Annotated in this window: 110 protein-coding genes and 1 tRNA gene (1 of these 111 running past the window's edge); 34 read left to right on the forward strand and 77 right to left on the reverse strand. The window is 67.8% G+C overall.

Annotated elements, in window-relative coordinates:
• Nucleotides 1–1,528: FGGY-family carbohydrate kinase (locus tag CQ040_RS02825; RefSeq protein ID WP_105712411.1), on the reverse strand; the 1,528-nt coding region annotated here is incomplete at its 3' end.
• 194 nt (nt 1,529–1,722) lie between these two features.
• Between CQ040_RS02825 and CQ040_RS02830 the strand changes: the two genes are divergently transcribed.
• Nucleotides 1,723–2,013 (forward strand): hypothetical protein, encoded by a 291-nt coding sequence (locus CQ040_RS02830; RefSeq protein ID WP_105525933.1) that lies wholly within the window; start codon nt 1,723–1,725, stop codon nt 2,011–2,013.
• A gap of 102 nt (nt 2,014–2,115) precedes the next feature.
• Here CQ040_RS02830 and CQ040_RS02835 read toward each other — a convergent pair whose 3' ends face one another.
• Nucleotides 2,116–3,102 (reverse strand): LacI family DNA-binding transcriptional regulator, encoded by a 987-nt coding sequence (locus CQ040_RS02835; RefSeq protein ID WP_105712410.1) that lies wholly within the window; start codon nt 3,100–3,102, stop codon nt 2,116–2,118.
• A 187-nt stretch (nt 3,103–3,289) separates the two neighbouring features.
• Between CQ040_RS02835 and CQ040_RS02840 the strand changes: the two genes are divergently transcribed.
• A complete protein-coding gene (locus tag CQ040_RS02840; protein WP_105525934.1) occupies nt 3,290–4,087 on the forward strand; it encodes a DeoR/GlpR family DNA-binding transcription regulator in 798 nt (265 codons plus the stop codon).
• A 73-nt stretch (nt 4,088–4,160) separates the two neighbouring features.
• Here the strand turns inward: CQ040_RS02840 and CQ040_RS02845 are convergent, their stop codons facing one another.
• From CQ040_RS02845 to dnaK, 16 genes are all read right to left on the reverse strand, one after another.
• Nucleotides 4,161–5,120, reverse strand: coding sequence for a ketose-bisphosphate aldolase (locus CQ040_RS02845; RefSeq protein WP_105525935.1), 960 nt, complete (start codon nt 5,118–5,120; stop codon nt 4,161–4,163).
• 9 nt (nt 5,121–5,129) lie between these two features.
• On the reverse strand, nt 5,130–5,786 hold the full coding sequence (locus CQ040_RS02850) for a class II aldolase/adducin family protein (protein ID WP_105525936.1): 657 nt from the start codon (nt 5,784–5,786) through the stop codon (nt 5,130–5,132).
• A 103-nt stretch (nt 5,787–5,889) separates the two neighbouring features.
• Nucleotides 5,890–7,362 (reverse strand): L-fuculokinase, encoded by a 1,473-nt coding sequence (locus CQ040_RS02855; protein WP_105525937.1) that lies wholly within the window; start codon nt 7,360–7,362, stop codon nt 5,890–5,892.
• Nucleotides 7,359–8,246, reverse strand: coding sequence for a carbohydrate ABC transporter permease (locus tag CQ040_RS02860; RefSeq protein WP_105525938.1), 888 nt, complete (start codon nt 8,244–8,246; stop codon nt 7,359–7,361). The genes CQ040_RS02855 and CQ040_RS02860 overlap by 4 nt, the downstream gene beginning before the upstream one ends.
• On the reverse strand, nt 8,243–9,133 hold the full coding sequence (locus CQ040_RS02865; RefSeq protein ID WP_105525939.1) for a carbohydrate ABC transporter permease: 891 nt from the start codon (nt 9,131–9,133) through the stop codon (nt 8,243–8,245). The genes CQ040_RS02860 and CQ040_RS02865 overlap by 4 nt, the downstream gene beginning before the upstream one ends.
• A gap of 62 nt (nt 9,134–9,195) precedes the next feature.
• Nucleotides 9,196–10,512 (reverse strand): ABC transporter substrate-binding protein, encoded by a 1,317-nt coding sequence (locus tag CQ040_RS02870; RefSeq protein ID WP_105525940.1) that lies wholly within the window; start codon nt 10,510–10,512, stop codon nt 9,196–9,198.
• 279 nt (nt 10,513–10,791) lie between these two features.
• Nucleotides 10,792–11,232: a DoxX family protein gene (locus tag CQ040_RS02875; RefSeq protein ID WP_105525941.1), complete on the reverse strand. Its 441-nt coding sequence runs from the start codon at nt 11,230–11,232 to the stop codon at nt 10,792–10,794.
• 119 nt (nt 11,233–11,351) lie between these two features.
• Nucleotides 11,352–12,221 carry a dihydrodipicolinate synthase family protein gene (locus CQ040_RS02880; protein ID WP_105525942.1) on the reverse strand — a complete coding sequence of 290 codons (870 nt, stop codon included), beginning with the start codon at nt 12,219–12,221 and terminating at the stop codon, nt 11,352–11,354.
• A complete protein-coding gene (locus CQ040_RS02885) occupies nt 12,218–13,873 on the reverse strand; it encodes a tripartite tricarboxylate transporter permease (protein ID WP_105525943.1) in 1,656 nt (551 codons plus the stop codon). Before CQ040_RS02885 ends, CQ040_RS02880 begins: the two co-directional genes overlap by 4 nt.
• Nucleotides 13,870–14,424, reverse strand: a complete 555-nt coding sequence (locus CQ040_RS02890; protein ID WP_105525944.1) for a tripartite tricarboxylate transporter TctB family protein — start codon at nt 14,422–14,424, stop codon at nt 13,870–13,872. Before CQ040_RS02890 ends, CQ040_RS02885 begins: the two co-directional genes overlap by 4 nt.
• A gap of 62 nt (nt 14,425–14,486) precedes the next feature.
• On the reverse strand, nt 14,487–15,455 hold the full coding sequence (locus CQ040_RS02895) for a tripartite tricarboxylate transporter substrate binding protein (RefSeq protein ID WP_105525945.1): 969 nt from the start codon (nt 15,453–15,455) through the stop codon (nt 14,487–14,489).
• 114 nt (nt 15,456–15,569) lie between these two features.
• Nucleotides 15,570–16,232 (reverse strand): GntR family transcriptional regulator, encoded by a 663-nt coding sequence (locus tag CQ040_RS02900; RefSeq protein ID WP_105525946.1) that lies wholly within the window; start codon nt 16,230–16,232, stop codon nt 15,570–15,572.
• A gap of 52 nt (nt 16,233–16,284) precedes the next feature.
• Entirely contained in the window at nt 16,285–16,698 is a 414-nt protein-coding gene (locus CQ040_RS02905; RefSeq protein ID WP_181156837.1) for a heat shock protein transcriptional repressor HspR, read from the reverse strand.
• Nucleotides 16,699–16,737: 39 nt separating this feature from the next.
• On the reverse strand, nt 16,738–17,721 hold the full coding sequence (locus CQ040_RS02910; RefSeq protein ID WP_105525948.1) for a DnaJ C-terminal domain-containing protein: 984 nt from the start codon (nt 17,719–17,721) through the stop codon (nt 16,738–16,740).
• A gap of 7 nt (nt 17,722–17,728) precedes the next feature.
• On the reverse strand, nt 17,729–18,352 hold the full coding sequence (locus CQ040_RS02915) for a nucleotide exchange factor GrpE (RefSeq protein ID WP_105525949.1): 624 nt from the start codon (nt 18,350–18,352) through the stop codon (nt 17,729–17,731).
• A 2-nt stretch (nt 18,353–18,354) separates the two neighbouring features.
• Nucleotides 18,355–20,220, reverse strand: a complete 1,866-nt coding sequence (dnaK, locus tag CQ040_RS02920) for a molecular chaperone DnaK (RefSeq protein ID WP_105525950.1) — start codon at nt 20,218–20,220, stop codon at nt 18,355–18,357.
• A 371-nt stretch (nt 20,221–20,591) separates the two neighbouring features.
• Here dnaK and CQ040_RS02925 point away from each other — a divergent pair, with 371 nt between their 5' ends.
• Complete coding sequence (locus CQ040_RS02925; RefSeq protein ID WP_105525951.1) at nt 20,592–21,065, forward strand: hypothetical protein; 474 nt, start codon at nt 20,592–20,594, stop codon at nt 21,063–21,065.
• An 81-nt stretch (nt 21,066–21,146) separates the two neighbouring features.
• Here the strand turns inward: CQ040_RS02925 and CQ040_RS02930 are convergent, their stop codons facing one another.
• Nucleotides 21,147–22,496, reverse strand: a complete 1,350-nt coding sequence (locus CQ040_RS02930) for an HNH endonuclease signature motif containing protein (protein WP_105525952.1) — start codon at nt 22,494–22,496, stop codon at nt 21,147–21,149.
• A gap of 172 nt (nt 22,497–22,668) precedes the next feature.
• Here CQ040_RS02930 and CQ040_RS02935 point away from each other — a divergent pair, with 172 nt between their 5' ends.
• From CQ040_RS02935 to CQ040_RS02945, 3 genes are all read left to right on the forward strand, one after another.
• The gene (locus CQ040_RS02935) at nt 22,669–23,469 is read left to right on the forward strand and encodes a MerR family transcriptional regulator (protein ID WP_105525953.1); all 801 of its coding nucleotides are present in this window, start codon (nt 22,669–22,671) and stop codon (nt 23,467–23,469) included.
• A 162-nt stretch (nt 23,470–23,631) separates the two neighbouring features.
• A complete protein-coding gene (locus CQ040_RS02940; RefSeq protein ID WP_105525954.1) occupies nt 23,632–24,582 on the forward strand; it encodes an NAD(P)/FAD-dependent oxidoreductase in 951 nt (316 codons plus the stop codon).
• Between the two features lie 54 nt (nt 24,583–24,636).
• Nucleotides 24,637–25,296: a hypothetical protein gene (locus tag CQ040_RS02945; RefSeq protein WP_105525955.1), complete on the forward strand. Its 660-nt coding sequence runs from the start codon at nt 24,637–24,639 to the stop codon at nt 25,294–25,296.
• A 40-nt stretch (nt 25,297–25,336) separates the two neighbouring features.
• On the opposite strand, the gene CQ040_RS02950 is transcribed toward CQ040_RS02945, so the two are convergent.
• Nucleotides 25,337–25,798, reverse strand: coding sequence for a DUF3817 domain-containing protein (locus tag CQ040_RS02950; RefSeq protein WP_105525956.1), 462 nt, complete (start codon nt 25,796–25,798; stop codon nt 25,337–25,339).
• 153 nt (nt 25,799–25,951) lie between these two features.
• Here CQ040_RS02950 and CQ040_RS02955 point away from each other — a divergent pair, with 153 nt between their 5' ends.
• Nucleotides 25,952–26,884 carry a helix-turn-helix domain-containing protein gene (locus CQ040_RS02955; protein WP_105525957.1) on the forward strand — a complete coding sequence of 311 codons (933 nt, stop codon included), beginning with the start codon at nt 25,952–25,954 and terminating at the stop codon, nt 26,882–26,884.
• Between the two features lie 160 nt (nt 26,885–27,044).
• On the opposite strand, the gene CQ040_RS02960 is transcribed toward CQ040_RS02955, so the two are convergent.
• Complete coding sequence (locus CQ040_RS02960; RefSeq protein ID WP_105525958.1) at nt 27,045–28,241, reverse strand: MFS transporter; 1,197 nt, start codon at nt 28,239–28,241, stop codon at nt 27,045–27,047.
• A 345-nt stretch (nt 28,242–28,586) separates the two neighbouring features.
• On the opposite strand from CQ040_RS02960, the gene CQ040_RS02965 reads away from it, so the two are divergent.
• Nucleotides 28,587–29,525, forward strand: a complete 939-nt coding sequence (locus CQ040_RS02965; protein ID WP_105525959.1) for a serine protein kinase RIO — start codon at nt 28,587–28,589, stop codon at nt 29,523–29,525.
• Between the two features lie 161 nt (nt 29,526–29,686).
• Here the strand turns inward: CQ040_RS02965 and speB are convergent, their stop codons facing one another.
• The 4 genes from speB to CQ040_RS02985 are packed head-to-tail and all read right to left on the reverse strand — an operon-like array spanning nt 29,687 to nt 35,379.
• Complete coding sequence (gene speB / locus CQ040_RS02970; RefSeq protein ID WP_105525960.1) at nt 29,687–30,634, reverse strand: agmatinase; 948 nt, start codon at nt 30,632–30,634, stop codon at nt 29,687–29,689.
• Nucleotides 30,635–30,694: 60 nt separating this feature from the next.
• Complete coding sequence (locus CQ040_RS02975; RefSeq protein WP_105525961.1) at nt 30,695–32,311, reverse strand: thiamine pyrophosphate-binding protein; 1,617 nt, start codon at nt 32,309–32,311, stop codon at nt 30,695–30,697.
• Between the two features lie 10 nt (nt 32,312–32,321).
• Nucleotides 32,322–33,989 (reverse strand): amidohydrolase, encoded by a 1,668-nt coding sequence (locus CQ040_RS02980; RefSeq protein WP_105525962.1) that lies wholly within the window; start codon nt 33,987–33,989, stop codon nt 32,322–32,324.
• Nucleotides 33,990–34,041: 52 nt separating this feature from the next.
• Nucleotides 34,042–35,379, reverse strand: a complete 1,338-nt coding sequence (locus CQ040_RS02985) for an MFS transporter (protein ID WP_105525963.1) — start codon at nt 35,377–35,379, stop codon at nt 34,042–34,044.
• Between the two features lie 221 nt (nt 35,380–35,600).
• Here CQ040_RS02985 and CQ040_RS02990 point away from each other — a divergent pair, with 221 nt between their 5' ends.
• The 3 genes from CQ040_RS02990 to CQ040_RS03000 all read left to right on the forward strand — a co-directional run bounded on the left by CQ040_RS02990 (nt 35,601) and on the right by CQ040_RS03000 (nt 39,007).
• Nucleotides 35,601–36,497 (forward strand): Lrp/AsnC family transcriptional regulator, encoded by an 897-nt coding sequence (locus CQ040_RS02990; RefSeq protein ID WP_105525964.1) that lies wholly within the window; start codon nt 35,601–35,603, stop codon nt 36,495–36,497.
• Nucleotides 36,498–36,647: 150 nt separating this feature from the next.
• The gene (locus CQ040_RS02995; protein WP_105525965.1) at nt 36,648–38,054 is read left to right on the forward strand and encodes an MFS transporter; all 1,407 of its coding nucleotides are present in this window, start codon (nt 36,648–36,650) and stop codon (nt 38,052–38,054) included.
• 35 nt (nt 38,055–38,089) lie between these two features.
• Complete coding sequence (locus CQ040_RS03000; RefSeq protein ID WP_105525966.1) at nt 38,090–39,007, forward strand: cation diffusion facilitator family transporter; 918 nt, start codon at nt 38,090–38,092, stop codon at nt 39,005–39,007.
• Nucleotides 39,008–39,026: 19 nt separating this feature from the next.
• On the opposite strand, the gene CQ040_RS20960 is transcribed toward CQ040_RS03000, so the two are convergent.
• Entirely contained in the window at nt 39,027–39,668 is a 642-nt protein-coding gene (locus CQ040_RS20960; RefSeq protein WP_258131347.1) for a MarR family winged helix-turn-helix transcriptional regulator, read from the reverse strand.
• A gap of 119 nt (nt 39,669–39,787) precedes the next feature.
• On the opposite strand from CQ040_RS20960, the gene CQ040_RS03015 reads away from it, so the two are divergent.
• Nucleotides 39,788–40,564 carry a hypothetical protein gene (locus CQ040_RS03015; RefSeq protein WP_105525968.1) on the forward strand — a complete coding sequence of 259 codons (777 nt, stop codon included), beginning with the start codon at nt 39,788–39,790 and terminating at the stop codon, nt 40,562–40,564.
• Between the two features lie 71 nt (nt 40,565–40,635).
• On the opposite strand, the gene CQ040_RS03020 is transcribed toward CQ040_RS03015, so the two are convergent.
• Complete coding sequence (locus CQ040_RS03020; protein WP_105525969.1) at nt 40,636–41,280, reverse strand: TetR/AcrR family transcriptional regulator; 645 nt, start codon at nt 41,278–41,280, stop codon at nt 40,636–40,638.
• Nucleotides 41,281–41,353: 73 nt separating this feature from the next.
• Between CQ040_RS03020 and CQ040_RS03025 the strand changes: the two genes are divergently transcribed.
• On the forward strand, nt 41,354–42,316 hold the full coding sequence (locus CQ040_RS03025) for an alpha/beta fold hydrolase (RefSeq protein ID WP_105525970.1): 963 nt from the start codon (nt 41,354–41,356) through the stop codon (nt 42,314–42,316).
• Nucleotides 42,317–42,341: 25 nt separating this feature from the next.
• Here the strand turns inward: CQ040_RS03025 and soxR are convergent, their stop codons facing one another.
• Nucleotides 42,342–42,782 carry a redox-sensitive transcriptional activator SoxR gene (gene soxR, locus CQ040_RS03030; RefSeq protein WP_105526165.1) on the reverse strand — a complete coding sequence of 147 codons (441 nt, stop codon included), beginning with the start codon at nt 42,780–42,782 and terminating at the stop codon, nt 42,342–42,344.
• 115 nt (nt 42,783–42,897) lie between these two features.
• Here soxR and CQ040_RS03035 point away from each other — a divergent pair, with 115 nt between their 5' ends.
• Genes CQ040_RS03035 through CQ040_RS03045 form a run of 3 tightly spaced genes read left to right on the forward strand, consistent with a single transcriptional unit; the run spans nt 42,898 to nt 46,758 of the window.
• Nucleotides 42,898–44,352, forward strand: coding sequence for an MFS transporter (locus CQ040_RS03035; protein WP_105525971.1), 1,455 nt, complete (start codon nt 42,898–42,900; stop codon nt 44,350–44,352).
• Nucleotides 44,353–44,370: 18 nt separating this feature from the next.
• Nucleotides 44,371–45,681: an NAD(P)-binding domain-containing protein gene (locus CQ040_RS03040; protein WP_105525972.1), complete on the forward strand. Its 1,311-nt coding sequence runs from the start codon at nt 44,371–44,373 to the stop codon at nt 45,679–45,681.
• A 45-nt stretch (nt 45,682–45,726) separates the two neighbouring features.
• On the forward strand, nt 45,727–46,758 hold the full coding sequence (locus CQ040_RS03045) for an FUSC family protein (protein ID WP_258131344.1): 1,032 nt from the start codon (nt 45,727–45,729) through the stop codon (nt 46,756–46,758).
• A gap of 16 nt (nt 46,759–46,774) precedes the next feature.
• Here the strand turns inward: CQ040_RS03045 and CQ040_RS03050 are convergent, their stop codons facing one another.
• Nucleotides 46,775–47,269: a hypothetical protein gene (locus CQ040_RS03050; protein WP_105596238.1), complete on the reverse strand. Its 495-nt coding sequence runs from the start codon at nt 47,267–47,269 to the stop codon at nt 46,775–46,777.
• 1 nt (nt 47,270) lies between these two features.
• On the reverse strand, nt 47,271–47,876 hold the full coding sequence (gene dcd, locus CQ040_RS03055; RefSeq protein WP_105525975.1) for a dCTP deaminase: 606 nt from the start codon (nt 47,874–47,876) through the stop codon (nt 47,271–47,273).
• Between the two features lie 102 nt (nt 47,877–47,978).
• On the opposite strand from dcd, the gene CQ040_RS03060 reads away from it, so the two are divergent.
• Nucleotides 47,979–48,052, forward strand: a tRNA-Gly gene (locus tag CQ040_RS03060).
• A gap of 49 nt (nt 48,053–48,101) precedes the next feature.
• Here CQ040_RS03060 and CQ040_RS03065 read toward each other — a convergent pair.
• The 3 genes from CQ040_RS03065 to CQ040_RS03075 form a co-directional block, all read right to left on the reverse strand.
• Complete coding sequence (locus CQ040_RS03065; protein WP_146113851.1) at nt 48,102–48,881, reverse strand: hypothetical protein; 780 nt, start codon at nt 48,879–48,881, stop codon at nt 48,102–48,104.
• Between the two features lie 517 nt (nt 48,882–49,398).
• Entirely contained in the window at nt 49,399–50,868 is a 1,470-nt protein-coding gene (locus CQ040_RS03070) for a GMC family oxidoreductase (protein WP_181156811.1), read from the reverse strand.
• Between the two features lie 20 nt (nt 50,869–50,888).
• Entirely contained in the window at nt 50,889–52,121 is a 1,233-nt protein-coding gene (locus CQ040_RS03075; RefSeq protein WP_181156813.1) for a sugar MFS transporter, read from the reverse strand.
• Between the two features lie 116 nt (nt 52,122–52,237).
• On the opposite strand from CQ040_RS03075, the gene CQ040_RS03080 reads away from it, so the two are divergent.
• Complete coding sequence (locus CQ040_RS03080) at nt 52,238–53,446, forward strand: MFS transporter (protein ID WP_181156814.1); 1,209 nt, start codon at nt 52,238–52,240, stop codon at nt 53,444–53,446.
• A gap of 3 nt (nt 53,447–53,449) precedes the next feature.
• Here the strand turns inward: CQ040_RS03080 and CQ040_RS03085 are convergent, their stop codons facing one another.
• The 10 genes from CQ040_RS03085 to CQ040_RS03130 form a co-directional block, all read right to left on the reverse strand.
• Entirely contained in the window at nt 53,450–54,514 is a 1,065-nt protein-coding gene (locus CQ040_RS03085; protein ID WP_105525979.1) for a LacI family DNA-binding transcriptional regulator, read from the reverse strand.
• A gap of 20 nt (nt 54,515–54,534) precedes the next feature.
• Complete coding sequence (locus CQ040_RS03090) at nt 54,535–55,308, reverse strand: SDR family NAD(P)-dependent oxidoreductase (protein ID WP_181156819.1); 774 nt, start codon at nt 55,306–55,308, stop codon at nt 54,535–54,537.
• An 11-nt stretch (nt 55,309–55,319) separates the two neighbouring features.
• Nucleotides 55,320–56,597 (reverse strand): glycosyltransferase, encoded by a 1,278-nt coding sequence (locus CQ040_RS03095; protein ID WP_105525981.1) that lies wholly within the window; start codon nt 56,595–56,597, stop codon nt 55,320–55,322.
• Nucleotides 56,594–57,247, reverse strand: a complete 654-nt coding sequence (locus tag CQ040_RS03100) for an HAD-IA family hydrolase (RefSeq protein ID WP_258131343.1) — start codon at nt 57,245–57,247, stop codon at nt 56,594–56,596. Before CQ040_RS03100 ends, CQ040_RS03095 begins: the two co-directional genes overlap by 4 nt.
• Nucleotides 57,244–58,047, reverse strand: a complete 804-nt coding sequence (locus CQ040_RS03105; RefSeq protein ID WP_181156824.1) for a sugar phosphate isomerase/epimerase — start codon at nt 58,045–58,047, stop codon at nt 57,244–57,246. Before CQ040_RS03105 ends, CQ040_RS03100 begins: the two co-directional genes overlap by 4 nt.
• Nucleotides 58,044–58,793, reverse strand: a complete 750-nt coding sequence (locus CQ040_RS03110; protein ID WP_105525982.1) for an SDR family oxidoreductase — start codon at nt 58,791–58,793, stop codon at nt 58,044–58,046. The genes CQ040_RS03105 and CQ040_RS03110 overlap by 4 nt, the downstream gene beginning before the upstream one ends.
• Nucleotides 58,790–59,866: an alcohol dehydrogenase catalytic domain-containing protein gene (locus CQ040_RS03115; RefSeq protein ID WP_105525983.1), complete on the reverse strand. Its 1,077-nt coding sequence runs from the start codon at nt 59,864–59,866 to the stop codon at nt 58,790–58,792. Before CQ040_RS03115 ends, CQ040_RS03110 begins: the two co-directional genes overlap by 4 nt.
• Nucleotides 59,866–60,945, reverse strand: coding sequence for an ROK family protein (locus CQ040_RS03120; protein WP_181156825.1), 1,080 nt, complete (start codon nt 60,943–60,945; stop codon nt 59,866–59,868). The genes CQ040_RS03115 and CQ040_RS03120 overlap by 1 nt, the downstream gene beginning before the upstream one ends.
• Complete coding sequence (locus CQ040_RS03125) at nt 60,938–62,155, reverse strand: sedoheptulose 7-phosphate cyclase (RefSeq protein WP_105525985.1); 1,218 nt, start codon at nt 62,153–62,155, stop codon at nt 60,938–60,940. Before CQ040_RS03125 ends, CQ040_RS03120 begins: the two co-directional genes overlap by 8 nt.
• Before the next feature lie 249 nt (nt 62,156–62,404).
• The gene (locus tag CQ040_RS03130; protein ID WP_105525986.1) at nt 62,405–62,893 is read right to left on the reverse strand and encodes an NUDIX domain-containing protein; all 489 of its coding nucleotides are present in this window, start codon (nt 62,891–62,893) and stop codon (nt 62,405–62,407) included.
• Nucleotides 62,894–63,161: 268 nt separating this feature from the next.
• Between CQ040_RS03130 and CQ040_RS03135 the strand changes: the two genes are divergently transcribed.
• Both CQ040_RS03135 and CQ040_RS03140 read left to right on the forward strand, forming a co-directional pair.
• A complete protein-coding gene (locus CQ040_RS03135; RefSeq protein WP_105525987.1) occupies nt 63,162–65,003 on the forward strand; it encodes a long-chain fatty acid--CoA ligase in 1,842 nt (613 codons plus the stop codon).
• Between the two features lie 18 nt (nt 65,004–65,021).
• Nucleotides 65,022–65,945, forward strand: a complete 924-nt coding sequence (locus CQ040_RS03140) for a DUF1295 domain-containing protein (protein ID WP_105525988.1) — start codon at nt 65,022–65,024, stop codon at nt 65,943–65,945.
• A 55-nt stretch (nt 65,946–66,000) separates the two neighbouring features.
• Here CQ040_RS03140 and CQ040_RS03145 read toward each other — a convergent pair whose 3' ends face one another.
• Entirely contained in the window at nt 66,001–66,594 is a 594-nt protein-coding gene (locus CQ040_RS03145; RefSeq protein ID WP_105525989.1) for a TetR/AcrR family transcriptional regulator, read from the reverse strand.
• A gap of 90 nt (nt 66,595–66,684) precedes the next feature.
• Between CQ040_RS03145 and CQ040_RS03150 the strand changes: the two genes are divergently transcribed.
• Nucleotides 66,685–67,755 (forward strand): hypothetical protein, encoded by a 1,071-nt coding sequence (locus CQ040_RS03150; protein ID WP_181156827.1) that lies wholly within the window; start codon nt 66,685–66,687, stop codon nt 67,753–67,755.
• 166 nt (nt 67,756–67,921) lie between these two features.
• Nucleotides 67,922–69,463, forward strand: coding sequence for a serine hydrolase (locus tag CQ040_RS03155; RefSeq protein ID WP_181156829.1), 1,542 nt, complete (start codon nt 67,922–67,924; stop codon nt 69,461–69,463).
• A 26-nt stretch (nt 69,464–69,489) separates the two neighbouring features.
• Here CQ040_RS03155 and CQ040_RS03160 read toward each other — a convergent pair whose 3' ends face one another.
• From CQ040_RS03160 to CQ040_RS03170, 3 genes are read right to left on the reverse strand one after another with little or no spacing between them, the layout of a single operon-like run.
• Nucleotides 69,490–70,125 (reverse strand): DUF1684 domain-containing protein, encoded by a 636-nt coding sequence (locus CQ040_RS03160; RefSeq protein ID WP_105525991.1) that lies wholly within the window; start codon nt 70,123–70,125, stop codon nt 69,490–69,492.
• A 36-nt stretch (nt 70,126–70,161) separates the two neighbouring features.
• A complete protein-coding gene (locus tag CQ040_RS03165; RefSeq protein WP_105525992.1) occupies nt 70,162–70,986 on the reverse strand; it encodes a sugar nucleotide-binding protein in 825 nt (274 codons plus the stop codon).
• A gap of 8 nt (nt 70,987–70,994) precedes the next feature.
• Nucleotides 70,995–71,456: a MarR family winged helix-turn-helix transcriptional regulator gene (locus CQ040_RS03170; RefSeq protein WP_105525993.1), complete on the reverse strand. Its 462-nt coding sequence runs from the start codon at nt 71,454–71,456 to the stop codon at nt 70,995–70,997.
• A 115-nt stretch (nt 71,457–71,571) separates the two neighbouring features.
• Here CQ040_RS03170 and CQ040_RS03175 point away from each other — a divergent pair, with 115 nt between their 5' ends.
• Entirely contained in the window at nt 71,572–72,783 is a 1,212-nt protein-coding gene (locus CQ040_RS03175) for an MFS transporter (RefSeq protein ID WP_105525994.1), read from the forward strand.
• 34 nt (nt 72,784–72,817) lie between these two features.
• The gene (locus CQ040_RS03180; protein ID WP_105525995.1) at nt 72,818–73,807 is read left to right on the forward strand and encodes an NADP-dependent oxidoreductase; all 990 of its coding nucleotides are present in this window, start codon (nt 72,818–72,820) and stop codon (nt 73,805–73,807) included.
• A gap of 73 nt (nt 73,808–73,880) precedes the next feature.
• Here CQ040_RS03180 and CQ040_RS03185 read toward each other — a convergent pair whose 3' ends face one another.
• The gene (locus tag CQ040_RS03185) at nt 73,881–74,531 is read right to left on the reverse strand and encodes an MIP/aquaporin family protein (protein WP_105525996.1); all 651 of its coding nucleotides are present in this window, start codon (nt 74,529–74,531) and stop codon (nt 73,881–73,883) included.
• 248 nt (nt 74,532–74,779) lie between these two features.
• On the opposite strand from CQ040_RS03185, the gene CQ040_RS03190 reads away from it, so the two are divergent.
• Both CQ040_RS03190 and CQ040_RS03195 read left to right on the forward strand, forming a co-directional pair.
• Nucleotides 74,780–76,165: an APC family permease gene (locus CQ040_RS03190; protein ID WP_105525997.1), complete on the forward strand. Its 1,386-nt coding sequence runs from the start codon at nt 74,780–74,782 to the stop codon at nt 76,163–76,165.
• Entirely contained in the window at nt 76,152–76,385 is a 234-nt protein-coding gene (locus tag CQ040_RS03195; protein WP_105525998.1) for a multidrug transporter, read from the forward strand. The genes CQ040_RS03190 and CQ040_RS03195 overlap by 14 nt, the downstream gene beginning before the upstream one ends.
• 14 nt (nt 76,386–76,399) lie before the next feature.
• Here CQ040_RS03195 and CQ040_RS03200 read toward each other — a convergent pair whose 3' ends face one another.
• The 3 genes from CQ040_RS03200 to CQ040_RS03210 form a co-directional block, all read right to left on the reverse strand.
• Nucleotides 76,400–76,987, reverse strand: a complete 588-nt coding sequence (locus tag CQ040_RS03200; RefSeq protein WP_105525999.1) for an isochorismatase family protein — start codon at nt 76,985–76,987, stop codon at nt 76,400–76,402.
• Between the two features lie 74 nt (nt 76,988–77,061).
• Complete coding sequence (locus CQ040_RS03205) at nt 77,062–78,078, reverse strand: magnesium and cobalt transport protein CorA (RefSeq protein WP_105526000.1); 1,017 nt, start codon at nt 78,076–78,078, stop codon at nt 77,062–77,064.
• Between the two features lie 36 nt (nt 78,079–78,114).
• Nucleotides 78,115–79,413 (reverse strand): serine hydrolase domain-containing protein, encoded by a 1,299-nt coding sequence (locus CQ040_RS03210; protein WP_105526001.1) that lies wholly within the window; start codon nt 79,411–79,413, stop codon nt 78,115–78,117.
• Between the two features lie 95 nt (nt 79,414–79,508).
• Between CQ040_RS03210 and CQ040_RS03215 the strand changes: the two genes are divergently transcribed.
• Nucleotides 79,509–79,823 (forward strand): DUF2470 domain-containing protein, encoded by a 315-nt coding sequence (locus CQ040_RS03215; RefSeq protein ID WP_105526002.1) that lies wholly within the window; start codon nt 79,509–79,511, stop codon nt 79,821–79,823.
• Nucleotides 79,824–79,890: 67 nt separating this feature from the next.
• Nucleotides 79,891–80,538, forward strand: a complete 648-nt coding sequence (locus CQ040_RS03220) for a heme oxygenase (biliverdin-producing) (protein ID WP_028500991.1) — start codon at nt 79,891–79,893, stop codon at nt 80,536–80,538.
• Between the two features lie 24 nt (nt 80,539–80,562).
• Here CQ040_RS03220 and CQ040_RS03225 read toward each other — a convergent pair whose 3' ends face one another.
• Complete coding sequence (locus tag CQ040_RS03225) at nt 80,563–81,948, reverse strand: ATP-dependent RecD-like DNA helicase (RefSeq protein WP_181156838.1); 1,386 nt, start codon at nt 81,946–81,948, stop codon at nt 80,563–80,565.
• A gap of 113 nt (nt 81,949–82,061) precedes the next feature.
• Here CQ040_RS03225 and CQ040_RS03230 point away from each other — a divergent pair, with 113 nt between their 5' ends.
• The gene (locus CQ040_RS03230; RefSeq protein WP_105526004.1) at nt 82,062–83,132 is read left to right on the forward strand and encodes a hypothetical protein; all 1,071 of its coding nucleotides are present in this window, start codon (nt 82,062–82,064) and stop codon (nt 83,130–83,132) included.
• A gap of 42 nt (nt 83,133–83,174) precedes the next feature.
• Here the strand turns inward: CQ040_RS03230 and CQ040_RS03235 are convergent, their stop codons facing one another.
• From CQ040_RS03235 to CQ040_RS03245, 3 genes are all read right to left on the reverse strand, one after another.
• Nucleotides 83,175–85,184 carry a cytochrome c oxidase assembly protein gene (locus CQ040_RS03235; protein WP_105526005.1) on the reverse strand — a complete coding sequence of 670 codons (2,010 nt, stop codon included), beginning with the start codon at nt 85,182–85,184 and terminating at the stop codon, nt 83,175–83,177.
• An 88-nt stretch (nt 85,185–85,272) separates the two neighbouring features.
• On the reverse strand, nt 85,273–85,560 hold the full coding sequence (locus CQ040_RS03240) for an HU family DNA-binding protein (protein WP_017203554.1): 288 nt from the start codon (nt 85,558–85,560) through the stop codon (nt 85,273–85,275).
• 182 nt (nt 85,561–85,742) lie between these two features.
• On the reverse strand, nt 85,743–86,324 hold the full coding sequence (locus CQ040_RS03245) for a TetR/AcrR family transcriptional regulator (RefSeq protein ID WP_105526006.1): 582 nt from the start codon (nt 86,322–86,324) through the stop codon (nt 85,743–85,745).
• Nucleotides 86,325–86,476: 152 nt separating this feature from the next.
• Between CQ040_RS03245 and CQ040_RS03250 the strand changes: the two genes are divergently transcribed.
• On the forward strand, nt 86,477–87,304 hold the full coding sequence (locus tag CQ040_RS03250; protein ID WP_105526007.1) for an alpha/beta hydrolase: 828 nt from the start codon (nt 86,477–86,479) through the stop codon (nt 87,302–87,304).
• Between the two features lie 148 nt (nt 87,305–87,452).
• Here the strand turns inward: CQ040_RS03250 and CQ040_RS03255 are convergent, their stop codons facing one another.
• From CQ040_RS03255 to pxpA, 5 genes are read right to left on the reverse strand one after another with little or no spacing between them, the layout of a single operon-like run.
• Nucleotides 87,453–88,427, reverse strand: coding sequence for a biotin-dependent carboxyltransferase family protein (locus CQ040_RS03255; RefSeq protein WP_105526008.1), 975 nt, complete (start codon nt 88,425–88,427; stop codon nt 87,453–87,455).
• Nucleotides 88,420–89,322 carry an allophanate hydrolase subunit 1 gene (locus CQ040_RS03260; RefSeq protein ID WP_105526009.1) on the reverse strand — a complete coding sequence of 301 codons (903 nt, stop codon included), beginning with the start codon at nt 89,320–89,322 and terminating at the stop codon, nt 88,420–88,422. The genes CQ040_RS03255 and CQ040_RS03260 overlap by 8 nt, the downstream gene beginning before the upstream one ends.
• Nucleotides 89,319–90,662 (reverse strand): acetyl/propionyl/methylcrotonyl-CoA carboxylase subunit alpha, encoded by a 1,344-nt coding sequence (locus tag CQ040_RS03265; protein WP_105526010.1) that lies wholly within the window; start codon nt 90,660–90,662, stop codon nt 89,319–89,321. The genes CQ040_RS03260 and CQ040_RS03265 overlap by 4 nt, the downstream gene beginning before the upstream one ends.
• Nucleotides 90,662–90,901, reverse strand: coding sequence for an acetyl-CoA carboxylase (locus CQ040_RS03270; protein WP_105526011.1), 240 nt, complete (start codon nt 90,899–90,901; stop codon nt 90,662–90,664). The genes CQ040_RS03265 and CQ040_RS03270 overlap by 1 nt, the downstream gene beginning before the upstream one ends.
• Before the next feature lie 21 nt (nt 90,902–90,922).
• The gene (gene pxpA / locus CQ040_RS03275; RefSeq protein ID WP_105526012.1) at nt 90,923–91,654 is read right to left on the reverse strand and encodes a 5-oxoprolinase subunit PxpA; all 732 of its coding nucleotides are present in this window, start codon (nt 91,652–91,654) and stop codon (nt 90,923–90,925) included.
• 100 nt (nt 91,655–91,754) lie between these two features.
• Between pxpA and CQ040_RS03280 the strand changes: the two genes are divergently transcribed.
• Complete coding sequence (locus tag CQ040_RS03280; protein WP_105526013.1) at nt 91,755–93,197, forward strand: PucR family transcriptional regulator; 1,443 nt, start codon at nt 91,755–91,757, stop codon at nt 93,195–93,197.
• A gap of 129 nt (nt 93,198–93,326) precedes the next feature.
• Nucleotides 93,327–94,655 carry a cytosine permease gene (locus CQ040_RS03285; RefSeq protein ID WP_105526014.1) on the forward strand — a complete coding sequence of 443 codons (1,329 nt, stop codon included), beginning with the start codon at nt 93,327–93,329 and terminating at the stop codon, nt 94,653–94,655.
• A gap of 64 nt (nt 94,656–94,719) precedes the next feature.
• Here the strand turns inward: CQ040_RS03285 and rpsN are convergent, their stop codons facing one another.
• From rpsN to CQ040_RS03360, 15 genes are all read right to left on the reverse strand, one after another.
• Nucleotides 94,720–95,025, reverse strand: a complete 306-nt coding sequence (rpsN, locus tag CQ040_RS03290; RefSeq protein WP_017829734.1) for a 30S ribosomal protein S14 — start codon at nt 95,023–95,025, stop codon at nt 94,720–94,722.
• A 3-nt stretch (nt 95,026–95,028) separates the two neighbouring features.
• A complete protein-coding gene (gene rpmG / locus CQ040_RS03295; RefSeq protein WP_028500995.1) occupies nt 95,029–95,199 on the reverse strand; it encodes a 50S ribosomal protein L33 in 171 nt (56 codons plus the stop codon).
• Nucleotides 95,199–95,435 carry a 50S ribosomal protein L28 gene (gene rpmB / locus CQ040_RS03300; RefSeq protein WP_017203559.1) on the reverse strand — a complete coding sequence of 79 codons (237 nt, stop codon included), beginning with the start codon at nt 95,433–95,435 and terminating at the stop codon, nt 95,199–95,201. Before rpmB ends, rpmG begins: the two co-directional genes overlap by 1 nt.
• Before the next feature lie 140 nt (nt 95,436–95,575).
• Nucleotides 95,576–96,349 carry a DNA-3-methyladenine glycosylase gene (locus CQ040_RS03305; protein WP_105526015.1) on the reverse strand — a complete coding sequence of 258 codons (774 nt, stop codon included), beginning with the start codon at nt 96,347–96,349 and terminating at the stop codon, nt 95,576–95,578.
• Between the two features lies 1 nt (nt 96,350).
• Nucleotides 96,351–98,204 carry an Ig-like domain-containing protein gene (locus tag CQ040_RS03310; protein WP_258131340.1) on the reverse strand — a complete coding sequence of 618 codons (1,854 nt, stop codon included), beginning with the start codon at nt 98,202–98,204 and terminating at the stop codon, nt 96,351–96,353.
• Nucleotides 98,194–99,003 carry a TIGR03943 family putative permease subunit gene (locus CQ040_RS03315; RefSeq protein ID WP_105526016.1) on the reverse strand — a complete coding sequence of 270 codons (810 nt, stop codon included), beginning with the start codon at nt 99,001–99,003 and terminating at the stop codon, nt 98,194–98,196. Before CQ040_RS03315 ends, CQ040_RS03310 begins: the two co-directional genes overlap by 11 nt.
• Nucleotides 99,004–99,007: 4 nt before the next feature.
• Nucleotides 99,008–100,048: a permease gene (locus tag CQ040_RS03320; RefSeq protein ID WP_105526017.1), complete on the reverse strand. Its 1,041-nt coding sequence runs from the start codon at nt 100,046–100,048 to the stop codon at nt 99,008–99,010.
• Nucleotides 100,045–100,461: a Fur family transcriptional regulator gene (locus CQ040_RS03325; protein WP_028500999.1), complete on the reverse strand. Its 417-nt coding sequence runs from the start codon at nt 100,459–100,461 to the stop codon at nt 100,045–100,047. Before CQ040_RS03325 ends, CQ040_RS03320 begins: the two co-directional genes overlap by 4 nt.
• A 46-nt stretch (nt 100,462–100,507) precedes the next feature.
• Entirely contained in the window at nt 100,508–101,368 is an 861-nt protein-coding gene (locus tag CQ040_RS03330; RefSeq protein WP_105526170.1) for a metal ABC transporter permease, read from the reverse strand.
• 14 nt (nt 101,369–101,382) lie between these two features.
• A complete protein-coding gene (locus CQ040_RS03335) occupies nt 101,383–102,216 on the reverse strand; it encodes a metal ABC transporter ATP-binding protein (RefSeq protein WP_105526018.1) in 834 nt (277 codons plus the stop codon).
• A complete protein-coding gene (locus CQ040_RS03340) occupies nt 102,213–103,244 on the reverse strand; it encodes a metal ABC transporter solute-binding protein, Zn/Mn family (protein ID WP_105526019.1) in 1,032 nt (343 codons plus the stop codon). Before CQ040_RS03340 ends, CQ040_RS03335 begins: the two co-directional genes overlap by 4 nt.
• 53 nt (nt 103,245–103,297) lie before the next feature.
• Nucleotides 103,298–104,986, reverse strand: a complete 1,689-nt coding sequence (locus tag CQ040_RS03345) for a glycoside hydrolase family 13 protein (RefSeq protein WP_105526020.1) — start codon at nt 104,984–104,986, stop codon at nt 103,298–103,300.
• A gap of 51 nt (nt 104,987–105,037) precedes the next feature.
• The gene (locus tag CQ040_RS03350; RefSeq protein ID WP_105526021.1) at nt 105,038–105,916 is read right to left on the reverse strand and encodes a carbohydrate ABC transporter permease; all 879 of its coding nucleotides are present in this window, start codon (nt 105,914–105,916) and stop codon (nt 105,038–105,040) included.
• A complete protein-coding gene (locus tag CQ040_RS03355; protein WP_181156830.1) occupies nt 105,916–106,854 on the reverse strand; it encodes a carbohydrate ABC transporter permease in 939 nt (312 codons plus the stop codon). Before CQ040_RS03355 ends, CQ040_RS03350 begins: the two co-directional genes overlap by 1 nt.
• Nucleotides 106,851–108,182, reverse strand: coding sequence for an ABC transporter substrate-binding protein (locus tag CQ040_RS03360; RefSeq protein ID WP_105526022.1), 1,332 nt, complete (start codon nt 108,180–108,182; stop codon nt 106,851–106,853). The genes CQ040_RS03355 and CQ040_RS03360 overlap by 4 nt, the downstream gene beginning before the upstream one ends.
• 100 nt (nt 108,183–108,282) lie before the next feature.
• Here CQ040_RS03360 and CQ040_RS03365 point away from each other — a divergent pair, with 100 nt between their 5' ends.
• Together CQ040_RS03365 and CQ040_RS03370 are read left to right on the forward strand one after the other, a co-directional pair.
• Nucleotides 108,283–109,503, forward strand: a complete 1,221-nt coding sequence (locus tag CQ040_RS03365) for an ROK family protein (protein ID WP_105526023.1) — start codon at nt 108,283–108,285, stop codon at nt 109,501–109,503.
• Nucleotides 109,504–109,680: 177 nt separating this feature from the next.
• Nucleotides 109,681–110,094, forward strand: a complete 414-nt coding sequence (locus CQ040_RS03370) for a hypothetical protein (RefSeq protein ID WP_146113853.1) — start codon at nt 109,681–109,683, stop codon at nt 110,092–110,094.
• 375 nt (nt 110,095–110,469) lie between these two features.
• Here the strand turns inward: CQ040_RS03370 and CQ040_RS03375 are convergent, their stop codons facing one another.
• Both CQ040_RS03375 and CQ040_RS03380 read right to left on the reverse strand, forming a co-directional pair.
• Nucleotides 110,470–112,059 (reverse strand): SIR2 family protein, encoded by a 1,590-nt coding sequence (locus tag CQ040_RS03375; RefSeq protein WP_181156832.1) that lies wholly within the window; start codon nt 112,057–112,059, stop codon nt 110,470–110,472.
• Between the two features lie 40 nt (nt 112,060–112,099).
• Nucleotides 112,100–112,211 carry the 3' portion of a HigA family addiction module antitoxin gene (locus tag CQ040_RS03380; RefSeq protein ID WP_105526026.1) on the reverse strand. 986 nt of this gene lie beyond the right edge of the window, so the window shows 112 of its 1,098 coding nt (coding positions 987–1,098); its start codon lies off the right edge, out of view; its stop codon occupies nt 112,100–112,102.

Genomic DNA, 112,211 nt, shown 5'->3' on the forward strand with positions numbered 1-112,211 from the left:
GGGTCGGGTTCGTGGGGGTCGAGTTCATGGTGTTCATCGGGGTACCGCGCTGCGCGGCGGCGAGCTCGTGGACGACCGATCTCGTCCCCTCGTACAGCCGCACGTAGCGGTCGAAGAGTGCGTCGTAGAACGGTCGCACCCCCTCGTCGGGGTGGATGCGCTCCGAGATGGGGTTCCAGTCGGTGATCGTTGGCACCTCGTCGGGGGCGGCGATCGCGGTCGCCGCAAGGAAGGCCGCGCCGTAGCTCGCGCCGATCGTGGTCGCCGGCACCTCCTGCACGAGGCCGGTGACGTCGGAGACGATCTGCAACCACAGCCGCCCCTGGGTTCCACCGCCGACCGCGACGATGCGGCTGATGTCGGCACCCGCTGCACGCATGGTCTCGACGTTGTGTCGCACGCCGAGCGCGGTCGCCTCGAGCGCCGCCCGGTAGAGGTCGCCGCGGGTGTGCTCGAGAGTGAGCCCTGCGATCACGCCGCGGGCGTCCGGGTCCTGGATCGGTGTGCGCTCGCCGGCGAAGTAGGGCAGGACGAGGAGGCCGTGGGCTCCGGCACCCGACGCCGCGGCATCGGCGAGCAGTTCGGGATAGTCGGCACCGGTGAGCCCCTTGAGCCACGCGGTCAGCGCACCGGAGGTCGAGAGGCCGCCCGCGAGGTTGCGGGTGCCCGCGAAGGCGCCGGCCGTGGTCCACATCGACGGCGTCCGCAGCGCCTCAGCGCCGTTCGTGAAGACCATGAACATCGTGGTCCCGTACATCAGCATCAGGTCGCCGACCTCGTGTGCGCCGACGCTGACGGCTTCGGTCCACGCGTCGATCGTGCCCGTGATCACGGGGGTACCGGCGGGGATGCCGGTGAGCGCCGACGCCTCGGTCGTGATCTCGCCGGCGACCTCGCCCGCCCATCGCAGTCGAGGTTGCTCGATCTCCCCGGCGTACCGCGCCCACCACGGGTCGTGCCAGTGCTCGCCCTCGATGTCGTAGAGCGGAGAGACCTGGCTGGCGGACTGGTGGTCGAGCACATACGCCCCGGTGAGCTTGCGCACGAGCCACGACGCCGGCATGTACAGCCGTCGCGCCCGCTCTCGCGCCCCGGGCTCCTCGTCGGCGATCCAGACGATCTTCGGCCCGCCGGCCTGCGAGGTCAGGGTCGATCCTCCGACGCGCGTGATCTCGTCGACACCGAGTTCGCGGGTGAGGCGCTCGATCTGCGCGGTCGAGCGGGTGTCGACGCCGTACAGGATCGCGGGGCGCACCGGTTCGTCGCGTTCGTCCGCGAGAAGGATGCAGGGCCCCATGCCGCTGACGCCGACGCCGACGATCTCGGCGTCGGGTACTCCGGCGAGCAGCTCGTGCACGATCGCCACGAACTCGTCCCACCAGATCGCGGCGTCCATCTCGACCCAGCCCGTGTGGGGACGATCGACGTCGTGCGCCCTGGTCGTCGATGCCAGGATGCCGCCGTCGGCATCGACCAGCACGCCCTTGCTGCTGGATGTGCCGATGTCCACCCCGAGGGTGCAGCGCATGGAGTCCTCCTCGTGCCGGGACGACGGAGTCCGCGGCCTGATCGACACTGTACGCGAAATCGATTTCACGGCGCAAGATGCGAGCCTTCCTGCACCACTTTCACCAGAGAGGATCTGCCCACGAAGCGCGCCCCGCCGGGCGAGCAGCACCGGAATACCGTGACATTCTGGGCACCCCGAATCAGACTGGAGGCATGCGCTTGGACGACCCGCAGGTATGGACGCTGATCGGTGTCTTCACGACCATGATGCTCGGCGGCATGACCCTCATGACGATGCAGTTCAGCCGAGTGATCCGCGCCGAGATCGGTGGCCTGCGGGGCGATCTGCACGGCGAGATCGGTGGCCTGCGCGGCGATCTGAGCGGGCGGCTGGAGAGTCTCGAGGGGCGACTCACCGGCCGGATCGATGCCCTCGAACACAAGGTCGACAGCCTCGACAAAGAGGTGGCGAATCTCGCGACGCGGTTCTGGCGCTCACAGTAACGCCGCCCGACGCCCGCGCCCGATACCCGCGCCCGATACCCTGCGCCCGAAGAGGCGCCTGGAACCGCCCGCCCGATCAGCCCGCCCGATCAGCCCGCCCGATCAGCCCCGCATCGCGCTCGCGGGCTGGACTTCGTTGCGCAGCACGACCGTGCGCGCCGGCTGCGTGTCGCCCTTGATCCGCTCGAGCAGCATCCGCGCCGCGGTCACACCCATGTGTCGCGCCGGCAGCCGCACGACGGTCACGGCGGTCGGCGAGAGCGTCGTGAACGGCAGCGAGCCGATCACGGCGACTCCGACATCCGGCGGGGTGAGGCCGTGCTCCGTCAGCACCTGGATGGCGCCGACCCCGATCAGGTTGTTGCCGGCCACCACGGCATCCGGCGGTTCGGCGAGCGCGAGCAGCTCTTCCATCGCGGCCCGCCCGCCGTCGACGCGGAATGTCGCGAAACGCTCGAGCCCGTCGAGTGCGAGGTCGGGGTGGGCCGCAGCGAGCGCGGAACGCCAGCCCGCTGCGCGTTCGGCGGCGGTGTCGATGTGCTCGGGGCCGCCGATGTAGGCGATGCGACGATGGCCGGCATCGAGCAGACTCCGCGTCGCCGAGGTGCCTGCCGCCCGGTTGGCCATCACGACGCCGTCGACGTCGTAGGTCGTGCTGCGGTCGACGGCCACGACAGGACGGCCGGTGGCGAGGAGGCCGTCGAGGTCGGAGTGCTCGTCGGCGGTCGCGATGATCACACCCGACATGTTCTCGGCGATCGCGATGCGGAGGTACGTCGCCTCCTTCTCCACCTGCGCATCGGAGTTGCAGAGCACGACGGAGTATCCGGCTTCGGAGGCGACGTCTTCGACCCCGCGCGCCATCTCGGTGAAGTACGGGTTCTCGATGTCGGGGATCACGAGGGCGATGACCTCGGAACTCTGTCGACGCAGCGAGCGCGCGGCGCGGTTCGGGGTGAAGTCCAGCGTCGCCGCGGCCGCCCGGACTGCCGCCACCTTCTCGTCCGACACGCTCGTGCCGTTGAAGACGCGCGAGACCGTCGCGGGCGAGACCCCCGCGAGCTCGGCGACATCGTAGATCGTTGCCATGCGCTCCCCACTCCCGCCGGCCCCTGCTCCCCGGCGACCACTGCTCCCCGACAACCGCGGCCGGGGTGGTGCAACAGTATCGCGCGGGGAGCGAAGATCCGGCCCTCGGTGAAATCGATGCCAGCCGCAGGACTGCGTCGAGGGAGCGCCCTCCGGCTGCTCCAGCGCCCCCGAGTACGCTGAGGGGATGCCAGAGTGGTCGCAGACGGTCCCCGCAACGGTGCGGCGCGAGCAGATCGTGTCGATCATCGAACGCCAGGGCTTCGCCCGTGTGCAGGAGTTGAGCCGCACGCTCAGCGTCTCCGAGGTGACTGTGCGCAGCGATCTCGACCTCCTCGCCGAGGAGAACGTGATCCAGCGGGTGCACGGTGGGGCGATCTCGGGCATCAAGTCCACCGCCCACTCCCCCGACTATGAGCGTGCGCTCACCCGCGCCGTGACCGAGAAGCGACGCATCGGGAATGCCGCGGCCGCGCTGGTCGAGAGCGAGATGGCGATCCTGCTCGACGCCGGGACGACGACTCTCGCGATCGCGCGCGCCCTGCGAGCCCGCGAAGACCTGCGTGGCGTCGTGGTGTTCACGAACTCCCTCACGATCGCGCTCGAACTCGGGGTCGCGGAGCCGCACCACATCACGGTCGTCGTCACCGGCGGCACCGTGAACTACAAGCAGCGCTCGCTCATCGACCCGATGGGCGACATGTTCATCGGCTCGGTGCACAGTGACATCTGCTTCATCGGCTGCAACGGGGTGTCGGAGCGCGGGTTCACGAACTCCAGCCTCCCCGAGGTGACCATGAAACGGCGCTACCTCGACTCGGCGGCACGGGCCATCGTGGTCGCCGACAGCTCGAAGATCGGCAAGAGTCAGGTGATCCAGGTGGCTCCGCTCGCACGCGTCGACATGCTGATCACCGGCATCGAAGCGCCCCCGGCCGAGCTGGAGGCACTTCGAGAGGCCGGGCTGACGATCGAGCTCGCCTGACCTACGAGGCGTGACCGGCGGGGCGTGACCTGCGGGGCGTGACCTACGGCACCTGACCTACGAGGCCGGAACCTCAGGCGCGACCCGACGACCCGAACTCGCGCATGCGCTGCGTGACCATCGCACGGAAGCCGCCCATCGCGGGGCGCAGCTGCTCGCTGGGCTCGACCACCGCGGGGTTGTCTTGCAGGAACGTGCGCAACGCGGCGCTCCAGGCGAGGTGCGAGTCGGTCCCCTGATTGATCTTGCGAATGCCGGCGGCGATGCCCTCCGACTTCTGTGCGGGCGAGATCCCGTACGAGGGACGCACGTCCCCGCCGTGCGCGTTGATCGCCGCGACCGCCTCGGCCGGCACCGATGAGGAGCCGTGCAGCACGAGGAAAGTGTCCGGCAGCCGCCCCTTGATCTCGGAGATGAGACCGAGCCGCAATCGCTGCCCGCCGGCAGCATCTGTGAACTTCACCGAGCCGTGGCTCGTGCCCACCGCCACCGCGAGCGCATCCACTCCGGTCTGCTCCACGAACTCGACGGCCTGATCGGGGTCGGCGAACACGATCTCCTCGAGCACCCCGGCGATCCCGGCCTCCGCCCCGCCGATGGTGCCGAGCTCGCCCTCGACGCTCACCCCTGTCGGCGCGGCGGCCTCGACGACCCGACGTGTGAGAGCCACGTTGTCGGCGAAGGATGCCGGCTCATCCGTACCGCTCGCCCTGCTCGCGTCGATCATCACGCTGGTGAAGCCGTGCTCGATCGCCCGCACGCAGTCGTCATAGGTGCGCCCGTGATCCAGATGCAGCACAGCGGGGACGCCCTCGTACTCGGCGACCAGGCCGCGCAGACGGTGCCACCAGCGCGATTCGTCGTCGTAGGCCGACATCCCGGCTATCGCCTGCACGATCACGGGCGAACGCTCCGCCTCGGCGGCATCGAGCACGGCGATCGCCTGGTCGATGCTCGACACGTTGAAGGCGCCGACGGCGTAGCCACCCTCTTCGGCGGCGGCGAGCGCAGTGCGCAGCGTCTGCAGTGTCATCCCCGATCCTCAGAGCGACTCGGTGATGCCGAGGGTGTCGTAGTCGAGCACGATCGGCGTGTCGGTGAGCGCGCCGGCATAAGCCTGCACCTTGGCCGCGGATTCCACCGCCACACTCGTCTTGAACGCGTCGCGCAGGTTGGGTCCGACCGTGAGCAGGCCATGGTTCGCCCACACGACCGCGTTGAGGTCTCCCATCGCATCGCACATGTGCTCGCCGAACTCGGTGTTGTTGCTGAGCTCGAACGGCATGATCGGCACGTCGCCCTTGGTGTAGATCACCATGTTCACCAGCGTCCCCAGGATCGGGGAGCCCACCACACCCCAGACGTTCGAGAACACCGGCTCGGAGTGCACGATCGCGTTCACGTCGGGACGACGCCGGTACACGGCCATGTGCACGGTGACCTCGCTCGACGGCCCGAGACGTCCGTCGATCACCTCACTGTCGCCGTTGACGAGCACGATGTCGTCGGCACTCATCTTGTCGTACTCGAGGTCGGTGGGCGTGATGAGGAAGCGGTCCTCGACGCCGGGAACGCGGATGCTGATGTTGCCCTGCGTGTTGAAGTTGAGCCCGTACTGCATCGAGCGCAGGCAGTAGTCGAGGATCTCCTCGCGCGCGGCATCGATGTCGAAGTCGAGCTGGAGCGTCGTCTCGGTCATTTCGTTTTCTCCTTCTGATGTGGCTGGTTCTGGGGCGACGGGTTCTGATGTGGCCGGTTCTGGTTCTGGGTCAGGTGCGGGTCAGGTGTGGGTCAGGTGCGGGTCAGGTGCGGGGCAGGGTCAGGTGTGGGGCGATGCCGCGCGTCACGTCGTAGAGCGACACGTAGGCCGCGCGCTGGGCGGCGTACCATTCGGCCGACGACGCACCGGGATCGGCCGCGGCCGCGGGGTCGGGAGTGACGAGGAGATCCCGGGCATCGCCGCCGAGACCGCGGAGCGCGAGCATCGCCGCCCCGCGTGCGGAAGCATCACGCGCGACAGGCGTCATCCGCACTCCGGCGGCCGCCGCACGGGCGGCGAGCGCCGCGGAGTTCTCAGCCCCTGCCCCGGTGACCTGGAGGTCGTCGACGCGCACCCCATGGGCTTCCAGTGCCGCGATGATCTTGTGGAACTCGAACCCCGCAGCCTCGACCACGGCTCGCGCCAGCTCCGGCGCGGTGGTGTCGAGCGTGAGGCCGTGGATCGTGCCGCGCGCGGACGAGTCGTTGTCGAGGGTGCCGGAACCGGCGAGGTACGGCAGCACGATGAGGGCGGGCGGATCTTCGGCGAGCGTGCCGAACACGTCGCCGACGTCGCGGCCGAGGAGAGCGGCCAGCCATTCGAGCGCCCATCCGCCGGCGGCGGTCCCTGCGAGCGTGATCCACGTCTCGTCGTCGAGTCGGTAGCTGGCGAGACCGGTCGCTTCGAGTCCACGCGGGCGTTCGCGCGTGGCGACCGTGAGGCAGTCGCTCGAGCCGAGTGCGATCACGGAGCGCACCCCCGATTCGCCGCCGGCGCCGAGGAAGGCGGCAGCCTGGTCGTGTGTCCCGGCGATCAGGGGCGTTCCGGGCGCGAGGCCGAGCACGGCCGCCGCATGTTCGTGGATGCCGCCGATCACCGAACCGGACGCCACCGGGACCGGAAGCCTCTCGATACTCAGCCAGGGCGCGGAGGTGGCCGCCGCTTCGAGGATCTCTTCGCTCCACACGCCGCGATCGACGTCGAGGATGCCCGTGCGCGCGGCCTGACTGAGGTCGATCGCCGCGACGCCGCTCCACCGTTCGACGACCAGGTCTCCGATGCAGCGGTAGCCCACGGCGGCTGCCCAGGCCTCATCGCCGGCCATGATCTTGAACACCGAGAACATCCCGTGCAACGGCTGCCCGGTGATCGCTGTGAAGCGGCCGTCTCCGAGTCGCGCGCCCAGTACGGAGGCGTGTTCGATGCCCCGCGTGTCCATGCTCACCGCCACCGGGGCGAGCGGAGCCCCGGACTCGTCGACGGGCACGACGGCCTCGCCGAGCACGCTGAAGCCGATCGCCTGCACCGCGTCGCCGAGCCGCGCGGCCTCGATGGCGGCTGCGTGCACCACGCTCTCGGCGGCGGCGATGATCTCCTCGGCGTCGAGTTCGGCGCGGCCGCGTCCGTCGCGCCGCAGAGCGAGGGGTGCCGACGCACCGCCGAGCATCCGTCCGTCCGCGGCGAAGGCGACCGCCCGCACGCCGCTGGTCCCGAGGTCCAGGCCGATGACGCTCATTTGATCGCCCCCGACAGGCCGTTCACCAGGTACTTCTGGATGAAGATGAACAGCAGCACGACCGGGATGGAGATCAGCACCAGGATCGCGAACAGCGCACCCGGCTGCGACAGGTACATCCCGCGATAGGCGAGAGGGACGAGCGTGAGCGGCTTGAGTGCGTTGTCGCCGAGCGTGACGAGCGGCAGCAGGAAGTCGTTCCAGCTCATCATCGTCTGCCACACCGCGACGACGGCGAGAGCGGGCTTTCCCAAAGGCAGGTAGATGCGCCAGAAGATCTGCCAGCTGTTCGCCCCGTCCAGACGCGCCGCCTCATAGGTCTCCAGCGGAATCGCCAGGTACGAGGTGCGGATGATGATGACCGCGAACGGCAGCCCGAGGGCGCTGTACACGAGCACGAGCCCGAGGAGGTTGTTGTACAGCTGCATCGACTGCAGGATGCGGAACGTCGCGACCACGATGCTCGACATCGGCAGGATCAGCGCGAGGATCAGCACCCCGAAGATCAGGGCCTTGAGCGGCACGCGCAGTCGGGCGAGGGCGAAGGCGGTCATCGATCCGAGCAGACAGACCAGCAGCACCGACGGCACCGTGATGAGGAGGCTGTTGAGCAGATGCAGCAGGATCGGGTTCTGGTCCCAGATCGCGAGGTAGTTCTTGACGCTGAACTCCGCAGGGAACAGCCCGAAGAACTGCGTGCTGGGGTTGTTCGGCGGCATCATCGAGAGCCCGACGACCATGATGATCGGCACGAGCCAGAGCACGGCGAGCGGCACGAGCACGAAGTGCAGCCAGCCGACGCGACGACCCGGAGCGCCATGGCGATGGCGGCCGGATGTGTCCTTCGGGACGATCAGGGTACGGGTCTCGCTCGTCGCGGTCATTTCTCGTCTCCTGTGATGAATCCGGCGCCGAACACCCGCACCATCGAGAGCGAGCTCACGACGGCCACCACGAGCAGGACGACGCTGATGGCCGAGGCGTACCCGACGTTCTGCAGTTGGAACGCCTCCAGGAACGCGAACGTCGGGAGCATCTCCGACGCATGGTTGGGTCCACCCTGGGTGAGCACGTAGACGAGCTCGAAGGTCTTGAGCGAGCCGATGATCCCGAGGAGCACGAGCGACAGGGTCGTCGTCTTCAGCAGCGGGAAGGTGATCCGCACCATGGTCTGGAAGCCGCTGGCACCGTCGATGCGCGCCGCCTCGACGAGGCTGGGGTCGATCAGCTGGAGCCCTGCGAGGTAGAAGAGCATCGAGAACCCGGTCCACATCCAGACGTTCACGAAGATCACCGCGAAGATCGCCGTCTGCGGATCGGCCAGATAGTTGCCGCCGAGGAAGCTGAGCCCCGTGGCCTTGCCGATGGCGGTGAGCACTCCGTTGAACGGGTCGAGGATCCGCTGCCAGACGATCCCGACCACGACCGGGGAGAGGATCGCGGGGATGAAGAAGATCGCCCGGTAGATCGTGCTGCCGCGCAGCCCCTGGTTCAGGGCGACGGCGAGGAGGAAGCCGATCACACCCTGCGGGACGATCGTCAGCACGATCCAGAAGGCCGAGTTGCGCAGGGTGATGAGGAACGTCGGGTCCTGGAACAGCTCCAGATAGTTGCCGACCCCGACCGCCGTGCCGACGTTGACGCCATCCCAGTCGAGCGTGCTCGCCTGCACGTTGTAGACGATCGGGTAGACGACGAACACGGCGAAGAGGATGAGGGTCGGCGCCAGGAATGCCAGGCCGACCAGCCGCTCTCTCGTCAGGATCTTCATGCGCGCTCCTCTCGGGGGCAGGGTCCGGGGAAGAGGTCCCGGACCCTGCACGAATTCCGTAGCTACAGAGTGTCCTGGACAGCCTGTACGGATTCCGCTGCTTCCTGCGGAGTGGCATCACCGGTCGCGATGGCGGCGAGCGCATCGGCCACGGCCTGGTCGAGCTTGGGCGACTCGAAGTAGCGCGAGTACTTCACCTGCGGGAGCCACTCGTCCACGAACAGGTTCCAGATCTGTTCCTGCTTCTCGCTCGTGAACTTCTCCGGAGCGAGGCCGGTGACGGCGGGCACGTCGTTCATCGTGTTGACCAGCTTCTGCGCGGCGGAGCCGGCGATGAAGTCGGTGAGCACCTTGCAGGCGAGATCGGGGTTGGCCGTGTTCTTCGAGATACCGAGGGCCACGTCGATGCCGCCGACGAACTGCGACTCCGCAGCTCCTCCGGGAATGGTCGGGAACAGGAACGGCTCGTAGCCGGACATGCCCTCCGAGAGCGGCGGGATGTCGGACTTGGTCGGGTCGGACTGCTGGATCCACCAGGCGCCGAGCGGGATCATGGCGGCGTTGCCCGCCTCGAACTGGTTCACCGCCGAAGGGTAGGCGTCGAGGCCGATCGCACCGTCCTGGGCGATGCCGTCGGAGAACAGCTTGCTCCAGTAGTCGAAGGCCTTCACGATCGCCGGGTCCGTCCACTGCACGGTGCCGGCTTCGGCCTCGTAGACGGTCCCGGGCGAGACGTTGTTGGCGATCTGCAGGAACACGACGTTGCGCAGCCAGGAGTCCTTGGCCGGCAGCAGGAACGGGGCGGCATCTCCTCCGCTGAGGTCTTTCGTGCTCTGCACGAGCTCGTCCCAGGTCTTCGGCACGCTCAGGCCCGCGTCATCGAAGATCTCGGAGTTGGCCCAGAGGTTGACGGTCTGGGTGAGGATCGGGAGCGAGTAGAAGTTGTCGTCGCCCTCGGGGTTGCCCATCCGCGCCTGCTCGATGCCGATCGGATAGAACTTGCTCTGCCAGTCGTCACCCCAGGTCTCGGCGGCGCAATCCTGCAGCGGCATCAGGTTCTCGCGGTACTGCTGCGTGAGCGCTCCGGGCTGCAGGCCGAGCACGTCGGGCATCGTGTTCGAGCTGGCGCGGCTCTGCAGGTCGACGAGGTACTCCGGGTAGTTGAAGATCGTCGCATCGATCTTCGATCCCTCGTTCTCGGCCTGGAAGGCGTCGATCATCTGACGGGTCGTCTGCTCGATCGGGCTCCACGAGCGGAACGTGATGGTGTCGCTGGAGGCGTTCCCCGACGCGTCCGGCGCTGCGCCCCCGGCGCAGGCGGTGACTCCGAGTGCGGTGATGACCGTGGCCACTCCCGCCAGGCTCCTCTTGAGCTTCATCTGCAATCCCCTTACTTCGCTGTAAAAGTCCTCGGCAAGATGCCGGATGCGCTCAGTTTAGGTTTATTTGCGTATTAGCCACCAGGAATACAGGGAACCTCGGGGAAAGTCTTTCCTTTTTTGTGTTTTCACATATCTTGGTCGTCGAAAACGAAAGCGATGGTGCGCGTGGAGGCCGCAACGACGCGGACTGCGGGTTTCCCTTCCGCAACACCCCGCACAGACGACGGATGCCGCGACCCCCTCGGGCCGCGGCATCCGTCGTGCTGCTGAGGTTCTTCAGCTCAGCCAGGCCGGTGCGCGTCCTCGCAGGAACGCCCCGTCGAGGGAGAACCGTCCCGCACCCGTGAGCGCGAGGGCGAGGGCTGCCGCACCGAGGACGGCGACGAACTCGTAGCCGCCCTCACCCACCCAGAGACCGGCGGGAAGGTGCACGGCGATGAGCGCGACGATCATGTCGATCGCGAGCAGGATGCCGACCGGACGCGTGAAGAGGCCGAGCATCAGCAGGATGCCGCCGATGAGTTCGATGAAGGCGACCACGGGGCCGGCGATCTCCGGGAGCGGCACCCCCATGCCCGCGAAACTGCCGATCGTACCGGGGAGCGTGAACTCGAAGATCTTCTGCGCACCGTGTGCGGCGAAGATCGCACCGACGACCACGCGCAGGACCAGGAGTCCCAGCGAGGGTGCGGCGGAAGGGGCTTTGGTGTTCGTCATGAGGAGTTCTTCCTTCGTGGCAGGACACCCGCGCGCCAGGCGCGGAGCAGGGTCGTTCCCTGCTCCCACGCTAGAAAGACGACATTTCCATCTCCTGTGACCGTGTCACCGGTGACGTGTCACCGGTGCGCGGCCACCACCTCGGCGACCGCGGTGCGCTCGGCGGCGCTCGGCTCGGCGATCGCCATGCGGCAGTGCGTGTCGACCACGTCGAGCACGCGATACGCCTCCTTCATGCGCCCCATGTCACCGCCGATGAGCGCGACCACATCATCGACCGCGGCCTGCGCGGCGACGATGGCTGCGGGGTCTCCCGACCGCCCGGCGTCGGCCAGAGCGCGGAACGGCTTCGGCGTGACGGACGACACCCCGGAGACGACCCCCTGCGCTCCCACCTCGACGGCGGCGATCAGGTCGCGGTCGGCGCCGGTGTAGAGGTCGAAGTCGGCGGGCACGACGGCACGGTAGGCGGCGATGTCGTCGAGCGAGAGCTCGCTGATCTTCGCACCCACGACGTTGGGCAGCTCAGCGAGCCGCACGAGGAGCTCCGGCGACACCGCATTGCCGCTGCGAGCCGGGTAGATGTAGACGTAGAGCCGCCCGTCGCCGACCGCGTCCGACACCGCGCGGTAGTACTCGAAGATCGAGTCGTCCGTGGCACGCAGGTAGTACGGCGTCAGCGCTGCGAACTCCACGGCGCCCAGCTCGCGGGCGATGCGGGTCAGCCGCACGGCCTCGAAGGTGCTCGGGCGCCCGACGTGCACGACCACGCGCATGCGGTGCTGCAGCTCGGCCAGCGCCGCTTCGACGATGGCCGCGAACTCGTCGGCGTCGACCGCGGGGAACTCCCCCGTGGTGCCGAGCACGAACGCCCCCTCGTTGCCCGAGTCGGCGACGAATCGGAAGATCGCACGCGAACCCTCGATGTCGAGGGCGCCGTCGCGGTGGAACGCGGTGGGCACGGCGGTCAGGATGTCGTAGCGGGTCACTTCTCGGTCTCCTCGGAGTTCTTGCGGGGCTTACGGGCACGACGCCGCGGGGCGTCGACGTTGCGGACGGTGGAGGTGAGCAGATCCGGCTGGGCGGCGAGTTCGTCGTGCGCCTTCTCGATCTGCTGGATGCTGTCGTCGTGCAGGATCGAGTCCTCGAGCGAGGCGCGCTCCGCACGCGGCTTGCGGGCGGCGCGGATCGCCGGCATCACGATCGAGAAGACGGCGAGTGCGAGCAGCACGAGCGCGATGGGGCTGACGACCTCGAAGAACGGACGCGTGGGCAGGATCGCCAGCGTGCGGGCGAGGTTCTCCTCGGCGAGCGGACCGAGCAGCAGTCCGAGCACCACTGGGCCCGCCGGCACCTGCATGCGCTTGAGCAGCACACCCACGACACCGAACACGAGCATCGTCACGACCGTCGAGAGGCTGTTCGAAGTGGCATACGTGCCGATGATGCAGAAGATCAGGATGCCGCTCCACAGGTACGGCTGCGGCACGTCGAGCAGCTTCACCATGCCCTTCATGCGCACGAGACTCAGACCGAGGGACAGGATCGTCGCGATCAGCATGATGCCCACGATCGAGACGACCAGGTCGGGGCGGTTGGTGAACAGCGTCGGACCGGGGGTGATGCCCCAGATGATCATCGAGCCGATCATCACGGCCATGACCGAGTCGCCGGGGATGCCGAGGGCCATCGTCGTGGTGAGCGATCCACCGAGGGTGGCGCTGGAGGCGGTGTCGGAGGCGGCGACACCCTCGATCGACCCCTTGCCGAACATCTCGGGGTGCTTCGACGCCTTGCGCGCCCGCTCCCATCCGATGAGTCCGGCGATGTCGCCACCGGCCGCGGGGATGAGCCCGACGCCGAGTCCGACGGCGCCGCCGACCGCGGTCGCACGCCCGCTCTGCTTCAGCTCGGCACGGTTCGGCCACCAGCGTCCGAGGCTCGAGATCGGACGCACGGCCGACTTCCGGTACGTCAGCAGCTGATCGAACAGCTCGGCGATGCCGAAGAGTCCGATGATCACGGCGATGAAGTTCACGCCCTCGACGAGTTCGAGCACCCCGAAGGTGAAGCGCTGATCGGCGGTGGCCGCGTACGTGCCGACGCTGCCGAGCATGAGGCCGAAGAGCCCGGCGAGGATGCCCTTGAGCATCGACTTCGAAGAGATGCCGATCATGATCGCGATACCGAAGACCACCAGGGCGAACAGCTCGGGTGACTTGAAGTAGTCGCGGGCGAAGCTGGCTATCGGCACGGCGGCGACTGCGAACAGCACGAGCGAGGCCAGGATGCCGACCGCCGAGACGATCGCGGAGATGGTGAGTGCGAGTCCTGCCCTGCCCTGTTTGGCCATCGGATACCCGTCGAGGGTGGTCGCGATCGACGCGGGGGTCCCCGGGGTGTTGATGAGGATGGACGGCACCCGGTCGCCGAAGTTCGCCGCGACGTAGATCGTCAGCAGCACGGCGAGGCCCTGCACGGGCTCGAGGGTCATCGTGAAGCCGGCGGCGAGCGCGACGGCCATGGTCGCGGTGATGCCGGGGAAGGCTCCGACCATGAAGCCGAGCACGAGGCCGACGAGCATGTAGAGCAGGATCGAGATGTCGAGGAGCGAGTTCAGCCCCTCCATGAGCGCGTTCACAGGGGGATCCTCAGGAGCATCCCGAACACGACGTAGACGAACGCCGTGACGGAGGCGGAGTAGATGATGAGGCTCAGCCAGCGGCGGTGGCCGTAGAGGAGCATGAGGGCGGCCATCAGCAGTGCGGCGGCGATCGGGAAGACCTCGATGCGGTAGCCGAAGAGGATGACGGAGCCCAGCGACCACAGCGCGATGAAGGCGCCGGTGATCGCGAGCGTGGCGATGACGCGGAAGTAGCCGCCGGACTGGATGCGCTCGAGGTCTTCGCGGGTGGGAGCAGGACGGGTGATCGCGACGGCGAGCAGCGCGATGGCGATGACGACCCCGGTGACCCCGATGACGAGGGGCCAGAAGCGGGCGTCGATCTGCCCGGGGGCGGCCTCTCGGCGCAGCGGGATCTGCGTGGAGAGGAAGAGGTAGCCGGCGGTGAACGCCAGGGCGACGACCGCGAAGACGATCTCGAGCGGGCGCGATGCGGGCGCGCCCTGGTACTCGCCGGCAGGATCGTCGTGGCCCGCCGGTTCCGCAGCGGTGTCGGGGGTGGACATCATGCTCCTTCTTTCATCGAAGGGGAACGGCTGCGGGGCCGGTCTGCACCGGCCCCGCAGTGTTCTCAACCCAGGAGATCCTTGAACAGGTCGAACTGCTCGTCGACGAACGTGGTCCACTCGGCGGAGTCGCGGTAGACGACCAGGTTCCCGGCATCGGCCTGGAACTTCTGGTAGCTGTCGGAGTCGACGGCCTTCTTGACCGCGGCCTCGAGGGTCGACTTCACGTCGTCGGGCAGACCCTTGGGCGCGTAGATCCCGCCCCAGCCTCCGAAGATCACGTCTTCGCCGATGGCCTCTTCGACCGTCTCGACGTCTTCCGCGTCGGGGTGGCGCACGTCGTTCATGACGGCGAGGATGCGCACGGCCTCGCCCTGCGCCAGCGCCTCGCCGAGACCGGAGACGGCCGCGACGGTCTCACCGGATGCCGCTGCCGCGACCGCTGTCGCGCCGCCGTCGTAGGGCACCGGGGTGAAGTCGGCATCGGTCGCATCGCCGAGTCCGATGGTCGCCGCTTCCCAGATGGAGCCGGCGCCGGAGTTGGCGACCGTGACGGCACCCGACTTCGCCTGTGCCACGAGGTCTTCCAGAGTCTCGATACCGCTGTTCGCGCCGACCGTGACCACGCCGGGGGCCAGCATGATCTGGCCGAGCAGGTCGAAGTCGTCCGGAAGCACGTTCGCACTCTGCGTGGTGTTCAGCATCGCGATCTCGACGGGCGCGAATCCGATGACGTAGCCGTCGGGGTCCTGCGCACCCACGTACTCCATGGCGAGTGCTCCTGCAGCGCCCGGCATGTTCTCCGGGATCACGCTGATGCCGAGGATCTTCTCGAGCTCCGTGGCGAGCGCGCGCGACGAGAGGTCGGATCCTCCGCCGGGGTTGGCCTGGATGATGAGTCGGATGTCGTTCTCGGGGAACGCCGATCCGGCTTCCTCGCCCTCTTCGACCTTGGTGCAGGCCGAGACGATGAGAGCGGTGGCTGCGAGGGCGGCGATCGCGGCAGCCGCCCGGGTGATGCGCTTGCGGGGCATCTTTGCTCCTCTACGTGGGTCGACCTTGTTGTCGACTCCCCGACCGTACCAGTGTTGACTGTTAACAGTCAACACTACGCATGCCAGTATCACCCTTCTACCGGATGCTCCTGCTCAGGCGCGGGCGGCGATCTCGCTCAGCATGCGCTCGCGGGCGCCGTCCAGGTGCTCCGTCAGCACCTTGGCCGCCTGCGTCGGCGTGCCGCTGCGCATCACGTCCATGAGCTTGACGTGGTCGCCGGACGACTCGTGCAGGTCTTCGTCGTGGTTGATCGTGACCTCGAGCAGTGCAGTGAACGTCGGGAGGTACTGGTTCCACGCACCCTCCAGACGCGGATGGTCGGCGAGCGCGTAGATCTGCGAGTGGAACTCGAGGTCGGCCGCCACGAAGGCCGCGTGGTCGCCGGCATCCGCCGCCTCGCCCATGCGTCCGACGGCTGCCGCCATCGCGGTCCAGCGCGCCTCGTCGTCGACCCGCATCGCACGCGAGAGAGCGAGCTGTTCCAGGGCCCCGCGCAGGCTGTAGAGCTGATCGACGTCGTCGCGTGTGAGGCCGACGATGTAGACCCCACGGGGGCGCTGCACCTCGACGAGCTTCTCGAAGCTCAGCTGCGTCAGGGCGTCACGCACCGGCCCTCGGCTGACCGAGAACTCCTCGGCGAGCGCCTCTTCGGTGATGCGCGCGCCGGGGGCGAGCTCGCCGCGCACGATGCGGTGCCGCAGCACCTGCGCCACCTGCGCGCCGAGAGACTCTCCACGCTTCACGGACTGCGTCATGGCGACCTCCTGTTAACTGTTGACAGGATACACACCACGGCAGGTGCAGGACTTAGGCGCTCCCCCGCGGGTCCCAGAGCACGACCTCGGTCGAACGGCGCAGGCGGCGGCCGGTCGGCATCGGCACGACACCCGCCGAACCGGCTGCGAACACGCGCACGCCGGGGCGACTCTCACGCTCGGTGCGCAGGGCGCTCTCGAGCACGACGATACGGCCTCGCAGCATCCGGTTGTCGTCTTCGAGATCGAGCAGACGCGCGATAGCGGGAAGACTCACGCCTTCGGAGGAGAGCTGGGCGACCTCGCGCAGCTGCTCGATGTTGCGGGGGGAGTAACGGCGGGAACCGCCCGAGGTTCGGCCGGGAATCACGAGACCGATGCGGTCATACTGCCGCAGCGTCTGCGGGTGGAGGCCGGAGAGCTCGGCCGCTGCCGCGATCGCGAACACCGGGGTGTCAGCGTTCATCATGAACGCCTCCGCCCCGGTGCCCGCTTCGACGGCTGGTCATCGCCGTGCCTTCGCCATCAGCTCGGCCCGCGGGTTCTCCGTCGGCTCGAGCTCCTGGAACTTCTCCAGTGCCGCGCGTGCCGCCTCGTCGAGGTGCGTGGGCACCGCGACCTGGAGCTCGGCGAGCAGATCGCCTGTCCCCTTCGAGCTCACGACCCCTCTTCCCTTGACACGCAGCACGCGCCCGGAGGGAGTGCCGGGTGCGACGCGGAGCTTGACCACGTCGCCACCGAGAGTCGGGACCTCGATCGTCGCGCCGAGCGTCGCCTCGGTGAACGTCACCGGGACGACGACGCGCAGGTTGAGGCCGTCACGAGTGAACACCGGATGCGGACGCACGGCGATCTGCACCACGATGTCTCCGCTCTCCCCGCCATCAGGCGAGGGCCGGCCGCGGCCGCGCAGACGGATCTTCTGCCCGTCAGCGACACCGGCGGGGATCTTCACCTTGAACGGCTTGCCGTCTTCGCCCTGCAGAGAGATGGTCTCGCCCTGCACGGCCGTCGTGAAGTCGATCGTGGTGCGCGCCGTGACGTCCGATCCGCGCTGCGGGCCACCGAAGCCGCGATAGCCGCCGCTCGTCTGCCCGAAGCGACCGTTGCCGAAGCTCGCGCCCTGCCCCTGGTTGAACATCGCGAAGATGTCCTCGAAGTCCGCGGCCTGCCCTCGGCCCTGCTGGCCGTAGCGGCTGAACACGTCTTCGAAGCCACCGGCACCCTGACCACTCGCCGTGAAGCGAGCGCCCGACCCCATCGCGCGGATCTCGTCGTACTCCTTGCGCTGCTCGGCGTCGGAGAGCACCGAGTAAGCCTCGCTGATCTCCTTGAACTTCGCCTCGGCCTTGGCATCACCCTGATTGGAGTCGGGGTGATACTTGCGCGCGAGCTTGCGATACGTCTTCTTCAGATCCGCATCGCCGACGTCTTTGGAGACCCCGAGGGTCTTGTAGAAGTCCTTATCGAACCAATCCTGGCTGGCCATCGATCACCTACCCTTCTGGGACAGCGACGACGACCTTCGCGGGACGCAGCTCGACATCACCGAGGCGGTAACCCACCTCGACGACCTCGAGGATCGTGGTCTTCTCGGCGCCGGGGGCCGGCTGCTGGAAGATGGCCTCGTGGCGCTGCGGGTCGAAGTCTTCGCCCTTCTCGCCGTACGCGACCACTCCGAGACGCTCCACAGCGACCCGCACCTTGTCGGCGATCACGGCGAAGGGCGTGCCCTCCACGAGATCGCCATGCTGAGCAGCGCGGTCGAGGTCGTCGAGCACCGGGATGAGGCCCTTGGCGGCCTCGCCCCTCGCCCGCTCGATCTCGACCTGGCGCTGCTCTTCGGTGCGGCGTCGGTAGTTGGCATATTCGGCCTGGAGGCGCTTGAGGTCGTTCAGCAGCGTGGACTCGAGGTCGGCGAGCACGGCGTCTTCGGCCGCGGCCTCACCGGTCTGCGTCGCTCCGAGGATGTCGTCGACCGTGAGGTCGTCGTCCGAACCCTCGGATGCTGCAGCCTCAGTGGAATCCGGGTTACCGAAATCCGGCTGGGGGCCGGACGCGTTCGCGTCCGACCCCTCTTCCGGAACTCCGGCGTTGTCGTCGAAGTTCTTGTCCGTCATGATTACTTCTTCTCGTCCTCGTCGTCGATGACCTCGGCGTCGATGACGTCTTCCTCAGAGGAGGGAGCGTCACCGGCCGGGGCCTCGCCGTCAGCCGGAGCGCCGGACGCGGCATCTGCCTGCGAGGAGGCGTAGATGGCCTCGCCGAGCTTCGACTGCGACTGGTTGAGCTTGTCGAACGCGGTCTTCACGGCCTCGTCGTCTTCGCCGGCCAGAGCCGTCTTGAGCGCGTCGACGTCGGCCTTGACCTCGGTCTTCACGTCTTCAGGCAGCTTGTCGTCGTTCTCGGAGATCAGCTTGTCGATCGAGTACGCGAGCGTCTCGGCCTGGTTGCGGACCTCGGCGGCCTCACGACGCGCCTTGTCCTCAGCCGCGTGCTCCTCGGCCTCGCGCACCATGCGCTCGATGTCTTCCTTCGACAGCGAAGAGCCGCCGGAGATGACGATCGACTTCTCGGTGCCGGTGCCCTTGTCCTTGGCGGACACGTGCACGATGCCGTTGGCGTCGATGTCGAAGGTGACCTCGATCTGCGGGATGCCACGGGGAGCCGGAGCGATACCCGTCAGCTCGAACGTGCCGAGCGGCTTGTTGTCGCGCGTGAAGTCACGCTCGCCCTGGAAGACCTGGATCGCGACGGACGGCTGGTTGTCGTCTGCCGTGGTGAAGGTCTCGCTGCGCTTGGTCGGGATGGCCGTGTTGCGCTCGATGAGCTTGGTCATCATGCCGCCCTTGGTCTCGATACCGAGGCTCAGGGGGGTGACGTCGATGAGCAGAACGTCCTTGCGCTCGCCCTTGAGGACGCCGGCCTGGAGGGCGGCACCGACGGCGACGACCTCATCCGGGTTGACGCCCTTGTTCGCTTCCTTGCCGGTCTCGCGCTTGACGAGCTCGGCGACGGCGGGCATACGCGTCGATCCACCGACGAGCACGATGTGGTCGATCTCGGACACCTTGATGCCGGCTTCGCGGATGACATCCTCGAAGGGCTTCTTGGTGCGGTCGAGGAGGTCCTTCGTGAGGTCCTCGAACTTCGCGCGGGTGATCGTCTCGGAAAGCGACACCGGGCCGGACTCCGTCAGCGACAGGTACGGCAGGTTGATGCTGGTCGAGGTGGAGCTGGAGAGCTCCTTCTTCGCCTGCTCGGCAGCTTCCTTGAGACGCTGCAGGGCGATCTTGTCACCCGAGACGTCGACGCCCGTGGTCTCCTTGAACTGCTTGATCAGGTAGTCGACGAGGCGCTGGTCCCAGTCGTCGCCACCGAGGCGGTTGTCACCGGCGGTCGAGCGCACCTGGATGGTCGAGAAGTCGTCGTCCTTGCCCACTTCGAGCAGGGAGACGTCGAACGTTCCGCCACCGAGGTCGAAGACGAGGATGAGCTCGTCTTCCTTGCCGCGGTCGAGACCGTAGGCGAGGGCCGCAGCGGTCGGCTCGTTGATGATGCGCAGGACGTTGAGGCCCGCGATCTCACCGGCCTCCTTGGTGGCCTGACGCTCGGCGTCGTTGAAGTACGCGGGGACGGTGATGACCGCGTCGGTCACCGTGTCGCCCAGGTACGCCTCGGCGTCGCGCTTGAGCTTCATGAGGATGCGCGCGGAGATCTCCTGCGGCGTCCACTTCTTGCCGTCGACGTCGAAGCTCCAGTCGGTGCCCATGTGGCGCTTGACGGATGCGATCGTCCGGTCGACGTTGGTGACGGCCTGGCGCTTCGCGGTCTCACCGACGAGCACCTCCCCGTCTTTGGTGAAGGCCACGACCGAGGGGGTCGTGCGGAAGCCCTCGGCGTTGGCGATGACCTTGGGCTCGCCGCCTTCGAGGACGCTGACGACGGAGTTGGTGGTTCCGAGGTCGATACCGACAGCACGTGCCATGTGTTCTCTCCTTTGTTGGAAGTTCGTTTGGTTCGGAAATCTGCGGCGATCAGGGAAACCTGAGTCGCGATGACTCAAGTGTAACCGGGGGTGGATGAGGTGTCAAATGAACTTGATATGAACTGGCTCAACTTTGTGATTCGGGGTTATCCACAGGGCGTCCGGCGGGCCGCATCGCCTGCCTAGGCTCGCCGAGCATGACCCTTCGACGCACAACTCCCACCCCATCCCCGTCTCGCATCACTGCCGTCGCCGTCGTCCTCGGCGCGGTTCTCGCGGTGACGAACGGATGCTCCGCCCCGCCTGCACCCCGCGAGGCGAGAACCCCATCACCCGAGGCGACCTCACCTTCGGAAGCCACACCTGGCGTCTTGACCTTCGCCGACGGGGCCGGGCTGACGACGGATTCCGACATCAGCTGGGGCGACGGACTGTACGCCGACGACGGGTGGGCAGCCGTGCCCTCCGAACATCCCGGGCGCTGGTCGTACGTCAACGCGAGCGGAACGTGCACTGCGGCCTTCCGGGGCGGCGTGCTCGGCGAGGCCGGAGGAATGGACGATCGCGAGGCGACGGATGCCGTGCTCGAGCATCAGGCGGGTGCGGACTGGCTGGGCCCGGAGCTGCTCTCGGACGACATCTTCCTTCCCCACGAGCAGTCGGACCCCGCCGTGGCGCAGCGGCAGTTCAGCTACACCGTGAACGAGTACGGGTACTTCATGGCTGCGCGCGCCTTCGTGCAGGCCGACTACTCGGTCTGGGTGACCGTCACCTGCGAGGGAGAACCGGTCGGACCGGTCGCGCAGGAGGTGCTCTCGAAGAACGTCATCGCGATCGACGAGTGACGTGCGGCGACCGCACTCGCAACCGCGTCGCTGCGGCTCAGAACGGCGTCGCCACTGCGACCCGCACGGCTTCACTGCGGCTCAGAACGGTGGGGCCGCGTGGTCTTCGGTGAAGGTGACGGTGTTCTGGGGCGGCGGCCGGTCGATGTAGATCTTGCCCGTCGGGCTCGTCCAGGCGTAGACGCCACCACCCAGAGATTCGACCGCCCACGGCGAGTGATGCTTGAGCATGTGATGGCGTCGGCACAGGTGTCCGAGGTTCGATTCGCTGGTGGCTCCCCCGAGAGCGGCATCGTGATGATGATCGACGTCGCAGTCGATGGACGCATACCCGCAGGTGGGGAATCGGCAGCGCTGATCTCTGGCGCTCAGATGCCGCTTCAGATCCGAACCAGGACGATAACGGTCGACCGCGAGAAGGGCACCGGTGATGGGGTGAGTGAGGATCCGGTCCCATCCGGACGCCGCACCGGCGAACCTGCGGGCGGTCGCGGGGTCGATCGGGGTCCGGCCATTCAGCTCGGCCGGCGTCGCGTCGTCTCCCATGAGCGTCGTGACGGGAACAGTGATCGACACTGATCCGCGAATCGCTGCGAGGAGCCCCTCTGAAGTGTCGTGTCCAGCCGGAGCACCGGTGAGGAGCAGATCGAGAGCGAGGTCGGCGCGCAGCTGCGCGATCGTGCGCTGATCGGAGGCATCGGCATCGGCGGCGGCGGCCGGGCCCGCATCGGGGACCGTGCCAGCACCCGACTGCTCCTGCACGGATTGTCCGCCCGGCAGGAATTCGGGCTCCTGGACCGCCTTGGCGATCTGTGTCAGCCGCTCGAAGGCACCGTGGACGAGTGCCGACGGACCGAGCAGTCCGAGCTGCGTCATTCCGTCACCGACGTCTTTCACCCATACGGATCTCTTCTCCCGTGCGTCGAGGTGCCGCTCGTGGATCGACCGCGCCTGGAACCGCTCGGCCACGCGCCGAGCCATCCGGCCGACGCGGGCCGGGGACTCGGTCTCGGCGAAAGCGATCATCTGCGTCGCGTAGGCATCTCGGCTCACCGCATCTTCGAGGTGCTCACCCGCCTCGCAGACGACTCGGGCGTGAGCAGCGCTGATACGACCGGCACCCTGCGCTTCCCAGACCAGCGGGAAACGCTCCACGACCCACGCCGCATCCGCCATCCGGCGCTGCACCGTCCGGTCGCTCACGCGCAGCGCGGCGGCGAACTCCGCGGCCACGGTGCGCGCCGACATCTCGCCGTGGTCGGGATGCTCCGCCTGCTCGGCGACCTCGAGCGCGAGCCGCGACCCCACAGCCAGGATGCCGTCGCGCGCGGCCTGGAGGCTGCTGATCGAGCGTTCGACCCCGACGAGCATCTCGACGAGCGCGCCGAGCGCCCCCACCTGCTCGAGAGTCGCATCTGCCAGTGCCGTCATACCTTCAGTGAACCAGGGGCCACCGACATTCAAAGGCCCAGATCAAGCGCCAAAAACGATATACCGGAACTCTATTAGGAAGCATGCAGGAAGCCGCTCTTCGCCATACGTCGCACGCCCGCCCCACCGCGATACTTGACTCTGACACAGTGGCAGACGGGAGAACTGAGACATGTTGTCCATCGGAGCGTTCGCGCAGATCGGCCAGGTGACCCACCGGATGCTTCGGCATTGGGACACCGCGGGTCTGCTCGTACCCGCCCACGTGGACCAGTTCAGCGGCTACCGCTCCTACGACCCCTCACAGCTGGAGCGACTGCATCGGATCGTCGCCCTGCGCCAGCTGGGGTTCGGGCTCGACGACATCTCGGCGATCCTCGACCGCGGAGTCGATGCCGAGCGCATCGCCTCGCTGTTGCGGATCCGCCGCGCAGAGGTCGAGCAGGAGCACCGGATCGCCGCAGCGAGACTCGTCGACGTGGAGAGGCGGCTCCACCTCATCGAGAAAGAGAAGCACATGTCCCAGATCGAGATCATCGAGAAGCCCCTCCCCGCCGTCCGCCTCGCCGCCATCCGCCTGGTCGTGGCCGACCAGCCGGCGGTCGCGGGCGTCGTCGGCCCCGCATTCGACGCCGTGGCGGAGATCATCGGCGACACGCACTCACTGACCACCCCGATCGCCGAGTACGAGACGCTCGACGACGGCCTGCAGATCATCGTCGGCTACGCATACGCCGGGCCGGCGCGTGAAGGGTTCGAGATCGTCGAGCTCCCTGCCGTCGAGGATGCCGTGTGCGGCATCCATCTGGGTTCGATGGCACACATCTCCGAGAGCTGGCAGGCGATCCACGCGGAGGTCTTCGCCCGCGGCCTGGTGCACGACGGCCCTTGCCGAGAGCTCTACGTGCGCGCCGTTGCCGAGGACCAGTCCGATTGGGTCACCGAACTGCAGCAGCCCGTAACCCGCGTGTGAGGGGATCAGACCCGTGTCGTAGCCGTCATCGCCGCGACGCGGGTCGCGATCCCTCGAACAGTGGCAGGATGAGAGTAAGGCGAGCCTTACCGGCCGCCCGGCGGTGTCGCCTCGGCAGACGCCGCGGCATGGATCCGCCCCTTTCTCGGAAGGACCATGCGGATGACATCGCCGGCGACAGGCCTGAGTGAGCGTGCGGACTACGACGTGCTCATCGTGGGCGGAGGGCCCGCAGGCCTCTCGGCAGCTCTCAACCTCGGCCGTGCACTCGCGCGGGTGCTCGTGATCGATGCCGATCGTCCGCGCAATGCGGCCACGCTGCGGTCGCACGGGTTCCTGACCCGCGACGGCATCCCGCCTCAGGAGCTGCGCCGCCTCGCCAGGGAAGAGCTGGCGGCCTACCCGAACGTCGAGGTGCGCTCACGCACCCGGGTCACCGCAGTGCGTGCGAGCGGCGACGGGTTCGCAGCGGACATCGGGCGACGGGAGGCGGAGACGACAGTGACCGCACGGGCGGTGCTGTTGGCGACCGGGCTGCGCGAGACGCTCCCCGATGTCCCGAACCTGCGCGGCTACTACGGCATGAGCGTGTTCAGCTGCGCCGCCTGCGACGCCTGGGAGCTGCAGGGCCGCAACCTCGCGCTCATCGGAGAGACCACGGACCTCGCCGATCGCGCACGGCTCATCGGACGCTGGACCGAGAGCCTCACGGTGTTCACCCACGGTGCCGACGTCGTGACCGCCACCGAGGAGGCGGAGCTCGCCGCCGCCGGGATCGCAGTGCGCCGACATCCGATCGTCGAGCTCATGGGCGACCGCGGCCGCATCGAGGCCATCCGTCTCGCCGACGACACGACGGTCGCCGTCGACGGCGGGTTCGTGCGCCCGGAATGGGAGAGCACGCTGTCGTTCCTCGACGGAATCGCCCCCACCCTGGACGATGCCGGGCACCTGCGCACCGACCGCTCAGGTCGCACCGACGTCCCCGGGCTCTATGCCGCTGGCGATGCGGCGGCTCCCGGTCCACAGCAGCTCATCGTCGCCGCGGGAGCCGGTGCGCGCGTCGCGGCGGTCATCGTGCACGACTCGATCGGCATCGCCACCGCGCACTGAGCCGCAGGCAAGGAGGGATCGAAGCGACGACGGGCCGGGGCTAGGCTGACCGGCATGACGCGCACCTCCTCGATTCCCCTGCGCCTGGCGAGTGCCGCGATCGCCACCCTGGCCGTGTTGTCGCTGAGCGGATGCCTGTATGCGCAGATCCCCGCTGGCTCGCCCTCCGGCACCCCTTCCACGAACGCGGAGACCGACGCGCCGATCGACGAGTCGCCCGGTTCGACCCTGACCTTCGCAGAAGGGCTCGATCTCGCGAGCGACACCTACATCGAATGGGGCGACGGGCTCGTGGTCGATGAAGGATGGAAGATGGTCGCGCCGGACGACGGCAACGGCGGATGGACGTACGGCACGGTCGACGACACCTGCACTGCGCGGTTCTGGCAGGGGCACACGACCGACGTGCCCGTGGTCGCAGGCGACGACAGCGCATCATCCGACGCGATCCTCGGCGTACTGCTGCAGATCCCGACCGAAGAGGTCACACCTCTCGCGACCACGGGCGAGTTCAGCTACCTCGCAGGCGGCAACGGCGGTGTCGAGACGCGGCAGGTCGTCGGTGTGGACGGCAGCCGCACGTGGCTCATGGCTGCGCGCGCGTTCACGCAGACCGGGGTCGGCCTGTATGTGGTCGTGGACTGCACCGCCGCTGATGCGGAGGCGACGATGGCCGCGATCAACGAGGAGAACGCAGTCGTCGTCACACCCTGACATCGAGCCCTGACGTCACACGCTGATGTCGCGCGCAGGCTCACTTGCCGCCGGGAGGACCCACCAGCAGCAGGATGACGTACAGCGCGACGATGCCGACCGCCAGCAGTGCGGCGAGAACCCACGGGCGGCGCAGGAACCAGCGCATCAGGCGGTCGTACCAGCGGCGATCCCGCGGGTCGTCTGTGGCGTCGAGGCGCCAGTCGCCTTCGAGCCGACCGGTGCGATGCAGCCAGATCTCGGTGGGGATCGTGGCGTAGGGGATGACGGCGCTGGCGACGGCGAGAACACCGACACCGAGGTGCCAGCGCTGGTTCAGCGCGACCAGGATCGCGGTCGCCGCATAGGACAGGAAGACGAACCCATGGATGCCGCCGCCCACGGTCACCACGACCCCCGGGGCGCCGACGGCGCGGGCAATGATCGCGGCGATCAGGATCGTCCAGGTGATCGCCTCCGCGATCGCGAGAACTCGGAACAGACGGTCGGGGGTGCGGAACACGGTACTCCTCGGGTGGGGTCCTTCCACCGTATCCGGCGGTCACCCCCGTCGAATCAACCTAATGATTGAGTCCGCAAGGACGATACGAACCCTTTCATGAGTCGAAGAGTCCGACTGCGGAATAGCAGACCGCGCTGCGACGTTGCCGAAGGCATGGTGACAGTGGATACGGTGACGGTGGATGCTGACGCGCTCTCGAACGTGCTCGGCGCCGTCGACCTCCGCGTCGGCATCGGTCGGCGCACCTCTCTCGCGGCCGGTGCGATGCTTCCGGTTCCCGCCGGCGCGATCACCCTCGTCTACGTCGTCGAGGGTGGCGTGCAGGGGCACCCGCCGCTCGGTGAGGGCTGCCGCCTCGACGTCGAGACGGGCTCGCGGAGTGTCGCCCTCGCCCCCAAGGCCCGCCGCGACCTGCTCGTCGCGGGCGACGCGTTCCTGACGCTCGGCCGTTCGGCGTTCATCCTCGAGGCTAAGGACGACACGAGCCTCATGGTCGCCGACATCGAGCTCGCCGATGCGACGTCACCGCTGCCCGCACTGCTGCCGCCCTTCCTCACCGTCACCGGATTCGACGCCGTGGAGCCGGCCGCGGCGGCACTCGCGCTGAACATGGGTGCGATCGATCACACGGTGATGCCCGCACGCCAGGGCGACCCGATCATCTGCCGCATGATGGCGACGACCGTGCTGCTCTCGGTCATCCGCGCCTGGGCGGCGAACGGCTGCGCCCCCACAGGTTGGCCTTCGCTGTCGAACGACCCGTTCCTCGACCGCGTCGTCGACGCCATCCACGAGGAGCCGGGCCGGGACTGGACGGTCGAGCGCCTCGCAGCCATCGGCGCCATGTCACGGTCGACCTTCGCCGAGAGGTTCCGCAGCGTCGTCGGCCGCTCCCCCGCCGACTACGTCACCGAGGTGCGCGTGGATGCAGCGAAGCGGATGCTCGACGCCGGAAGTAGCGTGTCGGCGGTCTCCCGCGAGCTGGGCTACGCCTCGGACGAGGGATTCAGCCGTGCCTTCCGCCGTCGCACCGGCCTGACGCCCAGCTCCTGGCGCATGGCCAACCGCATCCCGATCCCGGCCTGACAAGCCTCGGCCTGAGGATCCCGAGCCCGAGGATCCCGGTCGTCGGTTCGGCGCAACTTCGGAGATCCGATGCGACCTACCGGCTCCGCCCGGCTCGGGATCGGCGTGTCGCTCGCGATCTCCGAAGTTGTGCGGGGCACGGGGCCTGTGGGTCTGTGCGTCAGACCCGGCTGCTGACGCGGTTCGAGGCGCCGAAGAGCACCGCGCCGGCGATGAGCGAGATCGCGCCGATCACGTAGACGAGCTCGACGTTCAGGGTGTCCACGAGGAGGCCGCCGATGCCGGCCGCGAGCGTGATGGCGCCCTGGAACCCGACGACCACGAGGCTGCCGCCGGCTTCGAGCCGATCCGGCATCCGGTGTCCGACCCAGGTGTTCGCGACGATCAGCCAGGACGAGAAGAAGAAGCCCCACACCAGCACGACGATGCCCACGCCCACGATCGATCCGGAGAACAGGATCATCGAGATCACGGAGACGGCGATCACGAGAGGTGCGAACACCGCGAAGAACGCGAACGTGCGGTCGATGACGAGCCCGATCGTGATGTTGCCGAGCAGACCGCCGACCCCGAACAGCGCGAGCAGCACGATGATGGTCGAAGCGTCGACCTCGGGGATCCGCTCGAGCGCGAGACGCACGTACGTGTAGGCGAGGAAGTGCCCGAGCACCACGAGCACGTGCCCGACCATGCCCAGCCCGATGCCGGGGCGACGCAGTGTGTCAACGAGCAGTCGCAGGCTCGACGCCCGCTCGGCCGGTACCGAAGGCAGCGCGAAGCGCAGGACCACGGCCAACACGACCATGAGCCCGCCAGCGAGGGCGAAGACCATCCGCCAGTCGACGAGCTCGCTGAGCATGACGCCCAACGGCACGCCGGCCACGGTCGCCAGAGAGACGCCGGCGGAGGTGAACATCACGCCGCGGCCGAGGTTCTCGGTGCCCGCGAGCCGCGCGGCGACCGTGATAGACATCGCCCAGAACGCGCTGATCGCGGCCCCGAGCAGGAAGCGAGCCAGCAGCACGATGATCAGGTTCGGAGCGATCGCGACGATGAGGTTCGACACCGCAGCGGCGAGCGCCATCCACACCAGCAGCGACCGCCGGTCGAGGCGAGGGAAGATGAGCCCCACCGTCGGCGCGACGACGAGCCCGACCAGCGCGGTCACGGTCACGGTCTGCCCGGCCTGACCAGGGGTGACACCGAGCCCGTCCGCCATCTCGGTGAGCACGCCGTTGGGGAGGAACTCGGCCGTGACCAGCAGGAAGCCCATCAGCATCAGCACGATCAACCCGCCGTAGCGGATGCGGGAGGCAGCCGAGGACGGCAGGGTGGGAACGGGGGCGGTCGTGGTCATGGTTCCACATTCGCAGCATCCGGATGCCGTCGCCCGACCGGTCGTCCGCGGCACCCGACCATTCGTCCGGAGCGTGCTGCTGAAGATCGGCGGGGCGTGCTCGTGCGAGTCGTCCCGCCGAAGTCGCTCGACTGAACTCTCCCGACCGGGCGAGCGGCCGCGGGTCTGGACAACTCCGCCGCACACGCCGTAGGCTCGACGACGCACCGGGACGAGCCCGGGAAGCCCGAGCGGAAGGAGCCGAGGACATGAACACCGTCTTTGTCGCGCTCACCGCCGACCACCTTCCCTTCGAGGCCACCCGCTCCTGATCCTGGCGTGGCCTCCTGCTCCCGGAGCCACATCTTGTCTGATCTCTTCGCTTCCTCGGAAGCTGCGTCCTTCGACGCATCCTCGTCTTTCCCCACCTCGCCTTTCCCCACCCCGTCCGTCGACGCCTCGCCCTTCGACACGTCCTCGTTCGACGCGCTCGAAACCGAACTCTCCTTCGCCGACGTCGACCCCGGTGACGGCCAGCGCTGGTCCACGTGGCCCGCGATCACCCCGTCCGAGCGCGGCCCCGAGCCGTGGCCGGCGTGGGTGGTGACCTCCGCCGGCGCGCTCGACACCGAACGCGGCATCCTCAAGACCGGGAAGGAGGCCGACGTCTTCCTGCTCGAACGTGCGGTGCCCGGCGACCCCACCCAGCACACGCTGCTCGCCGCGAAGCGCTACCGCAGCGCCGAGCACCGCAGCTTCCACCGGTCGTCGACCTACACGGAGGGACGCAGCACACGCAACACCCGCGATACCCGCGCCCTGGCCAAGAAGTCGAGCCACGGCCGCGAGGTGGCCGCCGCACAGTGGTCGTTCGCCGAGTTCGAGGCGCTGTGTCGGATGTGGGAGCTCGGGGCGCCGGTGCCCTACCCCGTGCAGGTGAACGGCACCGAGGTGCTGATGGAGTTCCTCGGCGATGCCGACGGCACGGCTGCACCCCGACTCGCCCAGGCACGCGGCGACCGCGACGAACTGCAGGGTTACTACACGCAGGTGGTCGACCTGATGCGGATCTTCGCGGCAGCCGGCTTCGCCCATGGCGACCTCTCCGCATACAACCTGCTCGTGCACGAGGGGCGGGTGCGAGTGATCGATCTGCCGCAGATCGTCGACATCATCGCAAACCCGCAGGGGCTCGATCTGCTGCACCGCGACTGCGTGAACATCTGCGACTGGTTCGCCCGTCGCCGTGTCGAGTGCGACGCCGAGGAGCTGTTCGCCGAGCTGCTCGCCGCGTCATTCGCGTGACGCTGCCCGCCCGCGTGAGTTCCGGTCGCAGTTGCTGCCAACCCTGCCCGCTCCGGTCGCAGTTGCTGCCGCCCGTGCCCGTTCCGGTCGCAGTTGCTGCCGCCGGATCGGCCGTCGGGCGGCACGAACTGCGACCGGAGCAGACGGGTCGGTCGCGTGAGCTAGGCGGAGACGCGCGCCGCCAGCAGGCACAGGAGCTCGTAGACCACGTGGCTCGCGGCGATGCCCGTGATCTGCGCGTGGTCGTAGGCGGGCGACACCTCGACCACATCCGCCCCGACGATGTTCTGCGACTTCAGGGCGCGCAGGATCCGCAGCAGCTCGCGGCTCGTCAGCCCGCCCGCCTCGGGGGTGCCGGTGCCGGGCGCGTGGGCGGGGTCGAGCACGTCGATGTCGATCGAGACGTACAGCGGCTTGTCGCCGATGCGCTGCAGGATGCGGGCGATGCCGGCCTCGACCCCGTGCTCCTCGATGTACTCGCTCGACACGATCGAGAAGCCCAGCCGCTCGTCGTCTTCCAGGTCCTGCTTGGAGTACAGGGGCCCGCGGGTGCCGACGTGGCAGCTCGCGGTGAGGTCGATCAGCCCTTCCTCGCTCGCCCGGCGGAAGGGTGTGCCGTGCGTGATGGGGGCCCCGAAGTAGGTGTCCCAGGTGTCGAGGTGAGCGTCGAAGTGCAGCACCGCGACCGGACCGTGCTTCGCGGCGACCGCCCGCAGCAGCGGAAGCGCGACCGTGTGATCGCCGCCGATCGTGACGATGCGCCGCACCTGCTCGCCGAGCGCCAGTGCCGCCCGCTCGACTTCGGACACGGCCTCGGTGAGATCGAACGGGTTGACCGGGATGTCACCGGCATCCACCACCTGCGCGATCGCGAACGGCGACACATCCTGCGCGGGGTTGTAGGGCCGCAGCAGCCGCGACGACTCGCGCACGTGCGACGGACCGAACCGCGTGCCCGGCCGGTAGCTCACGCCCGAGTCGAAGGGGATGCCGACGACCGCGATGTCGGCGCGCGGCACGTCTTCGATCCGCGGCAGCCGCGCGAAGGTCGCGATGCCGGAGTAGCGGGGGTTCACGGACGCATCGATGGGGCCCACGTTCTCGGTCATTGCTCGTTCCTGTTCGTCGGGGAGGGGAAGTCTCAGAGGGTTGCGGTCAGAGGGTGGAGGTCAGAGGGCGTGCTGCGGGATGTGCACCAGCTGCACTCCCCCGTCTGTGATCGCGGCGCGGATGCTCGACGCGATGTCGTCGCGGCTTTCCACCCGCCGACCGGTCGCCCCGAAAGCCGTGGCGAGGGCGGCCCAGTCGGGCTGCACCAGGTCGACGCCGATCGGGACCATGCCGCGGTCGACCTCGTTCTGGCGGATCTCGGCGTAACCGCCGTTGTCGACGCACACGATCGTGACGTCGAGACGCTGCTCGACCGCGGTCACGACCTCGTTCACGCAGAACATCAGCGCACCGTCGCCGATCACGGTCACGACCGGGTGCTCGGTCTGCGCGACCGCGGCACCGATCGCGGCGGGAAGGCCGTAACCGAGGGTCGCGTAGGTCGGGGTGTACAGCAGGGAGTGCGGATGCGCCGACTGCAGCACGCTGCCGAGGGCCATGTAGACGATCTGGGACGAGTCGCCCGCGACGATCGCATCCTCGGGCAGGGCGTCGGCGATGATCTCGGCCAGAGCGACAGTCTCGGGCGCGGTCTCCCGCATCTCGGCAGCGATCGCGGTGCGGGCGTCGGTCAGGTCGCGCGCCGGGCGGGCGTCGGCGGGGAGGGCGGTCAGCAGCGCGTCCAGAACGGCCGCCGCGTCACCCGTGATCCCGACCGTCGCCGCGAGGTTCTTGTCGCGCTGCGCGGGCGAGATGTCGACCCGGATCACGGAGCCCCGGGCTTCCAGTCGCGGCGCCCAGAGCTCGGCCTCGCCCAGCTTCGAGCCGACCACGAGCAGCACGTCGGCGTCTTCCGCGACCTCGCGGGCCGCGGCCAGACGCAGGTTCGAACCGAGCGAGAGCGGATGCCGTTCGTCGACGACGCCCTTTCCGTTGAGAGTCGTCAGCACCGGAGCACCGAGACGCTCGGCGAGGGTCGTGACCTCGTGCGCGGCATCCACCGCTCCGCCGCCGGCGACGATCACCGGGTTCTTCGCGGCAGCGAGCAGGCGTGCCGCCTCGGCGAGCGCGGCCTCATCACCGGCGACCCGCGCGGAGACCGGACGCGGCTTCCGCGCCTCGGCAGAGACATCGGCCGGCGCCTCCAGCACGTCGAGGGGGATCTCGATGTGCACGGGACGCGGGCGCCCGGTGCGGAAGAGGTCGAACGCATCGTGCACGGCCTCGACCGCTTCGGCGGCGCTGGCCACCCGGCGCGACCACTCGGCGATCGCGCCGACCATGGCCGACGCATCCTTCGTCTCATGCAGCGTTCCCACGTCGGCGAACTCCGCCCCGAGCGGCACCCCGGGCGAGAGGACGATGAGCGGCCGCGACTCGCAGAACGCCGTGCCGATCGCGCTCATGGCGTTCTGGAGGCCAGGGCCCGAGGTGGTGATCACGACACCGGGGAGGCCGGTCTGCTGCGCCCAGCCGTCGGCGCCGTAACCGGATCCCTGCTCGTGACGGTTCGTCACGGCGCGGATGCCGAGGTCGGCGAGCGGGCGGTAGAGCTCGAGGTTGTGGGTGCCGGGGATGCCGAAGATCGCGGTCACACCATAGGCGCGGATCGTCTCCAGCACGGCCCGCCCTGCGGTGTCGGCATACTGCTCGGCCGGCGTGGTGTCGTTGCTCATCGTGTCATCCTCACACCTGGTGACGGCGCGTGCCGTCGACCCAGGTCTCGCGCACAGTGATCGCCGAGATCTCCTCGGCGGGAACGGCCAGCGGGTCGCCGGAGAGCACCGCGAAGTCAGCGTACTTGCCGACCTCGAGCGAACCCAGATCGTCTTCGCGTCCGATCGACACGGCGCCCTCGATCGTGTGGGCACGGAGGGCTGCGAGCGCCGAGACGCGCAGGTCGTCGGGCCCGAGCTTGTGACCACGACGGGTGACGCGGGTGACCGCGGTCTGGATGGCTTCGAGCGGGATCGGCTCGGCGACCGGAGCATCCGAGGAGATCGTGAACGGGACGCCGGCGCGCTCGAACTCGCCCAGCGGATTGAAACGCTCGCCCGGGGTGCCGATGGCCTCCTCCACGCCCTCGCCCCAGTTGAAGTAGTGCTGCGTCTGGTTGACCGGACGGATGCCGGAGGCGGCCATCCGCTCGATCTGCTCCGGCGTCGGCAGGCCGCAGTGCTCGATGCGGTGGCGGGCGTCGGCATCCGGATGCTCGGCGAGCGCGGCCTCGATCGCCGACACGACCATCTCGATCGCGGTGGGCGACTGGGCGTGCGTGGCGGTCTGCAGCCCCGCGGCGTGGGCCTTGCTGATCAGCCCCGCGTACTCCGCAGGCTCGTGGTAGAGCTGGCCGGTGCGACAGGGGTCGCCCACATAGCCGTCGGGGAAGTACGCGGTCCAGCCCCCGAGCGTGCCGTCGGCGTAGAACTTGATGCCGGCAAAGCTGAGGTGTGCGTTGCCGAACTGTCCGACCAGGCCCATCTCGAGCGCCTCGTCGAGCAGGTGCGAGAGCAGGTACATCGACACGCGCAGCTCGAGGCGTCCGGCCTCGGCGAGGCGCAGGTACATGTCGAACTCTCGACGCGTGACCTGGGCATCGCCGATCGAGGTGACGCCTCCGGCCAGGAACCGCTGGGTCGCGGCGTCCAGCTGGCGCAGGTGTTCCTCGGGCTCGTCGGCGAGGTGGAAGTTCGGGCCGTGGTGGCCGATCTTCACGCCGTGCACGCCGGTGAGGATGTTGCACGCGGCATCCGACAGTTCGCCGGTCAGCTCGCCGTCGGCGTCGCGGAAGAACTCGCCGCCCTCGGGGTTCGGAGTGTCCCGGTCGACGCCGCCGGCCGCGAGGGTGTGCGAGTTCACGACGCCGCCGTGGCCCGACGCGTTCATGAGGTACACCTCGCGGTCGGCCGACACCTCGTCGAGCTCGAAGCGGGTGGGGTGCCGCTTCTCGGCGAGGTTGCGCTGCTCGTAGCCATAGCCGCGCACCGGACGCCCCTCCGGCAGGTCGGCGGCCGCCGCCTTCAGCAGCGCCACGATCTCGGGGATGCTGCCGGCCTTCTCGGGCCCGCAGTCGACCCAGCTCATCATCTGCCCGAACATGAGCGGATGCGCGTGGGCGTCGACGAAACCGGGGACGACGACCGCGTCACCGAGGTCGATCCGCTCCGGAATCAGACCTGCCCGCTCGGCCGCCGCCTCGCACTCGGCTGCGGTGCCGATCGCGAGGATCCGCCCGCGGTCGGTCAGCATCGCCGTGGCCGTGGTGGCCGCGGCATCCGCCGTGTGGATCGCGTGCGCGGTCAGGAGGACGGGTGTCGTCTGGGTCGAGCGGTCGAAGGGGGTGAGCTTTCTCATGGCAGCCTGTTCGCGGTCGTGTCGGTGCGGGCGGTGAAAGAGGAGTCGCCGATCATGGCAGCCTGTTCGCGGTCGTGTCGGTGCGGGCGGTGAAAGAGGCGGTCACGGGGGCCTCGTCGGAGTGCTGCGGCGCGAGGCGGGTGCAGATGCCGGCGATCACAGCCATGCCGACGAACATCGCGATGACCGACCAGATGCTGCCGGTCCAGGCGATGAGCTGCGTCGCGAACCAGGGCGAGAACCCGGCCCAGATCGCCGCACCCACGCCGTACGACAGCGCGATCGAGGTGTAGCGGGCCTGCGGACGGAACATCTGCGAGAGCAGGGCGGCGATCGGGGCATACGTCGCACTCATCGCGATGCGCACCAGCGAGGCGAACAGGAAGATGAGCGGTTCGATGCGGCCGGGCAGGATCAGCAGGAACGGCACGAATGTGAGCACCGAGGTGACCAATCCGATGTACATGACGTTCTTGCGCCCCCACTTGTCGCCCAGCCAGGCGACGGGGAGGGTCACGACGAACTCCACGAACGAGGCGATCGTCATGGCGTCGAGGATGACCTGCTCGCTGATCGCGACCGTGTCGCCGGTGGCATACGCCGTGGCGAAGGTGGTGGCCAAGTAGTAGCCGCCGGTCGAGATGGGCAGGATGCCGATGCCGAGCAGGATCGGACGCCAGTTGGTGCGCAGCGCGAAGGCCAGCGGCATCGACTGCTTGCGACCCTCGATCTTCGCCTCGAAGACCGGCGACTCCTCGACGCGGTAACGAACCCAGAAGCCGACGCCGACCAGCACGATCGACAGCAGGAACGGGATGCGCCATCCGCCGTTCATGATGAAGTCGTCGCCCATGCGGGTCATGATCGCGAAGATGCCGGAGGCCAGGAGGGCGCCGGCCGGGTTGCCGAGCTGCGTGAAGCCGCCGTAGAAGGTCTTGGACTTCTCGGGGGCGTGCTCGACGCTCATGAGCACCGCGCCGCCCCACTCGCCGCCGACCGCGAGCCCCTGCACCGCGCGGAGCAGGATCAGGAGGATCGGGGCGAGGATGCCGATGTTCTCGTAGGTCGGCAGGCAGCCCACGAGCACCGTGGCCGCGCCCATCATCAGCAGCGTGATGACGAGCGACACCCGGCGGCCGAGCTTGTCGCCGATGTGGCCGAAGATGATGCCGCCGAGCGGGCGGACGAGGAAGGCGACCGCGAAGGTCGCGAAGGCCGCTGCCGTCTCGGCCAACCGGTCGCCGCTCGGGAAGAACAGCGGACCGAAGACGAGCGCCGCGGCTGTCGCGTAGACGTAGAAGTCGTACCACTCGATGGTGGTACCGACGAAGGCGGCGATGCCGGCGCGTCGCGCCCGGCTGTGGACGCCACTGGTGGGGGTAGAGGTCATGGGGTGCCCGCTCCTTTGCGGAAGATGTCGGATAGCGAAGGATGCTACGGACGTACAGCGCCGCCAGCAAGGGCAGAACTCCAGCGATAACGGGGATTCACTGGAGATCTGATCATAGATCCACGCAATGCACGCCTTCCCGACGGCAGCGCGCCCTCCTACACTGAACATGCGCACGGCGAACCGTGCGATCGCGGGAAACTGACGAATCGAGCGGAAACATGGATTTCGACGCCGAACTCATCCGTGCGCTGCAGGAAGACGGTCGCGCCAGCATCCTCTCGCTCGCCGAGCGGCTCGGGCAGTCCAGGGCGGCCGTCGCGGCCCGGTTGCGCACCATGCTCGCCGACCGCACCGTGCGGGTCGTGGCCGCCGTCGACCCGGTCTTCCTCGGACAGCTCGTGCTCGCGCACGTCTCGATCCGCACCGACGGCACGGTCGAGCACGTCGCAGAGCACCTGCGCGACATGAGCGAGACCGTGCTGGTGTCGGCGGTCGGCGGGGCGCACGACGTGGTCACCGAGGTGCGCGTGGGATCGATGTCGGAGCTGCACGATCTGCTCGCCCTGATCCGCGCGATCGACGGTGTGCTCGACATCAGCACGATCATCTACTCGACCGTGATCAAGGGGTTCTTCGTCTCGGAGTATCACGGCGGCATCACCCTCGACACGATCGACGAGGCCTTGATCGAGCGCCTCCAGGCCGACGGCCGCGAGAGCTTCCGCGCACTGGGCGATGCGGTGCGACTCTCACCCTCGGCCGTCGCGACCAGGGTGCAGCGACTGATCGATGCCGGAGTGATCAAGATCAGCGCGGTCGAAGCTCGCGGCCTCGCGCACCGGCAGCTGTCGATGGGCGTGGGCATGACGCTCGGCGACGACGACGAGGCCGTGATCGACGAGCTGCGACGCGGGCGCGGGGTCGACTTCGCCGCCCGCACCCTCGGCCGGTTCGACGCGGTGGCCACGCTGGTCGAGCCCTCCGCCGGTGCACTGTACGCGAGCCTCGAGCGCCTGCGGGCGCTGCCGGGTGTCACGCGCATCGAAGCCTGGCTGCACCTCGCCGTGTTGAAGGAGGACTACGCCCGCACCCTCCGCCCGCTGCGGACGGACTGAGCTCGGCCTCTCGCGGGCGCTTCCGGTCGCGGTTCGCGCCGCCTTCCGGACGCTCAGGCGTCACCAAGTGCGACCGGAAGCGGGAGAGGCCGGTATATCCGTGCGGCGCGCCGTCACCGGGCGTTCACCGGGCACCGCCAGACTTCCAGCATGAGCGAACCCGAACCTCGCCAGGGCGTCCCCGAGCCCGTGGCGACCGCGAACAGCGGCGCCGTGGCCGTCGTCGGCCTGGATCTGCGCGGCGAGACGCCCGCGCCGAAGAAGCAGGTCTACTCCTGGGCGCTGTGGGACTGGGCGACGCAGCCCTTCAACACCGTCATCCTGACGTTCATCTTCACGGCGCTGTACCTGACGACCGACGCGTTCCTCCCCGCAGAACTCGCCGCCCTCGACCCGAAGAGCCAGGCGCATGAGGCCGCGATCGCCGATCTCACCTCCGGCCTCGGTCTCGGCTCCACCATCGCCGCCTTCGCCATCCTGCTCCTGGCCCCTGTCCTCGGTCAGCGTGCCGACGCCGCCGGTCGGCAGAAGCTCTGGCTCGGCATCGGCACGGGCGCGCTCATCCTGTGCATGTTCGGTCTCTGGTTCGTCGAGCCCACGCCCACCCTCTTCTGGCTCGGCGTCGCGCTGATCTCCGCCGGCTCGGTGTTCGGCGAGATCGCGGCGGTCAACTCGAACGCCATGCTGATCGGCATCGCGAACCCCAAGACGGTGGGCCGCATCTCCGGCCTCGGCTGGGGCTTCGGCTACCTCGGCGGCATCATCGCGCTCGTCATCGTGATCGTCTTCTACATGATGGACTGGTTCGGCCTCCCCTCCGACGGCGGCCTGCCCTTCCGCATCATCGCGGTCGGCTGCGCGATCTGGGCGATCGTGTTCAGCATCCCGATCTTCCTCAACGTGCCGGAACCGTCGCTCGGCCGCCCGGAGCGCAAGGTCGGCTTCTTCGCCTCTTACGGCCTGCTGGTGAAGGACGTCATCGGCCTCTACCGCTCCCCCGAGACGCGGCCGACATTCTGGTTCCTGCTCGCGAGCGCCGTGTTCCGCGACGGCCTCGGCGGCGTCTTCGCGTTCGGCGCCGTGATCGGATCGACGGTCTTCCACTTCCAGTTCCTCGACATCGTGATCTTCGGCATCGCGGCCAACCTCATCGCGGGCGTCTCCACGATCATCGCCGGGCGGTTCGACGACCGGTTCGGCCCCAAGCGCATCATCCTGCTTTCGCTCGGCTCGATGGTCGTCGCGGGTCTCGGCGTCTTCTTCCTGCGCGACGGCGGCACCGTGGTCTTCTGGATCGGCGGCCTCATCCTCTGCGCCTTCGTCGGGCCCGCACAGGCCTCTGCCCGTTCCTTCCTCGCCAGGGTCACGCCGGCGGGACGCGAGGGCGAGATCTTCGGCCTGTACGCCACGACGGGTCGTGCTGCGAGCTGGATGGCCTCGGGCGCCTGGACGCTCCTGATCGTGCTGACGGCTCAGACGGCGTTCGGCATCCTGGGCATCGTGATCGTCCTGATCGCGGGCTTCCTGCTGCTGCTTCCGGTGAAGGCGCCGCGCTGACGCGGACACCCGCGCGGGCGGAGTAGCCTGACCGCGTGACCGTGATCCTCGCCTTCCTCGCCAACATCCTCGTCGCGGTGGCGAAGACCGCCGCCGCGATCATCACCTCCTCGGCGTCGATGGTCGCCGAGGCAGCGCACTCGTGGGCGGATGCCGGCAACGAGGTGTTCCTTCTCATCGCCGACCGACGCGGGGCGAAGACGAAGGATGCCCGGCATCCCCTCGGCTACGGACGCAATGCGTTCGTGTGGTCGCTGATCGCCGCGTTCGGGATCTTCACGGCCGGCTCGATCGTGTCGATCATGCACGGCATCCAGCAGCTTTCCGACACCGGCCCCGTCGAGAGTCCGATGGTGGCCTACGTCGTGCTGGGCGTCTCGTTCGTGCTCGAGGGCCTGTCGTTCACGCAGGCGATGGTGAAGTCCCGCCGCCTCGCGAAGGAGCGCGGGTCGTCGACCTGGGACTTCGTGCTGGAGACGAGCGACACCACGCTGCGTGCCGTGTTCTTCGAGGACTCCGCCGCGCTCATCGGCCTGGTGCTGGCGGGCAGTGCGATCTTCCTGCACCAGATCACCGGGGTCGCCGCCTGGGATGCCATCGGATCGATCCTCGTCGGTGTGCTGCTCGGCGTGGTCGCGGTCATCCTGATCCGACGGAACATCGCGTTCCTGGTGGGAGCATCCGCTGCCCCGGAGCTGCGGGCGCGGGTCGGCACCGCGCTGCTCGGCCTCGACCAGATCGAGCGCGTCACGTACCTGCACATCGAGTACGTGGGTCCGAATCGGCTGTTCATCGTGGCTGAGATCGATCTCTCCGGCGACGCACGCGAGCACGACGTGGCCCGGCGGCTGCGGGAACTCGAGCAGCGGATCGAGAAGCACGAAGCGGTCGAGACCGTGGTTCTGTCACTGTCGGTCGACGACGAGCCGTCGGTGAGGTTCGCCTCGACCTGACCGGTGATGCCTGACGGCCTCAGCGCTGCCAGTTGTCGGCGAGCTTGTTCAGCAGGCGGGCGAGCTCCACGCGCTCGTCGTCAGTGAAGGACGCGAGAGCGGTCGAGAGCATCTCGCGCCGCTCGCCGCGCATGCCGCGGGCGAGCTTGCGCCCGTCGTCGGTGAGTGCGATGCGGGTGCGACGAGCGTCATCGGGGTCGGCCTCTCGGCGCACATAGCCGCGCTCGACCCCCTGCTGCACGAGCCGCGAAGCACGAGGCTGGTCGACGCCGATCGCCGCACCGAGATCGCTCACGCTGAGAGGTGCAGATGCCGCGGCCAGCGCCTCCAGCATCCGCATGCGCGCCGGCCCACCCATGCGGCCGGAGGGGTCGGCCATCCACGGAGGCATCCCCGGGTGACCGCGGTGGTGGTCGAAGTGGTCGTGCGCGTCGTCGCCGTCCGGGCCTCCGTGCGGGCCTCCGTGCGGAGCACCGTGCCAGCCGTGCGGACCACCGTGGCCGCGCCCGCGTTCGCCAGCACCTCTACCTCCGGGTCCGCGCTCTCCCGGACGGCGGCCGCGGAGTCGGGACAGCGCCTGGGCGATGGCTTCGGCGGGATCCGGCCCTGCAGCATCCGGCTGGGCCGAATCCGGGGCGGCGTCGTTCGGTTCGGTGGTCACGGATCGATTTTACATGCGACTTGACATGCATTGCGACTTCATGTCACACTACATGTACATGCACTGTGACATACACATGCACACTGACAACTACGTCACCCCTGACAAAAGGACTTTCCATGAACACCTCTGAATCACAGAACCCCGAGAACACCTCCCGCCCCTTCGGCTACTGGCTGAAGGCCGCCGACCGCCTCATGGCGGCCGAGTTCGCCACCGCCTTCGAGAGCGAGCACGCGAACCGTCGCGACTGGCGGATCCTCAACATCGTCGACGGCACCGCGCCGTCGCCCCGTCCGCTGAACGGCCACAAGCTGCACCGACTCGTCGAGCGCGGCTGGGTTGCCCCCGAGGGCGACGGCTGGGCGCTCACCGATGACGGCCGCGCCGCGAAGGATCGACTCGGCGCCATCGTCGATGAGATCCGCACGAAGGTCGCCGACGCCGTGTCTCCCGAAGACATGGCAACGACGCTCGCCTCGCTCGAGAAGATCGCCCGTGCGTTCGGCTGGGACGAGGAGACCCCTCTTCCCCGCGGACGCCGGCACGGCTTCGGCGGCCCCCGCCACGGTCGCGGCTTCGGCCACGGCTTCGGGCGCCCCTTCGGACGCGGCTTCGGTCGCGGCTTCGACGGCGGACCCGAGCAGGGCTTCGATCACGGCCGGGAACACGGCTTCGACCGCGGACACGGCTTCGGCCCTGACGCAGACGCCGAGCACGGATGCCGCCACGGCGAGCCCGGCGCAGGTCGCCGCGGACACGGACACGGACACGGACACCCCGGACACGGCGACCACGGCCCCCGCGGTCATGGTCCGCAGCGTGCGGAGCGGATCGCTCAGCACTCGTTCGAGCGAGGTTTCGATGCGGGCTTCGCCCGCGGTCGCGACGCCTGACCCCGCAACACCCCGCGAGACGCCTCACCCGATACTCGGGTGGGGCGTTTCGTGTTCTCCGGGCTCGAGGGTCAGAGATCCAAGAGTGCCACGGCCGTCTCGCCCGCGCCGGCAGCACGCAACCGGGCTCGCATCGCGGCGGCGGCGAGCGCGTAGGGCCGCGCGTCGTCCAGCAGCAGCGAGCGCGAGTTGGCCTCTTCATTCAGGGCGACCAGCTCGAACGCGAGCACCTCAGGATCGGCCTCGATCTCGCCGGCATCGACGGCGTGACGCAGCTGGGCTTCGACGTAGCCGTACCAGTCGACCAGCGCGGCCCGCACGGCATCGCTCACCGGACCGGATTTCGAGTCGACGTCGGCCGCGGTCGCGGCGAAGAAGCAACCGCCGGTGAAGACCCGGTCCTTCGAGTAGGTCAGCGAGTTGCGCAGGAGCGCGGCCAGGCGGCGCACTCCTCGCGGCTGCGCCCTGGCAGGTTCGACGATCCGCGCGGTGAAGATCTCGCGGGCCGCGGCGACCGTCGCCAGCTGCAGCCCCTCCTTGCTCTGGAAGAGCGTGGCGATGCTGCTCTTGCTCGACCCCGAGGCCTCGGCGAGCCGGCCGATGGTCAGCCCGTCGAGGCCCTCGACCGACGCGAGGTCGGTCGCACTCTGCAGCACGATGCGGCGCGAGGCATCGCCGCGGGCCCTTCGCCCGTCGAGAACTACGCTCTCCGTCATTTCCCTAGTATACGAACGATCGTTCGCCTATTATACGTATGATCGTTCGTATTGTTCTGGCGAAGGAGTTTCCATGCCGTCCGTTCCTGTTCTGCTCGCCCGCAGCGCCCGCACCGTCGCCGCGGTCTCGCCGACGCTCGCCGGCGACATCGCCTACCGCCTCTTCTTCACCACTTCACCGCGGATGCCGGTGCGCGATGCGGATGCCGCGACCCATGCCGACGCGCGCCAGGGACGGATCACCGTGCGCGACCTCGAGGTCGTCACCTACGAATGGGGCGACGGGCCACGCACCGTGCTGCTCCTGCACGGCTGGCGCGGGCGCGCCTCGCAGTTCGCCCCGCTCGTGCGCGAACTGCGCGCCGAGGGGTTTCGCGTGATCGCGTTCGACGCTCCCGCGCACGGCTCGTCGTCCGGGCGGAGCACCGACATCCGCGACTGGGTCGACGCCGCCGAGCAGCTGCAGGCGGAGCACGGGCCGTTCGAGGCCATCATCGGACACTCGTTCGGCGCATTGGCCGCGCTGACCGTGGCCCGCTCGACCGTTCCGACCACGGCGGTCGCCGCCATCGCCGGAGCCGCGGGCCCCGACGCCTTCCTCGCGCAGTTCGCCTCGGACCTCGGCCTCGACGCCGCGACGACCGCGCGTCTGTCCGAGCGGTTCCGCCGGCGACTGGGGATGGACCAGGCCGCGGTGTCCACCCGATATGACGCGGCGCAGCATCCCCTCCCTGCCGACACCGCACTGCTCGTCGTGCATGACCGCGGCGACCGGCGGATGCCCGACCACGATTCGCTGCGTCTGCACGAAGCCCACGGCGCCCGCTCCCGTCTCGTGCGCACCGAGGGGCAGGGACACACGCGGGTGCTGTCGGCGGATGCGACGCTCGATGCGGTCGTGGCGCTGACGACGGGAGGACTCGAGGCGGTCGCTGCGCTCGCGCGTCCGGCGGGCCACGACGAAGCGAACGAGGTGACGTCGTCGCCCCTGAGAAGCACCGACCTTCTCCCGACCGCACCGCTGCCCGAGCGCTGACCGCGCCGAGCTGATCCGCGCGACGTCAGATGCGGCGTGGCCCGGGTCCGTCGATGCTGAGCGCGTCCTCGGGGTTGAGCAGACGACACGCCTTGAGCGACAGGCAGCCGCACCCGATGCATCCGGTCAGCTCGCGTCGCAGGTGCTCGAGCTGCGTGCGGCGGAGATCGAGTTGCGCGCGCCACAGCTTCGCCACTCGCTGCCAGTCCCGCTGCGAAGGCGGTTCGTCCACCGGGAGGCTCTGGAACACCTCGTGCACGTCGGTGAGGGGGATTCCGAGACGCTTGGCGACGACGATCAGCGAGATGCGCCGCAGCATGTGCCGGCGGTAGCGACGCTGATTGCCCGCGGTCCGGGTCGACACGATGAGACCGAGCTGCTCGTAGAAGTGCAGCGCCGTCGCGGGCACGCCCGAGCGCTGGACGACCTCGCCGATCGCCAGCAGGTCGTCGGGTTCCAAAGACATCATCGCCTCCTCTTGACCTCGAGTTTACTCGAGGTATTAGCGTGACGATCGGTCGCCGACGAACGGCGCCGCCGGGTGGGATCACCGCCCGCGCCGACGCCACGAAGGGCACCCGATGACCCAGACACCGCCCCGCATCCACCCCGCAGGGAGCTGGCGCGAACTGCTCGGCAGCCGCTACGCCCCGATCGCCTCGGTGCTGGCCGGCGGCGTGCTCCTCGAGGCGAGCAACGTGCACCTCACCACCAGCCTGCTCCCCACGATCGTCGACGACATCGGCGGAGCGGAGTTCTACGCCTGGACGATGATGGTCTTCCTCCTCGCCTCCGTCGTCAGCTCGATGATGGTGAGCCGGATCCTGACGCAGCGGGGAGCGGTGCAGGCCTACCTGCTGGCGCTCGGCCTGTTCGCGCTCGGCTCCCTGCTGTGCGCCGCGAGTCCGTGGATGTGGGCGCTGCTCGCCGGACGCGCCGTGCAGGGTCTCGGGGGCGGACTGCTCGCCGGACTCGGCTACGCCCTGATCCAGCGCGCCCTTCCCGAGCGCCTCTGGGCGCGCGGAGCCGCACTCGTCTCGGCGATGTGGGGTGTCGGCAACATCGTGGGTCCGGTGGTGGGCGGCATCTTCGCGCAGCTGGACGCCTGGCGGGTGACCTTCGTCGGGCTGGCCGTGGTCTCCGCGTTGATCGGCATCGTCGTCGTGCGCTCCCTGCCGCGCACCGCTCGAAGCCGATCCAGCGAGTCCGTTCCGTGGGGATCCCTCGTGCTCCTCTCCGGCGGAGTCGCCGCGGTCGGCCTCGCCGGCGTCGTCCCGAGCAGCCTCGGCACCGGAATCGCCATCGTGGTCGGCGTCGTGCTGGGCGGGTGGTTCCTGCGTCATGAGCGTCGGGGCCGTACGGGGGTCCTCCCGCGGATCACCTTCGCCGCCGGATCATCCCTCGGCTGGGTGTACCTCACGGTCGCCGTCCTGGCGTTCGCGATCGGCACCGAGGCGTTCATCCCCCTCTTCGGGCAGGAGATCGGCGGATTGATGCCGTTCCTCGCCGGGCTGCTCGGTGCGGCCCTGTCACTCGGGTGGTCGATCACGCAGGTGTTCACGGCCAACGCCACCGGCATCCGGTCGCGCCGCGTGCTCATCACGATCGGCCCTCTCGTCATCGCATCAGGGCTGGCCGCGTACGGCCTGCTGCAGCACGAGGCGCCCTCGACCCTCGTGATCGCACTCTGGTTCGCCACACTGTTCCTCGCCGGCGCCGGCATCGGCCTGGGGTTCCCGCACCTGACCGTCGCAGCGCTCGGCAGCACTCCCGGCGAGGAGGAAGGGGCCAAGGCGGCAGCGGCCGTCAACACCGTCTTCATCATCGCGAGCGCCTTCAGCTCCGCCATGGCCGGGGTGCTCGTGAACCTCGCGATGCCCGACGTCGTCGACGCCGCCCGGCTGCTCATGCTCGTGTTCGCGGGTGTCACCGTTCTCGGCACCTTCATCGCCCGCGGGGCGAGCTGGGGCATCGGACGCGCGGACGCCGACACCGATCCTCACACCGACACCGACACCCACACAGACACCCATTGATCGAAAGGCGCCACGAACATGGACACGAACATCAGCACGAACACTCCCGTCACCGTCATCGGCCTCGGAGAGATGGGAACGGCGATAGCCGCAGCGCTCATCGAGCGCGGCCACCGCACCACCGTGTGGAACCGCACCGTGAGCAGAGCCGCACCACTGGTCGCGGTCGGTGCCGAGGCCGCTCCGACCGCCACGGCCGCAGTGGCCGCGAGCCCCCTCATCGTCGTGTGCCTGCTCGACGGTGCCGCCGTGGATGCCGTGCTCGGAACGATCGACGCGGACGTGCGCGGCAAGGTCCTGGTGAACGTCACCAGCGGCTCGCCTGCCGCAGCCCGACGCACCGCGGCGTGGGCGACGGCGCACGGCGCGAAGTACGTCGACGGAGGGATCATGGGAGACGTGTCACGCGTCGGCACACCCGACGTCCTGTTCTCCTTCAGCGGCGACCGCGACGGCTATGAGGCGCACCGCACAGTGCTGGAAGGACTCGGCACCATCGCGTACTACGGAGAAGACCCCGGATTCGCCGCCGTCGAGTTCCTCTCCCAGGTCGCGGTCGGGTATGAATTCCTCCTCGGTCTGCTGCACACATTCGCGCTGGTGAAGGCCGAAGGCGCCGACGTCGCCGCCTTCGCCGACCGCGTGGCGGGTTCGATCGGAGGTTACGTGCCGCTGGTGACGAGCTTCGGTGCCGCAGTGACGACCGGAGAGTACGGACCGGACCTGGGACCGCTGAGCGTGCAGGCGGCGCTGATGGACGACCTGATCAGCCATCGCGAATCGCTCGACATCGACACCCTGCGCATGCGGGAGGTCAAGCGGCTGATGGATCGGCGGATCTCCGACGGGCACGGCGACCAGGGATTCTCCAGCCTGTTCGAGTTGCTGAGCGAATCACGACCAGACCGACGAGCTGGAGACAGCGCGATCCCCTTCGGCCCTCAGCTCATCGGTCAGACGGAGAAGGCACTGAACGCGCTTCTTCAGACCGTCCTCTCCGGCCGTGATCTCACGGAACGCGAGTGGGTGTCGCTGCGACTCGCCTCGCAGCTCGACGAAGGCGGCGACCTCGACACCTTCGTCGCCGGCCGCCTCCACGATCCGGATGTCGGGCTGCTCCTCGCGTCGCTGCGGGATCGCGGACTCATCGCCGGCTCCGGTCTCACCGCCGAGGGCACGACCTTGGTCGCGGAGATCGGACAGGAGATCGCCGATCTCACCGGCGCGATCTGGAAGGGCCTCGACGAGCAAGAGACCGAAGCCGCGACACGAGTCCTGAACCGGGTCCTGGACGAAGCCCGGCTGCTCCTGCGCGGATCGACCGCCTGACCCCGGCCGCAGCGGAGGATTCGCCGTCGGACGTAGGCTGGATCGGTGGCGGATTCCCGGGGAAGAGTGTGGACCGGCGTCCTGCGCGTCGAGCCGCACCGCGGCGATCACAGGGTGGCGCTGCGCGCAGCGATCAGCGTGGCGGTGCCGCTCCTCGTGCTGTGGATGCTGGGGCGCCTCGACCTGAGCATCTATGCGAGCTTCGGCGCCTTCGCCGCGCTCTACGGGCGTCACGACGTGTTCCGCGATCGCATCCGGATGCAGGCGAGCGCCGGAGGGGTCATCCTCGCCTCGATGCTCGTCGGCACGGCCCTCTCGGTCGTCTCCGCTCCCGCCGCGATCAGCATCATCGTCGTCGCGGTCATCGCCTCCGGGGTCACCCTGCTCGCCTACACGATGCGCTGGCATCCGCCGGGCCCGCTGTTCCCGGTGTTCGCTGTCGGTGCGTGCGCGACCATCCCGGCGACCGCCGCCTCGTTCGGCGACGTGCTCCTGGTCGGCGGTCCGAGTGTGCTCTTCGGGCTGGCCATCACCGCGCTCATCGGGATCTTCACGCGCAGCACCGACGACGTGCCGCCGAGGAGCCTGCAGCCCGTGGGGCCGATCGCCTGGGAGATGGCGGTCTCGGTGGGCATCGCGATCGTGGGCGCCGGTGTCGCAGGCCTGCTGATCATGGATTCGCACTGGTACTGGGCGGCCGTCGGTGCGGTCGCCGCCGTCAGCGGGCCGCAGCTCAACGCCCGGGTGATCCGCGGCATCCAGCGCCTCATCGGCACCCTGCTCGGTGTGCTCGTCGCCGCAGGCATCCTCGCGATCGACCTGCCACCACTCGCCGTCATCGCCCTGGTGGTTCTGCTACAGGCCGCCGCCGAACTTTTCGTCGGCCGCAACTACGGCATCGCGATGGTGTTCATCACCCCGCTCGCCCTGCTCATGGTGCACCTCGCCGCGCCCACGCCCGTCGACATGCTCCTACAGGACCGTGCGATCGAGACCGTGATCGGCGTGGCCATCGGCACTCTCGTCGCCGTCGCATCGGCCGCACTCCGGCGTCGACAGGTCACGAAAGGCGCCTGACCTCAGGCGGGCGCAGTCAGAGCGTCGGCGCGAAAGCGATCACTGCCGCGGCGGATTCAGCGCCGGCGAACGGGAAGGTCGTGGTGTTCAACAGGTACACGCCGACGACGATCGCCGCGACGAGAAGCAGGAACAGGAACGCGAAGATCACGATCGTGAGCACGCGGTAGCCCCCGGATGTCGGCACCTCGGGCGCGACCGACGGCAGCGCCCAGTCGTCTGCCACGGCTGCGGGCGGCTCGCCCTCGAGGATGGCAGGAGTCGGGCGCACCCGGTCGGAACCGCGGCGCGTCGAGGGAGGAGGCGGCGGGATCACCGCGTCGGCGGGCGGAATCTCCGACGGCGGCGGAGTCAGCAGACCCTCCGGAATCGGGATCTCGGGCGGAGGAGGCGGGATCACGACGTCGGCGGGCGGAATCACCGGCGCATCCGGGATCACGGTCTCGTCGGGGACCACGGTCTCCTCGGGGACGACCGGTTCCTGCGGGGACGTGCCGCTGACATCGCTCATCTCAGCCTCCGACTGCTCCGACATCGGTGGTGCCGACGTCTGTTCGATGGAAGTTCTGGAACGACCGGGAGGCCGTCGGTCCGCGCTGCCCCTGGTACCGGTTCCCGTAAGGGCCCGAGCCATAGGGGTTCTCCGCCGGCGAGCTGAGGCGGAAGAAGCAGAGCTGTCCGATCTTCATCCCCGGCCACAGCTTGATGGGCAGAGTCGCGACGTTCGCCAGCTCGAGCGTCACGTGCCCGGTGAAGCCCGGGTCGATGAACCCCGCCGTCGAGTGGGTGATGAGCCCGAGGCGCCCGAGCGACGACTTGCCCTCGAGGCGCGCGGCGACATCGTCGGGGAGTGCGACCTGCTCGAACGTCGCCCCCAAGGCGAACTCGCCGGGGTGCAGGATGAACGGCTCGTCGGGGTCGACCTCGATCAGGCGGGTGAGCTCGGGCTGGTCAACCGACGGATCGATGAAGGGATACTTGTGGTTGTCGAAGAGACGGAAGTAGCGATCCAGGCGCACGTCGATGCTCGACGGCTGGATCATCCCCTCTTCGCGCGGTTCGAGGCCGATGCGGCCGGATGCGAGTTCTGCCTTGATGTCGCGGTCGCTGAGAAGCACGGGTTCAGCCTAGTTGCCGTGCCGGCTCTTAGCCCCTCCTGCTTTGGCCATCGGGGGTGAGGCAGGTAGGCTGGCGTTCGCCTGCTCCTCGGATGCGGGTACGGGGCTGTAGTTCAATGGCAGAACTTCTGCTTCCCAAGCAGATAGCGCGGGTTCGATTCCCGTCAGCCCCTCCACAGAGGAATCGGCACACGAGGTGAGTCCCGGAACGTCGAGACTTCGAGATCAAGCCTTCGACGTCGCATCGTATCGACACCGAAAGTCGCTGACGAACATGGCGAGGGCTGCGGCGACCAGGAGCGAACCGACGATCCAGAGCATCACCCGATCGTCGACGACAACTCCGTCATGGCTGCACACTCTAAGCGTCTGCATCACCCGCACCGAGTCGTCCGCGTGGCTTTCGAGTGTCGCATCCGTGCAGGCGTCAAGCCCCAGCGAGGGCGCCGGTCCGAGCATGTCGCGCATGATGCTCCGTGGGCCGAGGTCGAATCGGGTCAGTCCGAACAGCACAGCGAACAGAAGTACTGGGGCGACGATCCGACGAAGGACGAGGTTGCGGGCGTCTCGGCACAGCGCGGCAGCGGCGACGATGATCCCGAATCCGTAGCCCGCGATTGCGCCCGCGGCCGGGACATCGATGAGCAGTTGCGGCGAGAGCACCGCCTCGGCACCGCTCGGTGTCGAGTACGTGCCGGGCATGATTCGCATGACGACCGGGAGCAGCGCACCGGCGATGAAGCCCGCCGCCGTGCCGTATCCCGTCCATACCGCAACGACTCCGAATACACGCTTCATGTCAAGGTCGATGAGCAGCACCTTCGCGTACACCGCAAGCGCCGCGATGACCATGACGATGATCATCGCGACGGTCATCCAGGATGCGGTGGCCAACGCGTTGTACCCGACCACGATGCCCATCACTCGCCGCTCGAGTGCAGTGCCCTTGTTCATCACGGCGGTGAAGGCCACCGCCATGAGGACGGGAATGAGGAGGAGGCTCAAGAGATAGCCTCGCATCACGGCTCCGGGAGCCATCAGGCGCTCCAGCGCCAGGAACCCGAGTTGAATCTCCCTCGGCCCGCGGGGCGCGATCGTTTCGTACCCCCGACCTACAGCCAGGAGACCCCGTCGGAGTTCCTCGGCGATCCGATCCATCACAAACCGTCCGAACGACGGCGCTTCAGACGCGGAAAAAGCCCGCAGAGCTCTGGCCGCCGCCCCTGCCACCCCTGCTGCCCCGAGACAGCACCACAGAAGCCAGAACCGAAGCCCGGCGATGACGGCGTCGACAGGTTGCGCGCCCAACGCCGCGGAGATCATGAGCATTGCGCCGGCAAACCACCCTGCGCACTCCGCGCTCACTCGAACGACGGCGAGCCAATGAGTCTTCTCGGATCTGTTGCTTCGCGCCCATTTGGTCAGCCGCCAGCATCCGATGAGGAACAGGATGATTCCGGCAACGACAAATATGATCACGCCTCCACAGATGGACTCGCACGCCCCGCAGTCGCCAGGGGGCTCAGCTGGATGTGATCAGATCTGCAATCCTGGCAGCAACGGCGATGGTGGTAAGGTTCGTGTTCGCCCGCGGTATCACCGGGATGAGCGAGGCGTCTCCGACGTACACATTAGTGAGCCCGTGAACCTTGCCGTCGATTCCGACGACGGACATGGGGTCATTCTCAGATCCCATGCTGCAGGTCCCGACGGGGTGCCAGTATCCGGCCTGCGTCTGCCCGACCGCATCCCGCTGCGCCGATGTCCAAGGATTCAGCGTCGCCAGCTTCCGCACGTGCGGCGCGGAGACGAGATCGTGGACGACGTCGACACCGTCGAGAGCAACGCGACGGTCATAGCCGTCGGGATCACTGAAGTATCGAGGATCGACGATCGGAGTGTCGGACGGATCGAGCGATCGCGCTCTGACCACGCCCCTCGAGCGGGGCGTCAACATGAAGACGTGAATCGAGACTTCCAGCGGACCGACGAATTGCCCGAGCTCGTCCTCGGCTGGCCCAGCGGTCGGCACGATGTGCAAGTCCCAGTAGTCGTCGTCTGCCAAGCTCGATCGGACCTTCAGAAGACTCTGCGGTACGTACACTTCGTGGTCGGGCAGCACGTGATCGGGAGTTGGCTCGAGCGGGACCTGGACCTTCGGATGGTCGACGAGATTCTCACCAACGCCAGGAAGTGAGAGGACGGTGTTCGCGCCGAGTTGCTTCAGCACATTCTCAGGCCCGATTCCGCTGCGCATGAGCAGCGGGGGATTGCCATAGGCGCCGGCGGCGAGTACGACGGTCCCGGCCGCGATTCGTTTGATCTGCTCGTCCTGAATGATCTCCACGCCGACCGCCCGGTCGCCTTCGATGACGACCCGGACGACCAGGGTGTCCGCGACGACGCGCAGGTTCGGGCGGACGCGGGCGGGATCGAGGTATGCGAATGCTGCGTTCCAACGGGTGTGCCCGATCGCGTTCAAGGGAACCCAGCCCGCGCCTTCGACAGCATCCTCGGCGTTGACGTCGTCGAGTGGCGAGAATCCGACGTGCTCGGCACCGGCGACGATTGCCCGGTGCCATTCGCTCCGATCGGCATCAGGCACCCCGCGGACTCGCATGTCACTCATCGCACGTTCGAAGTATGGCGCGAGCGCGGAGTAGTCCCATGCACCGTCAGAGTAAGGGCGCCACGCGTCGAAGTCGGGCCTGGCACCGATCAGCGCCCAGCACGCGTTGCTCACCGATGACCCCCCGATCACACGACCGCGCGAGTAGTGCGGCGGAAATCCCGGGTCCCAGTCATGACTGCGCGCCGGTGAACGGCAGTCGAGAAGATCAGCTGGCCACCCCGCCGGATCATACGGGCCGTAGTCAGGACCGGCTTCGAGCAGCAGCACGCTGCGGCTGGGGTCTTGGCTGAGACGGGACGCAAGCACGCAACCGGCCGCGCCTCCCCCGACGACTACGACGTCGGCCTGGAGCTCTGGCATCGTTTCTCCATTCTTGTCACTCATGCGACACCGCTCTGTTCTTCTCGGGCCTGCGCCTCTCGTCGGCGAGCCCGCAGTCCACCCCAGAGCAGGAGGACACCGGCAACTATCAGGACCGGCTCGATCGCGAATGCAACGAACAGACCGAACTGGTCGGCGAGACCGCCGAGCACGAAGGGCGAGGCTGCGGCAACGAGCCCGACGACCAACTGCGAACGGGCGTTGGCCTGATCTTCTTGTCCTGGCGCCGCATCCAGCGCGAGCGCGAGCGCGAGCGGGTAGAGGTTGGCCACCCCTATCCCGCACACGAACAGTCCGACGATGGCAACGAGGGGTTCGTCGGTCATCCAGAACAGAACAAAGCTGGCGGCCGTGACGAGGAGCGATCCGTACAGCAGCGGGACCGTGTTGCCGACGCGCCGCGTCATGACGGCACCAGCCATACGACCGATGAGAATGCCAAGGAAGTTGGCACCGAGAGCGGCGCTCGCGGCAGCCGCCGACATGCCGGTCGCCATGAGCACCTGCGGGCCGAAGTACACCAAGCAGAACTCGATCGCCGAACTAAACGCCATGAGCACTGCGAACATCCAGCATGCGGCGGGGAGCCGCCGAGAACGCGTGCCGGGCATCCTCTGCGGGCGCCTCCGGTAGTTGAGCTTTCGGTACCGCAGGAACAGCAGCGCCAGGACCAACACGGGGAATGCGAACGTCGCACGCCAGCCCAGCGCCGTGATCGCGAGGGCCCCGAGCACTAGCGGAGCGAAGACGGCAGACGCGCCTGCGCCGATGTTGGCCTCTGTCAGTGCCTGATCGCGACGCGGCCCATGCTGGTCGGACAAAACTGCCTGAATGACTGCGAGGAGCATCGTGCCCGCAAGGCCGAACAGCACCGTGCCAACGAGGGTGGCCGGCACCCCTCGGGTGAGCGTGAATATCGCTGCACCTAACGTCGCTCCTGCCGCCGAGGTCCACAGCAGCGCACCACGGGTCAAGAGCCGAGCAGCCCACGTGAACGTGGCTCCGGCGAGTGCGGCGCCGAGCGACCAGAACACAGAGTAGAGGCCGAGCAGAGTATAGGAGAACCCGAGTTCCTCCCGCAGTAGCGTGACCGCCGGTCCGAACGCATAGAGCCAGAATGTGTAGCACCCCAGGGCCGCATACGACAGGATGGTGGTTCCGTCTCGGACGAAGGCGCCGGGCGGCGCGACCGACGACGTCGCCGGCGGTGCCGACGGATGTTCTGGCTTCATCGATTCGCTCCTGTGTGTCGATACACAACCACAGTATGTCCGACCTCGACCACGCGCGCCACTCATCGCGAACAGTCACGAGCGCGCGTCTCGGAAATGCGTGTATCGTTACACAAATGAATCGGATCGATGCGAGGTCGTGGTCGAGTCTGGTGCTGTTGGGCTGCGCGGCGTTCGCCTACAACACATCGGAATCGTTCCCGGTAGGTCTTCTGCCAGAGATGTCGAGGGATCTAGGGGTCACGGAACCGCAGATCGGGTCACTGCTGACCTTGTATGCCGTGGTGGTCGCGGTGACGGTACTGCCGCTAGTCATCGCTGCATCTGGGATCGCTCGTCGCCGACTGATTCTGGTCACCATCGGCGTCCTGGTCGCGTCGAACCTCGCGATGGCGCTGGCTCCGACGTACGAGCTGGTGTTGGTGTCACGTCTTGTCTCAGCCACGACGCACGGAATCTTCTGGTCGATTGTCGCGCCTACAGCTGCGATGCTCGTCGCCCGAGGACGCGAAGGCTTCGCAACGTCCGTGGCCTTCATGGGCAGCTCGCTCGCGATGGTGGCCGGAACCCCGCTCATGGCGGCGCTGGGCACGATGTGGGGCTGGCGCACTGCGGTCACGGTGCTGGCAGGAGTGGCGGCGCTTGCGTTCGTGGGTCTCGCGTTGGTGATGCCCAAGCTCGAGGTCGTTCGCGACGACCAGGCCCGCGGCCTTGCCGGATGGTTGCCCCTGCTGGTGTCGACAGTGAGCAACCGCGCACTACTGCGGCTGTGCGCGTTGACGGTGCTGTTGGTGGTCACCTACTTCGCGGTTTACACCTATATCTCCCTCATCCTGGACCGCTCGGCCGATGTGTCGGGCCCAGGGCTCGCCGGGGTCCTGCTGGCGTACGGCATCGCCGGGCTGCTCGGAGTATGGATGATCGGCAAGTTCCTCGACGCCTCACCCCGCCGGTCTGCGCTCGTGACGATGTGGGTCCTCACCGTGGCGCTCGCCGGTATCGGTCTCTTCTCCTCCTGGGCCCCCGCTGGAGTGGTGGCCTCTGTCGTTTTGCTGGGAGCGGCCTTTGCAGCGACGCCGGTGTTCCTGCAAGCGAGCGTGTTGCGGGTCGCCCCGGAAACCAGCGATGTCGCGTCTTCGTTGTACGTGGTGGCGTTCCAGATCGGAATCGCCGGCGGATCGCTCCTCGGAGGACTCGCCGTCGACGCCAGCCTGTTGGAAGCCGTTCCATGGATTGCTGCGGGAGCGGTGGCCGTCGCCGTGATCGTGCTCACGCTTCGGACCCGCACGTCGGCTCGAACCATGGAGGATGCCACAGCCGGGTGAAACTTACTGCGACAGTATGTTCTCGCGCGTCGATGTCCGCGGGACGATCTCCCACGTCGGCGCGCTTACTCCAGCGGGGAGTCCGGCAGCGACAGCACCGCAAGCACGTCCCTGCTCGTACATCGACTGCCGAACGGTGGATACGCCCGCCGCCTCCGCCAGCGGACCGTCATCCCACCCTGTCACAGCAACCTGGGTCGGGACGTCGAGCCCCCCCTCGCGCAGCGCATCCAGGGCGCCGAGTGCGAGCTGATCGCTAGCGCAAAGAACGAGATCCATGGGAATTCCGTCTGCGATCGCGGTTGCCAACGCCCTCCGCGCTTCCGTACGGTCATTCCTCGATAACGCCAGAACGTAGGTCTGACTCCACTTGAGGGCAGCGTCCTGGATCGCATCACGGAAGCCCTCGAGGCGATCGTACGTCACCGGCAATCGTGCAGCAGCCGGGTCGATTCCGTACCCGGCGCGGGCGGTACGGTCAGAATCCAGCGAAAAGCTCAGTACCAGTGGGTGGCGCACGTCATCGACCAGCCCGAGCCGAGCGATTGCGGCTGCCGCATCGCGGTCGGGGATACCCACTCGCACAAATCCTTCGTGAGCGGGGCCGCCCTGGATCGCGCAGGGCCGATGCGTACCGACTGCGGCCGCCAGACTCGGGTCGTCCGCACGTGTCGTCCAGAACACGTACCCGTCGACCGGAGCCGCGACAACTCGCTGCGCGTCTTCTGCGTCGCCGATCGTGGGGATGATAGTCAACCCCAACCCCTCCTCCGCGCACACGGAAGCGACACCCGCGAGGAAATCTGTTGCCTGCGGATCGGTGAACGCGTAGGTCAGGTGCTCGCTGAACACCACACCAAGCGCCCCAGCGCGCCCCCTCCGGAGTGCAGTCGCCCATGGGTTCTTCCCTTGATACCCGAGCTCAGCGGCGGCAGCGAGCACACGCTCGCGCGTGGCATCCGAGACGCGACCGGGATCGTTGAACGCATATGACACGGTCATCACCGATACCCCTGCGCGGTGAGCGATATCCCGGAGCGTGGGGCGGTGACCAGCCGAAGTCGCCATCACATCAGTCTAACGAACAGTCATCGAGCAGCGCGGATCAGCGATGCACCTCCATCAACATCGAGGAACTGGCCGGTTAGATGACGTGCCGAAGAGGACGCCAGGAACACAATTGCCTCAGCCACGTCGGCAGGAAGCTGCTCCCGAGTCGTGACCCCTTCATCATCGAATTGAACAAGCGGAACCCGGTCGGCAACGACCGAATCGAACTCAGCTCGATCGACGGCTGCCCATTGCCGCGACCAGACGAAACCAGGTCGGACTCCGTTGACACGGATCCCGCGGGGCGCCAGCAGCACCGCCAGAGTCACAGTCCAATGCTCGAGCGCCGATTTTGCGGCTCCATAGGCAGGCGAAACGATCCAAGGCATCGTGGCAGCAATCGAACTGACATGGGTGATCGACGCGCCGTCAACGAGGCGGTCTTGTACGAGCCGAATGATGCGGTACGCAAGCCCCGCGTTCAGCTCGGTGATGTCGTCCCATACCGCGGGCGGTGGCCACGCGGTGTCGAGGACCGGTTGGAGCGGCGGGTTCTCCTCCCCGCCGAGCACGCTCACATAGCTGGCGATCTTCGTCGGCAGCTCGTCCTTCAATGATCGCAGGCGTTCGTCATCGCGCAGATCAGCGACGATTTGCGTGACGTTCGGATCGTCGGCACCGGTAGGTTCCGAGCGATCGACACTCCATACGTGATCGACGAGACCACGATCCAACAAGCCCGCGGCGGCGGCAGCACCGATCTGTCCACGCCCCCCGATCACGACGCCCGCGCGCCCGAGTTCATTCTTCATCGCGTCCACCCTCATTTGCGAAGCATGTCGTAGTTGCGCACGAGCCGATCGATCAGGTACCCCCTGCGCACTGAGGACTCTGCTGCAGCACCGAGTTCAGCACGCAACCCCTCGTCGGCGACCAGCTCGTTCACGGCAACGATGAACGCCTCGTCGTCGCCAGGCTCCACGAGCAGCCCATTGACGCGGTCCTTGATCTGTCGAGGTATCCCACCGGTGCGGGTCGCCACAACGGGCTTCCCCTTGAACATCGCCTCAGTGATTGTGAGGCCGAACCCCTCCTCGACGCTGCGCTGGACGACCACGTCCGCGCGGCGTTGCAGCGCGTTGACGTGGAGCGCGTTCAAGTCACGGTCTTGCGCCGATAGTGCGATGAGATGGACTCGACTGCGGATCGGTGCGGGGAGTTCGTGAAGCTGCTGCAGAGCTTCATCGAGCTGATCCACGCCCTCCGGGTCATCGAGGACCTCGGCTGGGTCGGGCCCCGCGACAACAACATGGACTCGGGGGTCGAGGTGCTCGACGACACGCAGAACATCGCGAATCCCCTTGAGCGGATCCCACCGCGAGACTTGCAGCACAACCGGCGCATGATCGGGAACTGGGGCGTCCTGCCAGACCCTGCCGGCAGTGCCGACTGCACCGGTCATGGAGTTCGTGCCGATCGTCTCCAAATGTGCCGCGACATCGGCAGCGTCAATCCGAACGTTTTTCGGAGCATCTGGATCGATCGCGGGGTGGACGACCAGCACCCTGGATATCTGCGCTCCCTGGAGGAACCCGGGTTCGGTGACCAGGACCGCGTCAACGGCACGGAGGTCGTGGGCAAAGAAGTTCCAGAGCGCCTCTCTGACCTCAACCGAGCTACGGAGCGTACCGATGTGGCAGTGCCAGTACACGGGGTTACCGCGCTGCGCAGCCCATGACGCAAGCCCAAGGGTCTGCGGGTCGTGCAGCACCAGAATGTCGTCCTGACGAATCTCGGACTCAATCAGCACCGAGACGTCCTCAAGAACGTCGCGGTATTCTTTTGCGCCATCTTCGAGGAGACTCGGATCCTCGCGGCCGTGAAAGAGGTGGTGCAGGCCCTTCGTGACGGCGAAGAACTCGTCGGAAGCGTCGATCACCATCCACCCGGTGGGATGGCCACGGAACTCGTCGTGCCGCGTGACGTTGTCCAGAATCTCAGCGACGCCGCCGCCGCGGTCACTGGTGTTGATGTGGATCAACCGCCTCCCGACACCTGCAACTGGCTCGCGCATCCACCTGACCCCCGTGGGAGACGTCATCGGATGCGCGCTTCCGGGGAGAATGCCGCAATCCCGCTGACGCCCACGAGATCGAAGAAGTCTCCGATGCGGGTGAGCCCCTCGGTGGCGTCGCTCCGGTAGGCCCCAACCACGATCACCCGCGCACCTGAACGCAGCCCGGCGGTGACCCCAGGACCTGCGTCTTCGAAGACGACGCATTCGGCGGGAGGACGCCGAAGCGCCTGCGCCGCGCGGAGATACCCTTCGGGCGATGGCTTCCCGTGCACGACGTCATCGGAGGCGATCAAGACCTCAGGGATCGGCAACCCTGCGGTCGTCATCCGAACCGTTGCCACCGTCCTCGTGGCGGAGGTGACGACTGCCCATCGGTCCGCGGCCAGACCATTCAAGTACTCTCGTGCGCCGGGGAGCGCTCGGATGCCCTCTGTCTCGGTGGCTTCGGCCGCGGCGACAGCTTCAACCTCTGCATCGACATCAAGACCTGACGGGAGGAAGTGAGTAACAGTCGCTCGCGTTGGACGTCCGTGAGCGAAGGCAAGCACAGCATCTACATCGCAACTGTGACGGTACGCGAATTGGCCCCAGATCTTCTCGACAAGAGGAGTGGAGTCCAGAAGGGTCCCATCCATGTCGAAAAGCAAAGCGGGCTTGAGTTGGTCGGCGTTCATTCGGCGCTCCCGTTATCGTCGATCAGGTTGGTGAGTGCGGCGAGGTCCGCGCGGATTTGCGCTTCGCCGTGGTCGCGGTGGTCGGTCTCGACGACGAAGCCGTCCACGATCCGTGTGCGAAGCAGCGCTTCGACCGCAGGCCCGAGCGGTACCCGACCGCACCCAAGCGCGATGTCGCCCGCCGGACCGCTTCGGTGATCCTTGATGTGTGCCTCGGAATGGAGGACCGGGGTCGCTTCCGCGAGATAGGCCTGCCAATCGATGCGGTGCTCGTGGAGATTGCCGATATCGAACAACACGCGCACCCCCGCGGCGTGAACGGCCTCACGAAGGGTGATGAGTTTCGCCGGTTCCAGAACGTTCTCGTGAACGACGACGAGCTCCGCGGTCGCGGCGAGTTGTGCAATGCGAACGAGAAATGCAGCAGTGGCCGTCGCGTCATGCGACGTGCGTATCGCGCTGCGCCGGAAGGCAGGTATCAATACCGCAGGGGCGTCCAAGGCGACTGCGGCGTCGATCGCCTTCCGAGTGAGCGCACCGATTGCCATCTGGTCCTGACGATCGGCGGACGTGACACCGAGGTCGTTGAGCGCATTGACTGCCACTGCGGTGATGGCGATACCCTCGCTGTCGGCCTGACTTCTCAACTGCCGGGTCGTTGAAGGCGTGAGTTCGTATGCCCGCCTGTTCCCGCCATAGTCGATCTGCAGTCGACGCGCACCCACTCGCGCGGCGAGCGACGGGCTGTCTTGCAGGCGGCCTGGCAACCGCCACGAAACGAGACCGACTGCGGCGTTCACAGCGCACGGCTCTGCGACGGCGGCGACTGCACCGATGCGAGTGTATGCCAGGTGCCGTCCGGTCGGACGACCAGCGCTTGACCATCGTCGGAGCTGCCCCTGGTCCGGCCAAGATGTTCGGAGACCGCCTCGAAGGCAGCGGGAGAGGCGTAGCCCGAGTAGTCGAAGTCCGTGGCGCGACGCATTCGAATGCCCGGAGAGTCGACCATTCCCTGCGGGAGGACCTCGACGATGCGTAAATGGGCGGCATCGTATTCCTGTCGGATCGACGCAAGCATGGCTGAGGCGGCCGCCTTCACCGCAGCGTAACCGCTGCGCCCGGGTCCGGCGTTGTAGACGACCTCCGAGGACACCCCGATGATGAGCCCAGGCGGTGCGGCGATGAGGCTCGGGACGCACGTTTGCAGCGCGAGCCACAGCGAGTGCATCATCACGTTGACCTGACTGACCCACTCCGCGTTGGGAGTGTCGACGAGCTTCCTCCGGCTACGCCCATACACCGCCGGGGAGAAGCACAGCACGGAGATCCCATCGTCAGCAACGGCCGCGAGCGCCTGCTGTGTCCGTCGGGAATCGTTCAAGTCGACCTCGGTCCACCCAGCGTGAGTGACTTGTGGTCGCGTCCGGCTGAGCACGTGCACGTCATAGCCGGCACTTGTAAGCCCCGTGGCAATCCCGCTGCCGACGCCCGTGGAACCACCGATGACGAGCGCTCGCTGCGCTCCGCCTGTCGAATGTACGTTCATGCGGTGGTTCCGTCTCTGAAGTCGATGACGAGCTTGAGGATGCGGCGGCCGGCAAGTACACGCGCACCGCCGGCAGCCATGCCGTTGAGCGCACCGACCGCCTCCGTCGGAGTTGCCACGTGTGTGATGAGGTCCTTTACTTCATCGCCACGGGCGAGCAAAAGTTCCGCGGCATCACGGAAGTGCTCGTGGGAAACCCCCCGGTGTCCAGTGATCTGTACCCGCCGGGGTGCGTCTGGGACGCCCACCTCAAGGTTGAACATGTTCGGCTTGCTCGGACGCCCGCACACATTCTGTGCACGCACCCGAGCCGCGTACTGCAGGATCGGATCCGGACCAGGATCGATGCCGCCGATGATATCGATCACCGACCCGTCCCCCGCATTTTCCAACGCGATACTCACACACGTGGCAGTGGAATCCCGCGGGGTGGCGATCACTACTCCGGTTCGCCCTCGCATCCCCCGGAGCACGTGGGCACGCGCGCGCTCGTCCTCGATGTCGAGCCGCCCGGCGAGTACGACGGCACTCGAGTCGAGGTGAAGTGAATCCAACCAGGCGACGAGACGACCGACCGCACCGTCGCCGAGCACTACCACCCGCTCGACCTGCGCGTCCCTCAGGATCGACCAGCTGTAGATCGCGCACGCGAGAGGCTCCACGAGCACCGCAAGGACGGGGTCGAGGTTTTCAGGGAGTGGCATCACTTGTCCCAGCTCGACCGCGTGCTCGGTGACGAGCAGATGGGAGGACCACACCCCGTCGACGGAGTGCCCCAGCAGGAACCCCGAGTCTGTCGACGAGGTCGGATTGACTGCGACTCGGTCACCTTCCGCATAGCGCCCGGCCCATCGCTGCCCCACCCCGAGAACGGTGCAGCAGGCCTCGTGTCCCAGAACAGTCGCTGCTTCCGACCGCATCCCCTTCACGATCTGGATGTCGGTCCCGCATACCCCTGCGGTCTCGATGCCCAGAAGCAGCTCGCCGGGTGCAAGCGCAGGCACAGGTCGGACGACCTCGATGAACTGGTTCCCCGGGGTTCTTTCGATCGACAGCGCTGCGGCGGGCGACATCACTGGATCCACGTCGCACGCCGAGCGTCAGCGCCGGCGAGGATCGCCGCCCCAACCAGAGGCGAGGTCTCTTGGGGAGACCGTGCAAGGACGATCACCGACTCGAGCCAAGCAGGGTGACTGCTCGACGTGTGATAGACGCCGCGGTGTCGCATTCGCCGCAGCACGGCGCGGCGATAGTGCACCCCGATGGATTCGATAACCCCACCCGCCATCACGATGCGCTCGATATCGGGCTGGGTTGTCAGCAGGTATGTGAAGACGTCCGCGATCGGATTGACCGCTTCGCGGAGCACGCTATGAGCAAAGGGATCATCGGCGTCCAGTGCTGCCGCGAAGGTGCGCTCGAACTCCTCCGGAGACAGAACGACTGCACTCACGGCCAGAACATCTGGATCGGCGCGCATGGCGATCGCACCGGCGACCGCGCGTATCCCCGGGCCACTCGCGAACGCCGCGACGTGGTCCGACACCCCGCACGCGCACTCCAGGTGCAGATCGTTCGTCACGGCAGGAAGATGCCCGATCTCCCCCTGCAGACCAGCTGGGTCAGTCGGCATGATCCGCGAGCTCGGGTCATCGTAGCGAGCAGCAATTCCGGAGCTGACAGTCACCACCGCGATCTTGGAGGCGTCGAGCTCGGAATGCACCGCGCGATAGGCCGCGAGCATTGCGGTGACGTCGTTCTTCACGACCCATTGAACGTTCGGGACCCGCGCGTTGAGCCGTGCACTGATGGGAACGTCCGTCGCGGAGTCCCCCCACAGCGGTGCGGATCCGTAGACCACACCACGATCATGGTCGAGTGCGGCGCCCAAGCTGATGGCAACCTTCGATCCCTTCGTAGCCGGCGCCATGCTGACGATCAAGTCGACCAGTTGGTCAATCAACTGATCCGCGGGTGTCTCAGGGTGGTTGGTCCGACTCGGCGTCCGAACCATCCTGATCGGCTCTTCGGCGGACAACGGCCAGCAAGAAGCTCGAGTCCACGTGCCGCCTATGTCAAGAACGAAACTCGCACCCTCCGAGCCTGCCTTCGTCCCGGAGGCCGGATTGATGGGCGCGAGCGGGTCAGCCACGAGCCAGTCCTTGCTCCATCCCGAGCGACATTTCCAGCTCGGATCCTTCCAGCGCCTGACCCATTGCGCGGGTGCTCGCCACCGCAACAGCGACCTCTTCCGACGTCAGATCATTCACGAAAGTTGCGCGGCCGATCCCCGTCAATAGTGGAACTCGCTGCAGACCATCTCGGTGCTTGATGGTGTCGTCGAGTGCCTGCTCCAGCAGATTCGCCTCGAACATTCGATTGGTCAGCGGGAGCCCCAAGCGAAAGAGCAGATTGAAAGCCCGCCGCGCCTCGAACTCGGTGAGCAGGCCACGCCGCAGAGAGAGTTCTACGCACAGCGCCATGTCGACGGCGACCGCCTCGCCATGAAGAAGCGGCGGGTCTGCGATGAGCTCAAGAGACGGACTGAATGTGTGCCCGAAGTCCACGATGCGCTCAAGGTCCGTTTCGTGCAGGTTGGGCTCGAGCTCCGAGAGCATCCCCCCGATCGCACGAGCAAGAATTTCCTCGTGCGTATCGACCGCCGTCAGTGCGTAGCTCGCATTCCGGAGCGGGTCCGCTGCGGATTCCAGCAGGCTCAGGAGCTCAGCGTCCTTGACAAGCGCGATCTTGACAATCTCGGCGAGACCGTTGCGGATGTGGCGCGGGGGCAGAGATGCAAGAAATAGCGGGTCCACCAGTGTTGCAGTCGGGGCGAAATAGGTTCCGAGCCGGTTCTTGTGCTTCCCTCGATTCACTCCCGTTTTCACACCCACACCGGCATCGACCAGACCGATGAGAGTCGTTGGTACCCGCACGTACGGCACACCACGGCGGAACAGGTTGGCAGCGAGACCGACGACGTCCATGACCACTCCACCTCCGAAGACGACGACGGTCTCAGAGCGGCGGAGCAGGCCGGCATCTGCCATCGCATCGGCAACTGTGACGACCGATGAGAGCTCCTTGGTGTGTTCCTCAGCTGGCACCACGATTACGGATACCGGAATCCCATGGTGTGCAAAGTATGCACGGATCAAAGACCCGTAAAGCTCTTCGACTGTGTGGTCGACTACGGCGAGGACCCTGCCTCCGCACCGCACCGCGAGGGCCCTATTGTCTGGCTCGAGGACATTTTCGACCATCTCGACGTCGTACTCGATGCGATGGTCTGCGCTCACTCGCCAGCGTGCTCGACTCGGCGATGATTCACCATCGATTTCGGACTTGAAAATCTCGACCATTGCGTCCCCCTCGTGCGATGAGGCGCATGCGAAGTCGGTCCACAGAATGGGCTCTGACCAGCACCGCGCCCATGCGTGTGTATCGTCACACGTGAGTGTAGGCGGCGGAGTGTTGCCGTGCAAGAGGTCGGCGAAAATGCGCCGTCACGGCGCGGCCGGACAACGTCGACTTCTCGGCGAGACGTGCGGAAACCTCGAGCTCAGAACTCGCACGAGGTAGCTCAAGCCGAGGAAGATCGAGCCGCCAGATCAGCGTTCGAAGCGCGCCTGAGGCTCGTCATGGAATGCCTGGCGGACACGCTGACGCATGTCATTGTCGTATTCCAGAATGCGGTCGGCCTCTTCGATCGACGCCCAGAATGCTTCCGTGTTCTCACCATCTGAAGGACGCGCATCCCCAGACAAGTAGCGGCACCGAAAGAGTATGTCGAGGAACTGCACCTGATCCCCGTTCGCGTATCGCATAGGCGGAAGCGCATGTACCCATACGAGCTTCTCGGCCTCCGTCGATACTCCGGTTTCCTCCAGCGTCTCACGTTCCGCGGCGATGGCCGGCTCTTCTCCGGGGTCGATGATCCCGGTCACGGGCGTGATGCGGCCGGAATCGGCCCGGCGCACCAAAAGCACCTCAGGCCCGCGACCTTCATCGCGGATCACGACCGCAGTGACACCGGTCAGCCACAGCATCTCATGGCCGATCTTCTCGCGGAGGGTCTCAATGAACTCAGGTGTCCCCATGCTCCGACCGTACATGGGCACGCCATTGAGATCGCTCCTCGGGAGCCGAGCTCGAGCACGAGCGGGTCGACCTGAGTCCTCACTCGGCCATCCCGAAAGTGCGCCGGGGCCATGCTTGATGTCTCGCTGCTGCCGCACTCGAGGGGAGTCGCTGCGACGAACGCCATCCCTGCGCATCCCATCCGAATCGCCATCGGTTCCGAACAAGCACCGATGGGCGGTTTTCGTGCGCCCTCCGCACCGCCCGCGCGACTGAGAGAAGCCTCCGATGATCGAATCGTCGACCCCACCGCTCGCCGCCCTCGACGACTACGGCAACGTCACCGACCTGCTCGTTGCGCGCGCCGCCGCGGCCCCGGATCACGTCGCCTTCGAGGTCGAGAACACGCACGCCGGCGCATGGAAGCCGATCACGACCCGCGCGTTCTCGAACGAGGTGCGCGCCCTGGCGAAGGGCTTCATGGCACGGGGGATCCAGGCCGGTGACCCGATCGCGATCATGGCGCCCACGCGCTACGAATGGGCTGTGGCCGACCTCGCGGCCTGGTTCGCCGGGGCTGTCGTCGTGCCGATCTACGACACTTCTTCCCCCTCGCAGGTGAAGGCCATCGTCGCGGATGCCGGTGTGCGGCTGGCGATCGGCGGCACCGCGGAGCACGCACAGCTCCTGCAGAACGCACTCACGCAGTCGAACGGTGCCACGCTCGGGGCCTGGACGATGGATGTCGGAACGCCCGCTACTGCGCCGTCCGGCACCCTCGCCGATCTGGTCGCGGGCGGCATCGATGTCACCGACGAAGAGCTCGAGGCCCGTAGGACGACCGCCACTCAGGACGACCCTGCGACCATCGTCTACACCTCGGGCACCACCGGTGAGCCGAAGGGGGTCGTCCTCACCCATCGGAACTTCCTCGGTCAGGTGTTGAACATCGCCGCGGCGTACCACGAGATCGTGAACGAAGACGGCAACACTGTCATCTTCCTCCCCCTCGCCCACGTGCTGGCACGCGGCCTTCAGCTGATCTGCCTCGCCAGCGGCATGCGCATCGCGCACCTGTCCGACCCCTCGACGGTCGTCGCCGCCCTCGACACGCTGCGCCCGACGTTCCTGGTCGTCGTGCCACGGGTGCTGCAGAAGATCCAGGCGGCCGCCGCGACCAAAGCCTCAGACAAGGGCCTCGCAGCGGTCTGGGCGAAGGCCCATTCGACGGCCATCGCGTGGGGGCGTCGTGCCGAGCGGATCGACGCCGGCAGACGCATCGCGAACAACCACGGCCTCCGCCTGCGCCACCGCCTCTTCGACGCCGTCTTCTACCGGCGCCTGCGCACCGTGATGGGCGGGCGGGTCGAATACATCCTGTCGGGCGGAGCAGCCCTCGACACCGACCTCTCGCTCTTCTTCCGCGGCATCGGGGTCCCCGTCATCGAAGGCTACGGACTGACCGAGACGACGGCGCCACTCACCGGCAACCTCCCCGGCCGCATCGCCTCGGGCAGCGTCGGCGCACCCCTGCCAGGGCTCACGGTCCGCATCAGCGACGAGGGCGAAGTGCTCGCCCGCGGCGTCGGGGTCTTCGGCGGCTATCGCAATCCGATGCATGACGAGGGCGCCTTCGTCGACGGCTTCTTCCGCACCGGCGATCTCGGGCGGCTCGACGAGCAGGGCAGGCTGATCCTCGAAGGCCGAATCAAAGACGTGATCGTGACCTCGAACGGCAAGACGATCGTGCCGACCCGCTGGGAGAGCGCCGTCGAAGCGAATCCGCTCGTCTCGCATGCCGTGATGGTCGGCGAGGGAAAGCCGTACCTCTCGGCGCTGCTGGTGCTCGACCCGGAACAGGCCCGGGCGTGGGCAGATGCCGAAGGCATCAGCTTCCCCTCTCCCGCGCAGTCCGACGTCCGTGCGGTGAACGACCCGACGCTGCACGCCCACCTGCAGGGCGCCGTCGACGCCGCCAATGCACTCGTGGCACGCAGCGAGCAGGTCCGCCGGTTCAGCGTGGTCTTCGCCGACCTCGACGACCGCGGGCTCGTCACCCCGACCATGAAGCTCAAGCGGAGCGTCGTGCTGGATCGCGCGGCCGTCACCGTCGAAGACCTCTACCTCTGAGAAAGCAGAAAGCGCGCCATGTCCTCCCCCACGCCCACCAGCCCCAAGTCCTCGCGCTCCTCGCTCATCGCGATCCTCGCCGCGCTCGTCGTCGGAGCCCTCGTCGCGCTCGCCGGCAGCCAGAACAGCGCGACGCTCGGCGGCATCCCCCTGTTCGCCCTGGCCGTCGCCGCGGCCTTCGCGATCCAGGTCATAGCGTTCATTCCGGCGATGCTCTTGAAGACCGAGCGGTTCTTCGATCTCACCGGCATCCTCACCTTCTTCGTGATCTCTGCGGCACTCGTCCTGCTGGCGCCCATGCCCGATGCCCGAAGTTGGATCCTCGCGGCGATGGTGATGCTGTGGGCCGCCCGCCTCGGATCGTTCCTGGCCCTGCGTGTGCACAAGGCGGGCTCGGACGGCCGGTTCGACGCCATCAAGGGCTCCCCTCTGCGCTTCCTGCAGGTGTGGGTGATCCAAGGCGCATGGGTGTCACTGACGGCGGCCGCGGCATGGATCGCGATCAGCACGGATGCCGCAGCCCGAGCGCCCATCGGATGGCTGACCATCGTCGGAATCATCGCGTGGGCCCTCGGCATGGTGATCGAGATCGTCGCCGACGCGCAGAAGTCGGCGTTCCGCGCAGATCCGCGAAACCGGGACGAGTTCATCCGCACCGGGCTGTGGTCGCGGTCACGCCACCCGAACTACTTCGGCGAGATCGTGATCTGGGTGGGCGTGTTCCTCACCGCCGCTCCGGTGCTCGTCGGATGGCAGTGGGTCGCGCTGCTCTCCCCGGCGTTCGTGATCCTGCTGCTGACGCGGGTCAGCGGCATCCCGCTGCTGGAAGCGCGCGCCGAGAAGAAGTGGGGCGATCGGGCCGACTACGTCACGTACCGCGAAAGCACGCCGACGCTGATCCCGAAGCTCACCCGGTCCACGGCTCGTGCGGCCGCCGGGTAGACGGTGCTCTCAGCCGGGCGTGCTGGCCGCCTGGAAAGCGTGGCGTCAGCGCCGGTCACGCGTCGTCCAGCGACTGGATCCCCTGCAGGAAGACACGTGGGTCGACGTCGGCTCCCGTGAGCGCGCGGGTGACGATGTACGCCTGACCGATGCTCGCCATGACCGTAGCCTTGCGCCCGGCCAGCTCGACTGCTTCTTCTTCTGTGTCCGTCGCGGCTCGCGCCCACGGCAGCACCGCGGCGGTGAATCCACCGCGGAGTCTTTCCAGGGTCTCGCGCACGACCGCACCGAGCTCGGGATCAACCGTCGCCTCGCCCCACAGCTGCACGATGACGCTCGTCGGCGTGTCATCCTCGCTGATCCCCGAGAGCACGAAGGCCAGAGTCTCCGAAGGGGCGATCTCACCGCGTCGAGCCGCGAGGTCCCCGAGCGCGATGATCTTCGCCCCCACGACTTCGCCGGCGACGTAGCGGGCGATGTCGGCCTTGCCTGCGAAGTTCGAGTAGATCGATCCTGCCGATGCGCCGGACTCCACGATGATGTCGGCCATCGTCGTGCGGGCGACGCCGTGCCGCTGCAGACACGACATCGCAGCTCGAGCGATCTCCGCACGCTTCGCTGAGCGATACTCCTCGGTCACTTTCGGCACGCCTCCATCCTGTCACGCCTGCGGGTAAAACAGAATGATTGTTCTGTATGATGGCGATGCTTCACCACGCTCATCACCTCAGGAGAACCCGTGACCGTTCCATCCGCAGCATCTGCTCCGATTCGACGCACCAAGTGGGCGCTGGCCGTCGCACTCGGTGCGATCGGCGCCGTCATCGTCACCCTCGTCGTCCTCGCGTTCGTCTGGCCGGTGGCGACCTCCGACCCACGCGACCTTCCGATCGCGGTGAGCGGCCCCTCGCCTCAGATCGATGCACTGGAGTCCACGCTCGACGACAAGACCGACGGCCTGTTCACCTTCACCGAGGTCGACGGACGCGACGAGGCTGTCGACGCGATCGAGGCCCGCGACGTCTACGGCGCGATCCTGCTCTCCGACACCCCCGAGGTCCTCACCGCGACCGCCGCCAACGCTTCGGTGGCCTCTCAGATGACCGCGCTCGCTGCCGTGCTCCAGGCGCAGCTCGGGTCGCAGGTCACTGCAGCGGGCGGCGACGGCTCGCAAGTCGTCGTGACCGTGACAGACGTCGTGCCACTGGCCGATGATGACCCGAGTGGGGCGGGCCTCTCGGTCGCGGCCTTCCCGCTCGTGCTCGGAGGCATCCTGGGCGGCGTCCTCGTGTCATTGCTCGTGGTCGGCAGCTGGCGACGGATCACAGCCCTCGTGGTCTATGCGGTCGCTGCCGGATTCGCGGTCACCTGGGCGCTCCAGGGCATCTTCGGCATCCTTCAAGGGCCGTTCCTGCTGAACGTGGGCGCCGTCGCCCTCGCCATGTTCGCGACCGCATCGCTCATCGTCGGCCTGCACGCTCTGATCGGCACCCCGGGCATAGGCATCGGCGCCGTGCTGACGATGCTCATCGGCAACCCGGTCTCGGCAGCGACCCTCCCCCACCAGTTCCTCGCCGGGCCATGGGGCGACATCGGCCAGGCATTCGTGCCCGGCGCTTCGGCGACGCTGATCCGCGACCTCAGCTACTTCCCGAAGGCGGATGCCACGTCGCTGTGGTTGACGCTCGGCGCCTGGGCAGTCGCCGGGCTCCTCTTCACGCTGCTCGGGCACTTCCGCAATCGCCAGCCGATGCGACTCCCCGAGGCTGAACTCGAACCGCTGCCGTCGCAGGCCCTTCCGAGCCGCTGAACAGAATCCGGTTCTTCGTCTCCCCGCACACATCCGGCACCGACACTCGGTGCCCACCGACATGACTTCACACACGGAGCACGAGAGCCTGGAGGAGAAGCGGCGTTCCTGTCACCAGAGCACGCCAGCCACCAGAACACGCCAGCCGCCAGAAAAGGGAGTCTTCATGTCGAGCGAAACCCTGGCCGTCCCTCTCGTCGACCTGCTCGACGCCTTCTTCGGTCAGTACACGGCGGCAGGCCAGTCCCGCGGGCTCGTGTACGGACTCGTCGGGCCCGACGGCCTCGAGCACAGCCGCGGGTTCGGCATCGCCGATGATGATGGCGGTGCGCCAGACGCCGACACGGTGTTCCCGATCGCCTCGATGACGAAGAGCTTCGTCGCGCTCGGCGCGCTGCTCGCGCGCGACCGGGGGCTCCTCGACATCGAGGCGCCGATCACCGACTTCTACCCGGAATGGCACGGCACCGTGGGCGATGAGCCCGCGGTCACGCCGACCATTCGCCAGCTGCTGAGCATGGGCGGCGGCCTCACCGAGGACAACTCCTGGGTCGACCCGTTCCTCGGCCTGTCCGAGGCGGAGCTCGTCGAACGGATCAGACCCGGCTTCAACTACAGCAACCACCCCGGGACCGTCTTCGAGTACTCGAACATCGGCTTCACGATGGCCGGCCTCGCAGTGGGCAAGGCGGTCGGTCGGCGCGTGGAGGACTGGGTCGCCGACGAGATCCTGCGACCCCTCGGCATGAACAGCACCTGGTTCGACAACCGTGCTCCGGCCGGCGGGTTCCACCGAGCAGTCGGCTACTCGCTGAACGTCGATGGCGAATGGGTGGGGTTCCCGCCCGAGGTCTCCGACGCGATGGCAGCCGCCGGCGGCATGCAGTCGACGATCAACGACCTGAGCATCTGGGTCAGGTTCCTCGCAGCCTCGACACTGCCCGGCAGCGACGACACCATCGTCACCCGGGCCTCGCGGCGTGAGCTGCAGCGCATCCATCAGGTCGACATCCCCTCGCTGCAGGCGCGCCCCGATGGCACCTGGAAGTTCGTCACCGGCGGCTACGCACTCGGCCTCTTCGTGCGCGAAGACCTCCACCGCGGGCGGATCGTCACGCACAGCGGCGGCCTGCCCGGATTCATCCTCAACATGGTGTGGCATGCCGGATCAGGGAAAGGAGTGATCGTGTTCACCAACAGCCACCGCGGCAACCCGGTCGGATTGTCGGAAGATGCCCTGTTCCGCGCGCTCTCCTACGACGACACTCCGGCGCGCGTGGTGCGGCTGTGGCCGGAGACACGCGAACTGATGTCTGCCGCGGACCAGCTGATCCGCTCCTGGGATGAAGACGCCGCTGCCGCCGTCTTCGCCGACAACATCGACTTCGACCGCCCTCTGGCCTGGCGTCGAGCCGCGATCGACGATCTCATCACCCAGGTCGGTCCGCTGCTGCCCCGTTCCGGCGCACCGGAGATCGTGTCATCGGCGACGGCCGCCGACGTCACCTGGTCGATCCCCGCCGAACGCGGCGAGCTGATCTGCATGATCCACCTCACCCCGGTGCGACCGGCGCAGGTGCAGGAGTTCGAGGTGATCGCCGTCGACCACAGCGTGCCGCGCGGGGCCCGACCGACCGACATCTCCGCCCGGCGCCGTGCGTATGTCAGACCGACGGTGAGCTCGCTGCCGAACACACACGTGGTGTGAGACATGGCGACGACCACGACCCGCGCTCAGCCCGCGTCGACCCCGTACATCTCCCCCACCGGAACCACGACCGGAAGGACGTTCCCGGGCTGCGCGAGGGGGCAGGCCCACGCCGGGTCATAGGCGCACGAGGGGTTGTAGGCGAAGTTGAAGTCGAGCACGATCGTGCCGCGCTCGGAGTCAGAGCCGAGGTCGGCGCCCTTGACCGTGTCGATCAGGTAGCGACCGCCACCGTAGGTGCCACCGGGGCGACCGGCCAGCGCATCGCGGACCGGGATGAAGAGACCTCCGCCGTAGGACTTCAGGCGCCAGACGTCGAGCGAACCGGCATCCGGGATCTCGACCTTGCCGATCCGCTCGAAGGGAACGATGCCGTCGGTTCCGGTGGCGAACTCGAATCCACCGGGCTCGGCCGGCAGGATCGGCAGCTCGAACCGCCAGGCAGGATCGTATGACGCGATCGGCAGACCCTCGAACAGCGCCCGGTCCTCCGGCAGCAAAGGGGTGGCCGGATGCCGGAGCATCAGGTCATCGCGCTCGATCCGCCAGAGCTCGTGGGCCTCCTCAGGGGAGTCGGCGATCCGCACGGCGTCATACAGGGCGAAGACGCGACGCCGCCAGTCGACGACTTCGACGGCCGTGCGTGCAGGTGTGATCGACATGGCCCCAGGCTACGCGGCAGCGCAGACCTCGGCCTCTCAGCCCGCGGCGCTGCCCGCGATCATGTCCGCGTACCCCTCGCGGTACGTCGGATAGTCGAGGCTCCCGAGCACGGACCGCAGCAACGCCCCGTCGTACACGAACCCGCCGGGGTTTCCGGATGCGGAATCCGGAGGCACCTCCATGCCGAGTTCCCCGGCGATGAACCGGACGACCTCTCCCAGCGAGGCAGGGCCCGCGTCGACGGCGTGCAGCAGCCGCGGTGGATCGTCATCCCGCAGCATCAGATCGAGCGTGCGCACCAGGTCGGTCTCGTGGATCCGGTTCGTGCGTCGTGCGTGTTCGACGGAGGCTCCCTCGCGCACCTTCCGCAGCAGGAACTCTCGACCGGGTCCGTAGATGCCCGCCGGTCGCACGACCACTGCGTCGAAGAGCTCGATCGCCGCCCGCTCGCCGTCTCGAAGCCCCAGCGAGCGCTCGGTCGTCGGCACCGGCTCGTCGCGCTCGGTGATCGGATGCGAGGAGCCCGGCCCGTCGAAGACACCGGTCGACGACACGAACACGGTGCGGGCGGGGATCGCCGGAAGGGCAGCGGCGAGGTGCGTCAGAGCCGTGCGGTACGCCGACGGGGAGTCGCCGGGCGGGAGCGTGACGAGCATCGCATCGACCTCGGGAAGCGGCGTCGTCAACGGCGCCGAGAGATCCCCGCGAACAGCGGCGACGCCCACGGACAGGAAGCCGTCGCTGCGCCTCAACGCGACGACATCACCGCCGCGTTCGACGAGCTGCGGCGCGAGGCGAGCAGCGAGCTTGCCGTAGCCGACGAGGAGTGTGCGTCGCGGTGTCGATGAAGAAGCGGACATCCGTCGGGTCAGCCTGCGGCGAGCGCCGGCAGCGCCACGCCATGCAGCGCGTCGACCACGGGGGCAAGCTCCGGCTGCGCTGCGGCGTCTTCGAGAACCTGCTCGAGGGCGGCATCGTGGATCGGTCGCGCACGTTCGTAGAGCTCTCGGCCCGCGGGGGTGAGCTCGGTGTAGATGCCACGGCGATCGTCGGCGCACAGGATGCGGGTGAGGAGTCCGCGGTCTTCCAGGCGGTTGACCAGGCGGGTCGTGGCGCTGGGGCTGAGAGCTGCGGCGCGGGCGAGCTGCTGCATGCGCATGTGCCAGCCATCTTGCCGGTCGAGCGCATCGAGCACGGTGTACTCGACGACGGAAAGCTCTACCGCTTCGGCCAGGCTGCGCTCGAGCGCGGTCTCGATCAGGCCGTGCAGCGCGGCGAGCGTTCGCCACCCCTGCGCGCGTACCTCGACCGCGTCGTCACCGATACCCATGGCCATCCTCCGAAATAGTTGCTTGCGCTGGATACTTGCGTGTGCAATCATTATGCTTCGACGCGCAATATGCGGCGTCTGCAAGTATCCCTACCAATGTACCAGGAGAATCGTCATGCCTCTAGGACTGATCGCCCTCGCCATCGGGGCGTTCGGCATCGGACTCACCGAGTTCGTCATCATGGGCCTGCTGCCCGAGGTCGCCCATGACTTCGGCGTCACCGAGTCGGCCGCCGGCTGGCTCATCTCCGGCTACGCGCTGGCCGTCGTCGTCGGCGCGCTCGTGCTCACCGCCGCGGCCACCCGGCTGCCCAAGAAGCCCGTGCTGCTGGGCCTCATCGTGCTGTTCATCATCGGCAACGTGCTCACCGCCCTCGCCGACGACTACGGCACGGCGATGCTCGGCCGCATCATCGCCGCGCTCTGCCACGGCGCGTTCTTCGGCATCGGCTCGGTCGTCGCCGCGGGCCTCGTCGCCCCGGAGAAGAAGGCCGGCGCGATCGCGATCATGTTCACCGGCCTCACCGCCGCGAACGTCTTCGGAGTGCCGTTCGGCACCTTCCTCGGTCAGGAGCTGGGCTGGCGATCCACGTTCTGGGCCATCTCCGGCATCGGCGTGCTGGCCTTCATCGGCATCGCCGCACTCGTCCCACGCCTCCCCCGCCCCACCGCACAGGTCAGCCTCCGCACCGAGCTCGCCGCATTCCGTTCCGGCCAGGTGTGGTTCTCGCTCGTCGTCACGATCCTCGCGTTCGGTGGCATGTTCGGCGCCTTCACCTACATCGCCTACACGCTCACCGAGGTGAGCGGCTTCGCGACCTCCGCCGTGCCGTGGCTGCTCGTGCTGTTCGGGGCCGGCCTCGTGCTCGGCAACTGGCTCGGCGGACGCCTCGCCGACCGCGCGATCGACCGCACCCTGGTCATCTTCATCGCAGCTCTCGTGGTCGTGCTCGCTCTGTTCGCCGTGTCAGCGCAGTCGGGGATCGCCACGATCATCGCGCTGTTCCTGATGGGAGGGTTCGGCTTCGGCACGGTCCCCGGCCTGCAGAGCCGCGTCATGCAGTACGCGGGCGGAGCGCCCACTCTCGCGTCCGGCGCGAACATCGGTGCGTTCAACATCGGCAACGCGCTCGGCGCCTGGGCGGGCGGAGTCGGCATCTCCGCCGGTCTCGGTTACACCTCGCCGATCTGGCTGGGGGCGATCCTCACCGGCGTCGCACTCGTCGTGATGGTCGTGGCTGCGGCGCGGGCTCGTGCCGCCGGATCACGGGACGCACAGTCACCGACCACGGAGCCGACGCCGACCGCTTCGGTCCCCATCGGCTGACCTCAGCGCCTTCTCCGGCTCCTAGGCTGGCCCCATGACACCCGAATCGGCGAACACCGCGTCACGACGCGTCGTGTTCCGCCGATTCGGCGGTCCGGAGGTGCTCGAGATCGAACGTCGCGCGGTCCCGCAGGCGGCCGACGGCGAAGTGCTCGTGCGGGTCGCCGCCGCAGGCGTGAACCCGGTGGATTGGAAGCTGTTCAGCGGACAGCCGATGCACGACCCCTACGAGCGAAGCGTGCCCTCGGGCAACGGCTACGACTTCTCCGGCACGATCGAGAGCCTGGGCGGCGGCGCGCACGGCTGGCAGATCGGCGACCGCGTCTTCGGCGGACTTCGGTACCACGCACAGGCCGACCACCTCGTGATCGACCCCACAGCGCTCGTACGGGTTCCGGACGGACTCTCCCTCGTCGAAGCGGGTGCCCTCAACGTCACCGGCCGCACGGCCGTCGCGAGCGTGGAGTCGCAGAAGATCGCTGCGGGCGATGTGGTGCTCGTCAGCGGCGCGGCCGGCGGCGTCGGCATCCTCACCGCCCAGCTCTGCGTGCTGCGGGGGGCACGTGTGCTCGGCACGGCGGGTCCGAGCAATCACGCCTTGCTGCGTCGCCTCGGGATCGAGCCGCTCCGCTACGGAGACCTGCTCGCCGACCGGCTCAGGGCCGCCGTGCCCGAAGGGCTCACAGCCGTGCTCGACACGGTCGGCCACGGCACGGTCGACCTGGCACTCGCTCTCGGCGTTCCCGCCGATCGGATCAACACGATCGCCGACTACGATGCCCGTGCGCGGTATCCGATCCGCAACGTCGGCGGGGCTGCTGCCGGCGCGCCGGAACTCGCGATGATCGCGCAGCTGATCGCGGACGGTCGCATCGAGCTGCCGATCGATTCCGTGCACCCGCTCGAGGAGGTGCGGGAGGCGTACGCGCGGTCGATCTCCGGCCATGCGACCGGGAAGATCGTGCTGACCACAGCATCCGATTCCCGGCCCCGAGACGGATCCGGCTCCGGAAGCCGCCCCTGACGCCACCACCCCGCGCACGCAGAAGCGCCGCACCCTCCGGAGAGGATGCGGCGCTTCGTGGGTGCAGCGAAGGTTACTCCGCGGCAGCGATCTTCTTGGCGTCGTCCGTGTTGAGCAGGCGGAACAGGATCGCAGCGATCACAGCGCCGACCACGGGGGCGACGATGTAGAGCCACAGCGAGCTCCAGGCGAAGTGGCCGCTGACCGAGAGGCCGAGCGCGACAGCCGGGTTGAAGCCGCCACCCGAGATCGAGCCGACCGTTGCCGCACCGACGAACACGGTCGCACCGATCGCGAGACCGTAGAACGAGTTGCCCGCGGTGTCCTTCGACGTGGCGGTGTTGAGCACGACCCACACGAGGATCAGCGTGAAGAGCGCCTCGACGAGGAAGGCCGGGCCGACCTCGATCACCATGGCCTTCTCGCCGACAGGCCACACGGCCATGCTGACGAGCGCGGCCACGGCACCACCGACGAACTGGGCGATGAGGTAGGCGATGAAGTCGGCGACGCTGAGGCCGCCGCGCAGGAACACACCGACCGAGACGGCCGGGTTGAGGTGGGCGCCCGAGATGTGACCCGTGGAGAACACGAGCACCATCAGGGTGAAGCCGATTGCGAGCGGGGTCAGCGGGCTGCCGCTGTTGACCGCTGCGATGATCGCGAGGACGAAGAGGAAGGTGGCGATCGCTTCTGCGAGCGCCTTGCGTGCCGTACCAGTCATGAGAGAGCCCTTTGTCTTGGGGATTCGGTAGAGAGGAAGCCACCCGTTTGCCCGCGCACCCCGGCCGACGCACCCCTCGTGCGGCACCGACGCTATCGCTGCGCCTGCCGGAATATCGGATGCCGCGCGGGCTTTCTGTGAATTCGCTGAACTGACGCGCGAGCCGCGATCGCAATGGCCAACGCCTGACCGCTCCAAGCGATGTCAACCCCGTGGCCGATGCTCCCGCACACCCGTACCTTTCGAGGATGACCACCGACACCCCTCCGAGCGCCGATGATCCGACCCGGTTGCGCAGGGCGATCACCGGCCCGCTCCTGTTCGCTTTCATCCTCGGTGACGTGCTGGGTGCCGGCATCTACGCGCTGATGGGTGTGCTGTCGGCGAAGGTCGGCGGGATGCTGTGGGCACCGCTGCTCCTCGCCCTACTGCTCGCCCTGCTCACCGCCGACTCCTACGCAGAGCTCGTGACGAAGTATCCACGCGCCGGAGGGGCCGCCGTCTTCGCGGAGCGCGCGTTCCACAGTCCGCTGGTCTCGTTCCTGGTGGGCTTCAGCATGCTCGCCGCGGGCGTGACCAGCGCGGCCGGGCTCGCCATCGCATTCGCGGGCGACTACCTGGGCACTTTCCTCGACCTGCCCACCATCCCGGTCGCGATCGCCTTCCTCGCCCTCGTCGGCCTGCTGAACGCCCGCGGCATCCGCGAGTCGATGGGTGCGAACCTCGTGATGACCGCGATCGAACTGAGCGGCCTGGTCATCGTCGTCGCCGTGGTCGCGATCTTCGTCGGTGGTGGAGGCGGTGACATCTCCCGCGTCACCGAAGCGCCGGAGGGGACGAGCGTCGCCGTCGCCGTGTTGTCCGGCGCGGTCATCGCCTACTACTCCTTCGTGGGGTTCGAGACCTCGGCGAACATGATCGAAGAGGTCAAGGATCCGCGGCGCACCTACCCCCGCGCGCTCTTCGGAGCCCTGTTCACCGCCGGAGCAGTCTACGTCCTGGTGGGCCTGGCGAGCTCGATCGCGCTCCCGCCCGCCGAGCTGCAGGACTCGAGCGGTCCGCTGCTCGCGGTCGTCGAGGCCACCGGCGTCAGCATCCCCTCCTGGTTGTTCAGCCTCATCGCACTCGTCGCCGTCGCCAACGGCGCCCTCCTCACGATGATCATGGTCAGTCGGCTGACCTACGGCATGGCCGAGCAGGGCCTGCTGCCCGCAGCCCTCGGCCGCGTGCTCCCGAAGCGGAAGACCCCGTGGGTCGCGATCCTCACCACCACCCTCGTGGCGATGGGGCTGACGCTCGTCGGCGATCTGGCGACCCTCGCCGAGACGGTCGTGCTGCTGCTCCTCGTCGTCTTCCTCAGCGTCAACGTGTCGGTGCTGGTGCTGCGCCGAGACCGCGTCGAGAACGACCACTTCCGTGTGTGGACCTTCGTCCCTGTGCTCGGCATCGGCTCCTGCATCCTGCTGCTCACCCAGCAGCGTCCGGCCGTCTGGCTCTTCGGCGGGATCCTGCTCGCCGTCGGCGGCGCGTTGTATGTGCTGGCGCGGTGGGGTCGGAAGCACGCCGAGAAGAAGAACACCCATCCCGACGGCAAACCCGTCGACAACCCGGAGGCGACCCATGAGCACGCCTGACTACACGTCGGACGACGAGATGACGAGCGCCGAGAAGCGACACGACCAGCTGACCGCCGCACCGGATGCCACCGAGGCCGACGCCGCACCCCGCATCGAGGTCAGCGAGCACGACGGCAACACCCGCATCGACATCGCCGCGGAAGCGCCGGTGCGTCCGGGACCCGGCGCGGGCATGCCCGAGGCCGACTCCGAGGCCGATCCCGAGGCCGAAGACTGACGCGCCGGTCGGGCTCAGAGCGAGACGGGTGCTTCCGCCGCGCCGACCCGTTCCCTCGTACTCGAGATCGTCGCGAACCCTCTGGCGGAGAGGATGCTCTCGGTGCGGCGCATGATGTCCTCCCCCGACACGGCGGTCAGCCCGTCCGCCGCCGGGATCGCCGATGTCGTGGTGGCATCCGTGATGAACTCCACGTCGAACCCGAGGTCGGCAGCGACTCGCGTCGTCGTCTCGCAGCACTGCTCGGTGCGGATGCCGCAGACCACGAGTCGACGGATGCCGTCGCGCTGCAGCCGCTCCTGGAGGTCGGTCGAGGTGAAGGCATTGATGGTCGTCTTCGTGAGCGCCTGCTCCGACGCCAGAGGAGCCAGTTCGGCGATCACGCGCACGAATCCGTTGACCGGGTCGAACACACCACCGGTGCCCGGCTCGGAGTGCGTGATCCAGATCACCCGGTCTCCCCCCTCGCGCGCATGCGCCACGAGAAGCGCGATGTTGTCGAGCACCGCAGGATTCGCGGTGCTCGCCCAGTCGTCGACGCGCCGGCGAAACGACTCCTGCGCATCGATGACGAGCAGGGCGGTGGCGGAGTGAGCGTTCATCCGCTCATCGTCGCCGCCGCGGCCAGCCGAGGCAAGGTGTCGAACGGCCGACGACCGCACGATTGCGGACAGTCCTAGAGCCAGCCCTTGCGCTTGAACGCCGCGTACAGGCCGAAGCCCAGTGCGATCATCATGCCGACCGCCATGGGATAGCCGAGCAGCCAGTGCAGCTCCGGCATGTGGTCGAAGTTCATGCCGTAGATGGTGCCGACGAGCGTCGGGGCGAACAGGATCGCCGCCCATCCCGAGATCTTCTTGACCTCGTCGTTCTGGCGGATGCTGAGTTCGGTCATCCGCCGCATCTCTTCGTTCTGGCGGCGTGCGACGATCGTCGACTCGACCGTGAGGGCGTTGTCGAGCACGGTGCGGAAGGTCGTCGCCCGATCGCTCACGCGCAGGGTGTGATCGAGCACGTCGCGGAGGTACCGCAGCAGCTCGTCGCTCACCTTGTACTTGTCGGAGCCCCGCAGCAGGGCCTCCAGCATTCCCGACAGCGGCTGCGTGGCCCGCTGGAAGTCGATGACCTCGCGGCCCAGGTCGTAGATGCGCTGCGTGGCGTCGGCGTCCTCTTCGAACAGCTGGCTCTCGATCTCGTCGATGTCGTTCTCGAGACCTGCGAGGACGGGCGTGTACTCGTCGACGACCTCGTCGAGGATGGCGTACAGAACCGCCTCGGGACCATGAGCGAGGAGTGCGGGATCCCCCTCCAGCCGCCGACGCACCCGACCGAGGTCGGGGGACTCCGCATGTCTGATCGTCACCACGAAATCGGGCCCGACGAGCACATGCACCTCGCCGAACTCGACCTCTTCGACGTCGTCGAGATAGCGGGCCGGCCTCAGCACCATGAAGAGCACATCGCCGTAGCGTTCGAGCTTGGCGCGCTGATGTCCTGCGAGAGCGTCCTCCACGACGAGCGCGTGGATGCCGAACTCGTCAGCGACCTCGCGGATCTCTTCTTCGCTCGGACGGTAGAGGCCGATCCACCCCATACCGCCGCGCTCCCGCATGCGCTCGAACGTCTCGCTGAGGGTCACCGGGTTCTCGGTGCGGACGCCGTCCACGTAGATCGCATTGTCGATGATCGCCATCGTCGCCCCTTCGCTCGGCTGCCGGTCAGACCGGATTCACTCCGCAGCGGGAGGTGCCACGCAGGGAATCGCGGCGTCGGTGATCCCCTGGTGATACTGCTCTGCCGTGAACGGGAGTCCGAACTCGGGCGCCGTCTGACCCGCCGCGGCCGGTGCCTTCGACGCGATCGCCGCGAGCTCCCACGACAGCTGCTGGGCGAACTGCGCCCCGCCCGTCGAGTCGTTGAGCACGACGGCCACGGTGAATCCTGTCGCCGGGTCGGAGTAGGCCGCCGTGGCGTATCCCGGAGTCCAGCCGTGCTGACCGATCATCGAACCGACGAGGTAGCCGCCGCCGGTGGCCTGATACCAGGAGGGGGCGCCGTCGACGGCGGGGAGCGGGGCGCCGAAACGGTCCGGCTTCTCCTTCTTGTCCTTACGCAGCGCCTGCGCCGCCTCCGCCTGCGCGTAGCGGCCGAGGTCGGTGATATTCGACACGACGCCGGAATCGGTGAACCCCGAGCTGGACGACAGCTTCGTGATGTCGATGGGAGCCGCACAGTTGTACCCGCCCTCGACGGGGTTGAGGAAATGGCCGTTCAGCACCGGCCCCGTGCCCGGCTCAGCCGGCGTCGGACCCGGAAGCGAGGTGTTCGAAAGAGCGAGGGGCTCAGTGACATACTCCGCGATCAGCTCCGATGCCGTCATCCCCGAGGCGCGCTCGAGAGCGAGGCCGAGCAGGAGGTATCCGGAATCCGAATCGCGGAAGGTGGTGTGCGGTGCCACCCGCTCGCGCGCGAGGCCGTAGCCGGCGAGCTCCAACGGCGCCCATATCCGGTCCGGCGTGCTCAGCCATGCCGACTTGACCGTCGGCTCTGAGGCCCCGGCGCCGCTGGTTCCGTTGCACAGGTCGAGGAGGGTGATGCCCTCTTCTCGCATGTCCGCGACACCGGATACGTAGTCCGCGACGTTCGCGTCGAGTTCGACGACGTCACTGTCGGCGAGAGCGTAGAGGACGTCGCAGGTCATCAGCCGGGTCACGTCAGCGATGCGGAACGACATATCGGTCGACAGCTCTGCGCCGCCTTCGCGGTCCTGCGTGCCGATGCCCGCCACCCAGCTTCCGCTCCAGGGCGCCCACACACCGACGATGGCGCCGGAGGCCCCGGACGCGGCGATCGCGTTGTCGACCGCGGCCTGCATCGCGGCGACCGTGTCATCCGGGAGCGAGCCGTCGGCCTGGGCGGGTGGCGTGTAGGAGAAAGACTCCTCGGAGGAGCATCCGGTGAGAACGAGAGCGAGCACGGCTGCCGTCGCCGTTGCGGCGCGCCACCGGCGCGACGAGAGAAGCTGCATGGAAGGACCCCCGAAGACGTGTCTCCCGAGTCTAGAGCGCGGATGCTGAAAGTCGGCCCCGGAGCGGTCCCCGAGCCGCGCGTAAGGTGGTGAGAGTGCCCCACACCTTCGATGCCGACGTGATCACCGCCGTCCTTCGCCATATGAACGGCGACCACACCGACGACAACATCCTCATCGCCAGGGCGTTCGCTGAGCCGTCGGATGCCGAGATCACGGATTCCGTGATGACCGGGTTCGACGGAGACGGCGGAGTCTGGCAGATCACGCGCGGTGGCGCCGTCACCGAGCTGCGCGTTCCGTGGCCCGGTGGACCGATCGCCGACCGGCCGTCCGTGCGCCGCGAGGTCGTCGCGCTCTACGACGCCGCCTGCGCCCGCCTCGGCATCGAGCCGCGGCCGCACGCCTGAGAGCCGCGGCCGCACGCCTGACGACTCCGACTTCCCTCCGGGGTTAGGCAACCCTTACACTTGCTTCATGCCCGAGATCCTCTCCTTCTCCGCCGCCCTGCGCGAGCGTTCGTCCGGATCGCACTCCCGCAGCGAGACCGCCGGCTTCATGTCCGACCTCCTGAAGGGCGAGGGTTCGCGCGAGGACTACATCTCCCTCGTCGCGCAGCACTACTTCATTTACGAGGCTCTCGAGGGCGCCGGCGAGCGGATGCGCCAAGATCCGGTGGCTGCGGTCTTCATCACCGACAAGCTCACCCGCCTCCCCGCCCTCGAGGCCGACCTCGAGTTCCTGCTCGGCCCGCAGTGGCGCGAGCAGATCGTGGCGCTGCCGACGACGCAGCGCTACGTCGATCGCATCCGTCAGGTCGGTGCCACGTGGGCCGGCGGATTCGTCGCGCACCACTACACGCGCTACCTCGGCGACCTCTCCGGCGGCATCTTCATCGGCCGCGTGATGGCCCGTCGCTTCGGTTTCGAGACCAACGGCATCGGGTTCTACCTGTTCGACGACATCGCCGACCCGTCCGCCTTCAAGGACGTGTACCGCGAGCAGCTCGACGCCGCGCCGTGGGACGACGCCGAGCGTGAGCGTGTGATCGACGAGGTGCTCCTCGCCTACCGCTTCAACACCGAGCTGTTCGAAGACCTCGACCGCGCCCGCGCCGCCGCCTGAGCGCGGGCGGTCGCTGCCGAGAAATCAACTCTTCGGCAGTTCGGGAGTCGACGCGGCGAGCCATGCATCGCGCATGAACCGGCGCACGTCTTCGTCCACCCGGATGTCGCGGGGTCGCAGCGCGCGCGACAGGTACAGTCCCTCGAGTGAGGTCAGCCGGCTGAGGGCGACGTACGTCTGACCCGGCGCGAAGGCACCCGAACCGAGGTCGATGATCGCGCGTTCGTAGGTCTTTCCCTGCGACTTGTGGATCGTGACCGCCCAGGCCAGCCGCAGCGGGAACTGGGTGAACTCGGCGACCACGTCACGGGAGAGCTTCTTCGTGTTCTGGTCGTATGCGTACCGGAACCGTTCCCACACGGCAGGCTCGACGTCGACCTCTTCGCCGTCGATGTCGACGCGCACAGCTCCCCCGAGGATGCGTGTCACGGTGCCGATGGTGCCGTTCACCCAGCGGGGCGGCTCCCCCGACATGGCCGTGTCGTTGCGCAGGAACATCACCTGCGCGCCCACCTTCAGCTTCAGCTCGGACTCGGCAGGCAGCGAGGCCTCCCCCCGCCCGAAGTCGCCGCTGACCTCGGCGCGGGCGGTCTGCTCCTTACCCGGCAGTGCGACCAGGTGGCGACTGTTGATGCTGTTCACGATGCCGTTGCGGGTGGCGAGCGTGATCATCGGCACCTCGCCGGGCTCCGGCTCCGGAGGCGTGCGCGCACCCTGGGTGTTCAGCACCCCGGCGATCTCGGCGGTCACCCGGCCGTAGCGCACGGCGTTGAGCATCGACTTGAAGCCGTCGTCGGACTGCCGGTGGATCTGCACGAGCTCGCGCACGTGCAGCTCGGCGCGGGTGTCGACCTGGAACAGCCCCTCCTGGTCCGAGATGCCGGATCCTCCGGCCCACACCTTCGCGTCGAAGAACCAGAACGACCGGTAGTGGTCCTGCACGTAGCGTGCTTCGTCGCCCCGGGGTGGGACGGGCGCCAGCTGATACGGGTCGCCGAACATGATGACCTGCACCCCGCCGAACGGTTCCCCCCTGCGGCCTCTGGCCTGGCGCAGCGAACGGTCGATCGCATCCATCAGATCGGCGTTGACCATCGAGATCTCATCGATCACGAGCGTCTCGATCGCGTTCAGGATGCGGCGGGTCGCGTCGTTCTGGTCGATGTCGGCGTCGCCGATCAGACCGATCGGCAGACGGAAGAGCGAATGGATCGTCTGGCCCTCGACGTTGAGTGCCGCGACACCGGTCGGTGCGCAGATCGCGATCTGCTTCTTCGTGTGCCACGCGAAGTGCTGCAACAGCGTCGATTTGCCGGTGCCGGCTCGCCCGGTGATGAACACGTGCTCGCCGGTGTCCTCGATGAGCCGGAACAGCTCTTGCTGCTCGTCGGACAGGGCGGGAAGGGACACGGTTCTCACAGAGGCAGCGGACGGACAGGGCGCTCGTCCATGCTACGGCCCGGCATCCGCACACGGCCGCCGACGCTCGGCGTCCCCCCAGGACGCCCTTCTAGACTGACGCCATGGACCGGGCCCGTGCGAGCGCGCCCCGGCGTGCGCGCCTGGGGGTCGATCTGGCGATGCTCGCCGTCATCGGCCTGGTGCTCGTCGCAGCCCTCGGGGCCGGCGGAGCCACGCTGTACCAGCAGTTCTACGGTCCGTCCGCGTTCGTGGTCCGCTACCTCGACCTGCTCTCGAACGGTCAAGCCGCCGATGCGCTGCGCGTGCCGGGCGTCGCGATCGACCGCGAGACCCTCGACAAGGCCGGCATCGACCCGGCCGCATCCGAGGCGATGCTCCGTCGCGCAGCCCTCGCGCCGCTGACCGACGTGAAGGTGGAATCCGAGAAGCCCGCAGACGGAGGCACCGCCGTCACCGTCAGCTACCACGCCAGCGGCCACCCCGGCACGAGCACATTCCTGATCGAGCAGGACGGTTGGGCCGGAGTGACCCCCAACTGGCGCTTCACCACCAGCCCTCTGGCCGTGGTGGATCTCACCGTGCGCGGTGCCGACAGGTTCGCGGTGAACGGGTTCGAAGTCGATCGGCGCCAGGTCTCGGTCGACGGCGCAGATGCCGTCGCCCTCGAACCGCTGCCTCTGCTCGTCTTCACGCCGGGGCTCTACGCCGTGACCGTCAAGACGCCGATCTCGACAGCATCCGGCCACGGAGTGCTCGCCGACACCCCTCTCGCCGTCACGCCGCTCGATGTGCAGACGCAGCCCACCAGCGACTTCATCGACGTCGTGCAGGAGCGCGTCGAGGAGTTCCTCACCGAGTGCACGACCCAGGAGGTGCTCCAGCCGACCGCCTGCCCCTTCGGGCTGCGAGTCACCAATCGGCTCTCCTCATCGCCGAAGTGGTCGATCCCGGAGCAGCCCGAGGTCACGGTCACCCCCGACGGCGGCCAGTGGCAGATCCCGACGACAGATGCCGTCGCACACGTCGACGTCGAGATCCGCTCCCTGTTCGACGGCAAGACCCAGCCTCTGTCGGAAGACGTGCCGTTCCAGCTCGCCGGCACGATCGCGATCCTGCCGGACGGTTCTGCCTCGATCAGGATCGGTTCCCCCGGCGAACCCCCCGTCAACTGACGCGGACGCGCCCCGGCATCACCGGCCGCCTCACCGGCCGCCTCACCGGCCGTCGCGCTCGCGGCGTTGATCGCGCTCAGCGAGGGCGGCGAGCTTCGCGTTGTACTCCTCGAGCTCAGCATCCCCCGTCCGGTCGGCATGCCGATCCGTCTGACGCTGGAGCTTCGTGTCGCTGCGGCTCCACTGGATCGCCACCGTGATCGCGAGGATCAGGGTGGGGATCTCGCCGATCGACCAGGCGATGCCGCCGCCGATGTACTGGTCCTCCATCGGAGAGGCACCCCAGTCTCGTCCCATCGCCCCGAACCAGTCGGCGACCATGAGCCCCTCCTGCATCATGATCGCGATGCCGAAGAATGCGTGCATCGCCATGACGGCGATCAGGGTGATCAGACGACCGGGGTAGGGCAGCCGGTAGGGCACCGGGTCGGCGCCGATCAGGCTCATCACGAACAGATAGCCCGAGATCAGGAAGTGGATGACCATCCACTCGTGGCCGAGGTGCTCGAACATCGACCAGCGCACGAGGTCGGTGAAGTAGAAGGCCCACAGCGACAGGATGAAGATCGCGGCAGCGACGAACGGATGCGTGACCACGCGGGCGAACGGCGAGTGCACGGCCCACATGATCCACTCGCGGCCACCTCGGGTGCCGTCGTCGCGCTTGTGGATCGCGCGCAGCGCCAGCGTGATCGGGGCGCCGGAGACCATCAGCAGCGGGATCGCCATCGACAGCATCATGTGGCCCATCATGTGGATGCTGAACAGGTACTCCTGGTACGCGTTGAGCGGCCCGCTGGTCACCCAGACCAGCATCAGCATTCCGAGCACCCAGAACACGGTGCGATGGATCGGCCAGCGGTCGCCGCGCAGTCGCAGGCGTCGTACACCGGCGAGGTAGAAGAACAGGCCGAAGCCCGCAGCCACGAGCCAGAGCACGTCGAAGTCCCAGGCGGTGAACCAGCGCTCGAGTGTCAGCTCCGGAGGCAGCGTCGCGCCGGTGAGGATCTGCGCGGGGGTCTGCGCGAAGGCGGCGACCTCTCCGGTCGGCGGAGGCGTGCGCGCGAGCGCTGCGGCGGCACCGGAGGCGAGTCCCATCAGAGCGACCTCGCACAGGACGAGGAGCCAGAACCAGCCGGCCGCGCGCTGCCCTGAGAGTTTGGGGATGAGGCGGGCGCGGTACCAGGCCCCCAGCAGCCCCATACCGCTCAGCAGCACGACCTTGGCGAGCACGATCCAGCCGTAGGGCGTGGTCCACAGGGCATCCCAGCTCCCGACGGCGACGATCGAGCGCGTGATGCCGGAGAAGGCGACCACGGCGAATGCGGCGATGGCGAGCGACGAATAGCGTGCGACGAGCCGTGCGGGGTCGACGTCGCCCCGCCCGCGAAGGAGCACGAGAAGCAGCAGACCGCCGAGCCAGACAGCAGCACCGATCGTGTGCAGCAGGATCGAGTTGACGGCCATGTTGTGCCCGGCGAGGTCGCCGGCGTGGCCCTGCGTCGCAAGCGGGAGGAAGGATGCCGCCGCGAGCAGCGCCGTGATGAGCGTGGGAGTCCACGAACGCCACGCGAACGCGAGCACCGTGATGATCGCACCGAAGATGGTGGTGATGAGCCAGGACTGACCCAGCGGCAGCTCCAACAGGAAGCGGCCGAGCTGCGTGCCGAACTCACGCTCGATGCTGAGCTTCGGGTTGAAGGCCGCCATGAACGCGAGGAACCCGGCGAGGCCGGCAGAGACCGTGAAGACGGCAGCACCCACCGAGGCGATGTTCAGGGCTGCGTCGAACGACCGCTCGCCGGCGCGGAGGCCGAACAGTGCGAGGACGAGGGAGCCGAGCATGACCGCGCCCGAGATGTTCATGACGAGCTTGGCGACCGGCGTGCCCCAGAGCACGAACGGCCCCGGGTCCTGCAGGAGCGGCGGCTTGGCACCTCCGCCGACGAGGAGCGCCAGCACCAGCGCCACCAGGGCCGCAGCGAGCAGGATGATGACTCCGGCGACTCGATACGTCGAAAGCCGACTCGTCGACTCGCTGCGGGAACTCACCCCTCCAGCCTAGGCGCGTCAGGCGGGGAGAAAGCACGAAGGCCGCCCCCGTCGAAACGGGAGCGGCCTTCGAAGAGGTGCGCTCTGATTACTTGACGGCAGCCTTGAGCTTGGAACCAGCGGTCACCTTGACGCGCTTGCCGGCCGGGATCTTGATCTCGGCGCCGGTCTGCGGGTTGCGGCCCGTGCGAGCAGCGGTGTCGACCTGCTCGAAGGAGATCCAGCCCGGGATGGAGACCTTGCTGCCCTTGGCAACAGCGTCGGAGACCGTGGCGAACAGCGAGTCGAGGACACCGGAGACGGTGGCCTGGCTCTGGCCCGTGGCGCTTGCGATGCTCGCGACGAGCTCGGTCTTGGTGATGGACTTGTCAGCCATGTCATCCTCCAGCGACGAGATCCCGTCGCATCGTTGTGGGTATCGGAGCGGATGCTCCTGGTCTAGCGACCGCCTCGAATGTACCAACCACCACCCTCATTTCCGCGTCATTTCGCGGGTTTTGGGCAATTACTGGGCGTGTCGCGTCACTTTTGTCACTCCAGTCACAGAAACGAGGGCGCTCAGCGGGGTCGGTGCGCCTCGATCACGGCGCCGGAAGTGCGCTCGAATGCCGGCGCAACGCGTTCTTCCCCGTCGAGATAGCCCCCGACGAGAGCCGCATCCCGCAGCAGCACGAGAGAGGCGGCGACCTCTTCCGGGCGCTCCAGCCCCGCCGTCTCGGCGACCTTCTGCAGCGTGGAGCGGAACCACTCCCGGTGCTCGTCGATGAGACGGCGCACGGAACCTTCGGCATCCGGATACTCGGCGGCCGCGTTGATGAACGGGCAGCCGCGCGTGTGCCGCTCGCGGATGTCGGCGGCGATGCCCTGAACCACCGCGCCGAGCAGGGCATCAGGATCGGTCACGGCTTCGCCCGCCTCCGCGAACATCGCGCGCAGCATCTCGTCCTCCTGCGCGAGGTAGGCGAGCACGAGGTTCTCCTTGCCGCCGAACTGCTTGTAGAGCGTGGCGCGGGTGACGCCTGCCTCCTCGATCACACGGTCGACGCCGACCGTGTGGATGCCCTCCTCGTAGAAGAGGCGGGTGGCGGCGTCGATCAACCGGGTGCGGGCGGGGCTGGGGCGCTTCGTCGTGGTGTTCATGATTGTCCTTCCTCATCGTGGCATCCGAACCGCGGCTTCCGTTCGACGACTTCACGACTTTCGGGAATACGTTGCGGTAGATAGAACGTTCGGTCTACTATCAGCGTAACGCACTCCCGAGCAGTGGGAGCCGAACCAGAGAGCAGAAGATCATGAACAGCACCGACAAGACCCCGATCGTCCTCATCCACGGCCTGTGGATGACGCCGGCGAGCTGGAACACCTGGGCCGAGCGCTTCCGCGCCGAGGGTCACGAGGTGATCGTCCCGGGGTGGCCCGGCATCGACGACCGCTCTGTCGAAGACATCCGCCGCGACCCGTCTGCGCTCAAGGGCATCGGCCTGAAGCAGATCGTCGACCACTACGAGCGCATCATCCGCGCCCTCCCCGTCAAGCCGATCATCATGGGCCACTCCTTCGGCGGCGTCATCACCCAGATGCTCGCAGACCGCGGCGTCGGAGCCGCCTACGTGGGCGTGGCACCGGGACAGACCGCGGGCATCACGACCCTCCCGCTGTCGACGCTGTGGACCGGCACCCCTATCCTGTCGAACCCGTTCGGGCGCAACGGCGCGAAGCCCCTGTCGAAGCGCCACTTCCACTTCACGTTCGGCAACGATCTGAGCCGCGCCGAGTCCGACCAGCTCTGGGAGGAGTACGCGGTGAACTCCTACAACCGGGTGTTCTTCGAAGGCGTGGCATCCGCTTTCAACGAGAAGGGCGGCGTCACGCACGTCGACTACGCCCGCACCGACAGGGCTCCCCTCTATGTGATCACGGGCGAGATCGACCACGTCGTGCCGCCGGCCATCGGTCGCGCGATCGCCCAGAAGTACCGCTCCACCGGAAGCCCCGCCGTCGTGGACTACAAGGAGTACTCCGGGCGCACGCACCGTCTGGTCAGCCAGGACGGCTGGGAAGAGATCGCCGATGACGCCCTCGGCTGGGCCGTCGCGCACACCACCACCCCCGTCGCGTGACGCGCGAGTTCAGGCGAACACGCGAGAACAGGCACCCTCGTGGCCGACTCGCCTGATGCCGCGCGGTCGCCTGAGCCGGCGCGGGATCGCGATGGCCGGGTACGCGAAAGGGGCGAGGATCCGAAGGTCCTCGCCCCTTTCGCTGCTCTCAGAGTCCACCCAGCGACTCGACGGCAGCGAGGATCCTCCGCCTACGCTCACCGCGCGCGATGAGAGCTTCGTCCATGGACACCGGAAGGAACCTCACCTTCACTCCCGGCGCGGCACGTGCCAGGAGATCCATGTCTGCCGAGATCACGGTTGCCACCATCGCATACCCGCCGCCGGATACCGCGTCACGGTGCAGGACGATCGGCTGCGTCCCCCCGGGGATCTGGATCGACCCCACGGCATATCCGGCATCGACGATGTTCGACGGGTCCTGTCCGGCGCCGAACGGTTGATCCCGCTCGCGCCATTCCACCCCCGGTCCGTCGAACCGCAGTCCCATCCGGTCGGCCATCGGGGTCAACGTCCACTCTTCTTCGACGAGACGGCGCACGCCCTCCTCCGTCAACAGATGGTCGTAGAGCCCCAGGACGACCCGCACCGCGAGCGTACGCTCGAACACCGGCCGATACTGCGGCGCGAGCGAAGCCACCGGCGGCAGCGGCTGCAATGCCACACCGACGGGCAGCTCGTCGCCGGCTGCTGCCGCTCGTCCGCCGACCCCGCCGATCGCCCCGATCACGTAGGTCGAGCGACTGCCCAGCACGACAGGGACGTCGATGCCGCCGCGGACCGCGATCCAGAACTTCGTTCCGGCGCCGATCACCCCGAACGAGAGGGTGTCCCCCGCCTCGAGGGCGAGCCGCGACCACTCATCGCGCGGCTCCCCGTTGACGAGCACCGGCACCGGGGCACCGGCGACAGCCACGACGACGGGCTCCGTCGCCCGCAGCACCGGTCCGATGTACGTGCATTCGAGCACGGCGGCGGATGCCGGGTTGCCGACCAGGGCGTTCGCGAACCGCGCCGATTCCTGATCCATCGAGCCGCCCTGAGGGAAGCCGAGACTGTAGTAGCCCTGCCGCCCCTCGTCCTGCACGGTCGTCTGGAGTCCTGGCTGCACCACTTCAAGCATCGAGAGCCTCCATCAGGGTCCGATTCGCCTCTTCGGGATCCCGCTGCCATTCATCGACCGAGAACGAGACGGATGCCTGATGCCACCGCCAGGTCCCCGCTTCGACCTCGGCCTGGATGCCGTCGTACTCCTCGCGGTCGATCGACCGGTAGCGGACGATGTCGCCAGGGCGGAACAGCACAGAGGACTCGGCGAAGTCGGCAAGTCGCTGCTCGGGATCGTAGATCGGCGGTGCGACCAGGCCGAACATCTGGTATCCGCCCGCGCCTCTGACGGAGTAGATCGCGCCGAAGCATCCACCGTGGCCGATCGTGCGACTGGGAGTGTCGGTGCGCGGGCTCAGGTACTTCGGCACCACGAGCTGCTGCTCGCGCTCGACGAGCTGGTACAGGAACGGGAGACCGGCGACGAATCCGACCATGCTCACGATCCACGGCTGCGCCTGATGCCGACGGATGAACTCCGCCCTGTCCTCGAGGCCGTTGACCGCCGCCGCGTAGTCGAGGTCGGTCCCTGAGGGGTCCTGGTGATACCCCTCACGGAATCGTGCTCCGACCTCGGCGGTGAACGGGTCGTCGTACCAGACCGGCACGTCGATGATCCGTGTCGGGATGGCGGCGCCCTCCCGACGGTCGAGCCCTCGCTCGACCTCGCGGACGAGCGCCTCGAGCGTGGTGTGCGCGAGCCGGTCCGGGTCGAAGCGGACGAGCAGAGACGCGTTCGCCGGGCAGATGTCGATGATGCCCTCCGTGGCGCGGCTCGCCAGCTCCTGGGCGATGGCCATGACGGTGAAGTTCGCCGCCAGGCTCATCGCCTCGCCCACCTCGACGAAGAGGAACTCGTCCCCTCCCCAGGTGTACCGCGACGACGTCGGCGCATTGATGCTCTGGTTCACAACTCCTCCAGGATCTTCCCGTTCTCGATGGTCTTGGTGTGGTGCGCCGTCTTCACGAAGTCGGCGTCCTCGAGCAGGCGCAGGTGCAGCGGGATCGTCGTCTCGATGCCCTCGATGCGTGTCGCCGCGAGGGCGGCCCGCATCCTCTCGATCGCCTCGCTGCGCGTGGCGGCGTGCACCACGACCTTCGCGATCATCGAGTCGTAGAAGGGGACGACGACGTCGCCCGCCTCGAACCCCGAGTCGACGCGGATGCCGGCCGGCCATTCCATCACGGAGATGCTCCCCGGGCTGGGGAAGAAGTTCTGCGACGGGTCCTCCGCGTTGATACGGCACTCGATCGCATGGCCGACGAATCGGATGTCCTCCTGCCGGAGCCCCAGGGGCTCGCCACTCGCGATCCTCAACTGCTCGCGGACGAGGTCGACACCGGTGATCTCCTCGGTGATGGTGTGCTCGACCTGGAGCCGGGTGTTCATCTCGATGAACGCGGCCTCCTCGCGCGCGGGGTCGTACAAGAACTCGACCGTGCCCGCGCCGCGATACCCGCTGGCAGACGCCAGACGGACGGCGGCGGTGCGCATCCGCTCCCGGACGTGGTCGGGAATCTCCGGCGCCGGCGCCTCCTCGACGATCTTCTGCGAGCGCCGCTGCAGCGAGCAGTCGCGGTCGCCCAGGTGGATGCAGTGCACTCCGTCCGCCAGCAGCTGCACCTCGACGTGACGAGCCTGCGGCACGAACCGCTCCAGATACACGCTCGGATCGCCGAAGACGCTGGCGGCCTCGCTGCTGGCGAGTTCGATGGTGGGGATCAGTTCGTCCTCGCCGGCGATGTGGCGGATACCGCGTCCGCCACCACCCGCACTCGCCTTCACCAGCAGCGGGTAGCCGATGCCGCGAGCGATCGTGACGACGTCGTCGTCCGCGGAGAGCGGCCCTCCGGTGCCAGGCAGCACCGGGACTCCGGCCACCCGCGCCGCACGGATCGCGTTCGACTTGTCGCCCATCAACTCGATCGTCTCGGGGTCGGGGCCGACCCAGATGAGCCCGGCAGCGATCACCGCACGGGCGAACGCGGCGTTCTCGCTGAGGAAGCCGTAGCCGGGGTGGACGGCGTCTGCACCGGCGTGTTCGGCCGCGGCGAGCACGGCCTCCTGGTTGAGGTATGAATCCTTGGCCGCCGCCGGGCCGATCACCACGGTGCGATCGGCCACCCGCGTGATGAAGGCGTCGCGGTCGGCCTCCGAGACGATCGCGACGGTCTCGATCCCGAGCTCGCGAGCGGACCGTGCGATGCGGACCGCGATCTCCCCACGGTTCGCGATGAGCAGGCGGCGCATCATCCCTCGTCGACCGTGACGATCACATCGCCGGGGCTCACCATGCCACCGTCCTCCACACGGAAGGAGCCGACGGTGCCCGCGACGGAGGCGCTGATCTCGGTGAACTGCTTCATGATCTCGACCATGCCGACCGCCTGGCCGGCCTCCACCGCGACGCCCTCCTCCACGAAGACGGGCTTGCCGGGGCCCGGCCTGCGGTAGAAGATGCCGGGCAGAGGCGAGACGATGTCGGCCATGGTTGTCCTTTCGGTTGGGGGTCAGGCGGCGTCGACGACGGCACGCACGGCGCGTGCCACGTCGGGAGAGTTCGAAGCGTCCGAGTGCACGCAGACGCTCTGGAACCGCACGTCGATGCGGGATCCATCGTTCGCGGTAATGGGCTCGCCGCGCAGAGCGGTCGCGACACGGTCGGCAGCGGCCGCTGGATCGGTGCGATGCGCGGCACGCACCAGGGCGAGCGTCCCGTCCGGGTTGTAGTCCATGTCGACGTAGAGCTCGCCGACGAACGGCACGCCCTCCTCGGCGCACACCCGCTCGTGCGCGGTACCGGCGAGTCCGAGGAACGGCACGTCGAAGACCTTAACCGCGCGGGCGGCGGCACGCATCAGGTCGTCGTCGCCGGCGAGCATGCCCCAGAGGGCGCCGTGCGGCTTGATGTGGTTCAGCGGCACGTCGGCGGCCTTGAGGAAGCCGAGGAGCGCGCCTGCCTGGTACAAGATGAGGGACTCGACCTCGTCGGGGCGAAGGGCCATCCGGCGGCGCCCGAAGCCGACAAGATCGGGGACCCCGGGGTGAGCGCCGATGCTGACCCCGTTCTCCTTCGCGAGGGCGACGGTGTCGTGCATCACGCCGGGATCGCCAGCGTGGAAGCCGCAGGCGACGTTGGCGAGATCGATGACCCGCATCAGCTCCTGGTCGTTCCCGAAAGTGTGCAGCCCGAAGGCCTCGCCCATGTCGGAGTTGATGAGTACCGATGCCTTCGCTGCCATGCGGCCACGTTAGTCGCCCACCTGTTCCGAGATCGTTGGGCAGTATGCTCAATCTCCGAGGCGCCCAAGTGGAGTCTGCACAAAGGCAAGGAGGCCTCGGATGCGCGTGCGCGATCTTCTGGATGATGACGTTCTCGGCGTCGAGCTGCGCTCGATTCCCGACCACCCGCATCTCGACCTGCCCATCAGCGGATGCGCGCAGTCCGAGCTGATGGACCCGACGCCGTTCCTCCAACGCGGTGAGCTCATGGTGACGACGGGCATGGCGCTTCACTTCGAAGACCACCGCACGTGGGAGGCCTATGTCGAGCGTCTCGCCACCGTGCCCATCAGCGGTCTCGCCTTCAGCCTCGGGCGCATCCACGGCACACTCCCGGACGGACTCGTCAAAGCGTGCGACCAGCAGGGCATCCCCCTGCTCGAGTTGCCGGCCGACCTGCCGCTGCTCCAGTTCTCCCGTCACATCTGGCAGGAGCTGGCCGCGCAGCGCTACGAGATCGTCCGCGCCGGGTGGGAGCTGGCGGACGAGTGTACCCGCCTCGCGACCCACGGGGTCCCGATCGTCGCCGTGCTGCAGCGCATCGCCGACGCGATCGACGCCCACGTCTCCCTGATGGACCCTGCCGACTTCCCGCTGGCGTCCGCCGGCACGCCGGTCACGAAGTCGAGTGCCACGACAACCGCGCTCGCCCTCCCCGGCGGCAGCGGAGCACGTTTCGCGCTGCGCATCCGCGGTGGCGCCGAGGGCCAGTTCCTCCAGCCGCTGCTCGGGCCCGTCGCCGCCGTGCTCGCGATGCAGCTCTCGTACACGCTCGCCGCTTCTTCGCCGCTCCACTCTCCGGCCGCCGCGCGGCTCGTGGAGACGATGCTCGACGACGCGGCATCGACGGATGCCCTCCGCGCCCTCGCGGAATCGGCAGGGTTCGATGCCGACGCCTCCTGCCAGCTTCTCACCCTGTCATCGGACCCGAGCGCCTCGACCGCCAATGCCCGGCTCGTGGCCTGGCGAGCGCAGGTACACCTGGAGTCGCATTTCGGCGTCGTCCGGTTCTTCGAGCACCCGGAGCGGACGGTGTTCCTGCTCCAGCAGCCGGACACCGGCGACGGCGCAGCGCACAGTCTCGCCGCAGCGATCGACCTCGCCGACGTCGGCGTCGTCCACTCCGGCGACCGTTCCTGGGACGAGCTCCCTCTCGTGCTGCGCATGGCGATGCGTCAGTCGCACGCCGCCGGCATTCGCACGCTCCCCGCGCTCGACCTGGCTTCGATCGCTCAGTCTCTCCCCTCGCCCGGGCTCGCCTCGCTCGCGGGCCGGATCATCGCCCCGCTGGACGACGCCGACCCGACCGGCGTCCTCACCGAGACCCTCGAGGCCTATCTGCGGAACAGCGGCGCGGCGCGCGCGATCGGCGACGAGTTGTTCATCCACCGGAATACGCTGGCGTATCGCGTCCGCCGGATCGAGACGCTGCTCGGCGTCGATCTCCAGGACGGAGAGACGAGGGCGACGCTTCTCCTCGCTCTGCACATCGTATCGGCGTAGTGCAATCCGCCTTAAGCGGGAACCGATTCAGGGCAAAAGGCCGATTCCGCAGCGTCGGCCTCCTCACTAGATTCACTCCTCACCGGCATTCCGCCGCCTCTGCGCGATACCCGATCCGAAGGAGTAGCCGTGGCTTACGCCGACTACGTCATGCCCGCATCCGAACGCGCCCCGCGATGGTCTCTGTCCATGGCGTGGTGGGCCCTGTTCTCCGCCATGTTCTGGATCTACGTCGCGGTCGCCTCGGCGGGCGCCGTAGGGCTCGTCGACACCATCATCGGCATGGTGCTGACCGTCGCCACCTACGGCGTGGTCAATCTGATCCTGTCCAGGCACGCCGCCCGCACCGGACTGACCGTGGAGCTGACGTCCCGCTCGATGTTCGGGCTGGTGGGATCGGCGCTGGCCACGCTCATCTTCGCCGCGACGGCGATCTACTACTGCGTCTTCGAGGGGTCGATCATCGCGATCGCGTTCCAGAAGACATTCGGCGGCGAGCTGAACCTCTGGTACGCGGCCGTCGTCGCCTACGCGATCCCGCTTGCATCCGGTCCCGTACAGCGTTGGCTAGATCGCCTGAACGGCATCCTGCTACCGATCTACGCGCTCGGGCTCATCCTCGTCGTCGTCTTCGCCACCGTCCAGAACGGTGCCCCGACGAGCGTCTTCGACGTCGCCGCTGCCGGCCCCCTCCCCGGCTGGGTGACCTCATACCTGATCTACATGGGCGTCTGGATCATGATGATGTACACGTTCGACTTCGCCAGGATGGGCCGGGAGAAGGACGAGAAGTTCCATGGACAGTTCACGTTCGGCTGGGTCTTCTACCTCTTCACGTTCGCGGTGAACGGCCTCGTCGGCATCTACATCATCGCGGCCACCGGGCACGAGGGAAGTGAGACCGGCGTCGTGGATGCCTTCCTCGGCACCATGGGATTCTTCGGGCTGTTGGTGATCTTCGTGTCGCAGACGCGCATCAACACGGCGAACTACTTCCTCGCCTCCAGCAACCTCGACGCCTTCGCGACGCGGGTGTTCCGCCTCGCCCTCCCCCGTTGGGTCTGGGTCATCGTGGCCGGGGCCATCACGTATCTGCTCATGCTGACGAACGTGCTCACCTGGCTGCTCAAGGCTCTGGCCTGGCAGGGCGTCTTCGTCGTGGCGTGGGTGGCGATCGTCCTCGTCTTCATCTGGATGCTGCGCGGCAAGGACGTGGTGCCGGAGGTCCGTCGGCAGCAGCTCCCCGCGGTCACCCTCGGTGCGCTTGCCTGGATCGTCGCCGCGGCCGTCGGCATCCTGCTCACGGAATTCGCCGGAGCGACCGTGTTCGGCGCCCTCGCACCAGTGATCACGTTTGCGCTCGCGGCTGGCGGAGCTTGGGCGGCCTTCCGCCTGCAGCCGCCGCGCACGATCCCCACCGCGGAGGCACCTGTGATCGACGAGCAGCACCTCGCCTGATCCCGGGTACGCGAAAGGGGCGAGGATCCGAAGATCCTCGCCCCTTTCGGCTGTCTGCTGAGACTTACCAGCTGGACTTGGTGACACCCGGCAGCTCGCCACGGTGTGCCATGTCACGGAAGCGGACACGCGAGATGCCGAACTTCGTGAGGACACCGCGGGGGCGGCCGTCGATGACGTCGCGCGAACGCACGCGAGCCGGCGACGCGTTGCGCGGCAGCTTCTGCAGGCCGACGCGTGCGGCCTCGCGGGCCTCGTCGGTGGCGTTCGGGTCGACCAGGGTCTTCTTCAGCTCGGCGCGACGCTCGGCGTAACGCTCCACGATGACCTTGCGCTGCTCGTTGCGAGCGATCTTGCTCTTCTTAGCCATTGATCAACGCTCCTCTCGGAATTCGACGTGCTTGCGGATTACCGGGTCGTACTTGCTGAGCACGAGGCGGTCGGGGGTGTTGCGGCGGTTCTTCTTCGTCACGTACGTGTAACCCGTACCCGCCGTCGAACGCAGCTTGATGATCGGACGTACGTCCTGAGCCTTCTTGGCCATTAGAGCTTCACACCCTTCGCCTGGAGGTCTTTGACGACGTTCTCGATGCCGCGGACGTCGATCACCTTGATGCCCTTGGCGGACACGTTGAGCGTGATCTTACGACCGAGCGACGGAACGAAATAGGTCTTCTTCTGCACGTTCGGGTCGAAGCGGCGCTTCGTCCGGCGGTGCGAGTGCGAGACGTTGTGACCGAAGCCGGGAACAGCTCCGGTCACCTGGCACACTGCTGCCATGATGGTGACTCCTTCTATACCGTGAGGCCGGACGGCCTCACCCAAGATCCCTTGTCTGCACGCGACCCCGCCTCGCCGATCTCTCGGCAGCAGAAGGGGAAGCACGCGAACTGCGCACAGGAGTGTGCGCAGACAAAGAGTCAGTTTAGCACGGGTGACGCGCCGGTCGATCCCCGCGACTCGGGCGTGAGGCCGTGCGCAGCCTCGGCCGCACCCCTCCCCCATCGGAACGGCGACACCGTCGGATCCGTCTCGATCCAGAAACGCCAGGGGAACGCATCCGTCCCCGCGACACCGGCGACGCCGACGCGCGGGCCACTCGCCACGTCGTTCCGCTCCTCGCCCAACCAGAGCTCGGCCCGCGCTCCGTGCCGCTCCTCGCTCGCGACCGCATCGATGCCGTCGTGCACCGGATGCCGCAGCCCCACCGCCTGACCGAGACGACCGGGCCCGCGCGCGAGATCACGAAGCGCGATACGACCGAGGGGCGGAACCGCCCCACGGCGCCGAGCCGCGGCATCCGTCCCCCACACGACCTCGCCCGCTCGCAGCAGCACGCCGTCGCCCTGCCCCTCCGGCCCGCACACGACATTGACGCAGGAATGGATGCCGTGACTCAGGTAGACGTACAGATGCCCTGGCTCACCCCACATCGTGGCGTTGCGGGCCGTGCGCCCCATCCGCGCGTGCGATCCGGGGTCAGCGAACTCGCCCGTGCCCTGCCCGTGATAGGCCTCGACCTCGGTGACGCGCAGCCGCACTTCGACCGGAGCGGCATCGGTCGAAGTGCTGACGAACGTGCGCAGCTCACCCCCGAGAAGACGCGGCGCGACCTCGACCGCCGATGCGCTCAGATCGCTGCGAAGAGCACGCCGCAAAGCATCCTGCGGCGGCACGTCGGAACCGCGGGGCATCTCAGAATCGCGGGGCCGTCTGGCACCAGGAGGCGTCGAAGCCGGTGAGGGCGACGATCTCCTCGCCCGAGACCATGTCGATCAGGTGCGTCTCGACCTTCTCCGGCAGCGGCAGCAGCATCCCGTCGTACGGGTTGTTCGCCAGGTCGGGCGCGACGACGACCGCTGCGTACTGGCCGCTCGGCGATGCGCACGCCTGCAGAATCGAATCCGCAGAACTGACCTCCACCAGCGGAGTGGCTTTGCCGTCGTCGTCGACGCGGACGACCGCCTGTCCGATCGGGAGCCCCGATTCGTCGCGGGCGACGACGTGGCGGAGTGTGCCGCCGGGGAACGGCGTGATCGATGTGGCACTGCCGTAGTCGGGATCGGATGCAGCGAGCGGCTCCTCCGACCCGTCGGCGAGGTTGAGCTCGACCACGGTCCCGTCGAGGCGTTCGATGATCGCCGTGTAGGTACCGCGGGAGATCCCCTGGATCATCGCCGCGAGACCGAGCGACTGCACGCCCGCATCGCTCGAGCGGTCGACGAGCGACAGCGCGCCGTCGAAGTCGATGAACAGCACGGCGGCGCTGTCGGGCACGAACTGCCAGACGAAGACGCTCGCTTCGGCGCCGGCGACATCGATGATCTGCGGGTCGTCGTCGCCGCTCAGTGACTGGGTGACGAGCACGCTCGCGCGTCCCTCGGTATCGCTCAGCTCCTTGTCGGAGTAGCTGTAGCCGACGAGGCCGCCGCGTTCGGAGACCTGGATCGCGCCCACATAGCCGTCGCCGGGCAACTTCAGTTCACGCTGCTTCTTGCCGTCGCGGTCCATCACGAGCAGTCGAGAGCCGTCATCCTCCTCCACCGAGACGACGAGCTGTGTGGAGGTCGCGCGGAAGTCGTTGATCTTGGCATGCTCGAAGACCGGAACAGCCTTCTCGCCGCTGAGGTCTGTGAGGAAGATCTTGTCCTTGCCGTCGACATCACGCCGCAGCAGGAAGATGTTGGATGCCGGTGTCTCGAAGCTCGTCGTCAACGTGGTCGTCGGGCCTCCACCGGCGCCCACGACGTCGGCGACTCGGATCGTGTACGTGGTCGAGTCGTCGAGTGGCACCGTGAAGCGCACGCCGATCCCTCGACCGGAGGCGTCGACCGTGAACGGCACGGCGGGCTCGACGGTGACCTGTGACGGGTCGATGTCGGCGAGCGCCTGATTCGCGGTCAGGATGGCCCGACTTCCGGACGACTCGATCGCCTGCTTGGCGTCCACCTGCACATTGCTGATCCGCGGACCCTGCAGGAGGCTGGCGATGCCCAGTCCGGTTCCGACGACGACGAGGACACCGAGGACCGCGACGAGCGTGAGCACGAAACGGCGGGACCTCACCGGCTTTCCGGTGGACTGCTCTTCGGACCGGAGACGAGGCGCTGGCGGCGCATACGCCTCGTCGGTCGGGGCGGCCTCAGCCTCGGCCTCGGCGACAGGAGCAGCGCCGACGAATACGGGCTCAGGGGCGACGGGGACCGGCGGAAGCGTGGTGGCCTCGACGTCTTCGCGTGCCGCGACCTCGAAGGCGGCCATCTTCCTGGCAGCGGCCTCCTGCTCGGCGACCTCGCGATCGCCGGCCTCACGAACAGCAGCTTCCCGAGCAGCGGCTTCACGAACTGCGGCTTCCCGAACTGCGGCTTCGTCAGCGGCCGGCGCGTCTGCGTCCGGCTGTTCTGCGGGCGGTGCGGCCTGATCGGCGGGCGCCGCAGCGCGGGCGATCCGCTCGGCCTCTGCCGCCTCGGCTGCTTCCCGCGCTGCACGCATCTCCGCGCGGGTCTGCGGGACCGCCGGCACCTCGGGGCGCTCGTCGTCAGTACTCATACGGGTCTCCCGGCTCGTCGATCGCGACGACGTCAGTCGGTTCGATGTGGAGCTTGCCATCGGCATCCGCTCGCACGGTTCCGGTGACCTCCACCCACTGGCCGGTGGGGTACTCGCCAGGATCCACGGTGACCGGCAGAACCGCGGTCTGCGCATCGATCACACAGTGGGTGATGACCAGTCGGGTGAGGTTCACGTCGTCGTCGCCCGAACCACCCGGGGTCACGAATCCCGTGAGCTTCACGGCGGCTCCGTCGTAGGCGGCGGTGTTCGTCGACCCGGCGAACACGCTCGCCCAGTCTCCGACGCCGAAAGTAGAGGTGTCGGCCACTCCGAGGGTGACCGAGTCGGCACCAGCGAACAAAGCGCTCTGCTCCCCCGCACGCGACATCGCGAGTTCGACCGACAGCGAAGCAGGAGGCAGCACGAGAGCAGCGACGACGATGCCCGAGGCGATCACGCCACCAGTGACGGCCGCGACGCCGGCGAAAGAACGGCGGGGGGCAGCCGCGCCATGGTCTGAGTCGGTGTCGTCGGCAGCATCCGCCACCGGTCCGTGATCATGCCCGTGGTCACCCTCTTCGCCGAGCGGCAGGGTGCACGACCAGATGGCTCCGGCCAGGGTCACGACCGCGGCGGTGCACGCGAACCAGACCGACTCCGGGCTGATGTAGAGGTTGAGGCGCCCGGTGAGACCGAGGCCGAGGGTCACCACCGAGATCACCGCAGCGAGCCCGACCCCCAGCCAGCGGGTGCCGAGTGCGCGTGCGCGCGTGGCTGTCTGCTCAGACAGCGCCATCTTCTCAGACAAGGACGTTCACCCCGATCCCGATCGCGAAGGCCGAGGCGAGGACGATGCCGACGATGCCGACGAGTGTGCGGGTGGTGAACGTCGTGCGCATCAGCGCGAGCATCTTGATGTCGACGAGCGGCCCGACCAGCAGGAACGCGACGATGGCCCCGGAGGAGAACGTCGAGGCGAACGACAGCGCGAAGAACGCATCGACGTTCGAGCAGATCGCCACGGTCATCGCGAGAGCCATCATCGCCACGATCGACAGCACCGGGTTCGACCCGATCGCCAGCAGCCACTCCCGCGGGATCAGCACCTGCACCGCCCCGGCGAGTGCGGAGCCGATCACGAGCGCGGGCATCACGGCGCGCAGCTCGACGAGGAACTGCGTGAGGCTGCGTCGCACGGGCGTGCCCGGTTCGTGGGTGACGCGGTCGCAGGTGTCGACGAAGCGCTGCGTGAGCATGCCGTCCGGGTCGGGGTGGCGGCTGTAGATCCAGCCGATCAGGTTCGCGATCAGGTAGCCGCCGACGAGGCGGGCGACCAGGATGCCGCCGTCCCAGCCGAAGGCCGCGTGCGTGGTGAGGATCACGATCGGGTTCACGATCGGTGCGGCGATGAGGAACGTCATGGCCTCGGCCGGTGCGAGCCCGCGCATCATGAGCCCACGGGCGAAGGGCACGTTGCCGCACTCGCACACCGGGATCAGCATGCCCAGCAGCGACAAGACCGCACGCCGAGCCCAGGCGCGCTTGGGCAGCCAGCGATGGATGACGTCGGCGGGGAGCCACACCTGCACCACGATCGACAGCAGCACGCCGAGGATCACGAACGGCAGGGCCTCGATGAGAACGCTCAGCGCGAGTGTGAGCCCGTCCTGTGCGCGGGTGGGCAGCGAGGCGGGGAACAGCTTCGGCAGGAAGGCGTCGACCAGGAACAGTGCGGCGATGATGGCCACGCCGAGGCCCGCACCGATCCACGCCGATCGCGGCGAGGGTGCCGGGCGATGGGAGTGGCCGTGACGGGTCGCCGTTGCTGCCGAGGAGCTCACGCGGACGCGGCCCTCTCGGCGTCGCGCTTGTTCGCACACGGGGTGCACAGACCGAAGATGTCGACCACGTGGGCGGCCTCGGTGAAGCCGTGAAGGGCCGCAGTGCGGTGCGCCCACTGCTCGACGTCTTTCGCCTCGATCTCGACGGTCAGACCACAGGACCGGCAGATGAGGTGATGGTGGTGGCCCTGGGTGGTGCAGGCGCGGTACAGCGCCTCACCCTCGGGACTCTGCAGCGAGTCGGCGTCGCCGGAGGCCGCGAGCCCGGCGAGCGCGCGGTACACCGTGGCGAGGCCGATGCCGGTGTTGTCGTCGCGCAGCGAGGCGTGCAGGTTCTGCGCGCTCACGAATCCGCGCGCGTCGGCGAGTGCTTCGCGCACGCGTTCGCGCTGCCAGGTGTTCCGCTGAGCCATACGAAGAGTCTAGGCCGCGGGGGTTGGGGAGGGCTGGGAGTGGATCTCAGGCCGGCACACGGCGAACCCGGGCCCGCGAGCGCTGCACGATCCAGCACACCACGTAGATCGTGAACGACAGGGTCGTGATGTACGGGCTCACCGGCAGCGTGCCGGCGAGGGCGAGCAGGATGCCGCCGACCGCCGAGACGAAGCCGAACAGCGCGGCCAGCAGTGGCACGGCAATGGGTCCGGCGGTGACGCGCATCGCGGCGGCCGCGGGTGTGACCAGCAGCGCCATCACCAGCAGCGCTCCGATGATGTGCACGCTCACCGCGACGATCAGCCCCAGCAGCACCATGAACAGCAGGCTGACGGCACGGGTCGGCACCCCGCGCGCGGCGGCCGATTCCGGGTCGAGCGAGTCGAACCGCAACGGATTCCACATCACGAGCAGCCCGATCAGCACGACCATGCTGATGCCGATCAGCCAGCCGAGGTCCGGGCTCGAGACCGAGACGATCTGCCCGGTGAGCAGGCTGAACCGGTTGGCACTGCGGCCGTCGTAGAGCGAGAGGAACAGGATGCCGAGGCCGAGGCCGAACGGCATGAGCACGCCGACGATCGAGTTGCGGTCCCTGGCCTTGGCTCCGAGGATGCCGATCAGGATCGCGGCCACGAGCGCTCCGCCGAGGGATCCGGCCACGACGCTGCCACCGAAGAGCAGGGCCGCCGCGGCTCCGGCGAACGACAGCTCGCTCACTCCGTGCACCGCGAAAGCCAGGTCGCGCTGCATCACGAAGACGCCGATCAGCCCGCCGACGATACCGAGAACCGCGCCCGCGATGATCGAGTTCGACAGCAGGGCCACGAGCTCGCCGTAGTCCTGGAAGGAGAAGACGTCACTCCAGTCGACCAGAGGCACCATGCCCAGCGCGACGTTCATGCCGCTCCTCCGTGCTCGTGATCGCCGTGGTCGTGGTGGGGCTCGGCATCCGGCACACCGACGACGACGAGGCGGTCGCCGGCGCGGAGCACGAACACCGGGGTGCCGTAGAGGTCGGTGAGCACGCGCGTCTGCAGCACCTCGTCGGGGGTGCCGAGCAGGAACCGTCCGCCGGCGATGTAGAGGATGCGATCGACTCTGCCGAGAATCGGGTTGATGTCGTGGGTGACGAACAGCACCGCCGCCTCGCGCTCACGGCGCTGGCGGTCGATGATGTCGGTGACTCCGACCTGGTTGGCGAGGTCGAGGTTCGACAGCGGCTCGTCGCACAGCAGCAGAGCGGGCTCGTCGGCGAGGGCTTGTCCGACCCGCAGCCGCTGCTGCTCACCGCCCGAGAGCAGCCCGACCCGCCGATCGGCGAAGTGCGAGGCGCCGACCGATTCGAGCAGCCGGTCTACCTTGGCCCGGTCGCCGCGGTGCGGGATGGGGAAACCGAAGCGGCTCCCCTGCACCCCGAGGGCGACCATGTCACGAGCCCGCATGCTGGTGTCAGGGGCGAGCGAGCGCTGCTGCGGGATGTATCCGATGCGGGAGTTGCCGCGGTGCACGGGCTCACCCGCGACGCGGATCGTGCCCGAAGACAGCGGCTGCAGGCCGAGGATGCTGCGCAGCAGGGTGGTCTTGCCCGACCCGGAGGGGCCGAGCACCGCGATGAACTCCCCCGGCTCGACCGTGAGGTCAAGGCCCGACCAGAGTTCGCGATCGCCGCGGTGCAGCGACGCGTCGGAGATCTCGAGGACCGGATTCTCGCGCTGTGCGGCGCCGCTCACGACTTGACGGCGGCGGCGAGGCTCTGGATCGCGTCACTCATCCACTCAGAGTACGACGATCCGTCCTCGAGCAGCTCCGTGAAGGCGACGACGGGGATGCCGGCGTCCTTCGCCGCGGTCTCGACGCGCTGCGTCTCGGAGCCGCCGGTCTGCGCGTTGGTCAGCAGAGCGGTGACCTGACCGCTGCCGATCACGTCGAGCGCCTGGAGCAGCACCGCCGGGGCGACGTCTGTGCCCTCCTCGACCGACTCGGCGAATCCTTCGGGGGTGACATCGGTGAATCCGGCGGCTGCGGCGAGGTAGCCGGGCAGCGGCTCGGTGATGAAGACGTTCACGTCCGGCGCATCCGTCTTGAGGGTCGCAAGCTCCGTCTCGAAACCCTCGAGGTCGGCGGTGAGGGTGGCCGCGTTGGCCGCGAACTCCTTCGCACCGTCGGGGTCGAGCTCGGTCAGCTCGTCGGCGATGGCCTCGACGACGTGGATCATCGTGTGCGGATCGAACCAGACGTGCTCGTTGAAGCCCTCGATGTGGTCGTGGCCTTCGTGTTCCGCCTCGTCCTCGGCGTGGTCGTGCGCCTCGTCCTCCGGGGCATCGCTCTCTTCGGGGGCATCGGTCGCCGACTCGTCCGCGTGATCGTGCTCGGCCTCGTCGTGACCCTCGTTGCCGGGGAAGTCGTGGGAGTACTCGACGGCGGTGACGACGTGCGGGGCCTTCGCGTCCTGCAGCAGCGTGTCGATGAAGGCGTCGTAGCCGCCGCCGTTCTCGATCACGAGGTCGGCCTTCTGCACCGTCAGCCGGTCGCGGGCGCTGGCCTCGTAGGAGTGCGGGTCCTGCGAGGCGGAGGTGATGATCGACTGCACGTCGACGCGGTCGCCGCCGATCGTCGCGGCGATGTCGCCGTAGACGTTGGTGCTCGCGACGACCGTGATGGTGCCGTCGTCGCCCTCCCCCGCCGAGGGGGTGGAGCATCCGGCCAGCGCGAGGGCGGCGACGGATGCGAGGGCGAGGGCGACGACGGGCTTCTTCATGTCCTCACTCTAAACGCTAATGAGAACCATTATCAAATCGGCGTCCGGGGTGGCTACCCGATCAGCTCGGCCGGAGCGATCCAGGCGGTTGCCTCGCCGGGAAGCGCAGAGCCCTCGAGCGGGGAGCTCGCCAGCACGACGTCGGCGGCATCAGCCCCGAGGTCGAACGGCTCGGCGCCGAAGTTCGACACCACCTGCCAGCCGTTGGGGCGGGCGAAGCGCAGCACGTCGGCGCGTCCGGTGTCGATCCACTCCAGAGTCTCGCCGGTCTGCAGCAGGTGCCGCAGGCCCAGAGCCTCCCGGTACAGCGAGAGCGTCGACGCGGGATCGGCCGCCTCGACGTCGACCGCGTACTGCGCGAACCACTCCGGCTGCGGAAGGTGGGCACCCGCAGCCCCGAAGCCGTGCGAGGAACCGGCAGCGGTCCACGGCAGCGGCACACGGCATCCGTCACGGCCGAGGCCGTCGAAGTCGGCACCGCGGAAGAAGCCGGGGTCCTGACGCTGCTCCGGCGTGATCTGCGCCACCTCGTGCAGCCCGAGCTCCTCTCCCTGGTAGAGGTAGGTGCTGCCGGGAAGGCCGAGCAGCAGCAGGGTCGCGGCGCGCGCCCTGCGGAGTCCGCCCTCACGGTCGAGGCCCTCGGCAGGGCCGCCCGCCTTGACCCACTCGGTGCCCTGCTTGACGGGGCGACCGTTCAGCGGCGGGAGTCCGTAGCGGGTGGCATGCCGGGTGACGTCGTGGTTCGACAGCACCCAGGTGGTCGACGAACCGGTCGCCTGCGCCTGCTGGAGGTTGTCGGCGATGATGCTCCGGAACTGCGCGGCATCGAAGTCGGCGACCAGCAGGTCGAAGTTGAACGCCTGCCCGAGCCCCTCGGCCGAGGCGTACTTCGCACGGCGCTCCGGCGTCTCGACCCAGGCCTCGGCGACGGCCGTTCGCGGCGGGTCGTACTCGTTGAAGACAGCGCGCCACTCGGCGTAGATCTCGTGCACGTCGTCGCGGTCGACCATCGGATGCGTGCCCGAGGTACGGTCCATCGCGTCGAGCTCGGCACGCGACGGCAACGGCTCGCTGAGGTCTTTCGTGAGCATGTGGGCGACGTCGATGCGGAACCCGTCGACCCCGCGGTCCGACCAGAAGCGCAGGGTCTTCAAGAAGTCGGCGCGCACCTCGGGGTGATCCCAGTTCAGGTCGGGCTGCTCCACAGCGAAGTTGTGCAGGTACCACTGGCCGTCCGGCACACGCTCCCAGGCGCTGCCGCCGAACACGGAGTCCCAGTCGGTCGGCGGCTCGGAGCCGTCGGGGCCGGTGCCCTCACGGAAGATGTAGCGCTCCCGCGCAGCCGAACCGCGTCCGGCGGCGAGCGCCTCCTGGAACCACTCGTGCTGGTCGGAGGAGTGGTTCGGGACGATGTCGACGATCACGCGGATCTCGCGGGAGTGCAGCGCCTCGACCATGTCGTCGAAGTCGGCGAGGGTGCCGAGCCTCGGGTCGACGCCCCGGTAGTCGGCGACGTCGTATCCCCCGTCGGCGAGGGCAGACGGATAGAACGGGCTGAGCCAGACCGCGTCGATGCCGAGGTCGTGGAGGTAGTCGGCCCGCGAGACGATGCCCGGGATATCGCCGATCCCGTCGCCGTTCGCATCGGCGAAGCTGCGCGGGTAGATCTGATAGACGGCCGCCTGACGCCACCAGGCGGCGTCTTCGGCGGTGCGGGTCTCGGCGAGAAGCGCGTCGGTCATGAGAGGAGAACTCCTTCTTTCTTTCTGTGGTCGGGTGCTTCGGTGTGAGTGTCAGCCCTTGACGGCGCCCTGCGTGACGCCTTCCATGACGAAACGTTGCGTGAAAAGGTACGCCAGGATCGCGGGGGCCATCGCCATCAGGTACGAGGCGAACGCGACGTTGTAGTTGTTGCTGAACTGGTTCTGGAAGAGGTTCTGCCGCACGGGCAGCGTCTGCAGCGCCGGATCGGCGATGATGAGCGACGGCATCATGAAGTCGTTCCAGGCGTAGAGGAACGCGAAGATGCCGACGGTCGCGCTCATCGGGGCGAGCAGCGGGAAGATGAGCTTCCAGAACGTCTGCCAGGTCGTCGCCCCGTCGATGCGGGCGCTCTCCTCCAGCTCGATCGGGATCGAGCGCAGGAAAGCGGTGAACAGCAGCACGCTGAAGCTCAGCTGGAACATCGTCGCGAGGATGATCACGCCGAAGGGGTTGTCGAGCCCGAAGCGTCCGGTCAGCTGGATCTGCGGGAGCGCCACGACCGGGAACGGGATGAACATCGCCGCGAGCAGGTAGAAGAACGAGTAGCGGAAGAGCCGCCGGTCCCAGTTGCGCACGATGGCGTAGGAGGCGAAGGCCGCCAGCACGATCGTCGCGACCACGGTGCCTGCGGTGACGAGCAGCGAGATGCCGGCGCCGACCGGGAACTTCGTGAGGTTCCACGCCTCGACGAACCCGTCGATGCTGAACGGAGCCGGGAGCGAGAAGGCATTGCCGTCGACCGCCTGGCCCGTGGTCTTGAGCGCCATCGAGATGGTCACGTACAGGGGCAGGAGGACGGTGACCGCGCACAGGATCAGAATGATCGTGCCCGACCAGTTCACGCGCTCCATGCGCACGCGGCGCTTCTTGCCCGAGGCGGGGATGGTGGTGAGTGTCTGCGTCGACATCAGAGTGCGTTCCTTCCGCGCGTCAGCGACAGCTGGAGGAGGGAGATGAGCACGGCGACGATGAAGAAGATGGTCGCGTTGGCCATCTGGTAGGCGTAGTCGCCGCCGTTGAAGCCCGCGATGATCGTCATCGCGACACTGCGGGTCGAGGTGCCAGGGCCCCCATTGGTGAGGCCGACGATGATGTCGTAGGCGTTCAGGAAGCCCTTGAACCCGAGGATCACGTTGATGACCACGTACCCCGCGACGAGCGGGAGCGTGATGCGGGTGAGCTGCTGCGTCTTGGTGGCGCCGTCGATGCTCGCCGCCTCGTACACCTCGCCGGGAACAGAGAGAAGCCCGGCGATGTAGATGAGCAGCGTGCCGGGCACGGCCTGCCAGGCGGTGACGATGACGATGGCCATCCAGGCGAGGTCGGGATTGGCGAGCAGGCTCGTCTCGAGCCACGGGATGCCGGCCGCCGCACCCGCCGCCGGGATCGAATTCGAGAACAGGAAGTTGAAGACGTAGGCGATGATGATGCCCGAGATCACCATCGGGATCACGAAGATCGTGCGCAGGCCCGTCTTGAAGCGGATGCGCGAGGTGAGCCCGACCGCGAGCAGGAACGCGACCACGTTCACGACGATGACCGTGGCGATCGAGAATCCGAACGTGAACAGGTAGCTCTGCAGGATCGACGGATCGCTGAACAGCGCGATGTAGTTGGTCAGTCCGTTGAAGCTCCACTCGCCGATGCCGATCGAGTCGGTGAAGCTGAAGAAGATGCCGATCACTCCCGGCACCGTGATCGCGAGCGTGAAGATCACCAGCGTCGGTAACAGGAACAGGTAGTAGATCGGCTCGACGCGACGCGTGTGCCGCCGGAGCTTTCGATCGCCGCCGGTGACGATGAGCGTCGTGCTGTCGCCGGTCGTGGTGGGGGTGGTGGTGCTCATGGCGCGGACTCCTCTGTCTCGCCGGAAGCGGATGGGGTGTCCTTCGTCGAGGGGATCGGAGCGCGGAAGGCGATGCGAGCCCAATCCGCGTCCATGGTGCGCAGGATGGGGGTCGGAGAGGCCCCGAGCACCATCGCCTGCGCGTAGTTCATGATCGGAAGCGTCTTGGGCACGAGCACCGATGGCCCCTGATAGATCTGCCCGTTGTCGTAGTACTCGACCATCCCCTCGATACGGGGGTCATCGGGGGCCGGAGCGCCCTTCGTCGGGGTGAAGCCGAGCTGCGAGGCGTTGTACTCCTCGATGTTCTGCGGCTCGTACAGGAATTCGAGGAAGTCGCGGGCGGCCTCCTGATGGTGCGAGCCCTCGGGGATCATCGCTGCGAGGTCCATGTTGACGCGCACGCCGAGGTCGGCGGGGTCGTCGGTCATCGGCAGCGGGAAAGTACCCAGCTGCAGGTCGGGTGCGGTCTTCGCGATCTCGCTGAAGGCCCACGGACCCTGCAGGTACATCGCGGCCTCGCCCTTGCCGAACGCGAGGTTGCCGTCGCCGTAGCCGCGGCTCGGAGCATCCTCGTTCGTGTAGTCGTCTGCGAGCTGCAGCATCCGGTCCATCGGCTCGGCGAAGTCCTTCGAGAACGAGACCTCGGAGTCGGGGCCCACATCCGCGCCTTCGGCCGCGAGCGCGTCGAAGAAGTCGATCACGTCGACCGAACCGCCGGCGGTGTAGTCGTACCAGCCCTGCCCCACGGTCCAGTCGTCCTTGAACGTGCCGTAGAACGGATCGATGCCGGCTGTCTTCAACTGCTCGCACACGGCGAGCAGCTCGTCCCAGGTCTGCGGCACCTCGAGGCCCTGCGCCTGGAAGATCTCCTTGTTGTAGATGACGGATGCCGCCATCACCGAGTACGGAAGGGCGCTCGTGCGGCCCTCGCAGGAACCGTACTGATCCATGAGCGGCTGCAGGTCGTCGCGGATGTTCGCGGCCGCGTCGGTGCCTGCGAGATCGGTGAGCGCGCAGCGCTGCACGAACCGGGCGATCTCGTAGTTGTAGTTGGCGAGCATGATGTCGGGCGGATTACCCCGCACGAAACTCGCCGAGACGACGTCGACACCCGAGGTGTCGATCTCGACCTTCACGTCGCTCTGCGAGGAGTTGTACTCGGCGACGAGGTCGGTCATGAACTCGATCGCCTCGCGCTTGCTGAAGGTGAAGCGGATGGTCTCCGCTTCCGAGCCGGGAGCGCAGCCGGCGAGCGCCGTGCCGACCAGGGTGACCCCCAGGGCCGCGGCCACCGCTCGGGTTGCTCTTGTTCGTCTCTCAGACACCGTCGTCCTCCCGTCGTGTAAATCCGAATACTAAATCTAGTGAGCGAATTTACTCTGTCGAACGGTACTCTCTCATTGGAAGACAGGGAGGTCAAGCGCAATGACAGAAGTCTCCGCAGACCTGGGCACCGGACGCGCGAGCGTCGGAGCAGTGCTCGACTTCGCCTGGACAGCGGGCGAGTTCACCGCGACCGAGGCGATGGCCGGCACCTCCCTGACCCGCTCGACCGCGATCGACGCGATCGATACCCTGGTCGGCGCAGACGTGCTGCGTGAGCTCCCGAACGCACGGGCCGCCGGCACCTACCGCTCCGGTCGCCCCTCGCGCCGCTTCGCGCTGGCTCCCGACCTCGGCGTCGTGATCGGGGTGGACGCGGGAGACACCCACCTCGCCGTCACCGTGGCCGACCCCCTCGACCAGACCCTCGTGCATCACCGCGTGGAGTTCGAGCCCTCGCAGTCGGCCGAGGAGCGACGCGCGACGATCCTCGCCCGCCTGGGCGATGCGCTCGCCGAGGCCGAGGTGACGCGCGACCAGGTGCTCGCGCTGTGCGTCGGCGTCGCGGCGCCCGTGAACCGCGACGGCATCTCCCCGCCCCACCCCGACGGCTTCTGGGAGCGCACCAACCCCGGCCTGGCTGAGGCCCTTCGCGACTGGGCCCCGGTCGTCCAGATCAAGAACGACGCGCAGCTCGCCGCCATCGCCGAGGGCGCGGAAGGTGCGGCGATCGGATGCCGCGACTACGTGGCCCTGCTCGCGAGCGAGCGGTTCGGCGGCGGCGTGGTGGTCGACGGACACGTGCTGCACGGCGCGCACGGCGGCGTCGGCGAGGGCGTCGTGTTCGACCACATCGTGGGCGTCGGCTCGGCGTTCGGCCTCCGCTACTCGGTGCAGGATCAGGTGCGCGCGGCGCTCGACTCCGGAGAGATCGCGCAGGACAGCGTGGTCGGCCGTCTCGCCGAGACCGACCGCATCGACCCCCGGCTCGTGCTGACCCTCGCCGCATCGGGCGACCCCGATGCCGTGCTGGTCACCTCCCGCGTCGGGGCCACCGTCGCCCGCATCGTCGGCGTGCTCGGCAGCATGTACGACCCGACGCGCGTCATCGTGTGCGGAGCGGTCGCCGAGAGCATCGAGCCCGTGTTGACCGCGGCCCGACGCATCCTGCCCGAGGAGCTGCACCTGCCGGCGCCCGAGATCCTGGCGTCGACGCTGGGGGCTGAGGTCGTCTCCCGCGGCGCCGTGGCGACCGCTCGCCGCGCGGCCAGGGAGCATGCTGTGCCGCTGTTAGCCGAGGAGCGCCTGCGCGCGAGCGCCTGAGGCGGGTCGGGTATATGACCCTTCTGGATAGTTGATCCAGTTGATCCACGAGAACACTGGGCTGTGGTGATGGCCGCGGGCACGAGGATCGTCATCTAAGTTGCTCCCGTGCGGCAGCCCACGAATCCGCCGAGTGACACGGGTGCCGTCGCGGTGCCGACCACTACGCTGGGCAGCATGAAGCGTCTCGCCACTGCAATCGTTCTCGCCGGCGCCTTCGCTGCCACGCTTGCAGGGTGTAGCGGGACGACCGCATCCGATTCGGTTGCAAAGCAGTCCCCCAACGATGCAGCATGCGAAGCCTTCGCCACCCTCACCTTGGACTTGGACACGCGCGTCGCCGAGAACGACGTGCTCCTGAAACCACTCGCCGACTTGCGTGCCGAGTTCGACACAGTTGCTCTCTCCGCCGACGGCGACGTAAAGACTCGCATGCTGGCCGTCGATGACGCAATCCCCGAGCCTCCTCACATGGTGGTGTTCGGGGACAACCGTGACGTGTACAACGACGCCATCGACGCTGTATCTCGCGCATGCACGGCCGCAGACGCCGAGGTCACCGTCACCCATCTCACGCACGGCGTCGGTTGAGCATCCGGACCTCGCGCTCGGCCCCCCAGGCTTCTCCACCAGCCCAGCCGCGCGGCCAGCTCCGGTGCGAAGCAGGGAATCGGGATGAGATCGAGCACGACCTGCGTTGTATCTAGGGAGCACCTCATGACCGATGCTCGGAAGCCGACGGAATGTTCTGACGTCGATGGCTTCACGAAGCGTTAGGCTAAGAGTGGAGGCAACGTGAACCACGAAACGATGCGTAGCGGCGCTGGAAACACACGACAGCAGGACGCTGTAAACGCACGCAACAGACTGGTCGAAGACGCCAACCGCGGCAACCGCGAGCGTGAAGCCCGGGACCAGCGGGCGCTGTTCGCTGCCGCCTATCGCGCGTCCTGACCCACCCGCCGCTCACTGGCCACCCACGTCAAGCAGCCGCGATCCATCTAACCGGAGTCGGCCAACCAAGTTCGCGGTCGTCTTTGCGTTTTTGTTCATCGCTGTCGTAGACGCCGGTCGAGTGCTCGCGAGACACATCACACCAACAGTCGCACTGTTGGCAAGGATCGGGACGCAGAGAAACGACTTCCACGTGTACTGTTCGACGTCATGACGGCCGCCGTCGAGTTCCTCAACGTCGAGTAGTCTCGGGCGACCGTCGACGAACGCCCTCACCGGAGCGAGATAACTGTTGCGTTCGAGGTCGGAAGCTTTTCCCGCCATCCCTTCGATATCCAGAAGGTTGGAGCGCACCCATCGTCGCAGGTTCCGATTCACCGCAACGGGGCCTTCGCGCACCCACAACTCAACCTGGAAGCGTTCGGCGTCCGAATCGAATGGAGACGAACTCGGCGTCAGCGCCATCAATTTGCACGCCCGACGCAACGTCCTTCGAACGTTCTTGATGAGTTTCGGGTCTCCGCCATTGTTTGTCGCCCAGGATGTCCACCATGCGTCTACCCGGTCGGTGTACGGCAAGCTCTTCGGCTCGTCCGGCCGCGCGACGGAGTAGATCCGCCTCAGCGACACCTCGCGCAGAAGTTGGGCGACCTGCCCGGGGAAGTCGGGGAAGAGTACACCCACCCCGAGTTCTGAAGCTCTGTGACGAGCAAGCGTCAGTGCGAGGTCTTCATTCGCCCCGTCACTGTGCGCGAAGTCGGCCCGAAGGAGAATACCGAGACGCTCGCAGCCATCACGAGGAGTGACGCTCAGCGCACGCACGAGAGGCGTGTCAGTCAAGCTCGTACCCAGGAGGAGCGCAAGGGAAGCGCCGCGCAACGCCTCCTCGATGGTCTTCTCTACTTGCCGCGCGGTGGATGCGTAGCTGTTCTCATCTAGAACTAGAGGCCAGTCCACCGTCCCCTCGTTGGCTCTCGGTAGGCGACCGTGAAGGTAGACGATGTCCACGAATGCCCCCGGTTCCTCAGGGTCACGATTGTTCGGTGCAATCGTCCTTACTGGAGTGTTGTTGCCCGCACGAAACACTCGCAACCCTGGCGCCGAAATCACCTCGGGGAGGTTCTGCCGCATTCGCTCGAAGGCCAGCTCGAGGTAGGTGTCGTAGTTCGTGGTGAGAATGGAAGTGTCAGCCCCACGAGCTGAGCGGAGCGCTGCGAGAACGATGATCTCCTCGACAAGACGGCCGTTCTGCCACCGCCCCTCCTCCTGGTAGAGCGCAGCCCGGAGGCGGTTCCGAAGCGCACGCTTAAGCTTCTCGCCACCTCCTGAATTGGCGCGCAGGAGATATACGACGCTGGAGGCGAGAGACTCCGGGGAACGTGTCTCCAAGTCGCTCACCTGCGAACGAGTGGGCATGTCCGGTCGAGTCCGGTGTTTGCGCTCCGGCAAGAGCGAGAGAATCAACGAACTCCAGCTATGGCCAGTCCGGTCAATCGTGACACCGGCGCCGCAGTACAGCATGAGTCGCCCGTCTGCGACGGCGGCTTTCGTAATGGTCTCGAGGGTCATGTAGTCCTCGAAGAACGGATACTTGCTTCTCATGCTGATCTGCCACGTCAGAGCCACAACCGGGCACAGGAAACTAGGCGGCCCCCCACTCAACATCAACGAGCAGCTGATTGCCATAGTTGTAGGGAAGTTTCCGGTACCGGTGCATTTGCTGCACGGCAACGCCTGGGGAAACGCCGACTTCG

Origin of the sequence: Microbacterium sp. MYb54, assembly GCF_002979515.1 — a bacterium.
Classification (GTDB): domain Bacteria; phylum Actinomycetota; class Actinomycetes; order Actinomycetales; family Microbacteriaceae; genus Microbacterium.

What these genes read in the sequence shown, in the direction of transcription:
- CQ040_RS02830 (WP_105525933.1), top strand. Translation starts at nt 1,723, where the DNA reads ATGCGCTTGGACGACCCGCAGGTATGGACGCTGATCGGTGTCTTCACG.
- CQ040_RS02835 (WP_105712410.1), bottom strand. Translation starts at nt 3,102, where the DNA reads ATGGCAACGATCTACGATGTCGCCGAGCTCGCGGGGGTCTCGCCCGCG.
- CQ040_RS02840 (WP_105525934.1), top strand. Translation starts at nt 3,290, where the DNA reads ATGCCAGAGTGGTCGCAGACGGTCCCCGCAACGGTGCGGCGCGAGCAG.
- CQ040_RS02845 (WP_105525935.1), bottom strand. Translation starts at nt 5,120, where the DNA reads ATGACACTGCAGACGCTGCGCACTGCGCTCGCCGCCGCCGAAGAGGGT.
- CQ040_RS02850 (WP_105525936.1), bottom strand. Translation starts at nt 5,786, where the DNA reads ATGACCGAGACGACGCTCCAGCTCGACTTCGACATCGATGCCGCGCGC.
- CQ040_RS02855 (WP_105525937.1), bottom strand. Translation starts at nt 7,362, where the DNA reads ATGAGCGTCATCGGCCTGGACCTCGGGACCAGCGGCGTGCGGGCGGTC.
- CQ040_RS02860 (WP_105525938.1), bottom strand. Translation starts at nt 8,246, where the DNA reads ATGACCGCGACGAGCGAGACCCGTACCCTGATCGTCCCGAAGGACACA.
- CQ040_RS02865 (WP_105525939.1), bottom strand. Translation starts at nt 9,133, where the DNA reads ATGAAGATCCTGACGAGAGAGCGGCTGGTCGGCCTGGCATTCCTGGCG.
- CQ040_RS02870 (WP_105525940.1), bottom strand. Translation starts at nt 10,512, where the DNA reads ATGAAGCTCAAGAGGAGCCTGGCGGGAGTGGCCACGGTCATCACCGCA.
- CQ040_RS02875 (WP_105525941.1), bottom strand. Translation starts at nt 11,232, where the DNA reads ATGACGAACACCAAAGCCCCTTCCGCCGCACCCTCGCTGGGACTCCTG.
- CQ040_RS02890 (WP_105525944.1), bottom strand. Translation starts at nt 14,424, where the DNA reads ATGATGTCCACCCCCGACACCGCTGCGGAACCGGCGGGCCACGACGAT.
- CQ040_RS02895 (WP_105525945.1), bottom strand. Translation starts at nt 15,455, where the DNA reads ATGCCCCGCAAGCGCATCACCCGGGCGGCTGCCGCGATCGCCGCCCTC.
- CQ040_RS02900 (WP_105525946.1), bottom strand. Translation starts at nt 16,232, where the DNA reads ATGACGCAGTCCGTGAAGCGTGGAGAGTCTCTCGGCGCGCAGGTGGCG.
- CQ040_RS02905 (WP_181156837.1), bottom strand. Translation starts at nt 16,698, where the DNA reads ATGAACGCTGACACCCCGGTGTTCGCGATCGCGGCAGCGGCCGAGCTC.
- CQ040_RS02910 (WP_105525948.1), bottom strand. Translation starts at nt 17,721, where the DNA reads ATGGCCAGCCAGGATTGGTTCGATAAGGACTTCTACAAGACCCTCGGG.
- CQ040_RS02915 (WP_105525949.1), bottom strand. Translation starts at nt 18,352, where the DNA reads ATGACGGACAAGAACTTCGACGACAACGCCGGAGTTCCGGAAGAGGGG.
- dnaK (WP_105525950.1), bottom strand. Translation starts at nt 20,220, where the DNA reads ATGGCACGTGCTGTCGGTATCGACCTCGGAACCACCAACTCCGTCGTC.
- CQ040_RS02930 (WP_105525952.1), bottom strand. Translation starts at nt 22,496, where the DNA reads ATGACGGCACTGGCAGATGCGACTCTCGAGCAGGTGGGGGCGCTCGGC.
- CQ040_RS02935 (WP_105525953.1), top strand. Translation starts at nt 22,669, where the DNA reads ATGTTGTCCATCGGAGCGTTCGCGCAGATCGGCCAGGTGACCCACCGG.
- CQ040_RS02940 (WP_105525954.1), top strand. Translation starts at nt 23,632, where the DNA reads ATGACATCGCCGGCGACAGGCCTGAGTGAGCGTGCGGACTACGACGTG.
- CQ040_RS02945 (WP_105525955.1), top strand. Translation starts at nt 24,637, where the DNA reads ATGACGCGCACCTCCTCGATTCCCCTGCGCCTGGCGAGTGCCGCGATC.
- CQ040_RS02955 (WP_105525957.1), top strand. Translation starts at nt 25,952, where the DNA reads ATGGTGACAGTGGATACGGTGACGGTGGATGCTGACGCGCTCTCGAAC.
- CQ040_RS02960 (WP_105525958.1), bottom strand. Translation starts at nt 28,241, where the DNA reads ATGACCACGACCGCCCCCGTTCCCACCCTGCCGTCCTCGGCTGCCTCC.
- speB (WP_105525960.1), bottom strand. Translation starts at nt 30,634, where the DNA reads ATGACCGAGAACGTGGGCCCCATCGATGCGTCCGTGAACCCCCGCTAC.
- CQ040_RS02975 (WP_105525961.1), bottom strand. Translation starts at nt 32,311, where the DNA reads ATGAGCAACGACACCACGCCGGCCGAGCAGTATGCCGACACCGCAGGG.
- CQ040_RS02980 (WP_105525962.1), bottom strand. Translation starts at nt 33,989, where the DNA reads ATGAGAAAGCTCACCCCCTTCGACCGCTCGACCCAGACGACACCCGTC.
- CQ040_RS02985 (WP_105525963.1), bottom strand. Translation starts at nt 35,379, where the DNA reads ATGACCTCTACCCCCACCAGTGGCGTCCACAGCCGGGCGCGACGCGCC.
- CQ040_RS02990 (WP_105525964.1), top strand. Translation starts at nt 35,601, where the DNA reads ATGGATTTCGACGCCGAACTCATCCGTGCGCTGCAGGAAGACGGTCGC.
- CQ040_RS02995 (WP_105525965.1), top strand. Translation starts at nt 36,648, where the DNA reads ATGAGCGAACCCGAACCTCGCCAGGGCGTCCCCGAGCCCGTGGCGACC.
- CQ040_RS03015 (WP_105525968.1), top strand. Translation starts at nt 39,788, where the DNA reads ATGAACACCTCTGAATCACAGAACCCCGAGAACACCTCCCGCCCCTTC.
- CQ040_RS03020 (WP_105525969.1), bottom strand. Translation starts at nt 41,280, where the DNA reads ATGACGGAGAGCGTAGTTCTCGACGGGCGAAGGGCCCGCGGCGATGCC.
- CQ040_RS03025 (WP_105525970.1), top strand. Translation starts at nt 41,354, where the DNA reads ATGCCGTCCGTTCCTGTTCTGCTCGCCCGCAGCGCCCGCACCGTCGCC.
- soxR (WP_105526165.1), bottom strand. Translation starts at nt 42,782, where the DNA reads ATGTCTTTGGAACCCGACGACCTGCTGGCGATCGGCGAGGTCGTCCAG.
- CQ040_RS03035 (WP_105525971.1), top strand. Translation starts at nt 42,898, where the DNA reads ATGACCCAGACACCGCCCCGCATCCACCCCGCAGGGAGCTGGCGCGAA.
- CQ040_RS03040 (WP_105525972.1), top strand. Translation starts at nt 44,371, where the DNA reads ATGGACACGAACATCAGCACGAACACTCCCGTCACCGTCATCGGCCTC.
- CQ040_RS03050 (WP_105596238.1), bottom strand. Translation starts at nt 47,269, where the DNA reads ATGAGCGATGTCAGCGGCACGTCCCCGCAGGAACCGGTCGTCCCCGAG.
- CQ040_RS03070 (WP_181156811.1), bottom strand. Translation starts at nt 50,868, where the DNA reads ATGCCAGAGCTCCAGGCCGACGTCGTAGTCGTCGGGGGAGGCGCGGCC.
- CQ040_RS03075 (WP_181156813.1), bottom strand. Translation starts at nt 52,121, where the DNA reads ATGAAGCCAGAACATCCGTCGGCACCGCCGGCGACGTCGTCGGTCGCG.
- CQ040_RS03080 (WP_181156814.1), top strand. Translation starts at nt 52,238, where the DNA reads ATGAATCGGATCGATGCGAGGTCGTGGTCGAGTCTGGTGCTGTTGGGC.
- CQ040_RS03085 (WP_105525979.1), bottom strand. Translation starts at nt 54,514, where the DNA reads ATGGCGACTTCGGCTGGTCACCGCCCCACGCTCCGGGATATCGCTCAC.
- CQ040_RS03090 (WP_181156819.1), bottom strand. Translation starts at nt 55,308, where the DNA reads ATGAAGAATGAACTCGGGCGCGCGGGCGTCGTGATCGGGGGGCGTGGA.
- CQ040_RS03095 (WP_105525981.1), bottom strand. Translation starts at nt 56,597, where the DNA reads ATGACGTCTCCCACGGGGGTCAGGTGGATGCGCGAGCCAGTTGCAGGT.
- CQ040_RS03100 (WP_258131343.1), bottom strand. Translation starts at nt 57,247, where the DNA reads ATGAACGCCGACCAACTCAAGCCCGCTTTGCTTTTCGACATGGATGGG.
- CQ040_RS03110 (WP_105525982.1), bottom strand. Translation starts at nt 58,793, where the DNA reads ATGAACGTACATTCGACAGGCGGAGCGCAGCGAGCGCTCGTCATCGGT.
- CQ040_RS03115 (WP_105525983.1), bottom strand. Translation starts at nt 59,866, where the DNA reads ATGTCGCCCGCCGCAGCGCTGTCGATCGAAAGAACCCCGGGGAACCAG.
- CQ040_RS03125 (WP_105525985.1), bottom strand. Translation starts at nt 62,155, where the DNA reads ATGGTCGAGATTTTCAAGTCCGAAATCGATGGTGAATCATCGCCGAGT.
- CQ040_RS03130 (WP_105525986.1), bottom strand. Translation starts at nt 62,893, where the DNA reads ATGGGGACACCTGAGTTCATTGAGACCCTCCGCGAGAAGATCGGCCAT.
- CQ040_RS03135 (WP_105525987.1), top strand. Translation starts at nt 63,162, where the DNA reads ATGATCGAATCGTCGACCCCACCGCTCGCCGCCCTCGACGACTACGGC.
- CQ040_RS03140 (WP_105525988.1), top strand. Translation starts at nt 65,022, where the DNA reads ATGTCCTCCCCCACGCCCACCAGCCCCAAGTCCTCGCGCTCCTCGCTC.
- CQ040_RS03155 (WP_181156829.1), top strand. Translation starts at nt 67,922, where the DNA reads ATGTCGAGCGAAACCCTGGCCGTCCCTCTCGTCGACCTGCTCGACGCC.
- CQ040_RS03160 (WP_105525991.1), bottom strand. Translation starts at nt 70,125, where the DNA reads ATGTCGATCACACCTGCACGCACGGCCGTCGAAGTCGTCGACTGGCGG.
- CQ040_RS03165 (WP_105525992.1), bottom strand. Translation starts at nt 70,986, where the DNA reads ATGTCCGCTTCTTCATCGACACCGCGACGCACACTCCTCGTCGGCTAC.
- CQ040_RS03170 (WP_105525993.1), bottom strand. Translation starts at nt 71,456, where the DNA reads ATGGGTATCGGTGACGACGCGGTCGAGGTACGCGCGCAGGGGTGGCGA.
- CQ040_RS03175 (WP_105525994.1), top strand. Translation starts at nt 71,572, where the DNA reads ATGCCTCTAGGACTGATCGCCCTCGCCATCGGGGCGTTCGGCATCGGA.
- CQ040_RS03180 (WP_105525995.1), top strand. Translation starts at nt 72,818, where the DNA reads ATGACACCCGAATCGGCGAACACCGCGTCACGACGCGTCGTGTTCCGC.
- CQ040_RS03185 (WP_105525996.1), bottom strand. Translation starts at nt 74,531, where the DNA reads ATGACTGGTACGGCACGCAAGGCGCTCGCAGAAGCGATCGCCACCTTC.
- CQ040_RS03190 (WP_105525997.1), top strand. Translation starts at nt 74,780, where the DNA reads ATGACCACCGACACCCCTCCGAGCGCCGATGATCCGACCCGGTTGCGC.
- CQ040_RS03195 (WP_105525998.1), top strand. Translation starts at nt 76,152, where the DNA reads ATGAGCACGCCTGACTACACGTCGGACGACGAGATGACGAGCGCCGAG.
- CQ040_RS03200 (WP_105525999.1), bottom strand. Translation starts at nt 76,987, where the DNA reads ATGAACGCTCACTCCGCCACCGCCCTGCTCGTCATCGATGCGCAGGAG.
- CQ040_RS03205 (WP_105526000.1), bottom strand. Translation starts at nt 78,078, where the DNA reads ATGGCGATCATCGACAATGCGATCTACGTGGACGGCGTCCGCACCGAG.
- CQ040_RS03210 (WP_105526001.1), bottom strand. Translation starts at nt 79,413, where the DNA reads ATGCAGCTTCTCTCGTCGCGCCGGTGGCGCGCCGCAACGGCGACGGCA.
- CQ040_RS03220 (WP_028500991.1), top strand. Translation starts at nt 79,891, where the DNA reads ATGCCCGAGATCCTCTCCTTCTCCGCCGCCCTGCGCGAGCGTTCGTCC.
- CQ040_RS03230 (WP_105526004.1), top strand. Translation starts at nt 82,062, where the DNA reads ATGGACCGGGCCCGTGCGAGCGCGCCCCGGCGTGCGCGCCTGGGGGTC.
- CQ040_RS03240 (WP_017203554.1), bottom strand. Translation starts at nt 85,560, where the DNA reads ATGGCTGACAAGTCCATCACCAAGACCGAGCTCGTCGCGAGCATCGCA.
- CQ040_RS03245 (WP_105526006.1), bottom strand. Translation starts at nt 86,324, where the DNA reads ATGAACACCACGACGAAGCGCCCCAGCCCCGCCCGCACCCGGTTGATC.
- CQ040_RS03250 (WP_105526007.1), top strand. Translation starts at nt 86,477, where the DNA reads ATGAACAGCACCGACAAGACCCCGATCGTCCTCATCCACGGCCTGTGG.
- CQ040_RS03255 (WP_105526008.1), bottom strand. Translation starts at nt 88,427, where the DNA reads ATGCTTGAAGTGGTGCAGCCAGGACTCCAGACGACCGTGCAGGACGAG.
- CQ040_RS03265 (WP_105526010.1), bottom strand. Translation starts at nt 90,662, where the DNA reads ATGCGCCGCCTGCTCATCGCGAACCGTGGGGAGATCGCGGTCCGCATC.
- CQ040_RS03270 (WP_105526011.1), bottom strand. Translation starts at nt 90,901, where the DNA reads ATGGCCGACATCGTCTCGCCTCTGCCCGGCATCTTCTACCGCAGGCCG.
- pxpA (WP_105526012.1), bottom strand. Translation starts at nt 91,654, where the DNA reads ATGGCAGCGAAGGCATCGGTACTCATCAACTCCGACATGGGCGAGGCC.
- CQ040_RS03280 (WP_105526013.1), top strand. Translation starts at nt 91,755, where the DNA reads ATGCGCGTGCGCGATCTTCTGGATGATGACGTTCTCGGCGTCGAGCTG.
- rpsN (WP_017829734.1), bottom strand. Translation starts at nt 95,025, where the DNA reads ATGGCTAAGAAGAGCAAGATCGCTCGCAACGAGCAGCGCAAGGTCATC.
- rpmG (WP_028500995.1), bottom strand. Translation starts at nt 95,199, where the DNA reads ATGGCCAAGAAGGCTCAGGACGTACGTCCGATCATCAAGCTGCGTTCG.
- rpmB (WP_017203559.1), bottom strand. Translation starts at nt 95,435, where the DNA reads ATGGCAGCAGTGTGCCAGGTGACCGGAGCTGTTCCCGGCTTCGGTCAC.
- CQ040_RS03305 (WP_105526015.1), bottom strand. Translation starts at nt 96,349, where the DNA reads ATGCCCCGCGGTTCCGACGTGCCGCCGCAGGATGCTTTGCGGCGTGCT.
- CQ040_RS03310 (WP_258131340.1), bottom strand. Translation starts at nt 98,204, where the DNA reads ATGAGTACTGACGACGAGCGCCCCGAGGTGCCGGCGGTCCCGCAGACC.
- CQ040_RS03315 (WP_105526016.1), bottom strand. Translation starts at nt 99,003, where the DNA reads ATGGCGCTGTCTGAGCAGACAGCCACGCGCGCACGCGCACTCGGCACC.
- CQ040_RS03325 (WP_028500999.1), bottom strand. Translation starts at nt 100,461, where the DNA reads ATGGCTCAGCGGAACACCTGGCAGCGCGAACGCGTGCGCGAAGCACTC.
- CQ040_RS03330 (WP_105526170.1), bottom strand. Translation starts at nt 101,368, where the DNA reads ATGGTGCCTCTGGTCGACTGGAGTGACGTCTTCTCCTTCCAGGACTAC.
- CQ040_RS03340 (WP_105526019.1), bottom strand. Translation starts at nt 103,244, where the DNA reads ATGAAGAAGCCCGTCGTCGCCCTCGCCCTCGCATCCGTCGCCGCCCTC.
- CQ040_RS03345 (WP_105526020.1), bottom strand. Translation starts at nt 104,986, where the DNA reads ATGACCGACGCGCTTCTCGCCGAGACCCGCACCGCCGAAGACGCCGCC.
- CQ040_RS03350 (WP_105526021.1), bottom strand. Translation starts at nt 105,916, where the DNA reads ATGTCGACGCAGACACTCACCACCATCCCCGCCTCGGGCAAGAAGCGC.
- CQ040_RS03355 (WP_181156830.1), bottom strand. Translation starts at nt 106,854, where the DNA reads ATGAGCACCACCACCCCCACCACGACCGGCGACAGCACGACGCTCATC.
- CQ040_RS03365 (WP_105526023.1), top strand. Translation starts at nt 108,283, where the DNA reads ATGACAGAAGTCTCCGCAGACCTGGGCACCGGACGCGCGAGCGTCGGA.
- CQ040_RS03370 (WP_146113853.1), top strand. Translation starts at nt 109,681, where the DNA reads ATGAAGCGTCTCGCCACTGCAATCGTTCTCGCCGGCGCCTTCGCTGCC.
- CQ040_RS03375 (WP_181156832.1), bottom strand. Translation starts at nt 112,059, where the DNA reads ATGAGAAGCAAGTATCCGTTCTTCGAGGACTACATGACCCTCGAGACC.